At 57.4% G+C, this 114,292-nt stretch carries 105 protein-coding genes, 4 tRNA genes and 4 pseudogenes (1 of these 113 cut by a window edge); 59 read left to right on the forward strand and 54 right to left on the reverse strand.

Annotation, left to right across the window (positions count from 1 at the left end; translation table 11 throughout):
• Positions 1-493 precede the first annotated feature (493 nt).
• From resB to EDC27_RS03110, 7 genes are all read left to right on the forward strand, one after another.
• Positions 494-1,864: a cytochrome c biogenesis protein ResB gene (gene resB, locus EDC27_RS03080; RefSeq protein WP_170161545.1), complete on the forward strand. Its 1,371-nt coding sequence runs from the start codon at positions 494-496 to the stop codon at positions 1,862-1,864.
• A 6-nt stretch (positions 1,865-1,870) separates the two neighbouring features.
• Positions 1,871-2,719: a c-type cytochrome biogenesis protein CcsB gene (gene ccsB, locus EDC27_RS03085; protein ID WP_123289169.1), complete on the forward strand. Its 849-nt coding sequence runs from the start codon at positions 1,871-1,873 to the stop codon at positions 2,717-2,719.
• Positions 2,720-2,769: 50 nt separating this feature from the next.
• Positions 2,770-2,997, forward strand: a complete 228-nt coding sequence (locus tag EDC27_RS03090; protein ID WP_123289170.1) for a twin-arginine translocase TatA/TatE family subunit — start codon at positions 2,770-2,772, stop codon at positions 2,995-2,997.
• 1 nt (position 2,998) lies between these two features.
• Complete coding sequence (gene tatB / locus EDC27_RS03095; protein WP_123289171.1) at positions 2,999-3,373, forward strand: Sec-independent protein translocase protein TatB; 375 nt, start codon at positions 2,999-3,001, stop codon at positions 3,371-3,373.
• On the forward strand, positions 3,370-4,155 hold the full coding sequence (gene tatC, locus EDC27_RS03100; protein WP_123289172.1) for a twin-arginine translocase subunit TatC: 786 nt from the start codon (positions 3,370-3,372) through the stop codon (positions 4,153-4,155). Before tatB ends, tatC begins: the two co-directional genes overlap by 4 nt.
• A 71-nt stretch (positions 4,156-4,226) precedes the next feature.
• Positions 4,227-4,892, forward strand: a complete 666-nt coding sequence (locus EDC27_RS03105; RefSeq protein WP_123289650.1) for an XTP/dITP diphosphatase — start codon at positions 4,227-4,229, stop codon at positions 4,890-4,892.
• A complete protein-coding gene (locus EDC27_RS03110; RefSeq protein ID WP_123289173.1) occupies positions 4,879-5,421 on the forward strand; it encodes a cobalamin-dependent protein in 543 nt (180 codons plus the stop codon). Before EDC27_RS03105 ends, EDC27_RS03110 begins: the two co-directional genes overlap by 14 nt.
• Here EDC27_RS03110 and EDC27_RS03115 read toward each other — a convergent pair.
• On the reverse strand, positions 5,394-5,837 hold the full coding sequence (locus EDC27_RS03115) for an iron-sulfur cluster assembly scaffold protein (RefSeq protein WP_123289174.1): 444 nt from the start codon (positions 5,835-5,837) through the stop codon (positions 5,394-5,396). The two genes, EDC27_RS03110 and EDC27_RS03115, sit on opposite strands and share 28 nt — an antisense overlap.
• Positions 5,838-6,039: 202 nt before the next feature.
• On the opposite strand from EDC27_RS03115, the gene EDC27_RS03120 reads away from it, so the two are divergent.
• Positions 6,040-7,215: a 6-phosphofructokinase gene (locus EDC27_RS03120; protein ID WP_123289175.1), complete on the forward strand. Its 1,176-nt coding sequence runs from the start codon at positions 6,040-6,042 to the stop codon at positions 7,213-7,215.
• A 56-nt stretch (positions 7,216-7,271) separates the two neighbouring features.
• Here the strand turns inward: EDC27_RS03120 and EDC27_RS03125 are convergent, their stop codons facing one another.
• Positions 7,272-7,904 carry a hypothetical protein gene (locus EDC27_RS03125; RefSeq protein WP_148045667.1) on the reverse strand — a complete coding sequence of 211 codons (633 nt, stop codon included), beginning with the start codon at positions 7,902-7,904 and terminating at the stop codon, positions 7,272-7,274.
• Positions 7,905-8,019: 115 nt separating this feature from the next.
• Complete coding sequence (locus EDC27_RS03130; RefSeq protein ID WP_123289177.1) at positions 8,020-8,211, reverse strand: hypothetical protein; 192 nt, start codon at positions 8,209-8,211, stop codon at positions 8,020-8,022.
• A gap of 248 nt (positions 8,212-8,459) precedes the next feature.
• Here EDC27_RS03130 and EDC27_RS03135 point away from each other — a divergent pair.
• The 10 genes from EDC27_RS03135 to EDC27_RS03180 all read left to right on the forward strand — a co-directional run bounded on the left by EDC27_RS03135 (position 8,460) and on the right by EDC27_RS03180 (position 16,960).
• Positions 8,460-8,541, forward strand: a tRNA-Leu gene (locus tag EDC27_RS03135).
• A 223-nt stretch (positions 8,542-8,764) separates the two neighbouring features.
• Entirely contained in the window at positions 8,765-10,069 is a 1,305-nt protein-coding gene (tig, locus tag EDC27_RS03140; RefSeq protein ID WP_245994283.1) for a trigger factor, read from the forward strand.
• Positions 10,070-10,085: 16 nt separating this feature from the next.
• Positions 10,086-10,700, forward strand: a complete 615-nt coding sequence (clpP, locus tag EDC27_RS03145; protein ID WP_123289179.1) for an ATP-dependent Clp endopeptidase proteolytic subunit ClpP — start codon at positions 10,086-10,088, stop codon at positions 10,698-10,700.
• Positions 10,701-11,040: 340 nt separating this feature from the next.
• Complete coding sequence (gene clpX / locus EDC27_RS03150; protein ID WP_123289180.1) at positions 11,041-12,297, forward strand: ATP-dependent Clp protease ATP-binding subunit ClpX; 1,257 nt, start codon at positions 11,041-11,043, stop codon at positions 12,295-12,297.
• A 26-nt stretch (positions 12,298-12,323) separates the two neighbouring features.
• Positions 12,324-14,777, forward strand: a complete 2,454-nt coding sequence (gene lon / locus EDC27_RS03155; RefSeq protein WP_123289181.1) for an endopeptidase La — start codon at positions 12,324-12,326, stop codon at positions 14,775-14,777.
• 95 nt (positions 14,778-14,872) lie between these two features.
• A tRNA-Val gene (locus tag EDC27_RS03160) sits at positions 14,873-14,948 on the forward strand.
• Positions 14,949-14,956: 8 nt separating this feature from the next.
• A tRNA-Asp gene (locus tag EDC27_RS03165) sits at positions 14,957-15,033 on the forward strand.
• A 731-nt stretch (positions 15,034-15,764) separates the two neighbouring features.
• Positions 15,765-16,184, forward strand: a complete 420-nt coding sequence (locus tag EDC27_RS03170; protein WP_123289182.1) for a hypothetical protein — start codon at positions 15,765-15,767, stop codon at positions 16,182-16,184.
• Positions 16,177-16,341, forward strand: a complete 165-nt coding sequence (locus EDC27_RS15890; protein WP_170161546.1) for a hypothetical protein — start codon at positions 16,177-16,179, stop codon at positions 16,339-16,341. The genes EDC27_RS03170 and EDC27_RS15890 overlap by 8 nt, the downstream gene beginning before the upstream one ends.
• Before the next feature lie 337 nt (positions 16,342-16,678).
• Positions 16,679-16,960, forward strand: coding sequence for a hypothetical protein (locus EDC27_RS03180; protein WP_123289184.1), 282 nt, complete (start codon positions 16,679-16,681; stop codon positions 16,958-16,960).
• 298 nt (positions 16,961-17,258) lie between these two features.
• Here the strand turns inward: EDC27_RS03180 and EDC27_RS03185 are convergent, their stop codons facing one another.
• Together EDC27_RS03185 and EDC27_RS03190 are read right to left on the reverse strand one after the other, a co-directional pair.
• Complete coding sequence (locus tag EDC27_RS03185) at positions 17,259-18,635, reverse strand: SGNH/GDSL hydrolase family protein (RefSeq protein ID WP_170161547.1); 1,377 nt, start codon at positions 18,633-18,635, stop codon at positions 17,259-17,261.
• 28 nt (positions 18,636-18,663) lie between these two features.
• On the reverse strand, positions 18,664-20,205 hold the full coding sequence (locus tag EDC27_RS03190; protein ID WP_123289186.1) for an SDR family oxidoreductase: 1,542 nt from the start codon (positions 20,203-20,205) through the stop codon (positions 18,664-18,666).
• 242 nt (positions 20,206-20,447) lie between these two features.
• Here EDC27_RS03190 and EDC27_RS03195 point away from each other — a divergent pair, with 242 nt between their 5' ends.
• Entirely contained in the window at positions 20,448-21,392 is a 945-nt protein-coding gene (locus EDC27_RS03195) for a DMT family transporter (RefSeq protein WP_123289651.1), read from the forward strand.
• A gap of 93 nt (positions 21,393-21,485) precedes the next feature.
• On the opposite strand, the gene EDC27_RS03200 is transcribed toward EDC27_RS03195, so the two are convergent.
• The 5 genes from EDC27_RS03200 to EDC27_RS03220 all read right to left on the reverse strand — a co-directional run bounded on the left by EDC27_RS03200 (position 21,486) and on the right by EDC27_RS03220 (position 25,763).
• On the reverse strand, positions 21,486-22,634 hold the full coding sequence (locus EDC27_RS03200) for an acyl-CoA dehydrogenase family protein (RefSeq protein WP_123289187.1): 1,149 nt from the start codon (positions 22,632-22,634) through the stop codon (positions 21,486-21,488).
• A gap of 16 nt (positions 22,635-22,650) precedes the next feature.
• On the reverse strand, positions 22,651-23,502 hold the full coding sequence (locus tag EDC27_RS03205; RefSeq protein WP_123289188.1) for a 3-hydroxybutyryl-CoA dehydrogenase: 852 nt from the start codon (positions 23,500-23,502) through the stop codon (positions 22,651-22,653).
• A 17-nt stretch (positions 23,503-23,519) separates the two neighbouring features.
• A complete protein-coding gene (locus EDC27_RS03210; protein WP_123289189.1) occupies positions 23,520-24,695 on the reverse strand; it encodes an acetyl-CoA C-acetyltransferase in 1,176 nt (391 codons plus the stop codon).
• Positions 24,696-24,711: 16 nt separating this feature from the next.
• Positions 24,712-25,008 (reverse strand): DUF167 domain-containing protein, encoded by a 297-nt coding sequence (locus tag EDC27_RS03215; protein ID WP_211334758.1) that lies wholly within the window; start codon positions 25,006-25,008, stop codon positions 24,712-24,714.
• 80 nt (positions 25,009-25,088) lie between these two features.
• Positions 25,089-25,763 (reverse strand): rhomboid family intramembrane serine protease, encoded by a 675-nt coding sequence (locus tag EDC27_RS03220; protein ID WP_123289190.1) that lies wholly within the window; start codon positions 25,761-25,763, stop codon positions 25,089-25,091.
• Between the two features lie 271 nt (positions 25,764-26,034).
• Here EDC27_RS03220 and EDC27_RS03225 point away from each other — a divergent pair, with 271 nt between their 5' ends.
• From EDC27_RS03225 to EDC27_RS03265, 9 genes are all read left to right on the forward strand, one after another.
• Positions 26,035-27,747 carry a hydantoinase/oxoprolinase family protein gene (locus tag EDC27_RS03225; RefSeq protein ID WP_123289191.1) on the forward strand — a complete coding sequence of 571 codons (1,713 nt, stop codon included), beginning with the start codon at positions 26,035-26,037 and terminating at the stop codon, positions 27,745-27,747.
• 21 nt (positions 27,748-27,768) lie between these two features.
• Positions 27,769-29,085: a histone deacetylase family protein gene (locus EDC27_RS03230; protein ID WP_123289192.1), complete on the forward strand. Its 1,317-nt coding sequence runs from the start codon at positions 27,769-27,771 to the stop codon at positions 29,083-29,085.
• A 7-nt stretch (positions 29,086-29,092) separates the two neighbouring features.
• Positions 29,093-30,130: a 23S rRNA (adenine(2503)-C(2))-methyltransferase RlmN gene (rlmN, locus tag EDC27_RS03235; protein WP_123289193.1), complete on the forward strand. Its 1,038-nt coding sequence runs from the start codon at positions 29,093-29,095 to the stop codon at positions 30,128-30,130.
• 121 nt (positions 30,131-30,251) lie between these two features.
• Positions 30,252-30,635 carry a phosphoribosyl-AMP cyclohydrolase gene (hisI, locus tag EDC27_RS03240; protein WP_123289653.1) on the forward strand — a complete coding sequence of 128 codons (384 nt, stop codon included), beginning with the start codon at positions 30,252-30,254 and terminating at the stop codon, positions 30,633-30,635.
• A complete protein-coding gene (gene hisG, locus EDC27_RS03245; RefSeq protein WP_123289194.1) occupies positions 30,632-31,504 on the forward strand; it encodes an ATP phosphoribosyltransferase in 873 nt (290 codons plus the stop codon). The genes hisI and hisG overlap by 4 nt, the downstream gene beginning before the upstream one ends.
• 27 nt (positions 31,505-31,531) lie before the next feature.
• A complete protein-coding gene (locus EDC27_RS03250; RefSeq protein ID WP_123289195.1) occupies positions 31,532-32,365 on the forward strand; it encodes a tetratricopeptide repeat protein in 834 nt (277 codons plus the stop codon).
• Positions 32,362-33,516 carry a pyridoxal phosphate-dependent aminotransferase gene (locus EDC27_RS03255; RefSeq protein ID WP_123289196.1) on the forward strand — a complete coding sequence of 385 codons (1,155 nt, stop codon included), beginning with the start codon at positions 32,362-32,364 and terminating at the stop codon, positions 33,514-33,516. Before EDC27_RS03250 ends, EDC27_RS03255 begins: the two co-directional genes overlap by 4 nt.
• The gene (yihA, locus tag EDC27_RS03260) at positions 33,516-34,118 is read left to right on the forward strand and encodes a ribosome biogenesis GTP-binding protein YihA/YsxC (protein WP_123289654.1); all 603 of its coding nucleotides are present in this window, start codon (positions 33,516-33,518) and stop codon (positions 34,116-34,118) included. Before EDC27_RS03255 ends, yihA begins: the two co-directional genes overlap by 1 nt.
• Before the next feature lie 45 nt (positions 34,119-34,163).
• Positions 34,164-35,765, forward strand: coding sequence for an FAD-dependent oxidoreductase (locus EDC27_RS03265; protein WP_123289197.1), 1,602 nt, complete (start codon positions 34,164-34,166; stop codon positions 35,763-35,765).
• Positions 35,766-35,845: 80 nt separating this feature from the next.
• On the opposite strand, the gene EDC27_RS03270 is transcribed toward EDC27_RS03265, so the two are convergent.
• The 3 genes from EDC27_RS03270 to EDC27_RS03280 all read right to left on the reverse strand — a co-directional run bounded on the left by EDC27_RS03270 (position 35,846) and on the right by EDC27_RS03280 (position 40,168).
• On the reverse strand, positions 35,846-36,214 hold the full coding sequence (locus EDC27_RS03270) for a hypothetical protein (RefSeq protein ID WP_123289198.1): 369 nt from the start codon (positions 36,212-36,214) through the stop codon (positions 35,846-35,848).
• Positions 36,215-36,355: 141 nt separating this feature from the next.
• Positions 36,356-36,556, reverse strand: a complete 201-nt coding sequence (locus tag EDC27_RS03275; RefSeq protein WP_123289199.1) for an SAP domain-containing protein — start codon at positions 36,554-36,556, stop codon at positions 36,356-36,358.
• 18 nt (positions 36,557-36,574) lie between these two features.
• On the reverse strand, positions 36,575-40,168 hold the full coding sequence (locus EDC27_RS03280) for a translocation/assembly module TamB domain-containing protein (RefSeq protein ID WP_123289200.1): 3,594 nt from the start codon (positions 40,166-40,168) through the stop codon (positions 36,575-36,577).
• A gap of 123 nt (positions 40,169-40,291) precedes the next feature.
• Between EDC27_RS03280 and EDC27_RS03285 the strand changes: the two genes are divergently transcribed.
• Positions 40,292-41,314: a zinc-dependent alcohol dehydrogenase family protein gene (locus EDC27_RS03285; protein ID WP_123289201.1), complete on the forward strand. Its 1,023-nt coding sequence runs from the start codon at positions 40,292-40,294 to the stop codon at positions 41,312-41,314.
• Positions 41,315-41,348: 34 nt separating this feature from the next.
• On the opposite strand, the gene EDC27_RS03290 is transcribed toward EDC27_RS03285, so the two are convergent.
• From EDC27_RS03290 to tmcC, 14 genes are all read right to left on the reverse strand, one after another.
• Positions 41,349-43,181, reverse strand: a complete 1,833-nt coding sequence (locus EDC27_RS03290) for an autotransporter assembly complex protein TamA (RefSeq protein ID WP_123289202.1) — start codon at positions 43,179-43,181, stop codon at positions 41,349-41,351.
• Between the two features lie 14 nt (positions 43,182-43,195).
• Positions 43,196-44,017 (reverse strand): tol-pal system protein YbgF, encoded by an 822-nt coding sequence (ybgF, locus tag EDC27_RS03295; protein WP_123289203.1) that lies wholly within the window; start codon positions 44,015-44,017, stop codon positions 43,196-43,198.
• 17 nt (positions 44,018-44,034) lie between these two features.
• Positions 44,035-44,613: a peptidoglycan-associated lipoprotein Pal gene (gene pal, locus EDC27_RS03300; protein WP_123289204.1), complete on the reverse strand. Its 579-nt coding sequence runs from the start codon at positions 44,611-44,613 to the stop codon at positions 44,035-44,037.
• Between the two features lie 40 nt (positions 44,614-44,653).
• A complete protein-coding gene (gene tolB / locus EDC27_RS03305; protein WP_148045668.1) occupies positions 44,654-45,982 on the reverse strand; it encodes a Tol-Pal system beta propeller repeat protein TolB in 1,329 nt (442 codons plus the stop codon).
• A gap of 32 nt (positions 45,983-46,014) precedes the next feature.
• The gene (locus EDC27_RS03310; RefSeq protein ID WP_123289206.1) at positions 46,015-46,914 is read right to left on the reverse strand and encodes a cell envelope integrity protein TolA; all 900 of its coding nucleotides are present in this window, start codon (positions 46,912-46,914) and stop codon (positions 46,015-46,017) included.
• 6 nt (positions 46,915-46,920) lie between these two features.
• Positions 46,921-47,322, reverse strand: coding sequence for a protein TolR (tolR, locus tag EDC27_RS03315; RefSeq protein ID WP_245994232.1), 402 nt, complete (start codon positions 47,320-47,322; stop codon positions 46,921-46,923).
• A 41-nt stretch (positions 47,323-47,363) separates the two neighbouring features.
• The gene (gene tolQ, locus EDC27_RS03320; RefSeq protein ID WP_123289208.1) at positions 47,364-48,182 is read right to left on the reverse strand and encodes a protein TolQ; all 819 of its coding nucleotides are present in this window, start codon (positions 48,180-48,182) and stop codon (positions 47,364-47,366) included.
• Between the two features lie 27 nt (positions 48,183-48,209).
• Positions 48,210-48,959, reverse strand: a complete 750-nt coding sequence (locus EDC27_RS03325; RefSeq protein WP_123289209.1) for an SIR2 family NAD-dependent protein deacylase — start codon at positions 48,957-48,959, stop codon at positions 48,210-48,212.
• A 96-nt stretch (positions 48,960-49,055) separates the two neighbouring features.
• Positions 49,056-50,186, reverse strand: a complete 1,131-nt coding sequence (locus EDC27_RS03330; protein ID WP_123289210.1) for a lytic transglycosylase domain-containing protein — start codon at positions 50,184-50,186, stop codon at positions 49,056-49,058.
• A gap of 26 nt (positions 50,187-50,212) precedes the next feature.
• Positions 50,213-50,629, reverse strand: a complete 417-nt coding sequence (gene ndk, locus EDC27_RS03335) for a nucleoside-diphosphate kinase (RefSeq protein WP_123289655.1) — start codon at positions 50,627-50,629, stop codon at positions 50,213-50,215.
• A gap of 748 nt (positions 50,630-51,377) precedes the next feature.
• Positions 51,378-51,755, reverse strand: a complete 378-nt coding sequence (locus EDC27_RS03340) for a cytochrome c3 family protein (RefSeq protein WP_123289211.1) — start codon at positions 51,753-51,755, stop codon at positions 51,378-51,380.
• Positions 51,756-51,836: 81 nt separating this feature from the next.
• The gene (locus tag EDC27_RS03345) at positions 51,837-52,367 is read right to left on the reverse strand and encodes a universal stress protein (protein ID WP_123289212.1); all 531 of its coding nucleotides are present in this window, start codon (positions 52,365-52,367) and stop codon (positions 51,837-51,839) included.
• A 298-nt stretch (positions 52,368-52,665) separates the two neighbouring features.
• Positions 52,666-54,012 (reverse strand): (Fe-S)-binding protein, encoded by a 1,347-nt coding sequence (locus EDC27_RS03350; RefSeq protein ID WP_123289656.1) that lies wholly within the window; start codon positions 54,010-54,012, stop codon positions 52,666-52,668.
• Between the two features lie 34 nt (positions 54,013-54,046).
• The gene (tmcC, locus tag EDC27_RS03355) at positions 54,047-54,706 is read right to left on the reverse strand and encodes a TmcC family electron transfer complex membrane anchor subunit (protein WP_123289213.1); all 660 of its coding nucleotides are present in this window, start codon (positions 54,704-54,706) and stop codon (positions 54,047-54,049) included.
• Between the two features lie 262 nt (positions 54,707-54,968).
• On the opposite strand from tmcC, the gene EDC27_RS03365 reads away from it, so the two are divergent.
• The 4 genes from EDC27_RS03365 (at position 54,969) to EDC27_RS03380 (ending at position 59,461) form a co-directional block, all read left to right on the forward strand.
• Positions 54,969-55,952: a methyltransferase gene (locus EDC27_RS03365; protein WP_123289215.1), complete on the forward strand. Its 984-nt coding sequence runs from the start codon at positions 54,969-54,971 to the stop codon at positions 55,950-55,952.
• A 253-nt stretch (positions 55,953-56,205) separates the two neighbouring features.
• On the forward strand, positions 56,206-57,105 hold the full coding sequence (locus tag EDC27_RS03370; protein ID WP_245994237.1) for an anthranilate synthase component II: 900 nt from the start codon (positions 56,206-56,208) through the stop codon (positions 57,103-57,105).
• 17 nt (positions 57,106-57,122) lie between these two features.
• On the forward strand, positions 57,123-58,538 hold the full coding sequence (pabB, locus tag EDC27_RS03375) for an aminodeoxychorismate synthase component I (protein ID WP_123289216.1): 1,416 nt from the start codon (positions 57,123-57,125) through the stop codon (positions 58,536-58,538).
• Complete coding sequence (locus tag EDC27_RS03380) at positions 58,535-59,461, forward strand: aminotransferase class IV (protein ID WP_170161548.1); 927 nt, start codon at positions 58,535-58,537, stop codon at positions 59,459-59,461. The genes pabB and EDC27_RS03380 overlap by 4 nt, the downstream gene beginning before the upstream one ends.
• A 155-nt stretch (positions 59,462-59,616) precedes the next feature.
• Here the strand turns inward: EDC27_RS03380 and rfbD are convergent, their stop codons facing one another.
• The 5 genes from rfbD to EDC27_RS03405 form a co-directional block, all read right to left on the reverse strand.
• Positions 59,617-60,492 (reverse strand): dTDP-4-dehydrorhamnose reductase, encoded by an 876-nt coding sequence (rfbD, locus tag EDC27_RS03385; RefSeq protein ID WP_123289218.1) that lies wholly within the window; start codon positions 60,490-60,492, stop codon positions 59,617-59,619.
• 36 nt (positions 60,493-60,528) lie between these two features.
• Positions 60,529-61,080, reverse strand: a complete 552-nt coding sequence (gene rfbC, locus EDC27_RS03390) for a dTDP-4-dehydrorhamnose 3,5-epimerase (RefSeq protein ID WP_123289658.1) — start codon at positions 61,078-61,080, stop codon at positions 60,529-60,531.
• Between the two features lie 41 nt (positions 61,081-61,121).
• On the reverse strand, positions 61,122-63,797 hold the full coding sequence (locus EDC27_RS03395; RefSeq protein ID WP_123289219.1) for a valine--tRNA ligase: 2,676 nt from the start codon (positions 63,795-63,797) through the stop codon (positions 61,122-61,124).
• Positions 63,798-63,834: 37 nt separating this feature from the next.
• Positions 63,835-64,779, reverse strand: a complete 945-nt coding sequence (locus EDC27_RS03400; protein WP_123289220.1) for a hypothetical protein — start codon at positions 64,777-64,779, stop codon at positions 63,835-63,837.
• A 206-nt stretch (positions 64,780-64,985) separates the two neighbouring features.
• A complete protein-coding gene (locus EDC27_RS03405) occupies positions 64,986-66,065 on the reverse strand; it encodes a deoxyguanosinetriphosphate triphosphohydrolase (RefSeq protein WP_123289221.1) in 1,080 nt (359 codons plus the stop codon).
• Between the two features lie 33 nt (positions 66,066-66,098).
• Between EDC27_RS03405 and EDC27_RS03410 the strand changes: the two genes are divergently transcribed.
• Positions 66,099-67,253, forward strand: coding sequence for an LptF/LptG family permease (locus EDC27_RS03410; RefSeq protein WP_170161549.1), 1,155 nt, complete (start codon positions 66,099-66,101; stop codon positions 67,251-67,253).
• A complete protein-coding gene (gene lptG, locus EDC27_RS03415) occupies positions 67,250-68,326 on the forward strand; it encodes an LPS export ABC transporter permease LptG (RefSeq protein WP_170161550.1) in 1,077 nt (358 codons plus the stop codon). Before EDC27_RS03410 ends, lptG begins: the two co-directional genes overlap by 4 nt.
• A gap of 28 nt (positions 68,327-68,354) precedes the next feature.
• On the opposite strand, the gene EDC27_RS03420 is transcribed toward lptG, so the two are convergent.
• The 5 genes from EDC27_RS03420 to EDC27_RS03440 all read right to left on the reverse strand — a co-directional run bounded on the left by EDC27_RS03420 (position 68,355) and on the right by EDC27_RS03440 (position 72,613).
• Positions 68,355-68,720, reverse strand: coding sequence for a response regulator (locus EDC27_RS03420; RefSeq protein WP_123289224.1), 366 nt, complete (start codon positions 68,718-68,720; stop codon positions 68,355-68,357).
• A gap of 51 nt (positions 68,721-68,771) precedes the next feature.
• Entirely contained in the window at positions 68,772-69,989 is a 1,218-nt protein-coding gene (locus tag EDC27_RS03425) for a glycosyltransferase (protein WP_123289225.1), read from the reverse strand.
• A gap of 52 nt (positions 69,990-70,041) precedes the next feature.
• Entirely contained in the window at positions 70,042-71,046 is a 1,005-nt protein-coding gene (hflC, locus tag EDC27_RS03430) for a protease modulator HflC (RefSeq protein WP_211334759.1), read from the reverse strand.
• A complete protein-coding gene (gene hflK / locus EDC27_RS03435) occupies positions 71,043-72,116 on the reverse strand; it encodes an FtsH protease activity modulator HflK (RefSeq protein ID WP_123289226.1) in 1,074 nt (357 codons plus the stop codon). The genes hflC and hflK overlap by 4 nt, the downstream gene beginning before the upstream one ends.
• A 296-nt stretch (positions 72,117-72,412) precedes the next feature.
• On the reverse strand, positions 72,413-72,613 hold the full coding sequence (locus tag EDC27_RS03440; protein WP_123289227.1) for a hypothetical protein: 201 nt from the start codon (positions 72,611-72,613) through the stop codon (positions 72,413-72,415).
• Positions 72,614-72,942: 329 nt separating this feature from the next.
• Between EDC27_RS03440 and EDC27_RS03445 the strand changes: the two genes are divergently transcribed.
• From EDC27_RS03445 to EDC27_RS03470, 6 genes are all read left to right on the forward strand, one after another.
• The gene (locus EDC27_RS03445) at positions 72,943-73,353 is read left to right on the forward strand and encodes a threonyl-tRNA synthetase editing domain-containing protein (RefSeq protein ID WP_123289228.1); all 411 of its coding nucleotides are present in this window, start codon (positions 72,943-72,945) and stop codon (positions 73,351-73,353) included.
• Positions 73,354-73,372: 19 nt separating this feature from the next.
• The gene (locus EDC27_RS03450) at positions 73,373-73,861 is read left to right on the forward strand and encodes a universal stress protein (protein WP_123289229.1); all 489 of its coding nucleotides are present in this window, start codon (positions 73,373-73,375) and stop codon (positions 73,859-73,861) included.
• A gap of 46 nt (positions 73,862-73,907) precedes the next feature.
• Positions 73,908-74,372, forward strand: coding sequence for a universal stress protein (locus EDC27_RS03455; protein ID WP_123289230.1), 465 nt, complete (start codon positions 73,908-73,910; stop codon positions 74,370-74,372).
• A 5-nt stretch (positions 74,373-74,377) separates the two neighbouring features.
• Positions 74,378-75,424, forward strand: coding sequence for an NAD-dependent epimerase (locus EDC27_RS03460; RefSeq protein WP_123289231.1), 1,047 nt, complete (start codon positions 74,378-74,380; stop codon positions 75,422-75,424).
• A gap of 454 nt (positions 75,425-75,878) precedes the next feature.
• The gene (locus EDC27_RS03465; RefSeq protein WP_407923341.1) at positions 75,879-76,613 is read left to right on the forward strand and encodes a protein-L-isoaspartate(D-aspartate) O-methyltransferase; all 735 of its coding nucleotides are present in this window, start codon (positions 75,879-75,881) and stop codon (positions 76,611-76,613) included.
• Complete coding sequence (locus EDC27_RS03470) at positions 76,610-79,078, forward strand: spermidine synthase family protein (RefSeq protein WP_123289232.1); 2,469 nt, start codon at positions 76,610-76,612, stop codon at positions 79,076-79,078. Before EDC27_RS03465 ends, EDC27_RS03470 begins: the two co-directional genes overlap by 4 nt.
• Before the next feature lie 300 nt (positions 79,079-79,378).
• Here EDC27_RS03470 and EDC27_RS16675 read toward each other — a convergent pair.
• From EDC27_RS16675 to EDC27_RS16690, 3 pseudogenes are all read right to left on the reverse strand, one after another.
• Positions 79,379-79,722: pseudogene (locus EDC27_RS16675) on the reverse strand (cobaltochelatase subunit CobN).
• A gap of 70 nt (positions 79,723-79,792) precedes the next feature.
• Positions 79,793-80,823, reverse strand: a pseudogene (locus tag EDC27_RS17005) (cobaltochelatase subunit CobN).
• Between the two features lie 137 nt (positions 80,824-80,960).
• Positions 80,961-81,725, reverse strand: a pseudogene (locus EDC27_RS16690) (cobaltochelatase subunit CobN); the annotation flags it as partial.
• Positions 81,726-81,895: 170 nt separating this feature from the next.
• Here EDC27_RS16690 and EDC27_RS03510 point away from each other — a divergent pair.
• From EDC27_RS03510 to hepT, 3 genes are all read left to right on the forward strand, one after another.
• The gene (locus EDC27_RS03510) at positions 81,896-82,186 is read left to right on the forward strand and encodes a hypothetical protein (protein ID WP_148045671.1); all 291 of its coding nucleotides are present in this window, start codon (positions 81,896-81,898) and stop codon (positions 82,184-82,186) included.
• Positions 82,187-82,753: 567 nt separating this feature from the next.
• Positions 82,754-83,170 carry a type VII toxin-antitoxin system MntA family adenylyltransferase antitoxin gene (gene mntA, locus EDC27_RS03525; protein WP_123289241.1) on the forward strand — a complete coding sequence of 139 codons (417 nt, stop codon included), beginning with the start codon at positions 82,754-82,756 and terminating at the stop codon, positions 83,168-83,170.
• The gene (gene hepT, locus EDC27_RS03530; protein ID WP_211334760.1) at positions 83,160-83,588 is read left to right on the forward strand and encodes a type VII toxin-antitoxin system HepT family RNase toxin; all 429 of its coding nucleotides are present in this window, start codon (positions 83,160-83,162) and stop codon (positions 83,586-83,588) included. Before mntA ends, hepT begins: the two co-directional genes overlap by 11 nt.
• A gap of 263 nt (positions 83,589-83,851) precedes the next feature.
• On the opposite strand, the gene EDC27_RS03535 is transcribed toward hepT, so the two are convergent.
• Positions 83,852-83,927, reverse strand: a tRNA-Ala gene (locus tag EDC27_RS03535).
• Positions 83,928-84,126: 199 nt separating this feature from the next.
• Positions 84,127-85,360 (reverse strand): annotated as a pseudogene (locus EDC27_RS16875) (nitronate monooxygenase).
• 165 nt (positions 85,361-85,525) lie between these two features.
• Between EDC27_RS16875 and EDC27_RS16695 the strand changes: the two are divergent.
• Genes EDC27_RS16695 through EDC27_RS03550 form a run of 3 tightly spaced genes read left to right on the forward strand, consistent with a single transcriptional unit; the run spans position 85,526 to position 86,467 of the window.
• On the forward strand, positions 85,526-85,660 hold the full coding sequence (locus tag EDC27_RS16695; protein ID WP_281273106.1) for a hypothetical protein: 135 nt from the start codon (positions 85,526-85,528) through the stop codon (positions 85,658-85,660).
• A 33-nt stretch (positions 85,661-85,693) separates the two neighbouring features.
• Positions 85,694-86,035 (forward strand): chitosanase, encoded by a 342-nt coding sequence (locus EDC27_RS03545; RefSeq protein ID WP_245994285.1) that lies wholly within the window; start codon positions 85,694-85,696, stop codon positions 86,033-86,035.
• A gap of 12 nt (positions 86,036-86,047) precedes the next feature.
• Complete coding sequence (locus EDC27_RS03550) at positions 86,048-86,467, forward strand: peptidoglycan-binding domain-containing protein (protein ID WP_211334763.1); 420 nt, start codon at positions 86,048-86,050, stop codon at positions 86,465-86,467.
• 49 nt (positions 86,468-86,516) lie between these two features.
• On the opposite strand, the gene EDC27_RS03555 is transcribed toward EDC27_RS03550, so the two are convergent.
• On the reverse strand, positions 86,517-86,816 hold the full coding sequence (locus tag EDC27_RS03555; protein WP_123289243.1) for an FmdB family zinc ribbon protein: 300 nt from the start codon (positions 86,814-86,816) through the stop codon (positions 86,517-86,519).
• A gap of 268 nt (positions 86,817-87,084) precedes the next feature.
• On the opposite strand from EDC27_RS03555, the gene EDC27_RS03560 reads away from it, so the two are divergent.
• The 4 genes from EDC27_RS03560 (at position 87,085) to EDC27_RS03575 (ending at position 91,857) form a co-directional block, all read left to right on the forward strand.
• Complete coding sequence (locus tag EDC27_RS03560; protein WP_123289244.1) at positions 87,085-88,278, forward strand: BMP family lipoprotein; 1,194 nt, start codon at positions 87,085-87,087, stop codon at positions 88,276-88,278.
• A gap of 77 nt (positions 88,279-88,355) precedes the next feature.
• A complete protein-coding gene (locus EDC27_RS03565) occupies positions 88,356-89,822 on the forward strand; it encodes an ABC transporter ATP-binding protein (protein WP_123289245.1) in 1,467 nt (488 codons plus the stop codon).
• A 14-nt stretch (positions 89,823-89,836) separates the two neighbouring features.
• The gene (locus EDC27_RS03570; protein ID WP_123289246.1) at positions 89,837-90,871 is read left to right on the forward strand and encodes an ABC transporter permease; all 1,035 of its coding nucleotides are present in this window, start codon (positions 89,837-89,839) and stop codon (positions 90,869-90,871) included.
• On the forward strand, positions 90,847-91,857 hold the full coding sequence (locus tag EDC27_RS03575) for an ABC transporter permease (RefSeq protein WP_123289247.1): 1,011 nt from the start codon (positions 90,847-90,849) through the stop codon (positions 91,855-91,857). The genes EDC27_RS03570 and EDC27_RS03575 overlap by 25 nt, the downstream gene beginning before the upstream one ends.
• Before the next feature lie 336 nt (positions 91,858-92,193).
• Here the strand turns inward: EDC27_RS03575 and EDC27_RS03585 are convergent, their stop codons facing one another.
• The gene (locus EDC27_RS03585; protein WP_123289249.1) at positions 92,194-92,685 is read right to left on the reverse strand and encodes a ferritin family protein; all 492 of its coding nucleotides are present in this window, start codon (positions 92,683-92,685) and stop codon (positions 92,194-92,196) included.
• Between the two features lie 208 nt (positions 92,686-92,893).
• Here EDC27_RS03585 and lpxK point away from each other — a divergent pair, with 208 nt between their 5' ends.
• The 5 genes from lpxK to EDC27_RS03610 all read left to right on the forward strand — a co-directional run bounded on the left by lpxK (position 92,894) and on the right by EDC27_RS03610 (position 101,331).
• The gene (gene lpxK, locus EDC27_RS03590; RefSeq protein WP_170161556.1) at positions 92,894-94,048 is read left to right on the forward strand and encodes a tetraacyldisaccharide 4'-kinase; all 1,155 of its coding nucleotides are present in this window, start codon (positions 92,894-92,896) and stop codon (positions 94,046-94,048) included.
• A gap of 338 nt (positions 94,049-94,386) precedes the next feature.
• Positions 94,387-95,688 carry a DUF401 family protein gene (locus tag EDC27_RS03595; protein ID WP_170161557.1) on the forward strand — a complete coding sequence of 434 codons (1,302 nt, stop codon included), beginning with the start codon at positions 94,387-94,389 and terminating at the stop codon, positions 95,686-95,688.
• A 101-nt stretch (positions 95,689-95,789) separates the two neighbouring features.
• Positions 95,790-96,590, forward strand: coding sequence for a DUF2760 domain-containing protein (locus EDC27_RS03600; RefSeq protein ID WP_170161558.1), 801 nt, complete (start codon positions 95,790-95,792; stop codon positions 96,588-96,590).
• Between the two features lie 11 nt (positions 96,591-96,601).
• Entirely contained in the window at positions 96,602-98,425 is a 1,824-nt protein-coding gene (locus tag EDC27_RS03605) for an Hsp70 family protein (RefSeq protein WP_211334764.1), read from the forward strand.
• Positions 98,422-101,331, forward strand: a complete 2,910-nt coding sequence (locus EDC27_RS03610; RefSeq protein WP_123289253.1) for an Hsp70 family protein — start codon at positions 98,422-98,424, stop codon at positions 101,329-101,331. Before EDC27_RS03605 ends, EDC27_RS03610 begins: the two co-directional genes overlap by 4 nt.
• A gap of 79 nt (positions 101,332-101,410) precedes the next feature.
• Here EDC27_RS03610 and EDC27_RS03615 read toward each other — a convergent pair whose 3' ends face one another.
• The 3 genes from EDC27_RS03615 to EDC27_RS03625 are packed head-to-tail and all read right to left on the reverse strand — an operon-like array spanning position 101,411 to position 103,958.
• Positions 101,411-102,190, reverse strand: a complete 780-nt coding sequence (locus EDC27_RS03615) for an ABC transporter permease (RefSeq protein WP_123289254.1) — start codon at positions 102,188-102,190, stop codon at positions 101,411-101,413.
• The gene (locus EDC27_RS03620; protein ID WP_211334765.1) at positions 102,187-102,972 is read right to left on the reverse strand and encodes an ABC transporter ATP-binding protein; all 786 of its coding nucleotides are present in this window, start codon (positions 102,970-102,972) and stop codon (positions 102,187-102,189) included. Before EDC27_RS03620 ends, EDC27_RS03615 begins: the two co-directional genes overlap by 4 nt.
• On the reverse strand, positions 102,954-103,958 hold the full coding sequence (locus EDC27_RS03625) for an ABC transporter substrate-binding protein (RefSeq protein ID WP_123289255.1): 1,005 nt from the start codon (positions 103,956-103,958) through the stop codon (positions 102,954-102,956). The genes EDC27_RS03620 and EDC27_RS03625 overlap by 19 nt, the downstream gene beginning before the upstream one ends.
• Positions 103,959-104,687: 729 nt before the next feature.
• On the opposite strand from EDC27_RS03625, the gene EDC27_RS03635 reads away from it, so the two are divergent.
• On the forward strand, positions 104,688-105,422 hold the full coding sequence (locus EDC27_RS03635; protein WP_170161559.1) for a YkgJ family cysteine cluster protein: 735 nt from the start codon (positions 104,688-104,690) through the stop codon (positions 105,420-105,422).
• 189 nt (positions 105,423-105,611) lie between these two features.
• On the forward strand, positions 105,612-105,752 hold the full coding sequence (locus EDC27_RS15905; RefSeq protein ID WP_170161560.1) for a hypothetical protein: 141 nt from the start codon (positions 105,612-105,614) through the stop codon (positions 105,750-105,752).
• A 60-nt stretch (positions 105,753-105,812) separates the two neighbouring features.
• On the opposite strand, the gene EDC27_RS15755 is transcribed toward EDC27_RS15905, so the two are convergent.
• Positions 105,813-106,109 carry a hypothetical protein gene (locus tag EDC27_RS15755; RefSeq protein WP_148045673.1) on the reverse strand — a complete coding sequence of 99 codons (297 nt, stop codon included), beginning with the start codon at positions 106,107-106,109 and terminating at the stop codon, positions 105,813-105,815.
• A gap of 160 nt (positions 106,110-106,269) precedes the next feature.
• On the reverse strand, positions 106,270-107,064 hold the full coding sequence (locus EDC27_RS03640; protein ID WP_123289258.1) for an enoyl-CoA hydratase: 795 nt from the start codon (positions 107,062-107,064) through the stop codon (positions 106,270-106,272).
• 165 nt (positions 107,065-107,229) lie between these two features.
• On the opposite strand from EDC27_RS03640, the gene EDC27_RS03645 reads away from it, so the two are divergent.
• Complete coding sequence (locus EDC27_RS03645; RefSeq protein WP_123289259.1) at positions 107,230-108,381, forward strand: DegT/DnrJ/EryC1/StrS family aminotransferase; 1,152 nt, start codon at positions 107,230-107,232, stop codon at positions 108,379-108,381.
• A gap of 137 nt (positions 108,382-108,518) precedes the next feature.
• Here the strand turns inward: EDC27_RS03645 and purN are convergent, their stop codons facing one another.
• From purN to EDC27_RS03670, 5 genes are all read right to left on the reverse strand, one after another.
• Positions 108,519-109,397 (reverse strand): phosphoribosylglycinamide formyltransferase, encoded by an 879-nt coding sequence (purN, locus tag EDC27_RS03650; protein WP_170161561.1) that lies wholly within the window; start codon positions 109,395-109,397, stop codon positions 108,519-108,521.
• On the reverse strand, positions 109,397-110,221 hold the full coding sequence (locus EDC27_RS03655) for a phosphoribosylformylglycinamidine synthase subunit PurQ (RefSeq protein WP_123289261.1): 825 nt from the start codon (positions 110,219-110,221) through the stop codon (positions 109,397-109,399). The genes purN and EDC27_RS03655 overlap by 1 nt, the downstream gene beginning before the upstream one ends.
• A gap of 60 nt (positions 110,222-110,281) precedes the next feature.
• The gene (locus EDC27_RS03660; protein ID WP_123289262.1) at positions 110,282-113,296 is read right to left on the reverse strand and encodes an AIR synthase-related protein; all 3,015 of its coding nucleotides are present in this window, start codon (positions 113,294-113,296) and stop codon (positions 110,282-110,284) included.
• Positions 113,297-113,322: 26 nt separating this feature from the next.
• Positions 113,323-113,868 (reverse strand): manganese efflux pump MntP, encoded by a 546-nt coding sequence (locus EDC27_RS03665; RefSeq protein ID WP_123289263.1) that lies wholly within the window; start codon positions 113,866-113,868, stop codon positions 113,323-113,325.
• A gap of 345 nt (positions 113,869-114,213) precedes the next feature.
• Positions 114,214-114,292, reverse strand: the final stretch of a protein-coding gene (locus tag EDC27_RS03670; RefSeq protein ID WP_123289264.1) for a PilZ domain-containing protein. It continues 302 nt past the right edge of the window; the window shows 79 of its 381 coding nt (coding positions 303-381); its start codon lies beyond the right edge, outside the window — the gene reads right to left on this strand; it ends in the stop codon at positions 114,214-114,216.

The following is a 114,292-nucleotide window of genomic DNA, read 5'->3' on the forward strand; positions in this document are numbered from 1 at the left end:
TCAAACTCTCCAGTTTTTCCCTTCAACCACACCCCAAAAGGCGCGGTCCCTTTCTCAATGGCCCAGCACGCTCCTCACTATTTAGTTTTCAAAGAACCGGCGCCTGATCGTTGCAGGCAAAGACGCTTTCTACCCGAACCGAGGGCCTTGGTCAAGCTTTTTTTTCGACCCTCACGATCCATCGACGCGTGGCGTCAACGGAAGCCGGATTATAGAGATCGCCCTCGGCATGTCAATGGGTTTTTCTCTCATGCTCGAAAAGCCCGCAAGCCCGCCAAATGCCTTGTCTGAGGCTAGGGATCTCTGCCGTAAAAGAGATCTGTGCCTGAGAGCCTCCTAGACTTGACAAGGCCTTTCCCGCTTCCCTTTGCGGCCCTCCTTGGCCTTGCTTTGGCCTTGGGCGTGGGTTACAAAGCAATCTCTTTTGGGGGCTTTCGGCACACTTGGCCCCGTCGTTCGCGACAGGACGGCGACCATGAATGGAAGGTTTTTTATGAGCATATCGGCAGAAAGGTTACGGCAACTGTGGCGCACACTGGGCAGTGTTCGGCTGGCTCTCTTCCTATTCCTCATCCTTGTCCTGGGATGTATCGTGGGCACCCTGGTTCCTCAGGATCTGAGCGAACGGGAGGTCATGGCGCGATACGGGCCTACGACGGCCCGATGGCTCTTGGCCTTTCAGATTAACGATCTCTATCATTCTTTAGGGTTTCAGGCCCTTTTGGTGGCGCTCAGTGTGAACCTCATCGCCTGCACCCTTCAGCGACTTCCCAAGACGCGAGCACTGCTGCGGGAACGGGGCGACTTTTTGGATCCCGCCAAACTCACTAAGTACAGCCTGCATCGTGTCTTGGATGTGCCTGCAGATTTTACCATGGTGCGCCACGCCTCCGAGACCGTGCTTGGCAGCGCCTTTGGACGCCTGCAGCACCTGCACGCTCCGGCCGACGCGCTGGCGCTGGTCGCCGAAAAGGGCCGCTGGTCCCGCTACATGGTTTACGTTGTTCATATGAGTGTGCTGTGGATTTTCTTCGGTGCCTTGATGGGGTCCCTGTTCGGCTTTAAAGGCATTATGAATGTGGCGGAAGGCGAAACCACTCAGGAGGTTTTCGTGCCCAAGCAGCGCGCGATGATCACCCTGCCCTTTGCGCTACGGTGTGATGATTTTGACGTGAGCTTTTATGAAAACGGCATGCCCAAGGAGTTTCGATCGGACGTGACGGTTCTCGAAGGTGATACGCCCGTTTTGAACGCTTCCGTTCGCGTCAATGACCCCATCACCTATCGCGGCATCACTTTTTACCAGGCCTCTTACGGCGCCCTATTGAAGCGCGCGCGCGTTGCCTTTACCAAGGCCGACGGAGGGGAACGCTTTGAGCTGGACCTGCCCTTTGGGGAAGCTCAGCCCTTTGGAGCCACAGACCGTACGGTGCAACTGGTGGACTTTACCGACGATTTCAGCGGGTTTGGGCCGGCCCTGGCCATCGCCACCTGGAAAGAGAACGAACAACCTTCGGGGACGTGGATTCTCATGAATCATCCCGATTTTCACGGCAATCAACTGCAGGGCTACCGCGTCACCGTGTTGGCGTCGGAGCGAGGCTACTACACGGGATTGCAGGTGAAACGGGATCCCGGCGTGCCGGTGGTTCTTTCCGGCTTTGTGGTGTTGATTGTCGGTCTGTTAAGTACTTTTTACGTCTCCCATAGGAAACTGTACCTGTGGGCGCAACGCAACAATCCCGGCACCACTCTGGTGGTTGCCGCCTGGACTAATAAGAAAAGCCTTGCCTTTGAAAGGGAATTCCAACATCTTTGTGACCGCCTGGCGGACACTTTGCAACGCCGCACACAGGGGAAATAGGGTGCCATGGACAGTTCCGTGCTTCTCGGGATCACCACCTATGCCTATCTTTTGACCACAACCATCTATCTGGCCGGGGTCACGTTTCATAAACCCAAACTACTTACCTGGGCCACGCGCAGTGCGGTCCTGAGTCTTCTCGTCCAAACGGCGGGCATCGCTCTTCGATGGAAAGAATCCTACGACTTGGGTTTCGGCCACGCTCCACTGTCCAATCTCTATGAATCCCTGGTGTTCGGCTCGTGGATTCTTGTCCTCATCTACATCGTTTTTGAGAGAAAAATCGGGCATCGCGCCCTGGGATTTGTGCCGTCGGGCATCGCCTTTTTGGCCATGGCCTATGCTTCTTTTTCTCCGGACGTGGTTTCCAAGATTCAGCCGCTCGTCCCCGCCCTCAAAAGCAATTGGCTCATCGCCCATGTGATCACCTGTTTCATGGGCTACGCCGCTTTTGCCATCTCTTTCGGCTTGAGCCTGACCTACCTATGGCGCCGACGACGGAGGGATCGCCCTTTGGCTGTGCTTTCCACCAGTCTTATTCCCGAAGCTCGCGAATTGGATGAATTCAATTATCAGATGGTTCTTTTCGGCTTTTTTTGGCTTTCCATTGGCATCATTACCGGATCCGTGTGGGCCAATTCGGCGTGGGGATCCTATTGGAGCTGGGATCCCAAGGAAACTTGGTCCCTGATCACATGGCTTATTTATGCCACCGTGCTCCATGCAAGGGCGGTGCGTGGTTGGAGGGGTCCAAGGGTGGCGTGGTTGTCCGTGGTGGGGTTTTGTTCCGTTCTTTTTACGTATTTTGGTGTGAATTTCCTGCTGAGCGGGTTGCACAGTTACGCGACGAAATAAGAGGGCTTCGTGCCTTCGCTCAGGCTTCCTGCGCAAAAAGGAGGCGTTTCATGGTATTCGGGCTCGGCCCCGCCGAACTGCTTGTGGTTTTGGTGGTGGTCCTATTCATCTTTGGTGGAAAACGCCTCGCCGACGTCGGCAAAGCTTTGGGGGAGAGCGTCACGCAGTTCAAGGAGGGTTTGCGTTCAGGAAAACCCGATGTGCGAGACGCCCAGTATCGGCAACTTCCGGAACACGACGGCCTGCCGCCGGAATCACCGGATCGCAAGGGGGTGTGAAATGTTCGGGTTGGGGTTTCAGGAAGTTCTGCTCATTCTCTTCATCGCGCTTATCGTCGTCGGTCCCGGAAAACTGCCGGACCTTGCCCGGGCGCTAGGCCGAGGTTTGGCGGAATTTCGAAAGGCCACCAACGACCTTAAAAGCACCTTTGAACAGGATAGCACGGTGCAGGAATTGAAAAAGGAATTCCGCACGGCGCAGAGCCAGATCATGCTGGACAACCTCAGCGCCTCCATCAAAACGGAAGGCTCCAAAACCGATCCGCCCACGGAAGAAATTTCGCCGAAGGCGCCTTTGGCAGACAAGCCGGCGGCCACCGATACCCCGCAAGAAGCCGCGGTTTCCGAAACCTCTGAAAATCGGAAAGCTTCATGAGCCAGCCTGCCGACAAAATGCCATTCACGGAACATCTGGAGGAGCTGCGACGCCGGCTCATTATCTGTGCCATCGCCGTAGGTGTTGGCTTTGTCATCGCCTATTTTTTTAAAGAAAAAATCTTTGCCTGGCTCATGCGGCCGCTCCTTCAAGCCCTTCCTCAAGACGGCCACCAGAAGCTCATCTACACCGCGCCCCATGAAGCGTTCATGACCTATATCAAGGTGTCTTTTCTCGGAGGCGTCGCTTTGGCGGTGCCGGTCATTCTCTACCAGTTCTGGCGCTTTGTCGCTCCAGGGCTTTATGAACACGAACGCCGGTACCTCTACCCCATCGTCATCCTTTCCACGATCTTTTTCCTCGGGGGCGCCGCTTTTGGCTACCTCGTGGTTTTTCCCTACGGGTTTCAGTTCTTTACTTCCTTCGCCACGGAATTCATTGCGCCTATGATCAGTACCAAGGAATTTCTTTCCTTTGCCACTCGCCTTCTTATCGCCTTTGGTGTGATTTTTGAGTTGCCCTTGGTCACGCTCTTCCTGGCAAAGCTCGGCGTGGTGAAAGCAAGTTTTCTTCAGAAGCAAAGAAAATACGCCATTCTCATCATCTTCATGGGCGGGGCCATTTTGACACCCCCGGACGTCTTCACCCAAATCCTGATGGCCATTCCCTTGCTGATCCTTTACGAAATGAGCGTATGGATCGCGTATTTCTTCGGCAAAAAAGAACAGGCCGAAGAAGGGCATGCGGAAGACTCCTCCACATCCCCCGCCTCGTCGGCCTAAAGGGCTGCAGATGGGGAAGCGTCAAAACTTGGACGGATTCAGCAGCTGACAAAGGAGGCATGCACGGCACCATGGAACCGATCACTTTGGTCATTGCCACGCGAAATCGGGCCAAGTCGTCAGAGATTCGAACTCTTCTGCATGGTTTTCCTGTGGAAATCAAAGACGTGGCGGATTTCGGGCCGATTCCCGAACCTCGAGAGGACGGTCAAACTTTTGAGGAAAACGCGTATAAGAAAGCCCTCTTTACAGCCCGCGTTCTAGGGCTTCCGGCTCTGGCCGATGATTCCGGCTTGGAAGTGGAGGCTCTCGGGGGTGCCCCCGGCGTGCGATCGGCGCGCTACGCCGGCGATCAGGCCACGGATGAAGACAACAATCGCAAGCTTCTTCAAGCCATGAAAGGACAAACCCATCGCAAGGCACGTTTTGTGTGTGTCCTTTCTTTGGCCGTCCCCACGGGCCCGGCCTTGACCTATGAGGCCACGTGCGAAGGGGAAATCACCACGGAACCTCGTGGCCGTTTCGGGTTCGGGTATGATCCCGTGTTTTATTATCCTTCGGCGGGAAAAACCTTTGCGGAAATGACGCCGGAAGAAAAAGCGGCGGTGAGTCATCGCGGCCGAGCTCTTCGAGAATTGCGGGACGAATTTGACAAGGTGCTCGTGTGGCTGCGCCAAAGGCTGGCGGAAGAAAAGAGGCTTCTTTCCGAAGGCATTTGCATGCATGAGCACCCCTAGCGAACCTTCGGTCATGTCCTGGGAGGAATTCAAGGCGAGGGTTCGTGACCGAGTGCATCACTGGCGAGTTTTCGGGCTTCCTGGACGATGGCAGGTGCTTCAAGAGCTAAAAGAGCTTCAAAGGCTTCAAGAGGCCTTGGGCGCCGAAACTCGGCCGCCCCTGAACCGTTTCCCCATGATCTACCTGGCCACCCTTGACGATGGCTGGGGACACGGACTCGATGTCATCGACGCGGCGGCTCGAGCCGTCGGAGCCCCCACGGTGCGGCTGGGTCTCTTGTGTTCCACCGAGCGTATTGTGGACGCCTGTCGCCGAAACCCGCCGCATGTGTTGGGTTTGACGATTCTTCACGCCGACACGGAGTCCGCCGTGAGCGCCGTCGTTCAGGGGCTTCCTTCCGGTGTGACCGTTGTCGCAGGAGGTCCCGTTTTTCGATGGGATCCCGACTTTGCTCAACGCACAGGCCTGGATGCCGTCATTCAGGATGTGGGCGATTTTCTTCAGTGGATTTCCGCACGACTTCCGTAGATTTTTTTCCAGGGCTCCCGCCTCTTTCGCTGCGCGTCGGCAATGCTCAAATAAAGCGCTCCCACGGCCAATTCCGCACAGTGATGTTCATGCTCTGGAAGCGACTCCAAATACTCGATGACCTGTTCGGGGGTCAGGTCCCATGCCGCATCCAAAGTTTTTCCTTCCACCAATTCACAGACCGTGTTGGCGCACGCCACGGTGTTTAAACATCCCTGTACCTGAAAGGACGCACGCCGAATGGTTCCGTCTGCATCGGTGAGGAGAAAAAACTCCACCGTATCTCCGCAGGTTCCCGTCTTTTTGCCATGACCATCGGGACACGCAAGGGTTTCCATGCGATCCGTTCGCAGAGCCATTTCCAAGAACTTTGTCGAGTGATCCTGCCAAAAATCATGACCTTCTTTCTTATGCATCGTCTTGCCACCTCCGCGGGCATCAAGACAACCTTTGGGACCACGAACCGGCCGCACGCGGCCTTTTACTTAGCAGCCGCAAGTCCATTCGTAAAGGGCTCCCTTTGCACCGGCGAAAGCATGAGATAAACTTGAATGTTATCGGTTCAAAGGACCGACCCCCGGGTTGTGGCGTAACACCCCTTACAAAGGAGGCGGGACAATGGCCGGTGAGTTACACCCGATCAAAACCGTGGGCATTCTTACAGGTGGCGGCGATGTCCCTGGGCTCAACCCCTGCATCAAGATTCTGGTATACCGATGCGTCGAAGAAGGCTTCCGCGTGCTGGGTATTCGCCGAGGCTGGGCCGGGCTTCTCGACTACAATCCCGATGATTCGGAAACCTTTTCCCGATGCTTTCAGTGGCTGGAAAAGAACACGGTTCGCACCATCGACCGCACAGGCGGCACCTACCTTCACACCTCTCGAACCAACCCCGCTGCCGTGCGGATCAGAGACGCCCCGCCGTTTTTGGCTTCTCAGTTCAGCGCCGAAGGGGAAAAAAGGGATTTCACAAATCATGTGCTCAACAATTTGGAGAAGCTCGGCGTGGACTGCCTGGTGGCCATTGGCGGAGACGACACGCTGAGTTACGCCGTGCGTTTGCATCAGGAAGGTTTTCGAGTGCTGGCGATTCCCAAAACCATGGACAACGATGTTTTCGGCACCGATTACTGTATCGGGTTTTCCACGGCCGTGACCCGCAGCGTGAATTTTATTCATGCCCTGAGAACGTCCACGGGATCCCACGAACGCATCGGCATTATTGAACTTTTCGGCCGCCATTGCGGAGAAACATCCTTGGTGAGCGCCTATCTTGCGGGAACGGATCGCGCCATCATCAGCGAGGTCCCCTTTGATCCCGAACGACTGGCTACACTGATCATGGAAGACAAGAGGACAAATCCAAGCAATTACGCCATGTTGACCATCAGTGAGGGGGCACGCATGCTGAGCGGCGCGGTTTTGGAGCGCGGTGAGGCGGACGCGTACGGGCACAAAAAGTTGGGTGGCATCGGCCTGGTCACCGGCGAGATTCTCAAAAAGCTAACCGGGCAGGACATCATCTACCAGCAGTTGTCTTACCTCATGCGAAGCGGAGCGCCCGATTCTTTAGATCTCATGGTGGCGGTCAATTTCGCCAACATGGCCGTGGATTTGGCCTTGAGGAAAAACTTCGGGCGCATGGTGGCTCTGAGCAAGGGCATTTATACGGATATGCCGGTGAGCATCGTCGTCTCAGGCCAAAAGCGCGTGGATGTGCACGAACTCTACGATGTGGAAAACTATCGTCCCAAGGTGCGCCACGTCATGGGCAAGCCGATGTTTTTGTATTGATTTCCTCGGAACGGGGCTTTGGGCCGCTTCGAGGCGTGCGGAGCGGCCCCTTTCTTTTAAGACCCTTCGCGATTTCGGGAAGTGACCACAAGGCCCTCTTCGAAAAACAAAGCCTTGATCACTCCTTCCAGGTCCTTGGCAGAAAAATCTCTCGACACTTCAAGCTTTTCCAAAGCTTTTTGCAGGAATCGAACGCCTCGGGCCACGTTCGGCCCGCTGAGGCAACCTCGTACGGAATAGTATCCCCAGATCCTGTAGGGCAGCGCATAGCCTTCCTGCTCGGAGAGCTCCAGAAATTCATACACCTCGCCGTAAGGCGAATGAAAAGGACCCGTAGGAACCTCAATGGGCAAGGGCACCTCTTCGGCGATCACTTCCAGGCCGTGCCGTTCCCGCAAATAGGTCCTCAGGCCCCACACTTCTTCTTCCGTAAGGTAGCGCAAGACCTGTTCCAGGGCTTGGCGCCGTGTGATTTCATCCAGCTTTTCGTAATCCGCCACGAGGCTTTCCATGGCCACCACCGGCTCCGCTCTGTCCAGCCGGTACCAGTCGACTCGAACTCCGTAATAGGTCACATCATCCTTTTCCATTTCCGCAATGGAATAGGCGCGATAAAGCCTCAGGGGCTGTAAGGCTCCGCCTCCAGCTGCGGATTTCCCCCCAGGAAGGACACGAAACCGCCTTTTCATGTCACACCTCCAGCGGCCCAAAAGACCTTTCCCGCTCCATCCCACGCGGGCCAACGGCATGGAACACCGCGGAAACGGCACCCCTGACGGTTTCGTGCCAAGGCCGCCGCGAAATTCATTTTCTTACGGAAAAGAAGGAATCGGACTTGCAGTCCCCCGTCTGTTCCTTGACCGTGCATTCGCTGCAAAACTCCCCATACTCGGGCCGGCTCTGCCTCTTGATAATATCCTGCCCCGTGGGATATTGACTGCAATTGGAACACCAGTGCCACGTTTGACTGTCTTCCTTGCGACGATACACGACCATGAATGCCACCTCCTTGTACCCACACACCGTTGCTGAACGTTATCGCACTGAGACACTCGCCATAAACCTGGGTCGAAGGGTCGACTTAAAGTGTATTTTACCCATTTTAGGCCGTGATGAACACTGGAATGTGCGCTTTTAGGAGGCGCTGCTTTGGCAAAGCAGATTCGCTAACCCATTGATTCCTTTTCCCTTGACAGTGTGTGTGGCGAACGATTAGAAGATTGCGTGCTTCGCCGAAACATTTCGCGAGAGTGGCGGAATTGGCAAACGCACTGGACTTAGGATCCAGCGCCCTCGGGCTTGGGGGTTCGACTCCCCCCTCTCGCACCCGAGCCGCCTATGGTTCCAGATCCGCCAGGAACATGGCACCGTCAGTCAGGTTCGTCTGATTGAGGAAACAACGAAGTTAGCCCCAAAGGGTCTCTAACTTCGTTTCGTTTTTGGGCAAATGCCCGAGCACTGCAATGCAGTGCCAAAAGATTGTCCGGTTCCCTGAGTACAGGGGCCATGAAAGCTCAAGCGAACACAGAAGGAAGGTTTAACCGTGGAAATGAAAGTCACCGTGACCGACCTGGGGCCGACGCAGAAAAAGCTGCTCGTTGTCGTGGAACCTCGTGATGTGAAAAGGTTGTTGGACAAGCGCTACCGGGAGCTCAGCCAACAGGTACGCCTGAAAGGATTTCGCCCCGGCAAGGTCCCTCGAAAGATTCTGGAATCCTATTACGGCAAAACGGTTCAGGGGGAAGTTTCCAACCACATCATTCGAGACACCTATCCGGACGCTTTAAAGCAAACGGAGCTCAAGCCCATGTTGGAAGGCGACGTGGAGGATTATCGGTTTGAGCCCGATGGATCCTTTTCCTATTCCGCCATTGTGGAGGTTCGGCCGGTCTTTGAAGTGAAGGATTATTTGGGGTTGGAGGTGGAAGTGCCTCCCACCGAAGAAATCGGTGACGAACGGGTGGATGAAGAACTAAAAGCCCTGCAGGAAAGGCACGCTGAAGTCCGCTCAGTTCAAGACGACCGGCCTGCGCAGTGGGGAGATTACGTGATCGTGGATCTGGTGCCATCCGTGGACGGCGCCGTCTTTGATAAAGGTGTGCAAAAGAATTTTTACTTGGAACTGGGAACGCACAGGATTCATCCAGACTTTGATGGACACCTCGTGGGGCGTCGTGCCGGTGAGACGGTGGATTGTTCGCTGAATTTTCCCGATGATGCCGCGGTTCGGGATTTCGCGGGCAAGACGGTGCACTTTGAAGTGGCAATCAATGAGATCAAGGAGAAGATTCTGCCCGAGCTGAACGAGGCGTTTGCTCAGAAAGTGGGCGGCTACGCCTCCGTGGAGGCCCTCAAGGATGCCCTTAAGGAAAGGCTTTCGCGAGCCGCCGAACAGGCCACGAAGCAGAGGCTTCGGGCGGCCATTATGGATCAATTGTTGAACATGACCTCCTTTGAGGTTCCCGAAAAAGTAGTGGAACGGGAAGTGAATCGGCGCATACAGCATTTTGTGCATCAAATGACCGCTCAGGGACTCAAGATCGACCCCAGCCGATTTGACACCCCGGAAATTCGAGCCGAACAACGTCCAGAGGCGGAAAAAGCCATTCGCTGGCGTCTGATTGTGGAACAAGTCGCCGCTCAGGAAAACCTGGAACTGAGCGAAGATGAAAAAGAGGCCATCTACTCAGATGTGGCTCGAATGTATCGAACGACGCCGCAGCAGGTGAAGGCGGAATATGCGGACAGTGCCATTGTGATGGAAATGGTCTACCAAAGGTTGGAGGAAAAGGTGTTTAAGCTCCTGGAAGACCACGCCGTCGCCAAGGCCACGACGGCCGAGACGGCGAGTTGAGGTCCGGAGGTACGTTATGTCTTTGATTCCCATTGTCATTGAGCAGAGCAGTCGTGGAGAGAGGGCCTTTGACATATATTCGCGCCTTCTCAGGGACCGCATCATCTTTTTGGGGACGACCATTACCGATGAAGTGGCCAATGTGATCATTGCCCAAATGCTTTTTTTGGAATCCGAAGATCCAGACAAAGACATACATTTCTACATTAATTCCCCTGGCGGACTGGTCACGGCCGGTTTGGCAATTTACGACACCATGCAGTACATCAAGCCCGACGTGTCGACGCTGTGCATGGGGCAGGCAGCGAGCATGGCGGCCGTTCTTTTGGCTGCGGGTGTCAAGGGCAAACGCTACGCCCTGCCTCATGCCCGCATCATGCTTCATCAGCCCATGGGCGGTTTTCAGGGCCAGGCCACGGACGTGGACATTCAGGCTCGAGAAATCCTGCGTCTGCGGGAGGAATTGAATAAGATTCTCACGCACCATACGGGAAAACCTCTGGAGCAAATCGAAAAGGATACGGATCGGGATTTCTACATGTCGGGAGTTCAGGCCAGGGATTACGGCCTGGTGGATGAAGTGATTGTTCGGCGCATGGAAGGCCCCACTGAAGCTCCGCAACCCGCCTAAACCTCGACGGACGGCGTCGGCCGTGCACCATGGGTTCTCTCGTAGTGAGGCGCGCGGGTGCGCGGTCCGTCGAATCCTTGAGAAAATCCTTATCCAATTCTTTTTGACCGCCTTTTTCACGGTCCACTCCCACATCGGCGGCGCCTCTTTTGGCTCATTTTTTGCTCTAGTTTGGTTGCACGGGTGAAGAGCCGTTGATAGGATTCGGAATAGGCGTTATCATAAAGCGACCATCCAGCACATGGGGCTGGCGATCTTAAAAGAAGCGTTTTCAGGGTCAGGGAGCGTTCGGCAATGGGAGCGCAAAAGAGATCCCTGGCATCAATGGAGGAGGTAGTCCATGGCTAAGAAACGTGATGAGCGAACGGGAGAGCTGCGATGCTCTTTTTGCGGAAAGAGCCAAAACGAGGTCAAGAAATTGATCGCCGGTCCGACCGTCTACATCTGCGATGAATGTGTGGAACTCTGTAATGACATCATCGCCGAAGAATACGAGCGGGATGAGGTGAATCGAGCGACCCAGATCCCAAAGCCTGCGGAAATCAAGGCGGCTCTTGACCAGTATGTCATCGGCCAGGAGCGGGCCAAGAAAATTCTTTCCGTGGCGGTACACAACCATTACAAGCGCATTGAGCTTCGCCCGGACAAGAAAGACGATGTGGAGCTGCAAAAGAGCAACATTCTGATGATTGGGCCCACCGGGTCAGGCAAGACCCTGTTGGCTCAGACTTTGGCCAAGATACTTCAAGTGCCTTTTACCATCGCCGACGCCACGACCCTGACGGAAGCGGGCTATGTGGGTGAGGATGTGGAAAATATTTTGGTGAGCCTCATTCAAGCGGCGGACTATGACATCGAGAGGGCCTCGCGGGGGATCGTCTACATTGACGAAATCGATAAGACCGCTAAGAAGTCCGACAGCCCCTCTATTACCCGGGATGTGTCTGGAGAGGGTGTGCAGCAGGCGCTGCTTAAAATTTTGGAAGGCACCGTGGCCAATGTGCCTCCAAAGGGCGGCCGAAAACATCCCCAGCAAGAATTCATCAAGATCGACACCACCAACATTTTGTTCATTTGTGGCGGCGCCTTCAACCACCTGGAAGGCATCATCAAATCGCGAATAGGCGTCAAGGGTCTCGGTTTTGCGGCCGATATCAAGAGTAAGGATGAAAAGAATATTGGTGAGACCCTGTGCCAGGTTCAGCCGGAAGATCTGATTAAGTTCGGCTTGATTCCCGAATTTGTGGGTCGCCTTCCGGTTATTGCCACGCTGGGTGAACTGACCGAGGAGGAACTCATTCAGATCCTCACAGAACCGCGCAACGCGCTGGTGAAGCAGTATCGAAAACTGTTTGAAATGGAAAACGTGAAGCTGCGTTTCACGGAAGGGGCTCTGCGAGCCATTGCCAAGGAAGCGCTTCGGCGAAAGTCGGGGGCGCGAGGTCTACGATCCATCATGGAAAACATCATGCTGGATGTCATGTACGACCTACCTTCACAGACCGATGTGGAGGAGTGCGTAGTTAACGAAGAGGTCGTGACCAACAACGACCGGCCTATTTTGCTTTATCACAGCCAGAGTCGCGAATCGGCTTAGAAAGGAATTAGGAAAAGCGGTTGCCTATGTTGGAAAGAATTCGCAAGAAAGACCATTCTTTGACATCGAGCCGATCGGTGCTCATCCCCTTACTTCCACTGCGGGACATCGTGGTCTACCCCGCCATGGTGGTGCCTCTTTTTGTTGGCCGAGACAAGTCGGTAAACGCCTTGGAAAAGGCCATGCATTCCGACAAGAAAATCCTACTCGCCGCTCAAAAAAATGCCAAGACGGACAACCCCGGGCCTGGTGACATCTATCGCATCGGAACGGTAGCCACGATCTTACAGTTGTTGCGCTTGCCTGACGGCACGGTCAAAGTGTTGGTGGAAGGCGAACATCGGTGTCGCATCGTCGAATACTTATCCCAGCCCGACGCCTTTTACGTGAAGGCGGAATCCTTGGATGAAACTTTTGAGGCGGATCCCACGGAAGTGGAGGCTCTGCGGCGTGGTGTGCGCACGTCCTTTGCGGCGTATGCCAAGCACAACAAGAAGATCACGCAGGAAATTTTGGACGCGATCAACGACACAGACGATCCGTCTCGACTGGCCGACACGGTGGCGGCTTACATGCCTTTTAAAATTGAGACCAAGCAAAAGCTTCTCGAGATCGCGGATCCCGTGCGGCGATTGGAAAAGCTTTTTGGTTACATTCGAGCGGAAATCGAGATCATCAAGACGGAGGAACGCATCAAGGGCCGGGTCAAGAAACAGATGGAAAAGACCCAGCGCGAATACTATCTCAACGAGCAGATGCGGGCCATCCAAAAGGAAATGGGCGAAAAGGACGACTTTAAGTCCGAACTGGAAGAACTGGAAAAGCGCATTAAGAAAAAACGGCTCAGCAAGGAAGCAGCCTCCAAGGTGCGGCACGAGTTCAAGAAACTCAAACTCATGTCTCCCATGAGTGCGGAAGCCACGGTGGTGCGCAATTACATCGACTGGATTCTGTCCTTGCCCTGGTGTGAAAAAACGAAGGACAAGCTGGACATCGACCAGGCCGCCGCCGTGTTGGACGAAGACCACTACGGCTTGGAAAAGCCCAAGCAGCGCATCCTGGAGTATTTGGCCGTACAATCTTTAGTGAAGAAGATCAGGGGCCCCATTCTCTGTTTTGTGGGACCTCCCGGCGTCGGCAAAACATCCCTGGCTCGTTCCATCGCTCGCGCCATGAACCGGAATTTCGTGCGGTTGTCGTTGGGAGGCGTGCGCGACGAGGCGGAAATTCGAGGACATCGGCGGACGTACATCGGAGCCATGCCGGGCAAGATCATACAAAGCCTGCGCAAGGTCAAAAGCAACAACCCGGTGTTTTGCCTTGATGAAATCGACAAGATGACCATGGACTTTCGCGGCGATCCCGCGGCGGCGTTGTTGGAAGTGCTGGATCCGGAACAGAATTACGCCTTCAACGATCATTATCTGGATTTGGATTTTGACCTGTCCTCGGTGTTTTTTATCACCACTGCCAATACGCTGCATTCCATTCCCCTGCCCTTGCAGGATCGCATGGAAATCATTCGATTGCCGGGTTACACGGAAATCGAAAAACTCCAGATTGCCAAGGGTTTTTTGGTGCCAAAGCAGTGCGAGGCCAACGGCATCACGCAGGAGAACGTGGTTTTTTCCGATGACATAATTTTGCGCATCATTCGCCACTACACCAAGGAGGCCGGCGTGCGCAATCTGGAGCGGGAAATCGCCTCCATTTGTCGCAAGGTGGCCAAAGAAGTGGTGCAAAGCGGCCCGCAAACCCGCGTTGTACTCACAGAAGAGATTCTTCAGGAATACTTGGGGGTGCCCAAGTTCCGATATGGTCGAGCGGAAGAACGCGATGAGGTGGGTTTGGCTATCGGGTTGGCCTGGACCGAATTTGGGGGAGATCTTCTGGGCATCGAGACGGTGATCATGCCGGGCAAGGGCAAAATCATCATCACGGGAAAACTTGGCGATGTGATGCAGGAATCCGCTCAAGCCGCCTTCAGTTACGTGCGCTCTCGGGCGGAATGTTTGGGCATTCCGAAGGATTTCTATGAAAAAACAGACCTGCACGTCCACGTGCCGGAAGGGGCCATTCCCAAGGACGGCCCTTCGGCCGGAATCACCATGGCCACGTCCATGGTTTCTGCCTTGACCAAGATTCCGGTGCGCAGTGACGTGGCCATGACGGGCGAGATCACTCTTCGCGGCCGCGTTTTGCCCATCGGAGGCCTTAAGGAAAAGATTCTTGCGGCCCACCGAGGCCTCATCAAGACGGTGCTCATCCCAGAAGAAAACGCCAAAGATCTTCGGGACATTCCGGCCAAGATTCTTGAAGAGGTGAACGTGGAACTGGTCGGCCACATGGATGACGTGCTCCGAAAGGCGCTGGTCCTGGACGATCCGGAACGGCTTTTCACGAACGCGCCGCCCCCGGCGGAACCCGTGTTCTTTGGTGCCGATCCGGTGCCGTGCCCCGATGACATTCACGCCCACTGAAGCCTCCCAAAAAGGGCTTGACATGGCCGGGGGTCATCAGCTACTAAGGGGCCTCACGCAAGGGCGAGGCCGACAGGATCCCGACGGAATTTTGGGGGCGGATAGCTCAGGTGGGAGAGCATCGGCCTTACAAGCCGGGGGTCGCAGGTTCGAGCCCTGTTCCGCCCACCATATCACAAGGGGACGTAGTTAAGACGGTTATAACGCCGGCCTGTCACGCCGGAGGCCGCCGGTTCAAGTCCGGTCGTCCCCGCCAGAAATCGAAAAAGGCTTTACCGATGGGTAAAGCCTTTTTTGTTCCAACCATCCCGCCCCGACTCCAACCGAAAGAACAAGATGACCATGAAGGAACCTTGCCCTCCCAACAAACTGGACATTCGTTCGACGGGGTGGCTTTGACCAGGTGGAGATGAGTTCCGGAGCGGCGCTGCTCGCCCTGGATCAACTGGACCAAAAACTCTGGACCGCTCTCAGCTGTCTCACCCATGGGCTCTAACTCGACGAGGACACACTCCGCCTTATCGATCCTGACGCAGACGGGCGCATTCGCGTTCCTCAGCTGATCGACGCCGTCAAGCAGTCAGAAAAGTTTTTAAAAGATCCGGACGATCTTCTGAAAGGCTCCTCCCACCTCTCCCTTGACGCCATAGACGACAGCTGCGAGGAAGGGGCGCAGATTCTCAAGTCGGCTGGCGGATTTTAATTAACCTGGGAAAACCCGACGCCACGCTCATCACTGCTGAAGATACGGCCAACCGATCTCAGATTTTTCCGTACACGCCCTTTAACGGAGACGGGACTATCTGTCCCGGATCCGCTGAAGATGAAGTGGCGGCTCAAGCCGTTCGGGACGTGATGGAGTGCACGGGAAGCGATATGGATCGAAGCGCCGGCCCGGTATCGGTGAAGACACGTGAACGCCTTCTTTGCGGGAGCGTAAGCCTACCTAAATCGGTGGACAGGGTCCCAGGTAGCCTTGGCCCCCCCATGTCTTCCTTGGGCAATACTATCGAAGACATGGCGGCCTTTTTTGGAGCCGTTCGACCCAAGATCGAGGACTATTTCGTGCAGTGCCATCTGGCCTGTTATTATGACGATTGGGCCTTGGAGCACCTTAATCCCTCGGTAACTGGGAACCAGACCTTGACGACAAAAACTCTGTCTGTGATCCTGGAGGATGTGGCGACCTTGCCTCTGGCCCGCAGTGCCTCGGACACCTCCCTTCCCCTCACGGACGGGGTCAATCTCGCCTGGGCGAGCTCGCTGGACCAATTTCGGTTGACTACTGTGGGGCCTTCGCTTGGAGAGCAAACCCACTTGTCCTATGAGGACTGGGAGAATCTTTGTGCCCGATTTGACGCTTTGGACGCGTGGCTTACGGTTAAGAAGGAGGGCGGTTGTGGATAACATAAAAGCCCACAGTGCCATGGCAAGCCTTGGCCGAACCTTTGTGGCCTACTGTCCTTGCAAGCACCGGGGCGACCGCGATGTCATGAACATCGAGGCCGCATTCACCGATAGAGATGCCAATAACCTTCGCGATGGACGAAACGGCATCTTTTAGGATCAACTGGGCCGTGACGAGGACGCCACCATTGTGTGTGAAGATTGGGAACACCCCATCAGCTTTCGCCAGGCTTTTTGGGGCAACCTATATGCGCTTTGTCCGCGTGGTGGCCGAGCAGATGGAAAAGTTTACGGCATCCAAAGAAAGAGGCGCGAACTTCATGGTTTTCTCAACGGCCGCCACAGTCACCCCACCCAGGCGGCGCGGCACCGCCCTTTGACATCGGCAAATTTGCGGGCATCTTGCCGCCATCGTATTGGGTGTTGAAGCCTTGGGCACGGCTTTGGCTTTCTTCATGACCGGTTTGATGACTCTTCGATGGTAGCCCATTCACTTGGCCCTGGCCGGCCTCGTGTTGGTCATCTCCGGCCCATCCACGATCATCGCATGGCTTAAATTGCGCCAGCGAAACCTCGAGCTCATCTTGGATGCCTGCGGCCGGGCCGCGAACGCCCGCGCCAAACCGAACACTCCGTTCGGGAAAACCCCCACCGGCATGCCCAGGCTTCCCGAAGGCGCTCAGCGAACCATGGAAGATCCGCACGCGGAAAAGACCAAACCGTGGAAACTGGGGCTGCTTCTTGCCGCATTGCCGGCCGCCGCAGTGATCGTGTAAAAGAGGGGCAACTTTGCGCCAAAGCCCCCTAAAGAAAAACCCCAACCGGCCATCACCGCTCCGGCTGGGCAGGCCAAAGTTTCAGTCCCCTTGCCGAGCGTTGCCCCTTCGACACCGTCATCCGCGCCAGCAGATCCGTCCATAGCTCCATGAGGTCATGAAGCTCCATCGGGGCAGAGCGAAGAGGGGTACCCTTCGCGCTGCCCCCCATGACCGATAAGTTCTCTCAACGGTCGGGCTCCTCTTCCGAGCCGTTGCCTCTCATCACACCAAACCTTTGTCAGCACGACTTTGGGGGTCATGGGCGAAAAAGTTTGTGCATCACTCGGTAAATCTCGTTGCAGGACCAGACGGGGACGCCGCGCGATGAAGGATTCCTCAAAGGCTCCAAAAGGCTCAGGGCTCGCTCACGGTCTTCGACCGTCAGTTCTTTCACTGTCCTTTGGGCCAGCGAATTTTCCACGTCGCCGGAGATACCTAGAACAAGTGCAAGGGTTTCCAACATGCCGGCCAAGGGGCGGCCCCGCACTCGGCCATCTCCATCCAGGTCCACAAAGGGATCCTGAGCGGCGATGTCATTGAGCGTGGCGGCACTGAGCAATGGGGCATTCCACCCATAACCACTTTGCAGGATCGAAAGGAACTCGTTGGCCACCAGAGCATGGCCAATATTGGAAGGATGTACCCCATCCAGGCTAAAAAGCCCGCCCAAATACCGCCGCGTGATGGGCACTCCTGCATAGATGGGAGGATTCAGAGCATATTCTCTAAATTTTTCCGCAATGTTCACCACCGGAAACCCGAATTCTTGGGCCACTTCTTGAATAATGCCGTTTAAGGCGTGGGTACGTTCCTCGATCAGAGCGACCTCCGTTTCGTCCAGCACATAGTCGGCATTTTGAAAAAGGTTTATGTCTTCAAAACCCAGCAGGATCATGAAAAGAGCGGCTAGAGTGGTTCGGGAGCCTTCGGGGAGATATTTCCCAGGGCCAAGAAACCGTTCCAGGTCCTCGTTGTCCAAGAGAAAGGCGATGTCAGTCACATTGGGAATGTTCGCCAGCACCACACGGCGAGCACTTCCGTGAAGGCGAAACAGAAGTTCCCGATAGTTGGCTTCAAAGTCTTGCGGTGAAGTCATGAACAATGGAAGCTGGGACACATTCAATTGGTCGTAGGCAAGCACGGCGGACAGAACATCGTTGCTCCCGATCCAGCAGAGCACGGTTTCAGGCTCGATGGCTTCCACGATCTCGATCTGGCTACCGGTTCTGGGAAAAAGCACCAGTTCCGTCTCGCTGGCGATGGCTCGAGGCGATCTGGCCAGTGCGCGATCATGAAGAATCGACCAGGAGTCGGCACCGGAGACGGCCAGATTTGCGGTTTTCGTGTAAGGAAACAGACGATGGCGAACGGAAGTGTCGCCCACGACGCCCAGAGGGCCGCTGACAATGTAGGGCAAGGTGAGATGCAGCCTCGCCTGTCGACTCACCCAAACCCCGTAACTGTAACGCTGGGTGCGCAGATTGGCATCCCCCGACTGCACGCCTTCTCCAAGGCTGTCTCCCATGATCACCAAGGGCGATCCCGCCCACGTCACCCGCAAATTTCCGGGCACCATTCCTGCCCATCCCATAAGACAGGCAACAACAACGAACCAACACACTTTTGGCTTCATTTGAGGCTCCTCCTTGTCGTGCATGCCCTCAGGCCGCCAAATGACAGGCGTGCGGCATACGCGCATCAAAAGGTTCCGGTCCCGCCAATGGAGCCGTTCCAAGCGCCTTTGCGAGGCCTTCCAGAAGTCCTCGAAAAATGCGCTGGTGAAACGGCTTCAACAAGGCCCAGTAGGCCATGCCGGTGAGGCCTCGAGGAAGAAATCGTGCGATGACCTGAACTTCCGTATGATGGGAATCGGACGGTGCCAGGCGAAAATCCAGGACGGCTTCGCCGGGCATTTTCATTTCCGCCAGAAGCAAGAGACGTCGTTCGGGGACGATTTCCAACACCCTCCAGTAATCGACCGTATCGCCCACGTACAGTTTATGGGCCTCACGTCGGCCTCGCATATGTCCAAAGCCACCGACCAACCGGTCGATCCAGCCTCGTGCCCGCCACAGCCTATCCCCAAAAAACCATCCCCGCGCACCTCCAATGGGCTCCACCAAGGCCCACACATTTGACGCCGCCACGGGCACACGCATTCTGAAAGCACACTCCCTAAGCGTCCCTCCGGCATAGGGCGCATCGCCGCAATGAACCCACTCAGGGGGTATGGTCCAGCCCGCATCCGACCAGCATGTTTCCACCTGAGCCTGCCGAATCTTTTGCATGGCTTTTCGAATCGCTTCTCGGCAACTCAAAAGCTTTTGAGGAATCCATTGGCGAATGCGAAAATCTTCGCACACCACCGCGTTGCGCAGCCCTTCCGCAAGGGGTCTGGCCAGGGCCATGGGCACCGGTGTGACCAGGTTGAGCCAATAGGAACTCAGTCGAGGCGTCAGCACGGGCACCGGAATAATCCATCTGCGCGGTAGACCCGCTTCCTCCGCGTAGATGCGCATGAGATTTTCATAGGTTAAAATGTCGGGACCTCCAATATCCAGGGTTTGTCCTAGCACATGGGGAGATTCCAGGCAGCCTTGGAGGTAGTGGAGCACGTTGCTGATGGCAATGGGCTGACACGGTGTGCGCACCCAGCGCGGCGTGATCATGACCGGAAGTCGATCCACCAGGTATCGAAGGATTTCAAAGGAGGCACTGCCGGAGCCGAGGATCATGGCAGCCCTCAAAAATGTCGTGGGTGTGGGGCCGGATTGAAGGATCTGCGCCACTTCCAGGCGCGAACGCAAATGTTTGCTGAGATCCGACGCCTCCCGCCCTAGGCCGCCAAGGTAGATGAGGCGTTCCATGCGCGCCTTACCTGCAGCGATGACCATGTTTTCGGCCGCGATGCGGTCGGCCTTGGCAAAATCCTTTTTCCCGGGCGCCATGGAATGCACCAGGTAATAGGCCGCTCGGCAGCCTTGAGCCGCCCGCACAAGGGAATCGCGATCCATCACGTCGGCTCGATACACTTCCAGGTTCGCGTGACGACCCCAAGGACGGCATTGGACCTTGGACACGGACCGTGCGATCACGCGGACTTTATAGCCCGCAGCCAGCAGCCTTGGTGTGAGTCGTCCACCCACATAACCCGTCGCTCCGGTGACCAAAATAGGTTTTGTGAACCGCTCATCCTCGTGCATGAACACATTCCTTTCGTGCAAAGGGCTTACTGTTGCGGGGATTCTTGCGTAAGCTCCCCTTGAACTGAAGGGGCCTTAACGTTCGAGGTTTCCACCGATGGTGTTTCTTTCATATCCATTTTGGCAAGAAGCACGCAAGAAAAACCGCTCTTGACCTTGACTCTTTCAAAGGCTCTCGGCTATTGGATGACGTTCCGTCCACGGCACGGCTCCTCAACACGACCTCTCTGCGGGGTTTATTCATGCACATGCGGACACTCAAAGCCGACCTGCTCCTTTTGATCACCGCCGTTCTATGGGGCGTCGCTTTCGTTGCGCAACGCAAAGGCATGGAAGCCATCGGGCCCATGGCCTTCAACGCCATTCGATTCGCCTTGGGAAGCCTCTCCCTGGTCCCTCTCATCGCCATTATGGACCGGCGTACCAACGGTCGCACGCTCTTACCCCACACGGACACTCGATGGCGTGCCGCATGGCGATTCGGACTACCCTTGGGTATGGTGCTTTTTGGCGGCGCCACCCTGCAGCAGGTGGGCATCGTGTTCACAACCGCCGGCAAGGCCGGGTTCATCACCGGGCTGTATGTGGTCATGGTGCCAATTTTCGGCTTGATCTGGAAACAGCACCCCTCTTTGGGCACGTGGCTGGGAGCCTTCCTTGCCGCCGTCGGGCTCTACTTCTTAAGTATCACTCGGGATTTTGCCATGGAATTGGGCGATGCATTGGTTCTTTTGGGAGCTTTTTTTTGGACCGCTCACGTCCTGCTTCTAGGCTGGATGTCGCCACGGCGTGATCCCGTCAAGCTGGCCTGTTGTCAGTTTGCCGTGTGTTCGGCCTTGAGTCTTCTTTCCGCGCTGGTTTTTGAATCCTTTTCATGGCAGGCGGTGCACCAGGCCGCGGTGCCCATTCTCTACGGAGGGCTCGTTTCCGTCGGCATTGCCTACACGTTGCAGGTGGTGGCGCAAAAGGACGCACATCCGGCCCACGCGTCCATTCTTCTAAGCATGGAATCTCCGGTGGCGGCTTTGGCCGGATGGGTAATTTTGGGGGAAATTCTTTCCTTGAGGGCGCTTGTGGGCTGCGCTCTCATGCTTGCGGGAATGATTCTGTCCCAACTGGCCGAAGTCCTTCGACCGGCTTCTCAACCCACCATGGCTTCCCGATCCTCGCCGATGGCCGACAATTGAGCCGAGTCTCGGCGGGGTGGAGGCTTGACCAAGCCGAGGGGCACGCCTCGCGTGCCCTCGGCCAAGACTCTGGGATGCGTCGCAAAAGGGTTTTTATTTGAGAAGTTCCCGAGCGATAATCAGGCGCTGAATCTCGCTGGTCCCTTCGTAGATGGTCGTCACTCGAACATCCCGATAATAGCGTTCCAGGGGAAAGTCCTGAGTGTAACCGTATCCGCCCAGAATCTGAACGGCGTCATAGCAGGCCTTGTTGGCCGCTTCTGTGGCGTAGAGCTTTCCCATGGACGCTTCTTTGGTATAGGGCCGCTTGTTTTCCTTCAGATAAGCCGCTCGAAGGAGCAAAAGCCGCGCCGCTTCCAGCCTGGTGTAATTGTCGGCGATCATCCACTGAATCGCTTGGTGCTTAGCAATGGGCACACCGAACTGAATGCGCTCTTTGGCGTAGTTGGAGGCAAAATCCATGGCAGCCAACCCGATGCCCAGGGCCATGGACCCGATGCCGATGCGGCCGCCGGCCAGTTCAGACACCGCAATGCGAAACCCGTCGTTGACCCTGCCCAGCACCGCACTTTCCGGCACGCGGCAGTCTTCAAAGAGCAGCTCGTTGGTGGAAGATCCATGCTGGCCTAGTTTTTTTTCATCCTTGCCGATGGTAAAGCCCGGGGTTCCCGGTTCCACCAGAAAGCACGTGATCCCCTTGCCCTTGGGCGCCTCCTTATCGGTCACCGCCCATACCACAAAGACACCCGCGTATTCAGCGCTGGTAATCCACAGCTTGGTGCCGTTGATCACCCAATGATTGCCGTCCTTGACCGCGCTGGTGCGAATCCCCGCGGGGTCCGAACCAGCTCCGGGTTCCGACAGCGCGAAGCTTCCAGCAGCATATTCCCCGCTGCACAGAGGGGGAATGTAGCGCCGCTTTTGTTCTTCTGTTCCCGTGGCCTGAATGACTTCGGCCACCATGTTGGTCACGGACGCGGTCACCGTGGTGGCGGCGCAAGCCCGTCCCAGCTCCGTCATGGCCAGGGAAAAGGCAACCACTCCAGCTCCGGTGCCTCCGTATTCCGGGTCCACGTTGAGGCCCATAAAACCCAGTTCGGCCAGTTTCTTAAGGTTTCTCTTGAGAATGTCTCGGTTCTTGGTGCGATCCAGTTCCGCCGCCACGGGTTCCAGTTCGTTTTTGGCAAACTTGGCTGCGGTGTCCTGGATGATTTTTTGCTCCTCGGTCAGCTCAAAATTCATCGGGGACGCCTCCCTCTCAGCTGTATTCGTAAAATCCTCGACCTGTCTTGCGGCCTAGCCAGCCGGCTTCCACGTACTTGCGCAGCAGCGGGCACGGCCTGTACTTGGAATCGCAAAATCCTTGGTACAGGGTTTCCATGATGGCCAGGCAGGTATCCAACCCAATAAGGTCAGCCAAGGCCAGGGGTCCCATGGGGTGGTTCATGCCCAACTTCATGACCGTGTCAATGTCTTCACGGGTGCCCACGCCGTGGTAGAGGCAGTAGATGGCCTCATTGATCATGGGCATGAGAATGCGGTTGGCGATGAAGCCCGGATAATCCTGGGCGAGCGCAGGGGTTTTGCCCATTTTTTCCGAAAGCTGCCAGGTGAGCTGGAAGGTTTCATCGGAAGTGGCGATGCCACGAATGATTTCCACAAGCTTCATGACCGGCACCGGATTCATGAAATGCATGCCGATAACCTTTTCCGGCCTCTTGGTTTTTCCGGCAATGCGCCCGATGGGGATGGACGAGGTATTGGTGGCCAACACGGCATGAGGTGGGCAGATATTGTCCAAGTCTTGAAAAATTTTGAACTTGATCTGTTCATTTTCCGTCGCCGCTTCCACCACGAAGTCGGCAACGGCCATGTCCTTGGGGTCCACGCTCGTGCGAATGCGCCCCAGCACGGCGTCCATCTCTTCCTGGCTCAACTTGCCCTTTTCCACGCTTCGAGCCAAATTTTTCTTGATGGTATTGAGACCTTTTTGGACGAATTCCTCCTGAATATCGTTCATGATCACGGCCAGACCGCTCATGGCCGCCACCTGTGCAATGCCGTTGCCCATCTGTCCGGCGCCGACTACGCCAAAGGTTTTCACTTCCATGGTGTTCCTCCTCTTTGCTATCGCTTGACCACAAGCGCCACCGCTTCACCGCCGCCTAGGCACAAAGAAGCCAGGCCTGTTTTCTTGTCCTGTTTGATCATTTCATGAATCAAGGTGACCAACACTCGGGCCCCGCTGGCTCCAATGGGATGCCCCAGGGACACGCTTCCGCCGTTCACGTTCACCTTAGCCGGATCCAATTGCAGTTCGCGCAGGACGGCCACGGTGGATCCGCTGAAGGCTTCGTTGATTTCGTACAGATCCACGTCCTGCAAGCCAATGCCTTCCTTTTTGAGGCACTTGGGAACCGCCCAAATGGGCGCCACCAGAACGTATTTCATGTCGATACCGGCAGAAGCCTGAGCCCCGATGGTGGCCAAAACACGGCAACCCAGCGCTTGAGCCTTTTCCCTGGCCATGACGACCACCGCCGCGGCTCCATCGGAAATGATCGACGCATTGCCCGCCGTGGTCACGCCACCCTCTTTGAAGGCCGGCTTCATCTTCGAGAGCACCTCATAGGAGGTTTCACGAGGGCATTCATCCTTAGAAAAGAGCACCGGGTCGCCTTTGCGTTGCGGTATAGGAACCGGCACAATTTCATCCTGGAATTTGCCCGCCGCGATGGCATTCAAAGCCCGCCGATAGGATTCCAGAGCGTACATGTCCTGGTCTTCGCGGCTCACGCCGTAGCGTTCGCTGCACAGTTCATTGGAAATGCCCATGTGGAAATCGTTCACGATGTCCCACAAACCGTCGTGGATCATGTGATCCTTAAGCTGCCCATGGCCCATGCGGTAGCCCGTGCGCGCCTTGTCCAGAAAATACGGAGCCATGCTCATGTTCTCCATGCCGCCGGCCACCACCACGTCGGCATCCCCCGTCTGCACGGCCTGAGCGGCCAGCATGACGGCTTTGAGGCCGGAGCCGCACACCTTGTTCACCGTCAGGCATTCCACTTCCCACGGCAAGCCCGCCTTCACGGCGGCCTGCTTGGCGGGGTTCTGTCCATAGCCGCAGGGCAGCACTTGCCCCATGATGACTTCGTTGACGTCTTCCTTGGCAATGCCTGCGCGTCGCACGGCTTCTGTAATGACCACGGCGCCCAGTGCCGTGGCGCCGATGCTGGCAAGAGAGCCGTTGAAGCTTCCCAGCGGTGTTCTCACCGCACTGACAATGACCGCTTCCCGCATGACCTTGTCCTCCTTTTCAGCTTCCGTTGGATGTTGGCGAATGCCGCCCTTCGCCAAAACCGAGCGTTTGAAACACCGCCATGAGACGCTCGGCCGTGGTTCCTCGAATCAAAATCACCTTGTTTCGGCTTTTGTTCCCTTGGAGCACTCGGACACGGCTCTTGGACGTTCCCGCGAGATCCGCCAGAAACCGGACACATTCCCTGTTGGCCGCCCCTTCCAAAGGCGGCGCGCAGACTTTGATTTTGAGCGCCCCCTGCTGAACGCCCGCCAGTTCGGTTCGGCGTGCGTTGGGCTGTACACGTACGGTCACGGTGACGCCTTCAGGGTGAGATCGTAAAAAAGAGGAGGAATCCTTCGGGCCTAATTCCATGCCGTCTCGCTTGTGCCGAATCATCGGCGTTCTCGAAAGACTTTCACAAGCACCATGCCGGCGACAAACCCACCGATGTGCGCCCACCAGGCCACTCCCCCCACCTGGGCTCCGCCGCCCATGAGTGCAAAGGTGCCGCTAAAAAACTGCATCACAAACCACAGGCCCAAAAACACATAGGCTGGCATTTCAACTATGGAAAAGTAAAAGAAGATGGGCACCAGTGTGAGGACTCTCGCTCGAGGATACAACAGAAAATAGGCGCCCATCACTCCGGCGATGGCGCCACTGGCCCCGATGGTGGGAATGCGCGATGAAGGGTTCGTCACAATGTGCATCAGGGACGCGATCAAACCGCACAGAAGATAGAAAAGAAGATAGCGACCTCGCCCTAGAGCGCTTTCCACGTTATCTCCAAAGATGTGCAGCACCCACATGTTGCCAATGAGGTGCATCCAGCCGCCATGCAAAAACATGGTCGTCACAAAAGGAATCGCCTGCTCAAGGGTGCTGAAGCGCGAGGCCACTTCCAAATGCGTGTAGCGAATGGGCACAATGCCGTACCGGTAAATCCAAATGCGCAGGCCGGGTCCCAGGGCCAGTTCGTAAAAGAATGCCAAAACGCAGAGGCCGATGATGCCGTAGGTCACCGCCGGAAAGCGCCTGGAAGGATTGACATCACGCAAAGGAATCATCTGTTCGGCGTCCTTCTTGGTTTAAAGGCCTCTTGCAAGCCACTTAAGCATTTTACAGTATCTTCATTTCCTTTTGTTGTAAAGCAATGGTTGTTTGAGCTATCGAAATCAGATACGGTTCATTGACACGAGAAGACCTTTTGGCTAGCATCCTCAGGAATTGCAAGGCTTTGTTCACGAGGCGCGGTAACAGCCTTTTCGATGTCATTGGCGATTCTCAAAGGCGGTCTCATGCGATATCGGCTACTCCACAAAGACTTCGAGGTTGGTCATGATCATAGGGCTGGATGTGGGCGGCACACACACCGACGTGGTCTTGTTGGGCGAACATGGCATCGAATGTCAGGCCAAGGTTCCCACAACCCATGACAACCTGCTTGATTGTGTTTGGAAGGGTTTGGAAGCGGTCACTTTAGGGGTGGCACCTCATGAAGTGGAACGCATCGTCTTGAGCACCACGCTCACCACCAACGCCATCGCTGAGGAAAAGCTCCCACCGGTCGGCATGATCGTGACCAGCGGGCCGGGCCTGGACCCCGAATCCTTTCGCACCAACGACCATTATTACGTGGTCTCGGGCTCCATCGATCATCGAGGCCGCGAAATTCAGCCCATTGAACCCATGGAGATCGAAGCTATCGGGTCGCGGCTGCGCAAGGAAGGCGTGCGCCACGTGGGTGTGGTGGGCAAGTTTTCCATCCGCAATCCCAAGCATGAAACCCAGATTCAGCAACTCCTGGGGGATCACTTTGACTATGTCGTTCTGGGGCATCGCATGTCAGGAAGCCTGAATTTTCCTCGCCGTATCGCCACGGCCTACCTCAACGCCGCAGTCTATTCCATTCACAAGAAATTTTTTGACGCCGTGCGCCGGTCTTTGAAGAAAAATGGCCTGCCCATTCCCATTCACATTCTGAAGGCGGACGGCGGCACCATGAGCTTTGACGCCTCCTTGGACCTTCCGGGGCAAACCATTTTGTCGGGTCCGGCCGCCAGTGTCATGGGTTCCTTGCCCTACTCGTCGGAACATCTGGACACGCTTGTTTTGGACATCGGAGGCACGACCACGGACATGGCCGTCATAGTGGGCACGGTGCCTCTCTTGGCCGCCCAGGGTGCGAAAGTGGGTCGTTTTCGTACCCTCATTCGCGCCTTGAGAACCAGCTCCCTCGCTCTGGGAGGAGACAGTGCGGTGCGAGTCAAGAACGGTCGGCTGCAGTTGGGACCGGACCGAGAAGGTCCGGCCATGGCCTTTGGTGGGCCCACACCCACGCCCACGGATGCCATCATTGCTCTGGGGGGAAATCTCAACGGAAACCGAAGCGCCGCCGAACGCGGTATGCTTCAGGTCGCGGAGGCTCTGGGGGTGCCCATGCAGGAGGCCGCGCAGCAGGTGTTTGACATGGCATGCCGAGGCATCCTGCAGGCTGCCGAAGAGATGGTGCAGGCCATCAATGCCAAACCCGTCTATACCGTTCACGAACTTCTAGAAGGCTATCAGGTGAGGCCAAAAGAAATCCTCGTGCTGGGAGGCCCGGCCCCCTATTTCGCCAAAAGGTTAGAAGAAATATCGCCCTACACCGTGCGCGTCGTGCCGCAGTGGGACGTGGCCAATGCCGTGGGAGCGGCTCTGGCCCGCACCACCTGCGAACTCACCCTGTTTGTGGACACGGAGCGAGGCATCGCCACGGCGCCCGAAGAAGCCTTTCATCAGCCGGTCAAACGCGATTTCACCATGGGCAAGGCCGTCTCCCTGGCCTTGGAACTGCTGACGGAAAAGGCCGTTCGCGAGGGCGCCACCCGCTCCGATTTGGAAACGGAAGTCTTGGAGAAACTGCAATTCAACATGGTTCGAGGCTTCTACACCGCGGGCAAATATTACCGGGTGAAGGTTCAGGTCAAGCCGGGCCTCATTGGCCATTACCGATGCATTGTCGACAGGATTCAACACAGCGACGCCACCGCACCCAGCTGCACCGTCTAGTCCCGTTAAGGAGAAACGCTCATGCTCCGTGCCGCCCACAAAACCGGTCTGGTGATTTTTCCCGCCTTTGACTGGGCCATCAGCCCCACGCACCCGGAACGGGAAGAAAGGCTCTTGTATACGCAGGATCAGATCTTTGAGGAAGGTCTGTTGGATATTCAGGGCATTGTGGAATTCAAGCCCACTTTGGCCGCCCTCGAAGATGTGCAGCGCGTGCATTTTTGTGTACCCGACGAGCGCAGTGTGCTGACCGAAAGCCATCTCATCAGCGCCGGCGGCGCCATGACCATCGCCAAGGCGGTCATGGAACACCAAATCGACCGAGGCTTTGCCCTGGTGCGACCTCCAGGGCACCACGCCATGCGGGTCGTGCATGGCGCCCGCGGCTTTTGCAACATCAACATTGAAGCCATCATGATCGAGCACCTGAGGGCCGTCTACGGCGTGGACCGCATTGCTATCGTGGACACCGACTGCCATCACGGAGACGGCACACAGGACATTTACTGGCATGACCCGGACACGCTGTTTATTTCCATTCATCAGGATGGCCGCACGCTTTATCCTGGATCGGGCTTTCATCACGAATTGGGAGGGCCCACGGCCATGGGAACGACCATTAACGTCCCTCTGCCACCCAGGACGTCCGAAGAAGGATTCCTGCGGGCCATGGAAAAGATCGTTCTGCCCATTCTGGAAGCATTTCAGCCGGAACTCATCGTCAATTCCGCAGGGCAAGACAACCACTACACCGACCCCATCACCAACATGAACTTTTCCGCCCACGGCTACGCCACTTTGACCAGTATGCTGCGCCCTCACATTGCCGTGCTGGAAGGAGGATACTCTATCGAAGGGGCCCTGCCCTACGTCAACGTGGGCATCATTTTGGCCATGGCCGGATTGGATTATAGCAAGGTCAAGGAACCGGATTACGATCCGCAGCGCATTCGACAGCCGGAAGAAACCAACGCCTACATCGACCGCATGGCCGAAGAACTTTTGGGCTATTGGCGCCGATGTCCGGAATTCATTGCCAAGAACCGCGCGACTAAAGAATTCGCGCAAAGAGAGCGCACGATCTACTATGATACGGACAACATCCTGGAAAATCAAAAAGAACGCCTGCGCGTGTGCCCCGTGTGCAGCGGCGTTCTTTCCATCGACTCGTTGACCGACCGTGGTTACCACATCTATGCCGTGCACATTCCTAGAAAGGCGTGCTCGGACTGTGTCTCGCTGGGCTATGAATGGTTTGACGCGGTGAACGGACGGTCTTACGATGGCGTTTATCTGCAGGATCGAACCACTAACCGGTACGTGATGCAAAAGGCGTAGCGAGCCCATGCGTGAGGATCGTGTCTTGATCAAGGACTTTCCCCTGAAGGCGCTGGAAGCCTGGGTCGCCGGCCTTGGGGAACGTCCATTTCGAGCCCGCCAGATCTTTCGTCACCTTTATGTCCGCCTGATTCGTTCCTGGGATGAATGTTCTGATCTGCCCAAAGCCTTTCGCACCCAACTAGAATACGGCACCATTTTGAATGCACTGGAACTGGTGGGAACCGAAGACGCTCTCGATGGAACCCGCAAGTTTGCCTTTCGCCTTCATGACGGGCATCTCATCGAGAGTGTGCTCATCCCCGATCCTCCGCGGCTCACTGCATGCCTATCTAGCCAAGTGGGCTGCGCGCTGGGGTGTCGCTTTTGCCTCACCGGTACCATGGGCTTTGTGCGCCATTTGCGAACGGCGGAAATCGTCGACCAATTGATCCAGATGCAGCACGCGGTGGGGCCGAAGCCGCGCATCACCAATATTGTGTTCATGGGCATGGGAGAACCTTTGGCCAATGAAGAAGCCGTGAGAAGAGCCCTCACCATTCTTCTGGCTCCCGAAGGGCTTGGGTTTTCCCACAGGCGTGTCACGGTGTCCACAGTGGGACTTGTACCCCCCATGAAACGCCTGGGACGGGAAAGCCCGGTGAACTTAGCGGTAAGCCTTCATGCGGCCGACGACGAGACACGAAACCGCCTCATGCCCATCAATCGCACCTACCCTCTCGCAGCCCTCATGGAGGCATGCCGAGCGTATCCCATGCCGTCCCGAAAGCGGATCACCTTTGAGTACATTCTGCTCAAAGGGGTCAACGATCGCCCGGAAGACGCTCGGCACCTGGTTAAGCTTCTTTCTCACGTGCGCTGCAAGGTGAACCTCATTCCCTTCAATCCCCATCCCTCTTTGCCCTTTGAACGGCCTTCCGAAGAGACCGTGGCCGCTTTTCAAGACATTTTACAGCAGGCCCATTTCACCGCCACTATTCGCCAAAGTCGCGGCGCGGATATTCGAGCCGCTTGTGGACAGCTGGCCGCTCGAATGGTAAATTAGTCGTTCCGTCTTTTTATGGCGGCCAGGGAATCCTGAGGCCATAGAGAGGCGTTCTTTGTAATCGTGGCCATAGGCTTTGGGCTCAGGCCCCAAAGGCTGGCAGGACACCGACACGCAGGAGGTGACGTTGACAGAAAAGCCTGATTTCGCTAAAGGAAACGGACTGATTCCCGTGATTGTTCAAGACGTGACCAGCCGCCGCGTCCTCATGCTGGCTTACATGAACGAAACAGCCTGGACCAGAACTGTGGAAACCGGGCTGGCACACTATTGGAGCCGATCGAGAAACGCGTTGTGGCTCAAGGGAGAGACGTCGGGCCATGTGCAGAAGGTTCATGCAATGTATGTGGATTGCGACGCGGACACCCTGCTGATCGTGGTGGAACAGAGCGGCGCCGCTTGTCATGAAGGTTACGCCTCATGCTTTTTCCGCCGCTTTGAAAACGGTGCCTTTCAGGTAGCCGAAGAACGCGTTTTTGATCCCAAGGAGGTTTACAAGGCGTGAGACAGCTCATTCTCGGTATTCCCAAAGGGAGTCTGCAAGAGGCGACCATCGAACTGTTTCGAAAGTCCGGCTGGAAAATTTCGCTCACCAATCGCAATTATTTTCCGGAAATCAACGACCCGGAAATCCAATGTAGCATCTGTCGGGCTCAGGAAATGAGCCGCTACGTAGAAAACGGCACCTTTGACGCGGGCCTGACCGGCAAGGACTGGATTTTGGAAAATGATTCCGATGTCCATGTGGTGGCCGACCTGATCTATTCTAAAGTGAGTCAGCGTCCGGCACGATGGGTGCTCGCCGTCCCCTATGATTCACCCGTCCAAGACGTGGGGGATTTGGAAGGAAAGAAAATCGCTACGGAACTCGTCAATTTCACGCGACGGTATTTTGCCGAGGCTGGTGTGCGCGTGGATGTTGAATTTTCTTGGGGTGCCACGGAAGCCAAGGTCATTGCCGGGTTGTGTGACGCCATCGTGGAGGTGACGGAAACCGGCGCCACCATGCGCGCCAACGGGTTGCGCATCGTCAAAGAACTGATGCTCACCAACACACAGCTTATCGCCAACAAGACCGCCTGGAACGACCCCTGGAAACGCGAAAAAATCGAGCAGATTAGCCTCTTGCTCCAGGCAGCACTCCGTGCCGAAGACCTGGTGGGCCTCAAGATGAATGTCCCCAAGGAGAAGCTCAACGACGTCATCGAAATCCTTCCCAGCCTCACATCACCCACTACGGCCCATTTGTATCAGTCCGACTGGCTGAGCGTGGAGGTGGTCGTGTCTAAGCACACGGTGCGGGAACTCGTCCCGCAACTGCTGAAACGTGGGGCGGTAGGTATCATTGAATACAGCCTGAACAAGGTGATTTGAGCGTCCTTTAAGGGCTAAGGAGTCTTGATGGAGAGACGAGGGGGCACGGCACAGAAAGGGCTTGGAACACGAAATGCGGGGCGTGGACTCTCGCACCTTGCGGCTCTCGTGCTGGCGCTCAGCGCGATGGCCTGCTCGTCTTTGCCTTCGTCGCAACAAGAGCCCACGGCTTGGATGAACGCCGACGACCTGCAGGCTTTGGGAGACAAGTTCTTAGCGGCGGGAGACACCGGGCAGGCTCTTCAGTATCTGGTGGCCGCGGAAAAGAAGGACCCCAAAAATCCGCGCGTGCATTATAGCTTGGCTTTGGCCTATGCGGCCCGTCGCCTGCCCGATCAAGCGCTGACGCATTTTCAAAAGGCCCTGGAACTGAAGCCCGATTATTCCGAAGCCCATAACGCGCTCGGCGCTTTTTATGCGGAACAGGGCGAAAGGGACAAGGCCATGGAGCATTTTCAAAAGGCTCTGGCCAATCCCTTTTACCGCACCCCTGAAAAGCCGCTCTACAATCTGGGACGCTTGATGATGGATCAGGGCCGTTATGGCGAAGCCGTGGCCTATTTCGATGAGGCACTCCACTTTCAAAACGCCTACGCCGAAGCGCACCTTTATCGCGCACGATCCCTGGAAGCTCTGGGACGCCGGGCCGACGCACGCCGTGCCTACAAGGCCGCGGTCACCTACGGGCCTCAATTGGCGGATGCGCAATTTCATTACGGCCGCATCTGTGTCGCCGAAGGCCGCACGGCCGAAGCTATTGCCGCTTTTCGCCGGGTTCTGCGCCTCGCGCCGGGGACACCACTTGCCGATGCTGCCGAAGTTTACCTTCGCCGCTTGGAAGCTCAAGGACAGACGCCATGATTTGCCGCCGTGTGCGCCACGTCAAACCGTTTTTGGTGATGGATGTGTTGGAAAAGGCCCAGGCCATGGAGCGGGCCGGAGAATCGGTGATTCATCTGGAAGTGGGGGAGCCCGATTTTCCGGCGCCCAAAGCCGTGCTTCAGGCCGCCGTGGAAGCCCTGCAGCGTGGAGAAACCCATTACACGCACAGCCTGGGACTGTGGCCATTAAGAGAGGCGCTGTGCGTCTACTATGCCAAGACTTACGGCGTCACCGACCTGGAACCCGACCAGATTCTGGTGACGTCGGGCTCTTCGCCGGCCTTTCTGATAGCTCTAAGCACCCTCATGGACTGCGGCGAGGAAGTGATTCTCTCCAATCCCCATTATGCCTGCTATCCCAGCTTTGTGACTTTTCTTGACGGCGTGCCCAAGCTAGTGCCCGTGGACGAAGAAGACGGCTTTCAGTTGCGGGCCGAAGCGGTGCGCCGCGCCATAAGCCCTCGAACCCGTGCCGTGCTCATCAATTCCCCGTCCAACCCCACGGGAACCCTCATGGACAAGGAACATCTGGAAGCTCTGGCGGATCTGGGCTTATGGATTTTGAGCGATGAAATCTACCATGGACTGGTCTACAAAGGACGGGCTCATTCCATTCTGGAATTTACGCGCAAGGCCATCGTCTTTAACGGTTTTTCCAAACTCTTTGCCATGACCGGACTGCGACTGGGCTACCTCGTGGTGCCCAAGGACTTGGTGCGGCCCATGCAAGCCCTGATGCAAAATTTTTTCATCTCTGCCAATTCCGTGTCTCAATGGGCCGGGCTGGCCGCTTTGACGGTCCCGGAAGTTCAAGACGATGTGGCCCGCATGGTGCGCACCTATGATGAGCGGCGCCGTTTCATGATACACAGGCTGCGCACCATGGGCTTCGGCATTGCCGTGGAACCGACGGGAGCCTTTTACGTCTTTGCCAATGCCAAGAGGTTCTCCCACGATTCCTTGGCCTTGGCCTTTGAAATCCTGGAAAAGGCTCGCGTGGGGGTCACTCCCGGTGTGGATTTCGGAAGCCGAGGCGAAGGCTATCTGCGTTTCAGCTACGCCAATTCCATGGAAAACATCGCCGAAGCCATGAATCGCCTGGAACGCTTTCTGGCTCAGCGAAGCTCATGATGTGCGCCGTGCCTGTCATTCGATCCGCGGAGTACGTCACATCCGCGGTAGCCCCACAGGGTTACCCACAGGAAGGGCTTCCTGAAGTGGCCTTTGCGGGCCGATCCAACGTTGGAAAGTCTTCGCTCATCAACATCCTGCTCGGCAGAAAAAAGCTCGTACGCACCAGCGCCACACCGGGCCGCACGCAGACCCTCAACTTCTTTCGCATCAACGACGCCTTTGTCTTCGTCGATCTGCCAGGGTACGGGTACGCCAAAGTGCCTCCGGAAATTCGAAAACAATGGGGACCCATGGTGGAACAATACCTCACCACACGGCGAGAACTGGCGGGCCTCGTGCACATCATGGACCTGAGGCATCCTCCCACAGCCGACGACCTGCAGCTCTGGAACTGGCTGCAGTCGCACGGTCTTCACGCCGTGCCCGTGCTGACTAAGGCCGACAAGGTTCCTCGAAGCAAACGCCTGCCGCACGCGCAGGCAGCCTCGCGCCTGCTTGGTGTTGCCGTGACGGACATCGTCCTCTTTTCGGCAACCACTCGAGAAGGGGTCGAAGCCCTGTGGGCACGACTTCTTCCCTGGATTCAACAACCGGCATAAGAACATCGACCCCTACAAACCTACTATTTTATTTGGAGGGCCTTCATGGCATCCGCAGCAGCGCTTCCCAAAGACGTGGAAAAGCATCTGAAGCAGCTGTTCAAGAAACTACCCTACCCCGTCACCGTTTACGTGGTCACGGACAAGAACCAGCACGAAGCCATCGCGCAGATCGTTCGAGAATTCGTCGGGCTGTTTCGCCCTCTATCCGACACCATCACGTTTCACGAAATCGACCTTGAGGATCCTCGAACATCCGGCTGGGGTATCGACCGAGCGCCCGCTTTGGTGTTTCAACCGGAACGCTACCGACTGAGCTACCTGGGGGTGCCGTTGGGCGAAGAAGGGCGATCCTTCGTGGAAATGCTTCTGCTCCTCGGCTCCCGCCACAGTGGCCTGAGCGATCCATCGCGAAGGATTCTTCAGCGGCTCACCGAGCCACGAAAGGTTCGCGTTTTTGTCAGCGCTACCTGCCCCTATTGTCCTCAGCAGGTCGTCAACGCCGTCAAAGCCGCCGTAGAACGCCCCGACATGGTGTCCGTACAGATTGTAGACATTCAATTCCATCCGGATTTGGCGGAAAGATATTCAGCCTTCAGTGTTCCTCAGACCTATGCCAATGAGAGCCTCATCGCTCAAGGAGCCCAACCGGAAGAGCTTTTCATGGCTTCTTTGGAAAAGATGGAACAGCAGAGCCTTTTCATTCCGGAAAGTGACGCCGAAGAAATCGACACGGATCTCGTCATCGTCGGAGGCGGTCCGGCGGGATTGACCGCAGGCATCTACGCGGTGCGCAGCGGTCTGCGCACGGCCGTCATTGAGCGCGGCACATTGGGAGGGCAAGTGGCCACGACCCCCGTTGTGGAAAACTATCCGGGCTTTGCGCGCATCGCGGGAAAAAATCTGGTGGACATTATGGTTGCCCATGCCATGGAATATGTGGATCTCTTTCCCAACGAGGAAGTGATGGAAATCGCTCTTTCTCCATCCATGACCGTTAAGACCAATCGGCGCCTTTTTCACACTCGATCTGTCCTTCTGGCCACGGGAGCCACTTACCGAAGGCTGGGCGTGCCTGGGGAAAGCCGCTTCGCAGGCCGCGGCGTGAGCTTTTGCAGCACTTGCGACGGGCCGCTCTACAAAGGGAAAAAGGCGCTGGTTATCGGAGGAGGGAACAGTGCGGTCACCGAAGCATTGCACCTGCATCACATCGGCGTGCACACGACCCTGGTACATCGCCGAGACCACCTGAGGGCCCAGGAACATCTGGTCAAGGCAGTGGGGAATGCCGGCATTCCCGTGCTGTGGAACGCCGAGGTCAAGGAAATTCATGGGGACAAGAAGGTCACCCATGTGGAGCTGTTGAACAACAAAAACGGCAAGACTTTTACTGTGCCAGCCGACGCCGTCTTTGTGGCCATCGGCTACGTGCCGGAAAACCGCCTGGCTCAAGCCGTCGGTGCCGCCCTCACCCCTGAAGGTTACATTCAGCACGACGGTTTTCACCGAACCACCGTCCCGGGCATCTATTGCGCCGGTGATGTGGAAGGGGGCTACAAGCAGATCGTCACGGCCGTGGGTGCCGGAGCCGGCGCGGCCATGACCATCTTTGAAGACCTATCCCACCCGTATTGGACACGTTCCTGAGGGGCAACGCGAAAAAGTCGCATTCGTCACGAGAGGCGCCGCCTCAGACCACAGAGTGCCATCGTTGCCATGGGCTCGCTTCATTCGTCGTAGGCGGCTTGTCCAAATTCGGGAACTCGCCGAAGGACTCTGTAAGTTCCGCCGTCTTTCAAAGAATACGTGAGCCCGTGAAAGGTGAAAGTGTCCTGGTAACCAAAGGGAAGGCCCAAGTCTTGAGCCTCGGAGATGCTTTCCATAATGAAGGAAAGCACCCGGGCGTATTCCACCACGGATTCGGAAATGTTTCGCGTGTCGATCCAGATTTCTTTGAGTCCGAAAAGGCGCGTAAGGCCCTCTGTGTGAAAGCCTTCGCCATGGGGGTCGCGAACGACCGAAATGACCTGTTCGGGCTTTTTCTGGTTTTGGACCTTGAGCAATTCAATTTTTCTCTCGGAAGCGGAAGTTTCCATCACTGTCCTTTGCCTTTCCCAGAAGGAGTCCCAAGTGGCCGAAGCCTGGCCGGCCGTGGCATTAAAACGCCCTCACCGCACCGTGCGTTATGGGCGCCGAAAGAAAGCCCTGAGGCCTCGATTTGACAAATGCTTCGAACATCACGGCCTAATGCGTTGAGATTCTGCAAGACATAGGCTTCGAAAACAGCAATCCCTCTGATCGCAGTAGCCTTGAGCGGTGCCGAAGCAGTCAAAGTTTCCTTCCGCCCTTTGAATTTCTCGAATGAGGTCCGCTTTTTTCTTGCCGAAAGAGTTGACACCCAGCGCCTTGGCTTTGGCTCGAATTTCTTGCATCTTCATGGCCTAACTCCTTACCTGTCATCGGCCGAAATCGTAGCGAAAAAGCACGTCCACACCTGCCCGATCTTCTCCTCCCACTTGACTTTCCACGGAAAGAAAGCGGTTCACGCGGTATTCCGCGCGCAGCTCATCCTTCTCAGCCCCCTCCAGGCTCTTTTGGTAGGTGACATAGAGTTCGGGGGTCAGGTGCTTGCCGATTTCCAGCACACTGCCGTTTTCGCTCCCTTTAATATCCACCGCATCCGGTGAAAGGGGCAAGTCACCCAAAAGGCTTTTCACCACGGGCGTGGTCCCTCCCCACACAAACTGAACACCGCGATCCCGAAGCTCTCGGGCTTGTCGTGCGCTGAGTTCCTTGGCCGGGCGACCGTAGAGCAGCACGGACACAATGTCCACCTGGTCCATTTCCGGGAAACTGGAAAAGACCAGCCTTGGGCGGCTGAGCTGGCCCGTGAGCGACGCCGTGACGATCACGTCCCGAAGATCTTTTTGACACGTCACCGACAGAAATGGATCCGGCGGCGTCTCACCTCGAAACGTGAGCTCCCCTTCCTCCACTCGCATGTGAACTCCCTGAAAGGCATATTGGCCTCTGGAAGTCCAGAGGGTGCCGTGAAGTTGTATGGAACCGCCTTGGAGCTTATCAAGGGTGACCGCTCCGTGCACCTCGGCTTCCAAACCGAATCCGCGCACCCAGGCATCCTTTGGTGGCAAGTGAATCTTGAGTTGCATCGCCACGTTTTCAAAGCCGTTCATTTTTCTGGGCTGGGTTCGTCGTGTGCCGAGAAGAACTTTGGAACCCTGGCCGGTTTCTTCAACGAGGCGAATCTGACGGGCCACGTCCTTTTCCAATTCTCCAAGATTGATCGAAACCTTGTGAAGACTCACTTCACCCACAATCTTAGGGGCAAAGCCATAGCCCTTCTGTGTCACGGTTCCGCGCACCGAGCCTTGCCCTTCGATACCAAAAATTTCAGGGAACCGCACATCATCTCCGGCAACCTGGAGCGCGTAGCCGCCAAAACGGCCTCCAGGCAAGAGGAGTTCTCCTTGAGCTCGTCCTCGGCTGCCGAGCAAGACAAATTCCGCAGATTCCAAGTGAATGGAGGATTCCTCGGCCCGCCAACGGATCTCAAGCTCCTGCACCTTTTCCGTCCAGCCGGGCCACAGAAAGGATGCACCACGCACAGCGCCCGAACCTTTCAAACGGGGGTTTTTCAAGGAACCCACAAGGCGCACGTCCCAGGAAGCCAAACCTTTAAGTTCTTTTAACGGGATGATGGCCTGCAGGCTTTCCAGGGGCACATCCCGGGCTGTGGATCGCAGTTGCCCATTCGCCCCGTCGCGAAGGCGGCACGTCCACGGCGCAAATCGAAGGTCCAGCGGCCACGCCCCGTCCAAAAGCACGGGAGTGTTCAAGGACGCGGCTTGGAGTTTAACGCGAAGGGTCAGCGTGCCCGCTTCATAACGTCCTGAAAAGGGCACAAAAGTTTGTTCCAGGCCAGGCACAGACAGCTGGTTGAGAGACCCGTTCAGAACCACGGTGGGCTTTTCCGCCGTTCCCTTAAGACGCACCTGAGTATCCAAGCGTCCCTGAAGCCATTTCTTGAGACCGCCTTTCCATGAAGTTTCAGGGACAAAGCGCGACAGCCAAAAGGCCATATCAAGGTGTCGCAAGCGCACCAAGACATCCAAGGGCCCCGAAATTCTCAGGGCTCCTTGCAGCTGCATCTCCTCGTCCCCTCGAATCACACGCAGCGACGACACGTGCACAGCCCTTGCACCGACGCGGAGTTCCCCTTGAGCCGCATATTTGTCTCCAGCAAAGGAAAAATCCGCCTTGTCCATGCGAAACACCTTGTAAGAATCCTCTGGGGACGTCAGCTTGCCTTTGAGGTTCAGATGATCCAAGGCCGCGACGCGGCGTCCTTGCGCGACCACGTCCGCCGTGTTTGCCTCGGCCTGCTGATGGACCCTGATCAAGAGAAAGTCCCCGGCATACTGTCCGTAGGCAAAGGACGAGAGTTCCACGGTTAGTTTTCGAGCCGCCTGCAGACTTGAAAGGTCAGAAGTGCCGTCGATTCGCACGGCTTTGGATCGAAACGCATCCACCCCCACATCCCGTCCCGTCATGTGCCCCGTCCAGGTCAACAGCGGCCAGGCCCCCTGCAGTTTACCCTGACCCGAGACCACCCCCGCCAGCTCATGGTCAGGCACCAGATGCTGAAAAAGGGTCAAAGGCACCTGATCGGCCTTGACGTCAAGACGTAGATTCGGACGACGTGCCGGCGCGTTTGTGGATGGTGTGCCTTCGATGATCCCGGACGCTTCCACATAGCCACCCTTGTCCCATCGACCCGAAGCCCGCCGCACCACGAAGATGCCTTCCTGAAAATCCACATCCAAGATCAGATCCTGCATGGTCATCTTTTCCGTGCTGAAGCGTCCCTGGGAAAGGGCAAAGCTTATTTTCGTTGTGCCACCTTTTCGATGCTCTATGACCAGGTGCGTTTTTCCCGACACGGTGGATGCCCCCTTGCTATCCCAAGGCAGCACCAGTCCCGTGATCGACGTATCTGCCGTGAGAAGGGCCCTGTCTTTGGAAGCGGCCCAACGAGCCGTGCCCACAAAACTTCCATGAGATCCTCGAAGATCGTACCGGCCGTCAAGCCGTGCCGGAGTGCCTTCGAGATCGATGAGGCCTTCCAGAATGCCGGACAGCGCTTCTGCCCCCTTGCCGCCTCCCCAGCCTTTAATGGCCCATGAACAGGGCATCAGCCGAACCTGCGCCGAGAAGCTACCTTGAGGAAAATCATACCAGGTTCCACTCACCGCTATGCGTGACGTTTCATTGACCGTCATTTGAAGCGTCTTCACGTAAAGGTCTTGGTCCTTGAGGAAAGCCTGGGCGGTCAGTGTGAGCTGGCTTCGCACGGGTACCAGGAATTCCATGCGCCACGGGTCTAGCCTCACCTCCACTCCCAAAGAACCATCCTCCAATCCATCGCGCACTCGCAGCGTTCCGGTCATCTCGGACACATTCAGGACGCATCGTTCCCCATCAAAACCCTGAAGGCGCCCGGAAACCACGGTGACCTGGGGCACAGGCCATCGCGCCCACCACCTCGCTCGGTCACCCTTCTTTTCTCTGTCCTCGAGCTTGGGCAGTGGAACGTGCCATTGGCCGTCATTGCCCTTTTCCAGTCGCACATACGGCCTGTGAAGCGTCACATCGCCCAGGGCAAGATACGGTTTCGACCAGCGCCAGTTGTAGCGAATGGTCAAGGACTCCGTGATAAACACGGGGCCTTTGTTGGATTCCACGGATACGTCCTTCAGGCGAAGGTTGCCCAAAGGAAACCACCGAAACCCGCCCACGGTTAGATGCAGGCCCGTTTCCTGATGCACGCGCTGGACCACAGTCTGCATCGCCCACTCTTGCACCCAGGGGGCGTGCATTAAGAGCACGGTGAGCAGCGGGACACCAAGCACGAGGGCGGCAAGGACAATCCAGGCCTTGAAAAAGCCTGAGAAAACCGGCGCAGGATGCAAAGGCCGATGGCTTCTTTTGGAGTTTAAAGGTGTTTTTTCTTGACCTTTGATAGATCCCACGGTTCGATCTTTCCTTGAGGGTTCACTCTACGGGCTCTCTCACACTGGGTGGATTATCAATCACTCAGCCCGTCAAATCAACTCATGTTCACAATTTCCCGCTCTCAAAAGAAAGGAGATTCCATGAAAGCCATGGTCTTACACCGGTGCGCTCCCGTCGAACACCATCCCCTCGTTTTGGAAGAGCATCCTGACCCCGAGCCGTCCCGAAGGGAAATTCGCGTGAAGGTTTTAGCCTGCGGCGTGTGCCGAACGGATCTGCACGTGGTCGAAGGGGAGCTGCCTCCTTTGGGTCATCCTGTGATTCCGGGACATCAGATCGTGGGGCGGGTGGAGAAGAGGGGCCCCGAAGCCCATCGGTTTCGGGAAGGAGACCGTGTAGGCATCGCGTGGCTGCGGCACACCTGCGGCGTGTGCCGATATTGCCAGCAAGGATTTGAAAATCTTTGCGAAAAGGCCCTATTTACCGGTTACCACGCGCCCGGCGGGTACGCCACCCACGCCGTGGTCCATGAGGATTTCGCCTACCCCATCGCGGATAACCTTTCCGATGCCGAAGCCACTCCTTTGCTGTGTGCCGGCATCATCGGATATCGCAGCCTCAAACGGGCACTGTGCGGCCCATCGAACCGCCAGCCTGCTGAAGGCCCTCGCACCTTGGCCTTGTACGGCTTTGGATCCTCCGCGCACATCGTCATTCAGATCGCTCGGCATTGGGGCTACGAAGTTTACGCCATCTCACGCACCCCTCGCCATCAAAAGCTCGCTAGGGATCTCGGCGCCGTGTGGGCAGGAACCTCCGCCAAAGATCTTCCCGTCAAGGTGCAACATGCCATTGTTTTTGCTCCGGCCGGCCCTTTGGTTCCGGAAGCTTTGGAACACCTGGACAAGGGTGGCACTCTGGCCCTTGCCGGCATCTACATGACTCAGATTCCGGCCATGGATTACGAAAAACATCTTTTCTACGAAAAAAACGTGCACAGTGTCACGGCCAACACACGGCAGGACGCGTTGGAACTTCTGGAAACCGCGGCCGCGGTGCCCGTGCGGGCCGTGGTGCGCACGTACCCTCTGACGGCGGCCAATGAAGCTCTGCAGGACCTCAAAGCGAATCGCCTCGAAGGCACGGGTGTGCTTCTTCCCTGACCGATGGGAAAACCCGTTCGCCATTGAGCTGGTGTCAAAAAGCTTGCCCGATGCTCAGGTGGATTTGATAACGGTTGAAGAAATCCTGGTGAGGAGGATTTAGCTGGTAACCGAAATCCAGGCGCAGGGGCCCCACAGGCGTCTTGTAGCGAAGCCCTGCGCCCACGGTGGAACGCAACTGGTCCCAAAGCAGTTCATAGCGGCTCTCATAGACGTTGCCCACATCCACAAAAAGGACGCCTTCCCAGGAATTCTTGAGAGGAAAACGCCATTCGCCGCTCAGTTCCAGGAGGGTAAGTCCACCAAGAGGGTTTCCGTCGTCGTCCAGTGGTCCCAGTTTTTGGTAAGGATATCCGCGAATACTGGAGCTTCCGCCACTGAAATAGCGCTTAAAAATGGGCACGCGAGCCGTGTTTTCTAGTTCCGCAATGCTGCCCCATTTGGCACGAAAAGCCAGCACGCCCAAAGGATCGATGGGCAGGTAGGAACGTCCTTCCAAGCCGAACTTCACAAAGCCCACCTCGGAACCCACAGCCGAACCACCCCATTCCAGCCGCTGAAAAAACTGCACACCTCGCCGAGGATCCAAAATGTTGTCCACCTTTTGGTAGGTGGCGCCAAACACCAAGGAGGAGACGTAGTATTCTTCACCCTTTTGATCACTGGGTCGAATGGCTTGGGAGGTCAGGCCTACGTCCACCAACCGGTTGGCTTCCACGTTGGGTCCGGCGTTCAGGAGCCAGTGTTCATTAAGCTGCCAGGTCACTTGCGGTCGAAGAAAATACTGTACGTTTGTGTAGCTTTCCTGCATTTCGCGAGAGACGCCGCCGGATACGGAAAGCCTCAATGGGTCGTAAAGGAAGTGAGGCTGCGTCAGCCGGCCTTCAAAAAAGCGAACCAGAGAGCTCGCCTTGGCATCCAGTTCCAGGGTCCGTCCTTGCCCGAGAAAATTCCGATATTCATAGCCCACACGGCCTCGCAGTCGGTCTTCCGTCCCATAGCCCGCTCCAAAGCGCACGGTCTGACTCTTGGCTTCCTTGACCACCACCGACACCGGCACCTGGGATTCAAAGGACGCGTCCAACTGGGGTTGAACATCCACGAAGGTAAAAAGATGGAGATCCATGAGGCGTTTTTGAGAATCGAGCAAGGCTTTGGCTCGGTACCGTTCCCCGGGTCGAAAGGTGAGCTCCTTGACAATAAGGTCCGTTTCCACGCGCTGGTTGCCTTCCACGCTCACAGGGCCGAAAAAACAGGCAGGTCCCAGAGCCACGTGCACTTCGATGCGCGCTACTTTCGCCTCCTTGTCCATGGTGCCCTGGGTTTCCACGATGGCTCGAGGGTATCCCCAGAGGCTCAGGAAATGCCGAACCACTTTTTCCGTGTCGTAGAAATCCGAGGACGTGAAGCGGCGCCCCGGTTTGAGCGGAATGACCTTGAGAAGGTCATCATGCCACGGCCCGAAAGCAGCATCATCCACGGTGACTTCCACGCTCTCCACCAGGACGGGCCGCCCTTCCTCCACCGAGATCTCCAAAATGACTTCGCGCCCTCCCAAGGGAATCAGCCGATATCCCAAAACACGAGCGTCATAAAACCCTTTGCTTTTATAAAATTTCTCTATCCGCTCCAAATCCTTCTGTAGGACGGCTTCATCAAGGGGATGGCCACGTCCCCAGCGAAAACGCCTCGCTTGAGTTTCCATGATTTTTTCTAAACGGCCGGTATCAAAGCTTTTGGCACCCACAAAGCGAATGAATCGAACGGCGGGGGAAGCCGCCGTCTGCCCGTATAGCATCGGCGGCACGCAGAGCATGAGAAGAAAAAAAGCCACACCGCAAAACAACCGATAAAGACGGTCGTTCAAGTTAAAACCCCGTGTTATTTGAGCCTATCAAGCCATTTCTTGGCCACCTGTGCTTGAGGGCTTTTGGGATACTGTTGCATGACGCGTTCGTAGAGAATGCGCGCCGCCGTGGTGTCGCCCAGTTTTTCAAAAGCAGCTCCCTGCTTTAGAAGGGCGTGGGGGACCTTGTTCCCCTTAGGAAAACGATCCAAAACCTCCTGGTAGCTGTTGATGGCTTCCTGGTAACTGCCCATCATGAAATGGCATTCGCCCATCCAAAACAGCGCGTTGTCGGCCAAATCAGATGTGGGATACCGCTTGAAGAACTCTTTGAACTTTTGCAACGCCGCCCTGTGGTTTCCCTTTTGGTAAAGTACCATGGCCCCGTTATAGAGTTCTTTCTCGGGGTCGAGCGCATGGGCCGCTGGCGCGGCAGCCGTCGCGGGCTGCGTGGTTCCAGGGCCTGGGGCCGGAGTGGGGACACTGGGAATGGAAATTACCGGTTGGTCTGAGCCCGGTTTGGGAGCCGAGGACTCTGGGGAAGCCTGTCCCTGAAGGTGGCGCAGTTCTTCGACCTGCCCTCGAATCCGCCCCAAATCCATTTGCATCTGATCCATGCGCGCATTCAAGGCGGCCAGGCCTCCGACCGCCGATCCCGTCGATCCTTTGAAGCCGAACACCGCTCGCTCCAGTTTCTGAATGCGAGCGTCCAATTCCTGAACCTGCACTTGGAGGTTCGAAAGGTTGCTCTCAAGCAGCACGGTTTCCTGCGTGGAAGCGCACCCCGAAAGAATGAGGAATACGCTCAGCGCGGCTTCAAACCCCAGGCCTTTTCCCCGCCTTGCCTTGCCGCCCATGGGCCGCTCCCTTTTCCCTAAAACTGCACCACGAAATGAGCCCGTCGATTCTTGGCCCAGGACGCTTCGTCATGCCCCAAGGCGATGGGCCGCTCTTCTCCATAGCTGATCATGCTCAACCGGGAGGGATCTATTCCAGAATTGACCAAATACTGCCAGGCACTGTTGGCCCTTCGTTCTCCCAATGCCAAATTGTAATCATTGGTACCCCTTTCGTCGCAATGACCTTCGATGATCACGTACACGGTAGGGTAGCGGCGCAGAAAATCCACTTTCTTGTCCAGAATGGCTTTGGCTTCCTCCATGAGCACGTAAGCATCGAATTCAAAATGGATGTCTTCGTTTTGAAACTGATCCATTTCCTTTAGAAACCTCTGCCGCTCTTCTTCCGTACGCAGCCCCAGCTTTTGCCATGTGGCTTCATCGATGGGACCGCCCGGCGTGTACCGAGGCGTTTCCGGTGCCGAAAGTGCCGTGGCCGCCGATGGATACACCGCCTGTCCGGGCACGGCTTTCTTGGAACATGCCGTCAGGTTCAGGATGGCCAAAACCAGAGCGCACCAGATCCCCACCACCAACGTCAATCGATGATTCATCGTTTCCTCCCCGCTCTGTCCATCGAGAAAACTTTATATTTTAGCGACTCGATCTCGGCGACCAACTCGGCTGGCTCTGCGCCCCTTCCATTCGAGTCAACCGCCGTGTTCCCTCACCATTCACCACCATCACCCAGATGGCGCTTGGGCCTTCTCGAGTCGAACTGAAGGCAATGAGCCGTCCGTCGGGAGACCAGGTTGGGCTTTCGTTGGAACCTTCCCCATGGGTCAAAGCTCGCAGACCCGATCCATCAGGACGTATGATAAAGATGTTATGCGTGCCGCCGGCCATTCCGGAAAAGGCAATCCAATCCCCCTTGGGGGACCAAGCCGGGGATGTGTTGTACTTGCCTTCGTAAGTGAGACGCCTCTTGTTGCCGCTGGTCACATCCAGAACATAGATCTGAGGATTTCCCGATTCATTGGACACGTAGGCCAACTTCGATCCGTCGGGAGACCACGACGGGGAGACTTCGATGGCCCAGCTGCCCACCAGTTTTTGCAGAATGGATCCCTGAGTGTCGATGAGAAAAATATCCGGATTGCCATCCTTGGACAGGGTTGCGGCAAGGCGGCCCCCGGTCGGATGCCATGCCGGCGTGATGTTGATCCCCGGATACCCGATCACAGCCCGCCGAGACCCCGAGAAAACCTTGGCTACAAAAATCTTCGGCTGTCCTTCCAGGTAGCTCACAAAAGCCAGCTGGGTTCCGTCAGGGCTCCATGCCGGAGACAGGGCAATGGTGCCATCGCGAGTGATGGGCGTGAGGTTTCGGCCGTCCACATCCATCACATAAATCTCTTTGACACCTTTTTCGGCCTGGACGAACGCGATACGCGTATCAAAGATGCCGGGTTCTCCGGTGAGCACAGCGATGATTTCGTTGGCGATGCGATGAGCCACCGCAACGGCATCGGACACCCTGGCCTCGTAGGCCTTTCCCAAAACCATCTTTTGCGAGATCACATCAAAGAGTCGAAATTCCACATTCAGGCTTCCGCCTCGCACTTCGTAAAGGCCTCGCGCGAGGAACTCGGCCCCCAAGGCCTTCCAGGTATCAAAGCGAATTTCCGAGGGTAAAACTCCCATCTGCTGCGGAGATTCCAGAAACCCCGCAGGATCCAGCACTTTGAAATAGCCGGAAAAATCCAAATCGTCAGCGATCACATCCGCCATCTCATGCGCCAGAGATGGCTCCTCACTCCCTTGCGCTTTAAAGTCCGGAACCGCAATGGGCAGCTTGACAAAACCAGGCTGCGTGATGTCGATGTAGACCCGTTCGGCGGCCCATGCGGTGGACACCGAAAGGCAGAAGCAGGCTGCCCACACTCCCAAAAGGAGCATCCACAAAGGCCATCCTCTGTGCACTCTTTTCTCGCTTCCTTTCTTTAAGTGAGGCTTCACACCACGTCTTCCGGTCGAAAACGCACGCCGATTTCGTCTCGAGGTGGGCTGTAGATGTCCGGAAATTTGGGCAACGGATCCGCCTTTTGAATGGCTCGAAGCACGGAGTCGTCAAAAAGCTGGTTGCCGGACTTTTTTTCAAACTGCATCTTTTCGATCTTGCCATCCCGGCGCACCACAATGATCACCACGGCTTCCAAGCCCTGCATCTTGACGAGGGATTGGGGAAGCACCCACTGTCTCTTAATGGCCGCCCAGACTTCCGTATAGTACAAACGCCGCGCCAAGGCCAGTTGGTCCTCGGAGCCTTCTGAACCCGAGGGTCCTGAAAAGCCCTTGGCCGCACCGCCCGTGCCGGAACCCTTCGGGGCAGATTCCTTGGCTTCGGAAGGCGAGGTTGATCCTCCAGCCGCCTGCTTGTTCGGCAGCCCTTCGGGCACGGCCGGCGCCTTGGGTCGTTGCGCCTTTTCCTTGGGCAAAAGTTGCTCCACGCTCTTGTCAATGGACGGCTTGATCACAGGCTCTAGGCTCGGGCCGGCCGTCGCCTCCAGCTTTTCCACTTGAGCGTCGGAAACCTTGAAACCGTCCGCAAGGCGCTTCACGGGCACCACGGGGACTGGCACAGCCGCTTTTTGCGGCGCGCTGGAGGGGGCTTTGGGAGCCTTGACCGGAGTCGGAAGCCCAGTGCCACCGCCGACCGAATCCAGCCCCACTTCCCCAACGCTCACGAGTTTTACGGCGTAAAAGGGCATTACCACTGGCTTTCGCGGAAGCACATGGGGCAAAAAAACCACCACGAAGATCATGACCGCATGCACGGCAAGGGAAATCGCCATGCCAAAGAGCACGTCTCGACGGTGAAGACGCAAGCGATCGAAAGCGTCTGCAGCCATCATCACAATTTATCCGCCCGGTGCTTTATCGCGCCTCTCCCCCGACTCCGTCACCATGCCGATCTGATCGATGCCTGCCTGTCGTATGGTGCCCATGACTTCCATGACAAAGCCGTAGGGAAGAGAAGCGTCGGCCCTCAGAAAAACCCCTTGCTTGCCCCCTTTGTTTCGATAAATGGCACTCAGTTTGGGCCCAAGGGTGTCCATGTCCACGGCGTACTCGTTGATATAGACTTTTCTTTGGGCATCCACTGTGACCACCAACCTTTCCTCTTCCGAAGGGATGGCGGGCGCTTCCACATTGGGCAGATCCACATCGACACCCTGCATCATCATGGGCGCCGTCACCATGAAGATGATCAGCAACACCAGCATCACGTCCACAAAAGGCGTCACGTTGATCTCGGACATGAGCTGTCGAGAAGGGCCTTGGACTTTCATGAAGGCAACTCTCAGCGTGAGGTGCGCACAACGGCCGGGGACTCCTCGACTACTTCCTTGGCCTGGGCGGCGGATCGCCGCATCCATTCACGCTTGAGCACGGTGTAGAGATCCCCTGCGAAGTATTGCATCTGCCCCTGAATCGCCTGAATACGGTTCATGAAGTAGTTAAAGAAAATGACGGCGGGAATGGCCGCAAAAAGCCCGATGGCCGTAGCCACCAGCGCTTCGGAAATGCCTGGCGCCACCACGGCGAGATTGGCCGCCCCTTTCAACCCGATGTGATGAAAGGAGGTCATGATGCCCCAGACGGTGCCGAAGAGCCCGATGAACGGAGCCGTATTGCCCGTAGTGGCCAACAGGGAAAGAAAGCGCTCCAACCGCCGAACTTCCAAGAGCATGGCCCCTTCCATGGCCTTTTCCACCGTGCTCAGCGCCTCCTCGCCATTCCACGCGGCCGGTTCGGCCGAACCCAAAGACTCCAGAAATTTCGTCACCCGCCCCCATTCGGTGTAGCCGGCCCGAAAAACTTGGGCCAAGTAACTATCGCTCAGCGCCTGGCTTTCTCGATACAATAACCCGAAGTTTTTTTTCTTCCGGTACAGTTCGTAAAAGTCTTCCGATTGCCTTTCGGCGCGACGAAACACCTTGAATTTCACCAGCACCACACCCCAACAGGCCAGGGACATGATCACCAGAGTCAGCAGCACCAGCTTGACCATGGGGCCGGCGTTCCAAATCATGTCCGCCACGCCGTTGCTGACGCCGGCCTTCGGAGCCGCCAACGCCACCGTTACCAACATGGGCGAAAACACAGTCGTCACAACCATGGAAACTACGCTCACTTTCTGTCGCCATCACTCCAGGGACAGTCCCAAGGCCGAAACCATAGCCGGCAGAGCTTGTCCTGCCGGCATGGGAACGTGAAGATTGGTATGTATGGATGTCAGATCCGTCACGTTCGGATTGACCTCGATGACAAACGCTCCTCGGTCCTTGGCCATGAGAGGCAAATGAGAAGCCGGGGCCACGGTGGCTGATGTCCCGACCACCAAAAGCACATCACAGCGCTCCATCATGTGCATCGCTTGAAGGTAAGCCGCCCGCGGAATGTCTTCTCCAAAAAAAACAAAATTGGGCCGCATGGGCCCGCCGCAGACGCATCGCGGAGGCACGTCCTGCACCTTGAGCGCCTCCCGCGGCACTTCCCGCCCACACCAATCACATCGAGCACTTCTCCCATGGCCGTGAAACTCTACCACATGACGGCTGCCCGCCCTCTGATGCAAGCTGTCCACGTTTTGCGTGATCACCCCTTTGAGGAAGCCTTCTCGTTCAAGCGTCGCCAGGGCGTAATGGGCTGCGTTGGGCGCCGCATCGATGAGCATATGCTCCATGTCTATCAGCATGCGCCAGACCTTGCCGGGGTTGGCGCGAAAGGAGCGAATATCCCCATACTCCATAGGATCGTACTTGGACCACAAACCGCCCGGACTTCGAAAGTCGGGAATGCCGCTTTCTACGGAAATGCCAGCCCCCGTAAGCGCCACAGCCCAGGAACTCGCCTGGATTCGCTTGGCCGCCTCTTCAATGACCGATGGCCACATACCCTTTACCTTTGAGCCACCCCACGGTAAAACATCTCATCAATAGAGCCATCGTAATGGTGTTCTTCCAGCATTGTCAAGGATCCCCGTGAAGCCTCAGCGTTCGATGCGGAGCCTCTGACCGACTCGAATCATTGTCCCCTTGAGGCCGTTCCATCGCTTGATGTCCGAAATGGAAACATTGTAACGATCCGCTATGCGATGCAAGGTTTCTCCCCTTTTGACCTTATGAATGACCACCTGCGGCACCTTACACGAGGCCAAAAAGGATTCCAGCCCCTGTTCCAGAGCTTTGCCGTGACCTTCCGGCACACGCACACGATGGGTTCCCGGAGGAATGTTCCTGGTGGTGAAGGCGGGATTGAGCCGCTTAAATTCCCTGTAGGTGATGCCGGCTTTCTCAGCCAAAGCCACGATGGGAACCGTATATCGCGTGTTGAGGGTGACCACATCCACGCGCTCCGGAGGATAGCCCGCTCCGGGTGGCAAGGCATATCCGTACCTTTGGGGATTGGAAAACACGGCCTTGATGGCCAGAATACGGAACACATAGCGTTCTGTTTCCAGAGGGAGCTTCAGTTGATAGTAGTCGCTCACCCCCTGAAGGGCCATCTCGTCGGAGACCCGCTTTTCGCCGCAGTTGTAGGCCGCGATGGCCAAAGTCCAATTGTTGAAACGCCGGTAAAGGTCGGCCAGATACCGAAGCGCACTGTCCGTGGCCATTTCAAAATCGTAGCGCTGATCCAGCTGAGGGCTTTGATCCAGCCCATAACGAGAACCCGTGGACGGAATGAACTGCCACATGCCGACCGCTCCCGCGGGGGAGACGGCGCCGTGCCGCAGATCGCTTTCCGCCACCGCCACATATTTTAGATCTTCGGGAAGCCCTCGCCGGCGTAGTTCCTCTTCAAACCACGGAAAGAACCGCTCCGCCCTTTTCAGCCAAAGATAGACCTGGGCGTGCGAATACACGACGATAGTGAATTCCTGATCAAACCGTTCCAGCACATCACGGTTGCCCAAGGGCACGGGTTCGCCGCACAGGTCCATGTTGGCAGGAGGTGCCACGTATGGCGCCATGAAGGCCGTAGGCTCAGATGACGTGGAGGGTTGGACAGGCGGAGCCGTCACACCCGCCTTCGGTTCCTGAGCTTGCTTGGTCGCAAAGCCCGAACAGGAAAAGGCCACCAGGCTCATCATTGCCGTGAGCACAATACGCCAACGCATGGCACGCCTCCTTGAGACCAACCGTTCTAACGCATGAGTTCCAGTTCACTGAAAAAAAACGCGATCTCCTTGGCCGCCGTTTCCGGTTTGTCAGAACCATGCACCGTGTTCTTTTCCACATCCAGCCCGTACTCTTTGCGAATGGTTCCCTCGGCGGCCTGCGCCGGATTGGTGTCGCCCATAATGTCCCGGTTGCGCTGAATGGCATTGGGGCCTTCCAGGACCATGACCACCACGGGTCCCGAAGACATATAGGAAGTGAGGCTGTCAAAAAAAGGCCGGTCCTTGTGCATGGCATAAAACGCTTCCGCTTCCTTCTTGCTGAGCCACAGCCGTTTCATGCCCGCGATGCGAAATCCTTCGCTCTCAAAGCGCCCCACGATGGTGCCCACCAGATTCCTTTGCACACCGTCCGGTTTGATGATCGACAATGTCCTTTCCATCCTTTCATGCCCTCCTTCGCTTTGAACTTTCTCCACATGGCCAGCACGGGGAAGGGGCACACCTAAGCCACGCTTCGGAAGCCCTCTCCTCCGGCTCTCTGGCCGCACCATCATCGTCCTGGCTATTTGTCCCACAAAGGATCACTCGCTTCACGCAGCGTCCGGCCATCATCCTGGGGGGATGCTTCCCCACAAAAGAGGGCCCGAAACCAAAACTCTGCAAGAAGTTCTGGACTCCCGTTTGCACGGGAGTGACGATCTGGCGCCCTTCCTGGCCCTTGATGATGAGTCTAGACTCCAGCTTGCGCAAGGGCGAGGGCGTGGGAAATTCTCGGTAGGCTTCCAAGAGGCTTTTTCATAATCACCGTTTCCCCACTCCGAGCAGTTCGCGAGCCCCTCGCCTTGAGTGAATGGGTTTCCCACTCCTTGTGAGCCTTTTCCCCTGGGAGCTAGGGCGCTTCGCTGGCCCTTTGTGAAGGTTGAAGAGTCTTGCTTCTGGAAGAATCCTCCCATGGACTCCGCGCTTAGGCGCCTCGCCAAGCATTTGTCTGAGAACAACCTGCGGTTTCAGCCTGCAGAAAACGCCGTTCCCGCAGGGTACCCTTTGGGACAGGCTCCTAGTGCTTTGCCCACAAGGAAATGTCAAGGAGAATCCATGGAGTTTTCGCGCCCCGCGATCGATCTTCGTCTTGGCCACGACATCAGACACCGAACGGCGGGGCGACGGGATCGGCCCAAGGCTCAAGCCTCAGCGCTTATGACATTGGCCACACATGACAGGCAGGTTACGCCCCTCACGGGCGTGCAGGCGTTCATGACACGACATGCATTGTTCATGGAAAGCCCTTTGAAGAGGCACAGGGTTGGAAACGGAGGAATGGCCATGGCAGTCGGCGCACTTCTGGCCTTCACTGCCCTTGTTGGCACCGTAGGCATCGTAGTCGTGATGACACAGGGTACACTCCACGAGCTGAGCATGCCTTTCGTGGGGAAAGGAAACGGGCGACCGCTTCAGCCCTTTGGGGTCGTCGCCTTTTAAGACCATCACCTCGTCCTGGCACCACGCCCACGTCCCCAAAAATACCGCGATACAGCACACCACAAGGATTCGAACACTGCGTTTCATGAAACCTCCTGCCGTCTATGCCATGAGGACCCCGCTTTTTCAAGATGGCCTTATGGTGAACCCCATGCTCAAACACATTGTCTAAGTCATCTTTCGCTTTCGTTTTTTGGCCCGGACGTGTTCCTCAACTTTTTCCAGAGCCAGCCGTTGCTTTGGAGAAGTCACAATGGAAACCTGACAGGGAGCGCGCAGGGACACCTCCTGAGCATTTTGCCCAAGATGAGGCTTTTCCAGATCCAAAGGCGCTTTTGCATCATGGATGGTGTACGGGCCGAGGACAATCAGGTCCACCTTTTCTTTGCGCGCGAACCGGCAAATTTCCACCCAGGGAATGCCCGCCCGCACTTCGACCCGCACATTGCGCGGATCTTCCCGTTCAATGCGAATCAAGTAGTATTCTCGAAGTTTTTTCTTTAGTTTTTCAATGACTTCAGGTCCTGCCCAGGTTTCCCCGTCTTCGGTGATCACGTGCCCCGAATACCTGTGCCGGGACTCCAGCACATGGAGGATGATCAGTTCCGCCTCGGACCGTTCCGCAAGATCCAACGCCGCGGCAAAGGCGTAATCCGAACTGGCATAGAGATCGGCGCAAAAGAGTATCTTTCGATACATACCTCATCCTCCCTTCGTCCCTGGTTCCCCATGCCCGGACCTTGCCCCTTGGATCACCACGGCCCGGCCGTTTCATTCCACAAAGCTTTACCCAATGCCCTGCCAGGCTGTCCCGTTATGCTCCATTGGCAGGGGGCACGGGGCTCGTCGCGACACACGCCGCAGCACGGCGCCGCGCCCCGAGGCCCTTGCCCGAAACGAAACGCTCAACCCGCCGACACGTCATACTCGAACAAGCTGCCAGGGCTTGAGCGGGCAAGAGCTTTCTTAGTGCTAGCTCCCCACGGCTTGGACTTGCCTAGGTTTGCTCTTCGTCGCCTCCATTGTCTTCGGGTTGAAATTTTTCCGGAACCACCATGAGTTCGCAGATGATTTCCTTGAGCGACATGACCTTAACGCCCAATTGATATTCCTTGTTAAGGTCACTGATTTGGTCGAAGCAGTTGTGGCAGGGAGTAATGACGATCTTGGCCCCCGTAGCGCGAATCTGTTCGGCTTTCACACGCCCCGACGCCATGCGGCGCGCCTTGTATTCCGGCCCCATGGGAATGTAACCACCTCCGCCGCCGCAGCAGTGGTTATGGTCCCGATTGGGATGCATGTCGCGAAAATCTTCGGCCAGAAACTGCACCAGCTTGCGTCCCTCTTCCCACAGGCCTCCGTTGCGTGACACGTTGCACGGATCTTGATAGGTTACAGGTTCTTTCAATCGCTTGGCCGGATCGATGCGAAGGCGGCCGTCTCGAATATATTCGTAGAACAACTGCACCGAATGCACGATGGGTACCGGAGGCTTTCCATCAGGGTAGCCTGCCAGATAAGGGCCTTCAAAGAGGGCCGAACGGTAAGCGTGGCCGCATTCGGTAATGAGAATGGCCTGCACGCCCAGTTCCACCGCCTTTTCATACATCGTGCGCACCACCTGGCCGGCCAAGGCGCGATCGCCCGCAAACATGGGCAAATTGGTGCAGTCCCACCCCGTGGACGGCATGGTCCAGTCCTCTTCGGCCACGGTAAGAATCTTGGCGGCCATGGCCAAATCCTGAGGATAAAACATGGGTTCTCGAGGGTTGACCGTATACATGTACTTGGCCCCTTTTTTGTCGATGGGAATGGTCACCCCCTTGATTTCATCTTGGCTCTCCTCCGCCATCCACTCGCAGGTGTCCACAAAGTCTTCGGTGCTCATGCCCATTTGGTTGCCCGTTTTGCGATAGTTGACCACGGCTCGAGCCAATCCCTGGGGCGTGATGCCCTGGGAGTAGAGAATGGTTCGCGTGGTGGCAATGAGGGTGGCCACATCGATGCCAAAGGGACAATACATGGAGCAGCGCTTGCACGTCGTGCATTCACCCCAGACAATGTCGGCGCATCGATGCAGAAAATCCCAATCCACATGGCCTCGACGCTGATAGAGTTCGCCCAGGGTGGCCTTGAACTTGTACGCCGGGCTCAGTCGAGGGTTGCGGTTATGGGCCAAATAGAAAAAGCAGCTTTCCGCACACAGGCCGCATCGCGAACAAATGCTGAGCCAGGTGCGAATGCGCGCTCCATTGTTGGCTTCCAGGATCTGCTGAATCTTTTTCACGTCCACCGGATGAACTTCAACGTTTCCAGGTTCCACAGCCGCCGCTTGATGGCTCATTTTTTTCACTCCACCCTCTTCAAACCGTCCCGTCTTACCACGCCCTCGCGCCGCGCCGAGCTCCCATCTCAAAGCCAATAAAGGCGCGAGTGAAGAAAAACAGCACCATGTGCCCCAGCTTGGTGAATGGAATAAGGACAAGAAGAATCTCTCCCGAAAGGACATGGAGAACCATCATCACCTCATAGGGTCCCCATTGGCGGTAGGCCAAAAAACCGGTGACAAAGGGCGCCAGCGTAAGCGTCAACAAGGTAAAGTCCCACGCTGTGGTCAAAATCCGCACCTCCGGGCGCACCAGCCGCCGAATTCCCAGAAAGAGGCCGCAGGCCAAGACTACCATCGTGAGCCCGTCCGCCCACGCATCGCTCATGGACCACAAGCTCACCCCAAAAGCCCGGTCCCACAAAAGGTTATGCGCGGAAAGGAAAAGAGGCACGGCCAGCAGCCCCACATGAAACACAATAAAGACGGCGCTGAACACAGGCTGCAAGCGCATGGAAGCACTTCCCCAAGGAAGAAGCCAATGGACGATGGACTTGAACGCCCAGCGCCAGTCCATGTGGTTATAAAACACGCGATCCCGTTCGCGGCTGAGCCCATAGAGAAAGGCCAGCCGCACCCCAAGACCTCCCAGAAAAACGACGAACGTCACCCACAGCGCCGGTCCCGTCAAAAACGCATACCACGTCTGCATGCCCCATCCCCTGCCGTCTTCTGAGTTCCCAATTGGTGATCAATGCCTGGACGATCTCACCAGCATCGGCCCCTTGAAATTCCCCAAGACGCCCTTCGATCTCAAGCCCATGGACAAGAATGTTAAAAACCTGGTAGGCTACTGCTGCTTTTGCCTGCACCGCTCATTCGATCGGCACAACATTAACGGCCTCCATGAGGACGGTCAAGACTGCCCGCTTATTTTGTGCATTTCTGAACGCCATTCATGACAGGAGGAAAACATGGCACGAGACCTAGGGGATCCCTTGGAAGAAGTGCGAAGCTTCATGAAAAGCCGTGTGATCCTGACCGCATCCCAATTGGATCTCTTCACCCTTTTGGACCAAACCCCTGTCTCGGCGCAAACGCTGGCTCAGACCACGGGAACGGACCTTCGCGCGCTAACCCGCCTTCTGGATTGCCTGGTCACGTTTGATTACCTGACAAAAGCCAACGGCATCTATGCCCTGACGGACAAGGGAGCTCAGTTCTCGTCAAAGAACCCCGAGTCCGTGTTACCCATGGTGCTCCACCTCGCCCATATCTGGCACAACTGGCATCATTTGACGGAAACAGTTCGCCAAGGATCAAACCCGCATCGTCAGTCTGTTGTCCATTCGGGTCCCGAGGCGTTGGCGGCCTTCATCGGGGCCATGCATGTGGTGGGAAAAAACCTTGCGCGAGACATTGCGGCCTCTTTGAATCTTTCGCCCTTCAAACAGCTTCTGGACATCGGCGGCGCCTCGGGCACTTACACCATCGCCTTCTTGGAACGAAACCCATCTCTTCGGGCCGTGCTCTTTGATCTTCCCGAGGTTCTTCCCATGGCTCAAGAACGCCTTCACGCGCACAATCTTCTAGACCGTGTACGCCTGGTCGCCGGAGATTTCTACGTGGATCCCTTGCCAACAGGGTGCGATCTGGTGCTTCTTTCGGCCATCATTCATCAAAACAGCCCCGAACAAAACGTGGCTTTGTATCGAAAAATTCGCGATGTTTTGGAACCCGGCGGCTGTCTTCTCATTCGAGACCATATCATGGAACCTGATCGAATCCATCCGCCTGCGGGGGCGCTCTTTGCCATCAACATGCTGGTCAATACCGAAGGGGGAGACACGTACACTTTTGAAGAGACAAAGGCGGCCCTTCATGAGGCGGGTTTCCGCAACGTGGCCTTCGTGCGCAAAGGTCTGCAGATGGATTGCCTCGTTCAGGCTTTCGTCTAGCAGCGCCCCTGGAAAAGGCTTCGCCGACAAGTCGAGGCAATGGCGGATTTTGGGCATTGACGAAAAGAGTCTAAAAAGGCATAAGAAAGGCGAGGTATGCCAGGCGAAAGCCACCCAGCCTCACGGCAGGGTGGCTTTTCTTTTTTATGGCAAAAACTTCAACACCTGGGAGCGTGTTCGATAGCGTCTTATTTGGCCGGGGAAGCCCCTTGGGGCGTCCCGTTGAAGGGACCGCGTCCTCGAGGTCTGTGGTATGTGCACACAGTCTGAAGGCCGTCCCTTCAAAAACGCAGGCTCGGACTTTCCTGTTTCCGCCGAAACGCCCACCGTGCCCATTGTCGGGCTCGCTTTTGAAGGTAAGGTGTGCCTTATGCGCCTCGTCCTCATCGACAATTATGATTCTTTTACCTTCAATCTCTACCAACTGTTTTGCGAATTTGAGGGCGTGGAGGTCCTGGTCTATCGCCACGACGCCATTTCGGTGGCCACCATCGCCTCCTTGTCCCCGCACTGGATCGTCATCAGCCCCGGCCCGCGATCTCCGGCCCATTCCGGCATCAGCAAGGCTGTGGTGCGAACCTTCGCAGAGCATGTCCCCATTCTGGGCGTGTGTCTCGGCATGCAAGTAATCAATGAAGTTTACGGCGGATCCACGCTTCGCGCGCCCGTGCCCGTGCACGGCAAGTGCTCATGGGTGCATCACACAGGCGTCGGGCTCTTTAAAGGGCTGCCTTCACCCTTTCGCGTCGCCCGGTACCATTCTCTACAATGCCGCGTCACTTCCCGGGATCTTGAAGAAACCGCGTGGGCCGAAGACGGCGTGGTGATGGCTTTGCAACATAAAAATCTTCCCGTGTGGGGCGTGCAATTTCATCCGGAATCTTTTCTATCCGAATACGGTCTGGAAGTGGCCGCACGCTTTCTGGCATCCCATCAGGCATTTTCCCCTTCCCTATGCGCAGAAAGTTCTTCAGAGACTCGATTCCCTCGATGGGTGCAAGCGACGGGCCACAATCTCCAACCCGTTCTCGGCACTCCATGGAGGCAACAAGGCATGCGCTATGAGCTTCACTCATCAAAACCCTCGGGACGCTCCACGCTCCTTTTTCGTGACCAGGAAACCTTAAGGCGTCCAATCGTGACGAACCCATAGCGTGAGGGAGTTGGTCTATGGCTATGGATGACGCGGTGCGGGGAGCGGTGCAACGGGTACGGCTTTCAAAGGTCTTTCGCCGAGAAACCGATGCCTCGTTTTTGGAAAAGGTCGCCCCTTTAATGCGAACCTCGTACGGCGCGGTGTTTCTTAGCGGCACCGAGTTGGACTGCGCCCGCCATTCCTTGGCGTTCTGGAATCCATTGTTCATCCTTCGCTCCAAAGGTCTGCAGGTCTCGCTCACGACAGCTCACGGCACCGTCACCGAAGGCCTACATCCTCTGGAAGCTCTGGACAGGCTCCTTGAAGCCACTCGCCCGTCTGTCCCCTTGCTGGTGGAACCCTTTTCCGGCGGCCTTGTGGGTTACCTTTCCTACGAACTGAAAAACGTGTTGGAAGTTCTTCCTCAAACCGCCACCGACGACTTGAATCTTCCCGAAAGCCTTTTTTTTCTTCCTAAGGACATCATGGTTTTTGACCGCCTGACGGGAGAAACTGTGCATATGACCTTGGAAACAAAGGGTCTGACGCCCGTGGCACCATCCCCGACGCAAGAGGTTCTGGAGAGATCGTCTACTTCCGCTCAAAGCGGCAATCTTCGAAGTGATTTTTCTCGTGAAGCGTACATGGACGCGGTCGCCACGATTCGCCGCTACATTCGGAACGGGGATGTCTACCAGGTGAACCTCTCCCAAAGATTTTCCGCATCGTTCGGCGGCAATCCCTGGTTTCTCTGGACGCGGCTCTTTTACCAAAACCCCGCGCCCTTTTACGCCTATCTGCACCTTCCAGGCCACCACATCCTTTCCACATCCATGGAACGCTTTGTGTGCCGGCGCGGCGACACCATCGAGACACGTCCCATCAAAGGAACACGCCCTCGGGGTGCCACGGCATACGAGGATCGCGCCATGCGGGAAGACTTGCTCACGAACCCCAAAGATGATGCAGAACTGTCTATGATTGTGGATTTGCTGCGCAATGACCTCGGCCGCGTTTGCCAACCACGCTCCATTGTGGTTGCCGAGCATAAGCGGCTGGAGGGTTACGCCAACGTGTGGCACCTGGTGTCCGTCATCACTGGAAAACTGAACCCCGGCGTTTCGCCGGGGCAGATTTTTCGAGCCACCTTTCCCGGCGGGTCCATCACGGGGTGTCCCAAGATTCGCGCCATGGAAATCATCGACGAACTGGAACACCACGTGCGCCATGTATATACGGGATCCATAGGTTACGTGGGTTGGCATGACACCATGGACATGAACATCGCCATTCGAACGGCCATCCTTAAGGACGACCGCCTCTATTTCTCTGTAGGCGGCGGCGTAGTCTATGATTCCGATGAAAGCGCCGAATACGAGGAAACACTTCACAAGGGCCGCACCCTATTTCAGGTGATAGAACGGCTTCAGGAAGAGGAGGCGTGCCAGTGAGCGGCCAAGGGGCCTCGAACACAAGTCGCATCGTATGGTGGAACGGTCACTTTGCGCCCGAAGAAAACGTTCGAATCTCTCCCTTAGACCGAGGCTTTCTCTTTGGAGACGGCCTCTTTGAAACCCTTCGCGCCAACGACGGACGGCCACTTTACGTCGCCGATCATCTGAAGCGCCTTAGCGACGCCGCGCGGTGCCTTCGCCTTTTCGGCCTTGGAGAGGACAGCACCCCTTGGCTGTTTTCCGAGGCGCCTTCGATCTGGCACGAACGCATCGCTGCTCTTCTTAAACAGAACGGACTGAACCGTGGGCCAGCTCGCGTGAAGATCGTTGTCAGTCGAGGTATCGTGTCAGAATTGGGGCTGCCTCAACCTTCCGCGCCCACGCGGCTTATCCTAGCGGAACCCTACACGCCGCCATCCGAGCAAGACTATGCCCGCGGATGGACGCTCCACTCTTTGCGCAACGGCTGGACACCTCCCACGGCGTCCATGAAGAGCCTAAGTTACTTGTTTTACTTAGGGGCACGGCAGGTCGCCGCCGACGCGGGCTGTGACGAATCCCTTATTTACGACAAGGACGGCCGCATCGCCGAAACGGCCACGGGTTCTCTTTTGTTCTTGAGCGAAAGCCGGTGTGTGGTTGCCGCAAGCCCTCATCGCCTCAAAGGCACGGCGGAAACGCGCGTGGCGACTCTGCTTCGCGAAGACGGCTGGACAATAGAAGAAAGAAACCTTTCAAAAGACGACCTGGACCAATTTGACGCCATTTGGATGACCAATGCTCTCGTGGGCATCATGCCCATCCGCGCCGTGGACGGCAGACCCCTGCCTCGCCTTTTTCGCTACCGCGCCGCCCACTATCGCGATCTCTTCTTTCGCCGCGGCGTCGAACAACCTGAGCTCCCGGAATATGAGGATTAACGACTCCACGGAACTGGGACTCGACACCGTAAGTAACCCCTTACGGTTGTTCGAGGCCTTTCATTCCCTCGGCTCGGCTGCGGGGGACATCTCGAGAAGCGGCGAGGGATGAGGGATTCACATACGGTGGGCGTCAGTCTGTGGGTCCTGTGTTGTCACGCCGGGGCATGATCCATCTCGTGCAGCATGCGTCGCAGCGCCTCGCGCCAGTGATCTGGACGACGGGGCCACAGAGCCCACGCGCTGTGCTTATCCAAAACGCTGTAAGATGGGCGCCGAGCCGGCGTGGGGTATTCTTCGGTGCGAATGGGGCGCACCCACACGCGTTTTCCCCGTTTGGTTCGTGTTTCCTCTTCCACGGCCACAGCAAAATCATACCACGAGGCAACGCCGGCATCGGTAAAGTGGTAGATGCCTGCCGGCACCGGTTCTTTTTGCAAAAACGCCCATAGGAAATCGGCCAAATTGGCCGCCCACGTGGGCGTCCCAACCTGGTCACTCACCACGTGCACCTCGTCCCGTTCATCAAAGAGCCGCAGCATGGTCTTGACGAAATTGGCTCCGTGGCTGGAATAAAGCCAAGCCGTACGCACGATGGTGCATCGGTCTTTAAGAACGTCCAAGGCCACTTTTTCCCCGGCCAGTTTGCTGGCCCCGTAGACGCCCAGAGGATTTGGGAGGTCGCTGGGCCTAATGGGTCTGGAAAGCGTGCCATCGAAAACGAAATCCGTGGACACGTGCACGAGGTGCGCCCCCTGCTGGGCACAGGCTTCGGCCAGGAGGCGTACGGCATCACGATTGACCGCGTAGGCCGCTTCGGCCTCCTGTTCCGCTCGATCCACGGCGGTATAGGCGGCGGCATTGATGACCACGTGAGGACGAGTTCGCGCAAAAAGTCGTGCCACCTGGTCTGGTTGCGTGATGTTCACTTCCGGAAGGTCAACCCCCACCAGGCGCACGGATGCCGGACACGATCGTTCCAATTCCCACCCCAGCTGGCCCAGAATGCCTGTCACCACCACCGTTTTCATGGGAAAGAAACCTCCCGAGGTTCTCTCAAACGGGCTTCAGTCGAAAAGGTCCGCCTGAGCCAGGGGCATCCCTTGTGCATCCTTTGAAGACAGAGCGGGCATGTCTCCTTTCTTAAGGGGCCAGGCGATGTTCAGTTGGGCATCGTTCCATAGCACACAGCGTTCGTGTTCCGGGGAATAGTAGTCCGTGGTCTTGTAGCACACTTCGGCCCACGGTGATAAAGCCAAGAACCCATGGGCAAAACCCTTGGGAATGTAAAGCTGCCTTTTGTTTTCCGCCGACAAATGCACTCCCACCCACCGACCGAACGTGGGCGAAGATCGACGCAGGTCCACGGCCACATCAAAAATTTCGCCCACCACAACCCGCACCAGCTTGCCCTGAGCTCGAGGCGGAATTTGATAGTGGAGGCCGCGCAGCACACCGCGGCGGGACCGCGAATGATTGTCCTGCACGAAATCTTCGACAAGCCCCAGGATCTCAAACGTTTTTCGATTATAGCTTTCAAAGAAAAAGCCTCGTTCGTCTTCAAAGACCCTGGGTTCGAACACAAGGACGTCGGGAATGGCCGTGGGAACGCGTCGCATGGAGGATCTCTGTATCATGAGGTTGACATCAGAGAGTGCCATCAGCCTTGAGACGCTTCGCGCACCAAGGCTTCCACACGCTCTCGGTTGGCTTTCAACTTCCCCAGTTTTTCCCCGAGCCGTTCCGCCTTTTCCTTTTCCTTGGCCACCACTTCGGCAGGAGCTCGCCGCAGAAAGTCTTCATTGGCCAGCTTTTTTCGCGTCCCTTCCAGTTCCTTTTGAATCTTGCCGATTTCCTTTTCCAACCGCTTGGCTTCGCTGTTGTAGTCCAGAACGCCTTCGAGGATCACATAGGCTTCCACGCCAGAAGAGACGGTTCCTGCCGCCAGCCGAGGCTTGGGTAACTCTTCCTGGAGCCCGACGGTCAGGGAGTTCAATCGAGCAAGATCCACGAGCATCTGTCGGTTGGTTTCCAAAAGATTCTTTTCCGCCGCCCCGGCACAAAGGCACACGGCCTTCAGGCGCACGCCCGGGGCGATGTTCATTTCGCCGCGAATGTTGCGCAGGCCCGTGATGACATCCTTGAGCAGTGCCATGTCCCTTTCCGCGTCCGGATCCATCCGCCACGGTTCTTTGGCCGGAAATGCCGCTTCCGTGAGACTCTGCGCCGATCCCGAAAGCCTTTGGTACAGTTCTTCCGTAACAAAAGGCATGACCGGATGGAGCAGGATCAGAAGGTTTTTCAACAGCGTCGCGGCAATGCTTTGCGCCAGCTTTTTGGCTTCGGGGTCTTCACCGTACAGGTCAGGTTTGATAACTTCTAGGTACCAGTCACAGTATTCATGCCAGAAGAACTGATAGAGGCTCTGGGCATACTGGTCGAAATGGTAATTTTCCAAGGCCGTTTCCACATCGTGAAGGACCGACTGGAATCGGCTGAGGATCCATCGATGCGCCAGCCGGTTGGGCCGCTCCGGAAGACGCTCCAAAAGGGTAGCCCCTTCGATGTTCATGAGCACGAGCCGTGAGGCGTTCCAGATCTTATTAACGAAATGCCGATAGCCTTCAATGCGTTCCTCGGAAAGCTTAATGTCCCTGCCTTGTGCGGCAAAGGCGGTGAGCGTGAAGCGCAGTGCGTCCGTGCCGTATCGGTCCATCATGACCAAAGGGTCGATAACGTTTCCCTTGGATTTACTCATCTTTTGGCCCTGAGCGTCCCGAACCAGGGCGTGTACGTAGACGTCACGAAACGGCACATCCTTCATGAAGTGAAGGCCCATCATCATCATGCGGGCCACCCAGAAAAAGAGAATGTCAAAACCGGTGACCAACACAGACGTGGGATAAAACTTTTGCAGTTCCGGAGTCTTTTCGGGCCATCCCATGGTGGTGAAAGGCCACAGGGCCGAACTGAACCAGGTGTCCAACACATCGTTGTCCTGGTGCAGTTGGGTCCCCCCGCAGTGATGGCACGCTGCCGGGTCTTCCACGGCCACTGTAACCCCTTGGCAGTCCGCGCAGTACCAGGCCGGAATGCGATGCCCCCACCAAATCTGGCGGCTGATGCACCAGTCTTCAATGTTTTCAAGCCACTGAAAATAGTCTTTTTCCCACTTTTCCGGAATGATGCGCGTTCGGCCATCGCGAACCGCAGCCATGGCCTCATCGGCCAAAGGCCGAGTCCTAACGAACCATTGCAGCGACAACATGGGTTCAACGGTGCTCTTGCACCGATAACAATGCCCGACGCGGTGCCTATGATCCTGCACTGCCACCAGGTAACCGCCCTTTTTCAGGTCGGCCACCACCTTCTTTCGGCATTCGTAGCGGTCCAGTCCCTGGTACCGGCCGGCTTCGGCCGTCATGATGCCGTCTTCGCCGATAACGCGCTTGAGTTCCAGGCCATGTTTTTGACCGATGTCAAAATCATTGAAATCATGGCCAGGCGTGATCTTGAGGGCGCCCGTGCCAAATTCTCGATCCACGTAGGGGTCAGCGATGACGGGAATGGGCCGCTGCATTAAAGGCAAGATGACCGTTTTCCCGATCACATGCTGATACCGAGGATCTTCCGGATGCACGGCCACAGCTGTGTCCCCCAGCATGGTTTCGGGTCGCGTGGTGGCCACCGTGACGGCGCCGAATCCATCCGCCAAGGGGTACCGAATGTGATAAAGGCGTCCCTCGGTTTCTTCCCCTTCCACCTCAATGTTGGCCAAAGCCGTCATGCATCGAGGACACCAATTGATCATGCGGTGGCCTCGGTAAATGAGCCCTTCTTCGTAGAGCTGCACAAATACTAACCGTACGGCTCGAGACAAACCCTCGTCCATGGTGAAACGTTCCCGAGTCCAGTCGCAACTGGCCCCCAAACGTTTCAGCTGACGAATGATATAGCCCCCATAGGTCTGCTTCCACTCCCAGACCTTTTCCAGGAACTTTTCCCGACCCAAATCGTGCCGGCTCAGGCCTTCTTTCGCGATCTGGCGTTCCACCACGTTTTGGGTGGCGATTCCGGCATGGTCCGTGCCGGGAACCCACAGGACTTCAAAACCCCGCTGCCTCTTGTAACGGCACAAAATGTCTTGGAGTGTGTTGTTGAGCGCATGGCCCATGTGAAGCTGCCCGGTGACGTTGGGCGGTGGAATGACGATGCTGAACGGAGGTTTGGACGCTTGCGGATCGGCCCGAAAATTCTGATTTTCCACCCATGCCTGAACCCAGCGGGCCTCTATTTCGTGGAATTCATACGCCTTAGGTAAAGGCTCGTGACTCATCAAGAGAATCCCTCCTCCTTTGCGTCGCCAATCGCTCTCAGCCTAATGTCTTGATCAGCCGCTCCATCTCTTCTTGCAACACCCTGCGCACTACAATGGGAAGCTGCTCCTGGACCGCCTTTTGCACCATGATCTGCAGCCTCTTTTCCAGGACTTCTACCATCGGCTGGAACATAGCCGGTCGTTCTTCCATGGCTTTCTCCTCGGCAGGTTCTGTGAATGTCAAGGGGGGGCGATCCACAGCGTTGGACGCGAGGTCCACCGCCTCCTTGGGTACGGCAACCTCGCCCTCAAAGCCCTTGTCCGCGAGACTCTCCGCCGCAACGTCAACGTCCACGCGTTCTTCCTTGGGCGCGGCCGCAAGTACCTCTTTTTCAATGGGCTCGAATTCTTGTAGAGTTTCTTCTCTGACGGCGGCATCCTTGATCATGGCGTCCAGTTCCTCATCGGAATCCCACAGTTCCGTCTCCACCGGCTTCGGTGCCTCCGCCTCTTCGACCTCCTCCAGCAGTTCCTCTTGCTCCGCTAAATCCGCCACAAGATCCTCGTCCCGAAGCGCTTTCTCACCCTCCCGGTCCTCGGCGAGCAAAGGTTCGGGTTTCCGTTCCAATGTCTCTTGGGGTTCAGAAAGTTCTTCGTCGAAAAGCTCTTCATCCAAGGGTTCGCGGGGAATGTCCGCACCCTGTCTTGAAGGGGCCAGCTCAACGGTCACTTCTTCTTCATCAAGAAGGGGCTCTTCAACCTCAGGCTCATCTAAGCCTACTTCTAGGTCGTCCAGATCCGAAAGGCCGTCATCCAGATCGGGCAGGTCGGTGAGGCCGTTTTCTTCCTCACCCACCACCTCGTCCAGTTCCAGGATCTCGTCGTCCTCATCACCCGATGACGGGTCCATCCCATCAAATTCCTTGAACAGGTCGCCAATTTCATCAGGCGCGTCGCCACGGCGAACCTTGGTGTCATCCTGTTTCTTGGGATTTGTCATGGCCCCTCCTTGTGCTCGAGCCTCGCTGCCAAGCCTGCACCGTTGTGCGGATGTCACGGCGTCGGTGCCCCCGTCGAGGTTCGTCTAAATATCTTAAGACGGTTAGCACGGTAAAAAATTGAGTGTCAAGGGATTCACCGGCCTGTCTCCCGTCGTGCCTTTCGCCCCCATGCCCACTCCTATCTACAGGGATCCGTTGGCCTCTTTTACAGGCGCATCCATGGACGTGGAAGAAAAATCTTCTTGTACAGGTCCAAAGCATACCGATCGGTCATGCCGGCAATGTAATCGCAAACCTGCTGAGCCCGCGACACTCTCGGGTCTCGCGGTCCCACCTCGCGCCGAAACAGGTCCTTGTCTTTTAGAAGCACCGTGTAAAGATCTTCAAGAATCTTCTGAACCCTTTGAAATTCCTGACGAATGGTTTCCAGTTCATAGACCCGCTCAAAAAGAAAAGCGCGAAGATCTTCCACAAGCCCCAAAATCGGCTCGCTCATGCGAATCTCTTTCAAGCCGCTCGCCGCACTAGCCGTAATCACATCGTCGACCAACGTGTGAATCCTTTGAGCGTGCGAGTCCCCTAGCCGACAACGGATGGGCTCGGGAAGATCCTGGGGCGACAACACGCGGGCTCGAATGGCGTCGTCCAGGTCGTGATTAACGTAGGCCACGATGTCGGCTACGCGCACCACCTGACCTTCCAGGGTCACAGGCCTTTTAGCGGGCTCCGTCAGTATGGGATGCGTTTTTCCCTTGGAATGTTTGAGTATGCCGTCGCGCACTTCAAAGGTGAGATTGAGACCTCGGCCTCCCTTTTCCAGGCAATCCACCACGCGAAGACTTTGCTCGTGATGCCGAAAGCCATCTGGGTGCAGCTGGCTGAGCACGCGTTCGCCGCCATGGCCAAAGGGAGTGTGTCCCAGGTCATGGCCCAGGGCCACGGCTTCGATAAGATCTTCATTCAGAGCGAGGGCTCGGCCGATGGTTCGCGCAATTTGCGACACTTCCAGCGTATGGGTCAAGCGCGTGCGGTAGTGATCTCCTGAGGGCGAAAGAAACACCTGCGTCTTGTGTTTGAGCCGCCGAAACGCTTTAGAATGCACAATGCGGTCTCGATCCCGCTGATAGGCCGTGCGCAGGGGGCATTCCGGGTCATCGGGCCGCTGACGTCCTTGACTGGCCACGCTCTTCTGTGCCTGAGGCGCCAGCACTTGAAACTCCCTGGCTTCCAACCACTGGCGCACGGTGGCAAAATCGCTTCGGGCCGTCTTTTCCCCTTTGGGCATTGACCACCTCATGGGCTTTGAGTAATGAGGGCGGTGCAGAATCTGTGGCCTTCACTCACGGCCTTGAACCTTTCGGTGTGGGGCGCTTGGCGAAACATGGGCTGGACACTTTATCGATACCTGATGCTGGACCAACTGATTCCGGCGTCCCTGTGCTTTCTCGGCCTACTTATGATCCTCGTCACAGGTCGCCTCATGCAGTTTCTCAAATATTTGACCGCCGCTTCCGTTTCCGCGACGGACATTCTCATCGTCATGGCCCTGGCCCTGCCTAAGTTGGCTCTGTACGCCCTGCCCATGGCCAGCCTCATGGGCACCGTTCTGGCCTTTGTGCGCCTCAGCGCCGACAACGAAATCATTGCCATGCGCAGCGCCGGCATCAGCTTTCGCCAGATGGCTCCGGCCGTTCTCACCCTGGCGCTGGCCTTGACCGCCGTGTCCTTTTACACGTCCGTGCGGCTTCTGCCAACCGCCAATCGGGAACTTAAGAGCGCTTTAAGGTCCCTCAGCCGAGCCGTCATTCCGGCTCTATTGCAGGAAGGGCGGTTTATCGACACGCTGCCGAACATGGTCTTCTTTTTCCAACACGTGGACACCTCGGCGAGCACCGTGCGCGGCGTACTTATTCACGACGCTCGCAATCCACAGACTCGGGTGACCATCACGGCGCGAGAAGCCGTGATTCGCGAACGGTCGGAGGGCAACAACGAAGTGGTGCTGCACATGCAAGATGGCATGTTGTCTCGCATGGGCAGGGACCTCAAGACCAGCCAAATCATCACGTTTCAAAGTTACGACCTGGTGCTATCCCTGGACGCGCTCTTGGGCTCGGGCAAAGAGGTCTCCTGGAAACGAGGGGAAATGAGCTTGGCCGAGCTGCGTACAGCCCTGGCGCAAACTCAGGATCGACGCTATGCGCTGGAATGGCACAAGCGCCTGGCTTTGCCCTTTGCCTGTCTGGTCTTGGGCATGGCCGCCGCTCCTTTTGGGGTGCTCTTTGCCCAAGGGCGCCGCATGACCGGCATCACCCTGAGCATCGCCCTGTTCCTGGCCTATTATCTGCTTTTGTCCGCCGGCAATGCGCTCGGGGAACAACGCCTGGTTCCGGCCGCCTTTGGCATATGGATGCCCAACGCGGTGACCGCCTCTGTGGCCACGTCCCTCTGGGTGAAAGCTCATCGCCAATGAAGATCCTGACGCGCTACGTGCTCAAGCACTTTTTTTGGGTTTTCGGCATCGCTCTCTTTGGTTTTGGGGGCATCTACGTCGTGGTGGATTTTTTCGAAAAGCTTGACGACATTCTCGAAAAGAAAGCCGCCGCTATGGATGCCGTACTCTATTTTGCCTACAAGGTGCCGGCCATTTTGGCTCAAGGCATTCCCATCGCCGCCCTTCTGGCCACGCTCATCGGGTTGGGGATTCTGCAAAGAAACCGAGAAATTATGGCTCTTCGGGCCGCAGGGCTTCGAGCCTGGGCCTACGCCGGCCCCATGGTGCTGGCTTCCCTCACCCTGGTCGTCGTGACTTTCATGGCCGGGGAAACGCTCGGCCGCTCCCTCAATCGCAAGGCCGCCGACCTTTGGCAGGAAAAAATAGAAAAAAAGGACGTGCAGCTGGGCTTTTTGCAGGAAAACGTTTGGTACCATAGCCAGGATTACTTCTTGCAAGCCCGCACCTACGACGCCGCGACCAAGGTTTTTCAAGGGGTTTCGATCTACGAGCTGGATGAGCAGTTTCGTCTGCGCCGGCGCCTGGATGCACAGCGTCTGATCTGGGCAGAATCTTCATGGCGGGCCGAAAAGGGCACCGTGCTGGCCTATAAAGGGGGAATGGCCCAACACCAAGCTTTTGAACATATGGACATGGCCTTGGCATTGCACCCAAAGGATTTGGCCGTGGCGGCGGCGCTTCCGGAAGAGCTTCGCTGGGATCTGCTCTACGGCTACACGAAAAAGCTCGGTGCCGAAGGCTACAATACCGTGCCCTATCGCGTGGAACTGCACATGCGGGTCGCCACAGCCTTTGCCACCCTGATTCTGGGCCTCATCGGCGTCAGCCTTGGCCTTCACCTGGGGCATCGCGGCGGCATTGCGTTGGGCATCGCCCTAGGCTTGGGACTCACCTTTGCCTACCTGGTCCTTTTGCAAATAGGGGCATCCTTTGCCCGATCGGAAATACTCCCCGTCGCTTTGGGCGTCTGGATGCCCAATGGTCTGTTTGCCGCCATCGGCGCCGCCTTGTGGGTGCGCGCGCCGCAGTAGCGCTCGATCCCCAGAGGGGGGGGCGCTTTTAGCCGGGCAGATGGGTTTCCAGCGCCATGGCGATTTTTTTCTTGAGCTCAGTCAGGTCAAAGCTTTTCACCACGTAGTAATCGGCGGCAATGGATTTGGAATCTTCCTTGAAGGTGTCGTACGCGGTGGAAAGAATCACCGGCAGATCGTAGAACCGGCTACGAATATCCTGCAAAAGGTCCAAGCCGTCGTAGTCCACCATTTTGATGTCCAAAATCACCAGGTCAGGCTTTTCCTCCTCGATCCGCTCCAGCAGCTTGTAGCCACTGTCCGCCGTGATGACTTCGTAGCCAGCATCCCGAAGCTCCTCCGAATAGAGCAGCCGAATGTGCTCTTCGTCATCGACCACCAAAATTTTCGCCATGGGATTCCTCCTGCCGCAAGCGAACGCGCCGTTCAGGCCCGGCGCTCTGAGTCATGAAGGCCATCTTTCCAGCAGGTACGGCTTGGATTCTTCAAAGATGGCACAGGTCTGCTCCACGTACTCTTCGGCCTGCTGCACGGACAGGCGTTCCGTGCGTTTGACAAAAGCCACCACCTTTCCGAGATAAAGCGGCACCAGGGAATCCAGTAACCGCTCGCGCTCTTGGACCGTTAAACCCCGGTAAGCGCAGGCCGCATCAAACAAGAGAGCCGCCCAGGTTTGGCTGGGAAAGCTGAACTGTTCATAAGGCATGCGCCGTATTTCCTCCAGCTTGTTCATGGTCATGGGATCGAAGATTTGGCGCCACAGCGCTTCGTTTTCCTGAAACCCTTCAAGAAAACGCTGATACAGGCGCGGTGCATTGATTTCCACTAGGGGCGGTGTGTCCATTTCTAGACCATCCGAGTTGAACAACGCCGTCGGCTTGCTCCACTTGACCCGCTTCCAGAACTCCGCATAAGCTTCCATCTGGTCAAACAGGGCGGACAATGCGTGGGGGAACCGGTAGGGCAATTGAGCGAAAGGATCCTTGGCGCGATGTTTCTTAGGAGAGCCGATGATGGTTTGCCAGACGGGAAGGCGCGAGGTGAGGGCCACGCCGGCCATCCACACGTCAATGCCTCGGCCCTCCACGGCTTCCGACCACGCCGAAGCCTTGAGGAAAATGTCCGCCATGTCTCCGCGAAAAGCGCAGTCTCCGGCATCGGGCTGCCGCACGCGACGGCCGTACAGGCATCGAAGCATGGGATAAACGATGGCGGACGTGACCGTGCTTTCATATTTGTGCCGCATGTAAAGCGGCGTCACATAGGCCGCCCCTCGAAAAATGGGCTCGATGAACATGGGCACCCACATGGGAGTGAGGTTGGTGATGTCCGCTTCCAGAATGAGAACGGCATGCGGGGCAAGGGATGCAACTTTCTCAAAAAGCATGCGAATGTTGGCCCCTTTGCCGCGCCGATGAGGTTCTGTGGAGAGATAGAGGCGCGGGACATCCGTGGCTGCCTGAAAGAACACATCCCGCGTGCCGTCCACCGAAGCGTTGTCGCAGTTGATGATGACCGAGGACCGGTCGGCATAGTGCTCTCGAAGGCCTCGCCCCACGATTTCCACGGCCCGCCCGATAAAAGCCGCTTCGTTATACGTGGGAATGGCCACCACGATCTCCGCCTGTTGCACACCTTGAGGGTTTTCTTCCACGGCGATCATTGTACGCTCCGATGCCTTGACGTCTTCTTCGTGAAAGGCGCTGCGCGGCGCTTCATGGGTTTACCCCTTCCGGCTCACGCTCCTGCAAATACCGGAACAGCTCCGCATCCGTTCCCAAAACAAACAGGCCTCGAGGATTCTCGTACCGTTTATAGAAATCGAGCGTTTGATAGAATTGGTAAAATTCCGGGTTCTTGCCAAAAGTTTCCGCGTAGATGCGCGTGGCTTGCGCATCCGCCTTGCCTCGAATCTCTTCCGCCGTACGATAGGCCTCGGACTGAATCCTGGCCAGATCCCGTTCCATCTGGCCCAAAATCGCCGCCCGCTCCCCTTCGCCTTCAGAGCGGTACTGAGCGGCGATGCGCTTTCGTTCCGAGATCATGCGTTCAAAGACCCGCTGCTGCACCGATTGCACATAGTTAATGCGTTTGATGCGAATGTCCAACAGTTCGATGCCGAACTCGGGCAGAAGCCTTGAGGCGTCGGCCACCATTTCCCGTGTGATTTTTTCCCGCCCTTTCTTCAAAGCGACCAACCCTTCGGAATCGGCTTCGCCTTCCTCGCCCAATATGATCTGGTAATCGTCTAGGCCGGCTTCTATGAGGCTCTCTCGAGCCCGTTTCCACCCTTCGCTGCGCACCAATTCCCCAAGGTAGTTATTGGACACATGATCTCGCACCACCGAATCGATGATGCCGTCCAAACGGCTCAAGGCCGTGCTCACATTGCCCACGCGCTGAAGAAAGAGCAGTGGGTCCTTGATCCGCCATCGGGCCGTGGTGTCCACCCAGATGTATTTCTTGTCCCGAGTGGGAATCTGATTCGGGCTCCCGTCCCATTTGAGGACGCGCTTTTCAAAAAAGTTGGCCTTTTGAATGATGGGAAGCTTGAAATGAAGTCCGGCGCGGGTGATGGGTTCTCCCACGGGCCTTCCCCACTGGGTGATGACCACTTGTTCCGTTTCCGAAACGATGAAGAGGGAACCGGCCGCCAAAACGCCGAGCACCACGGCCACGACAATCACAGGAATGCGAAGGTTCTGCGGCATGGCACTCATTCTCCCGCCTTTCCCGGCACGGAACCCGCCTCGGCCCACTGCCGCACCACTTGGTTCAAGTCCAAAATGGGCAAAACACCCGCCCCGCCGGAATCCAGCACCAGAAAGTTGCCGGCCTTGGCGGCAAACTCTGTCATGGCTTCCAGATACATCCGGCGCCGGGTCACGTCCGGAGCCTTTTCGTATTCGTCGAGGATGCTCCGAAAACGGGTGGTTTCCCCTATCGCTCGATTGATCCTCTGGGTGGCGTAGCCTTCCGCCTGCGTGACGGTCTGGCGCGCTTCGCCTCGCGCCTTGGGAATGCGCTCGTTGTAGGCCTGCTGCGCTTCGTTGATCATGCGTTCCTTTTCCTGGCGTGCTTCGTTGACCTCATTAAAAGCGGCCTTGACAGGATCTGGCGGGTTGGCGTTTTGCAGCTTCACTGTGACAATCTGCAACCCCGTGTGGTACATGTCCATGATCTCCTGAATCTCCTGGCGGGCCATTTCGGCAATGGAAGCTCGGCCCACCGTGAGCACTTCATCGGCGAAGCGGTTGCCCACAATGCGGCGCATTACCGACTCGGAAATATCATCCAGCGTGCTTTCCACATCGTGCAGCCGAAACAGGTACTCCATGGGGTCTCGAATCTTATACTGAACGGTCCATTGGAGATCCACCACGTTGAGGTCGCCACTCAGCATTCGAGCTTCTTCTTCAAAACCCTCTTCGACAAACCGGGAACGCACGCCCGGCGCCACGGTTCGGTATCCGTATTCGCGCTGCAACACGCGGCCTGTGAGTACCTTGGTCACGGTTTCGACGCCGAACGGAATCTTGAAGTGCAGCCCCGGGCCCTCCGTGCGAACAAACCGTCCGAAGCGCAGCACCACGGCGGTTTCCTGAGGATCCACCGTGTAGTAGGCATTGGCGCCCACCACCAGAACAAGGACCACAAGGGCCACGATCCAAAAGGCCCCACCTTTCATGCTGGGAAAAGAAAACCGTTGGCGCAGCCGGTTGATGACTTGTTCCAGGTCGGGAGGCACCCCGGGGCCTTGGCCTCGGTGTGGGGGTCTTTCCCAATCCATTCCATCCTCCTCTTTGGGGCACGGCTAAACCGCGCCGTGTCTTGTCTCACCGCCATGCGGCCGTGCGGCATCTCATGTCCCGAGCCTCTGTTCATGGGCTCTTGCGGCCTTGGATGACGGGCATTCCTCCCTTGCCGCCTATTAAGGACTCCCGTGGGCGCTGGCACGACGAAAGCGCCAACCCTTTGCGAGGAGCCGCCAATCCGCCCCGTCTTTGCCCCCGAAACCCATAACGGTTCAGACACTCCGGTTCAAAAGCCCTCCTCAACAGCTCGCGAAGGGTGCCCGCGGTGGCCTTATTTTCGCTGCGCTCGAAGCGCTTCCAAGATGTACGCCGAAAAAACGAGAAGAACGGCGAAAACGGCTATTCTTCCCCCTGAAGCGTCCGGGAAAAAAAAGTGCCCCAGAACCAGGGCAAAAACTAGGCCCAGGGCGGATCGAATGGCCAGAATGCGCCAGCGCACACTCATGTGAGGATTCACCGTTTCTTTCTGCACGTCTACATTTCACCCCGCGGGCCCATGACCCGCCCCGTGCTCGCACTTTCACCCTATTCGGCTTTCGAGGGCACGGTCCGCTCTCTTTTCAGTAAGCCCGAAGAAAAGCTTCACGATTTCGGCGCACCCATAGTGGAGTCGAATCCTATCGGCAGCCCCCCTCAATGTCAAGTGACGGCGCGGCAAATCGGCACGTTCGTTCCGGCGCCTTGCCACGGCCCTTTACCTAGGTGTATAGGATGGTGGGCCATGTTCGAAGGCCGTATTCCACGCGGTCAAGGGGTCAGAGGATGGCCGCTCCGTGACACCCAGAGAGGATCAACGGTTCCATGAAGCTTCTCATGTTCTACGCGCCCCACTTCTGGTATCAGACTTTTCAAAAAACCGTGCCCGAAGTACCCGACCGGGATGAGGAAAAGGCCTTGGAAAACGCGGTGGTCATCTTCTTCCACGCGGAAGCGCATGACGAAGAACGGCAAAGCAAGGTGGTGGAAAAGTGGGTCAAAAACGCCAAGTGGATCGCTCGAAAGTTCAACACCACCACCGTTGTTCTTCATTCCTTCAATCACTTGGCGGAAACCAAGGCGTCCCCTGAAGCGACCCAGGCCATGGTTCAGGTCGTGCGCCAGCGCCTGGAACGCACCGGCTTTACGGTCGTGGAAACCCCTTTTGGATACCTCAACGAATGGAAAATTCACGTGGCGGGCGATTCCCTCGCCAAGGTTTTCAAAAACCTTTAACCCATAAGGAGCTGTGCCCATGGAGCGACTGCTCATCGCCTTGGACGATCGGCCCGGATCCTTGAAAGCCGTGGAATACGCCGCACGCCTTCTTAAAGGATGCGTTCATGTGGAATTCGTCCTCTTTCATGTGCTGCCACCGGCTTCGCCCAATCTCCTTACGCGCGACGTCATTCGCCGCATCGAAGCCATCCAGGAATCCCTCCCTCACGTGGCCGGCTACTTTTGGCATCCGGAAGAGGAAGACAAAATGCGGCGCACCTTTGCCACCGCTCGAGATATTCTTCTTCAAGCAGGCTTTTCAAAAAGCCTTATCCATGAAGATTTCGGCGTCGAAGGCCAAGAAATCGCTTATATCATCGTGGAGCGCGCCAAGGCCCTAAACTGTTCCACTGTGGTCATGGGGCGAAGGGGTTTGAGTCGCGTGAAGGAGTTTTTTCTGGGAAGCGTCTCCAAGTCCGTCACCAGCCTCGCTCGGGGCATGACGGTCTGGATCGTGGACGCCTGAGGCGCCGATCCACGCTGTAAACCTTTTTGTGCACGGGAGCGAGGCCATGAGCGATAATCTTTACCGATCCATCGCTTTTTGCACGGATTTCAGTGACAACGCCGATGAAGCTTTTACCGCGGCCAAGGATTTGGCCTGGCGTTACGGTGCCACACTGCATTTGGTCCATGTGATGGTGACTTTTACCTCGGCGCCCATTCGTGAAATCTATGTGCCGCTGGAAATGGACATGCATTTTGTGGAACGGGCCACCGAAGCGGTCAAAACGACGATGGAAGAACGGTATGTGAGGCGGCTTCGAGAAAAACAACCTTACGAACTGCACATTCTTTCCGGGTACCCAGCTTCGGAAATTGTGCGTTTCGTGCAAGAAAACAGCATCGACCTGGTGGTCATGGGATCCCACGGCTTGACGGGCATCGCCCACGTGCTTTTTGGAAGCACGGCGGACCGCGTCGTGCGCAAAGCTCCTTGTTCCGTGCTCACCGTGCGTTTCACGAAAAAGGACTAAGCCCCATGACGGATCATCCCGTGGCCGATGCGTCCGTGCCCGTGCTGGTCACCGGCACGGCCGGCTTCATCGGCTTTCATCTGGCCCAAAGGCTTCTGGAGGACGGCCACACCGTGGTGGGCGTGGATGTGGTCAACGAATACTACGATGTGCGCATCAAATGGGACCGCCTGAGGATCCTAGAAGACTATGAGCGGTTCGTCTTTCATCGGCTCGACCTGGCGGATCGTGAGGCCACGCAAGCGATCTTTGATCGCTATTCGTTTTCCGTCGTCGTGCATTTGGCGGCCCAGGCCGGCGTGCGCTATTCCCTGGTCAACCCCTACGCCTACGTGGACAGCAACCTCACGGGCTTCATGAACATTCTGGAAGGCTGTCGCCTTCACCGAGTGTGCCACCTGGTGTTTGCCTCTTCCAGTTCCGTTTACGGCGCCAACACGCGCATGCCCTTTTCCGTACACCACAATGTGGATCATCCCGTGTCCCTGTACGCCGCCACCAAAAAAGCCAACGAACTCATGGCTCACACTTATGCGCACCTCTACGGTCTGCCCTGCACGGGCCTTCGCTTCTTTACGGTCTACGGCCCTTGGGGCCGACCGGACATGGCTCTTTTTCTCTTCACGCGAGCCATCTTGAATGGGGAGGCCATCAAGGTCTTTAACTACGGAAAGATGCGCCGCGATTTCACCTACATCGACGATATCATTGAAGGAGTCGTGCGCGTCATGGCCAAGGCACCCACCCCCGATGTCGCATGGACCGGCGATGCGCCGGATCCGGGAACCAGCTCCGCTCCATATCGCATCTACAACATCGGCAACCATCAGCCAGTGGAACTTATGGAATTCATCGGCATTCTTGAAGAATGCCTGGGTCGAAAAGCCATCAAGGAGTTCCTGCCCATGCAGCCCGGCGATGTCCCCGCCACGTACGCCGATATCGACGATTTGGTGCGCGATTTCGGCTTTCGCCCCACCACACCCCTTCGCGAAGGCATTCAAAAATTCGTGACCTGGTACCTCGACTACTACGGAAGTTCTGGGGTCTAATTTTGATTTATGCCATAGCGGTGTCGTGCTCTCGAATGGAATCCTGGCCGTTTCCATAGGGTTTGGCGGCCGGCACCGTTCCCCCAATCACACTGTTCGGCTACTCGTAAATAACAAGGTCACCGCGTGCAGCGCGTTTGGACTTCCGGAAAAGAAACGCTAGGGAAGAAAAGCCTGTCTTCAACAGCGGCCATGATCGCTGTGCCGTCGAGATGAAGTTGGCGCCACAAAGGCTGTAACCAAGCCCAATCCGAAAGCCCGAATGACATTGGGGAAGGTGCGGCGCGAAGCCAACCCACCAGATTGTGACAAAGGGCTTGACCCTTGCCAAAGCTTCACGCCATGGTAGAGGAAAACTGCCATTCGGAGAACCTGAGGCGAGAAGGTAACCATCATGGTTCGCGGGCATCCTTGCCGACGCCGCGGTACGACCATCCATTGGCTTTTGGCCGTCATGGTTTTGTCCCCGTTGGGCGTTGGAGCACTTCGAGCGTGGTCTATGCAAAGGGGGAGCGATTCCCGGTTTTTTCAAGCCCGGGAAGCTATGGTGCGCGAAGTGCTGGCAGACATGGCCGCGACAGCTGGGGAAACGGGTCGAGGGACACTCTCAGCAGCGGTGCTTGAGGCCATGCGGCGGGTCCCGCGGCATCGTTTCGTTGCGGACACGCTCATCGAGGTCGCTTACGAAAACAGGCCCCTTCCCATCGGTTACGGCCAAACCATCTCTCAGCCCTTCATCGTGGCCCTCATGACCGAGCTTCTGGATCTTCCTGAAAATGCCAAAGTTTTGGAAATCGGCACGGGCTCTGGGTATCAAGCTGCCGTCTTGGCTCATGTGGCCAAAGAGGTCTACTCCGTGGAAATTCTAGCCCCCTTGGGTCGGAGTGCCGAAACGCGCTTGAAAGCGTTGGGATACACGAACGTGCATGTAAAAATCGATGATGGCTATTATGGCTGGAAAGAGCACGCCCCCTTTGACGGAATCCTGGTGACCGCCGCGGCACCCCATATTCCTCCGCCGCTTCTTCAGCAACTGAAACCCGGCGCCAAACTGGTCATTCCTGTGGGCCCGCCGTTTCTGACGCAATTTCTTACGGTGGTTCACAAGTCGGAGGACGGCACCATGACCACACGGCAGGTTCTTCCCGTGGCGTTTGTGCCGCTGACCCGAAGCGGTGGCAGGCCATGATTAGCGGCGCGGCGGTGTTTCTACTGTCCTGTGCTGCGCTGGCTCACGAAGTGCTCTTGGTTCGCTTTCTTCATATCGTTCATGATCATCATTTTGCCTTCATGATCCTAAGCCTGGCTCTGTTGGGCTACGGCGCAGGGGCGACGGGATTCACCCTGGCCCAGCGGTTTCTACTCGCACGCCCGGCCACCGTCTTTGCCGCAACGTCGGTTTTTCTCTCCTGGACTTTGCTTTTAAGCGCTGCGTGGCTTTCCCGCCTTTCCTTCAATCCCTTGGAGATCCTTTGGGACTTTCGCCAGATGGGGCGCCTTGCGAGCGTCTATGTCGTGCTCAGCGTACCCTTTTGGGCTGCAGGCTTCGCCACGGCTCTGGCTTTTCGCACGCGCCCGGAAAGCATTCACCGGCTCTATCTTGCCGATCTTTCGGGAGCCGCTCTAGGCACCGCATTGGCGCTGGGCCTTATGCACGTTGTGGATCCCGCTTGGGCTCTGCGCCTGGTGTCGGCCGCAGCCACTCTGGCGGCGCTGGTGGTTCATCGAAAGGCTAACTTTCTTGCGGTGACTTTAGTCTGTGTTCTGGCAAACCTGGCCCTACAGGTCCTTGTACCCCATGACGCTCTGATGCCCAGACCCAATCCGTACAAGGGCCTGGCCTACGCCCGCCAACTCCCGGAAACCCGCCTGGTGGCGCAGGGCTTTGATCCCATGGGATGGGTGGCCGTGGTGGAAAGCCCACACGTTCCGTTTCGATCCCTTACAGGCTGGAGCCTTGCCTGTGCCGCGGAAGCCCCGGCCTCTTCCCTTGGGCTTTTCGTGGATGGCTCCGGACCCGTTCCTTTGTTTTCCGAGGACGCCTTTTCCAAGGACTTTCCCTTTGGACCATGCCTCATGAGTGCCTTGGCTTATCGACTGGCTGCGCTGGATAGTCAGAGCCCTTCTGGTCCACGAGGCCTTTTGGTGGGTCTTCATGGCAATCTGGAAGCCGTCCTGGCCCGCATGGAGGGCGTCTCTACGCTGGACGTGGTGGAAAGGCATGCGAAAGTGGCGCAATTTGTCTCTCACCTGGCCTGGGGCCTGCATTCCAAGGACGGCCTTGGCCGCGTTCGCGTCCACGTGGCGGATCCTCGTCGGTTCCTGCGCACACAATCCAGTGCATATGACGTGGTCCATCCGGTGACCGTCGGCGCGTTGAGCGCTTTTGCCGCCGGTGGAGCAAGCCTTTTGGAAGTCTACGAGGCCACCGTGGAAGCTTTCACGGCCTACCTGGATCACATGACCCCCAACGGTTACCTGGCGCTTCAACACACTCTGAGCGTGCCACCTCAGGCCACGTTGCGTTTCGTGGCCACGGCCAAAGAAGCCTTAAAGCGCCGTGGGATGCCGCGTCCTCAACGTCACCTGGCCCTGATCCATGACTGGAACACGGCGTTACTTTTGGTCAAAAAGACGGAAATCACATCTTGGGAACAGCACCTCATACGACGCTTTGCCGCCGAACGCGCCTTTGATCTGGGCTATCTTCCTGACATGACCCTGGAAGAGGCCCAAAGATTTCACCTAACTTTTCACGGATCGCTGTACGGTGACGTGTCGGCCCTTTTGAAGGACTCTGCCCGAAGCTTCATAAAAACCTACCCGTTTTCCATTGAACCTGTGACGGACAATCGGCCGTATGCGTTTCATTTTTTTCGCTGGAAAACCTTTCAAAGGCTGCTCAAAGAGGAACGCTGGCGCGCCGTGTCGCTTTTCTCCTGGGGGATTCCCGTCATGGGAGCGGCTCTGGTGCAGGCGTGCCTTGCCGCAGCTCTCTTCATCGCCGCCCCGTTGGCTTTTTCTCTTCGAGGTTTTTTTCAAAGCTCTTTGAAGACCCTTGGAAAACCTTTGGCCTATTTTGGATCCTTGGGTTTTGCATTTCTTTTTGTAGAGACGGTGGTGATTCAAAAAAACGTGTTCCTTTTGGGACACCCTGTCTACGGTTTTGCCGCCACCGTTGGACCGTTTCTTTTGTGGGCGGGTATGGGAAGCCTCGTTTCCGAGCGTTGGCTATGTCGGCTGGAAAACACCCAGTTCGGACGGCGCCGAAACATTGTGTCATTGACAGCCTTGTGGGCCGGGGTCATGGTAGGCGTCTATGGCATGTTGTGGGTTCGTTTGGTGCCGTGGGCGGATGGGCTTGCCTTTGGACTGCGGTGGGCCTTCGCGGTGTTGGGCGTGGCTCCCGTGGGGTTTTTCCTGGGCATGCCCATGCCTTTGGGCCTGCGTTTTCTGGCTCGCACCGACCCCTATCTGGTGCCGTGGGCGTGGGCCATTAACGGCTGCGCTTCGGTGATCAGCGCCCTTGTGGCCGCCTTGGTCTCCATGGCCTATGGCTTCGTCGCCGTTCTGGTCGCCGGTGCCGCTTTGTACGGCGCGGCCGCCCTGAACGCCCCTGGCACTCATGGATCGAGGCGGGTTACAAGCACATGATTGGATACGGGCATCCAAGCGCCCACAAGTCCGAAAACACGGACATGCCGCAGTCTATGAGCGTCTTCATCAAACACCTGCTTGAATGGCAGCGGAACGCGGACCAGTTGCTGAACTCTTTTCAAGCGCAGTGGCCTCGGCTGTCCAGAAAAGGGTTTTCTGCTCGATCTTTTGGCCATCGGACGTGCTGCGTATCCCCTTCGACGTGGTCTAATACGGTCAAAACCCCTATGGGCTTCCGAGACGCGACAAGCATGTGTCACGAGAGATGCGGCGACTCTGGTGGACCTTCGTCGGTCATCAAGTCCAGGCCGTCGCCTCCTCAATGACGCCTTCAACGTCCAAATAAGCCTCCCTCAATCGTTCCACCAGCTCCGCAGACGCCTGCCATAGCCCTTGCTCCACGGCTTCCAAAAGTTTGACCAGGATATTTTGAAGAGCGCAAGGATTCACTTCTTTCAGCCAGCGCTTCATTTTGGCATGTAAAGTACACTTCGCCGCGAAGCGCTCGTACAAAAGTCGTCGATCACCGCAGCGGTAGCATCCCAGCCGAGCATGATAAGCATCACTTTCCATGAATCCTCAGCCTCTTTGTACCCATGGCCTTTCACGCCCTCAATCCACTTCGGATTGAGAGTACGCAATCGAAAGATATGTTCGGTTGTCTCAAAGGTTGTGTATCTTGCCCTGCTTAGGATCGCTCCTGTCGCCCACCTAAGCCAAAGGGGATTCTGCTTGCAGCGTTTTGACTGAGACGATCAAACCGCCATAGTCCTTGTCATAATCGGTGCATGAGAGCAGGTCGTCTTCGCGGGTGTCTTCGTTCTTCACGGTGACACCCATTCGACGCACAAGTCGCTTGAAAATGGATTCCTTGATTGGACCGTAGATTCCGCGACCATTGGCATGGGCTGCGAAGCGAATGTAGTTTTCCGCAAGGTCCTCCTGGCTACTATACGCTTTGGATTCTACCGATTCCGCTACACCCGCCCCGTAGGTGCCCGGCGGGCACCCGAAGACGCGAAATGTCGCTTCCCGCCACGCCTCTTCGCGACTTTTACCCTGCCTTTGATACTACTCTTCACGATCGCGCCACACGTGGCGGCGAATCATGTTGGATTCGAAGCTTTCTTCCAAAGCCGCTACCATCTGCGTGGCTTGATCGAGAAGTTCGACCAGATTAGAAAAGCAGTCCCGAAAAAACCCGAAATGCGCACGACCACATCGACTCGAGGGCGGCCCAGTTCGTCAAGGGCAATGATTTCCAAGCCTTTGACGTTGCCACTGCCTTTTTGCCAGATGGATCTCACAGCCATTAGGTAGAAAATTTCCGCCAGATCGTCCCCCTTGCTGCGCAAGGTCGAGCCGCCCCAGAGAATCATTCCAACACTTTCCGGGTATTTGCCGGTTTCCTTTGAGCATTGCTCAAGAAGCGCGTCTCCAAGCCGTTTGCCCACTTCCCAAGCTCCAAGGCTCGGGATCTTCTGAGGATCCACGGAATAGAAGTTGCCTCCCGTGGGAAGAATGTGGGCTTGGCCTCGGCTCGGCGCGCCAGAAGGCCCAGGGGGCAGAAATCCTCCTTCCAGCGCCCGCACAACGGCCTCGATTTCCTCCGTGGTCTGACAAACCCTGGTAAACAGATCGCGCGCAATGAAGTCCAGAGCCGCCTCGACCAGGGGGTGACATCGTCCCAGCACAGCCGCTGCCGTCTCTTTTGGGTCGGTTTGAAAGTCCGATGCCGCCATACGTCGTACGAGCTCCGAGGCCAGTTCATGAATCCGCCGAATGATTTCCCCTCCGGTTTTGCCCCAAAATGAGCAAGATTTTCCCCTCTGTGCTCAAGCAGCTCCTCGTAGTTGAATCCTAAAGCCTCCGCCACAGCCTCCCGCAAAGACGGCACATCGCCGTTTGGCAGTCGGGTTAGTTGGACAAGGAACTCCACTATTTGTTCCCCTTCCGGGGCCGCACCCAAGGTGTGGAGGTCCTCGGTGATCATCGTGTCGGCCACCTCATCCAAGTACGCATGAAGCCTCTGAAGTAAAACGGGAAAGTCCTTGAAGGCCTCAATCCTCTCAATATGAAGATCTTTGTCCAAATCGGCCTCAACCACTGCTTTTCAAATCAGAGTTCGCAAGATCTCGAGTTTCGTGGGATCCTCTCTTTCGGCTTCAGCGTACTCCCGCAGACGGTTCTCCACCTTGGCCAAATCCTCATAAAGGTCGGCGTTGGTGTAGACCGGAGACAGATGGTCCACGATGCCGCAATAGCTGCGCCTTTTGGCCTGAGTCCCCTCGATTGGGTCGTTGATGATGTAGGGGTAGATGGTGGGCAAATCCATAATGGCCACATCGGGGTAACAATCGCGTGACAACCCGAGGGCTTTGCCGGGCAGGTATTCCAAGGACCCGTGTTTGCCGACATGGATGACGGTATGGGCCTGGAACACGTCTCGTATCCATCGGTATTTCATAAGGTAAAGGTGAGGCGGGCTAAGATGAGGGTCATGGATCATGGCCGCCGTGTTTTCGTAAAAACTCCGGGGCGGTTGCATGGTCACGAAGAAATTTCCGTTGACGACGCCGCCAAAATGAAGCCTTTCGTTGTGGACGAAAAGTTCTCCGGGCACGGAGCCCCAATCGGCCGTCATTTTTCTCGCAACCGGTGGGGTGCGGCCTTAAGGACTTCCTCCCACAGCTAATCACCAAATTCCACCACACGCTTCTGATGGCAAGATGGACAAAAAAGCCCGTCGCCGTCTACATCGAGCGGGTCTACGAGGAGGGCAACTTTGCGGCGCTCGGGATAGGAACGTGAACCATGAGCGACGCGATGAAGAAGGTCAAGCCCGGCTACCCGCTGGTCATTCCGGCGGCCACCCTTAGCGCGCCCGTGGATTCCGCGCGGGATTTTCTGGTCCGCCGGCATCAGAAGACGCAGGCCGGCACGCCGTCCGGTGGGCACAACTGCATGGTCCTAGTGCGTAACGACTCGGGCCCGGACCGCGAGCGGTTCGACGTGCTGGGCATCAGCGGTCCGGTCTTTGACCCGGCCTCGGGAGGCCGAGGTCTTCAAGATCTACCCGGCCATGCCGCGCATCACCCCCACTGAGGCCGACCACCGGGGCAAGTTCCTTGTGCTGCTGGAGCCGGTTGTTGTCGGCAGGCTCACGCGCGCCCTGGCCGCGGGCGTCGTTCCCGTTCGCGTGGACATTCCCAACGAGGGCTATCCACCGCCTGGCCAACGTGAACAACGGCTCGGTGGTGAACCTGACAGATGCCATGGTCGGCTCAGCTAGCATCCTCTGGCGCGAGGGCAGCACGGGCCTCCAGTGGGCGCTGGTACGCCCGGGCAACCTGGCGCAGACATACGTGTTCCCCGTGGACCTGGGGCAGTACGGCGGCAAGCAGGGCGACGACCAGAATCCCTCCACCTGGACCGACGATGTGACCCATCGGGCCAGCAGCGAGACGCTGGTCAGCAGCGTGGACCCGACCGTCTGCCCGCACCATTATGAGCAGCCGTCCGTCGGCGACATCGTTCCACCACGCTCGGCTACGCGCACTGGGACGCCGACGACGGTCCCTGTTGTTCCATGCTCCACCTTCTTGTATAAAGAGCGCCCAGGAAACATTTACAGCCCTGGCTTGGTCAAGGCCGCGAAAAAGAGAAAACAGCATGGACATCGATGTCATTCGCGACATTTGCGACACGCTGAAACCTCTGGTGGAAAGAACGTCGCACGTGATCGCCGTTTATGTTTTCGGGTCCACAGCCACAGGTCGGGCCACGGCGAAAAGCGACGTGGATCTGGCCGTGCTGCTGCATCCGGACCCAGGGCCGGACTTCGATCTTTTGGGGTTCATGGTGGAAGCGGAAAAGCTTCTGGGAAAAGCCGTGGACGTGGTGGTCCTCAACCGAGCCGGAGAGCACCTCAAATACTTGGTTCGTCGGGACGGCATTCTCATCTACGATCGGGATCCCACGGTGCGCACGCGATTCGACATGCGAAGCCGCAAGGACTACCAGGACTTTCTCTACTACCATCGACGCTATGTGAAGAAGATGCAGGAGCAGCTCTCCCATGGTCGATAAAGTGCTGGTTCAGCGCATGTGTTCGGACATTCGAGCCAATGTGCAGCTTCTGCGCGAGGCAACAGATATCACTTGGGAAGTGTATTGCCGGGATCCACGCTCTCGTCGGTTCGTAGAAAGGACGCTGCACATCCTTGTGGAGACCTGCATCGACATCGCTCATCACATCATTTCGGACGATGGGTTCGAGGAGCCAACCTCCTACAGTGAGGCCTTTCAAATTCTTGCCACCCATGGCGTGCTGCCCATGGAGGAGGTAGAAATTTACGAGCGCATGGCCCGATTCCGCAACCTGATCGTCCATTACTATGAAAAAATCGACGATGCCGTGGTTTTTGGTGTCTTCAGAAACCACCTGCATGATTTCGAACGCTTCGCGGGCCACATCTTGAATTATCTGCAAGAACACGGGACCTAGACCCCTTCAGCGCCCTCGCCGTGTCAGGAGTCCTGCTGCCGGTCTGATCTTGATAGCCAATCTGGAATGGATAACATGGTGAAAGACATGACCGTTGTGCGATGAACTTTTCACAGCGCCACCCACTGCACATTTCTCAGCCTCTGCATCGAAGCAAACGGCGGGACCCTTCACACGCTAATTCACGTGCTGAGCAAACACAAAAAGCCCTTGGTTTCCCAAGGGCTCGAGCGTACCGAACAGACTGTGAGCTTTCAACGGGCTGGTGGAGATGACGGGATTCGAACCCGTGGCCTCAGCCTTGCGAAGGCTGCGCTCTCCCAACTGAGCTACATCCCCCCATGCAAAGTAGAATTCGTATAGCGCTTTTGCCGAATCGTGTCAAGAACGGCATGAAAAACCTTCAAAAGTCCAAAAGGACTCGGTCTCTGCGGTTTTTCCCGGGAACCCGGGTCTCTGGGTGGCACCAAGGACGGGCGGGACGCTCGCGCTCCCAGGGGGGATGAAGAGGGGTTCTCGGTCAAACGGCACCAAGACTTCAGGGCATCAACCCGGCTTCTTCCTTTGGCAGGGCCACCTGGTGATCGGTGCTGAACTGGTCGTCTCGAAAAACATGCTCAGCGCTGAGAATCTGGTAGGTGCCGTCGGGATTTTTTCGCGTCGTTTCCTTCAGCCGTGACGTGGTGTGGCCGCAGGTCCAGCACTGGTCACGGCGCATGTGAGTGCACAGGCACATTTTCTCAATTTTCTTGAGCTGCTCGGCGCCACCGTTTTGGGCCGCCTGATCGTAGGCTTCCAGGTATGAGCAACGGCCCGAGCTATCTAGAAGGTATCCGTAGGCTTCGCAGGCGGGTCGAACCCGACGGGACATGGCCGGGCAGTCTTTGAGCATGCGCATGGGGTAACCCATTGAGGACTGCATGTTCACATCAATGTCCACCACCAACGCCTGAAAGTAGCCCTGTTTCCCTTCATCCAGAAGTCCCGATTCCCGAATCACGGTGAAGCGGGTGGCCACCTGCACGGGCGCGGCTCCCTCTTCCATGAAGGCCACGGCATCTGTGCCCGTGAAAATGCCGCCTGCCGGAATGACCGGAATGCGGAGCCCTTCCTGTTTTAGGTACCCAAGGACCTCCTGAAAAATGGTTTTGAGATCGAGCCGATGCCAGTCCCGGCCAAAGCCAAGGTGCCCGCCGGCCAGGAGACCTTCCACCACCACGTGATCGGGAACGCGCTTCAGGCGAGCCGCTGGCACGACAAAGAGCTTCAGAACGCGAACCGACGAGACGACCACACCCAGCAATGCCTGGCGAAAGCGCGAATGATCGGCCATGAGCGCAAATCTTGCCAGGTGCAATCCTGCACTCAGAGTGATGCCATCAAAGCCAGCATTCAAAAGCCGCCTTGAGGCGCGCCTGCAGGGTTTCCTTGGGGTTTCCCATGGTAAGCTTTTCCATGCAGTTGAGAAAGATCAGGCCGGCCCCTCGCTTTTGCGCCATGGTCTTGGTCACGTCAAGCCGCGTCGCTTCCGCTACCTGCGCTGCCTGAAACGCCGCTTCAGGCTTGTCCGCACGCTTCACACTCGCCCGATGATACCGAAGTTTTTCGGACACGAATTGAGTCCCAAGCTCCTGGTCGGTGACCGCGGGCAGCATGGCATCAGGAATGTGCCCGACACCCCCGAGTCTGGCAGCTTCCAGCGCCAGTTCGGTGGTCGAGATGTTCACACCCATGCCACCGATGATCAGAGAAACCCATTCGTTTCCAGCCACTTTTCAACGCAAATCGTCCACTCTTTTGCCCATCCTCTGTGCCTTTCCAAGGACCGCGGATTGTCTCTTCAAATACCCCGAGGATAAAATGAACGCTATTCAGTCTGGCCTGCATAGCACGAATGCCATGCCTAGGATAGGATCGAAGGAAAAAAGGACGCGAACATGCTGAGTGAACTGCAGAAAAAGGCCGCCCAGGCCATCGTCAACGTCTTTGAAACCGGTCGCCCTCAGGGCGACTACGGTCAAGTCACCTATCATCCCAAGGATCCCGGCGAATTGACCTTCGGCCGATCCTAAACCACCTTGGCCAGCAGAAACCTTTACTTGCTGGTGCGGAACTACTGCGCCGTTTCGGATGCCGCCTTTGGCTCAGAACTTTCCATCTACCTGGATCGGCTAGCCCATCGGGATCGCTCTCTTAACTTTGACGATCGCCCCAAGGGACTTCTGCGGGAAGCAGGCCAGGATCCAGTGATGCGGGACTGTCAGGATCGCTTTTTCGATCGCATCTATTGGGAACCGAGTCTCACGTCTTCGACCAATCTTCACATCACATCGGCATTAGGTGTTTCCGTGGTCTACGACAGCCGCGTGCATGGATCCTGGCTGCGCCTTCGCGATCTCACCACGGCGCAGTTAGGAAGTCCGTCCGATGTGGGGGAAAAGGCCTGAATCGAAGGCTAAGTGCGCCGCCGCCGGGACTGGCTCGCGCAACACAGCAACACCCTGCTTCAAAAAACCGTGTATCGTATGGAAAGCTTTCGAAGCCTCATGGACCAGCACAAGTGGGGCCTGGAATTGCCGTTCGTGGTCCACGGCGCGCTCATTGACGCTTCCGTGCTGCTGGAGGGTTCGGTGCGCGTTTCCGCCGAAGAACCGGACTCGGCACGCATTCTTCGGCTGCAAACGCCGGCCATGCGCGGCGAGGATGTGCGCCGGCTTCAGGAAGCTCTGGTCAGAGCGGGCCATCGCGTGACCCTCGACGGCGTGTTCGGGCCCGAGACGGCACGGGCCGTCAAAGCTTTTCAACAGGCTTCGGGACACCTCAAAGTGGACAGCATGGTGGGACCGGCAACGCGAGCGGCCCTGGGGCTGGAGGACTAAACAAGAAAAGCGGGCAGAAGCCCGCCTTTTCGCGCAGTTTTAAAGGCTGTCATTCGCTGGACGACGATGAAGACGTCCCTGAAGACGAGGGCGTCGAAGAGGAGGAACTATCGGAACTGCTGGATCCCGCGTCGGCGCTCTTCTTGGCATGCGAATTGTCGTTTTGTTTTCTTCCCGCATAATCCGTCACGTACCAGCCGGATCCCTTGAGGTGGAACGTGCTCATGGAAATCATCTTGCGCAGCGGCCCATGGCAATGGCAACACTGGGTCAGGGGCGGATCGGAAAAGCGTTGCATGGCTTCGGTGATCTGACCGCACTGTGTGCATTCGTATTCATAGATGGGCATAACCTACAACCTCCTTACCGATTGGGGCGGAATAACCTTGTGTGCGACGCACAAGATGTTTCATGGGCATTATAAGGTTCGATGTCTCCTTGTCAAGGCTCACCGACCTATCGGAAAAAAAGGTTTTTTAGGGGAACCGGCGATTGCATTCCCAAGCCTTTTTCTTTAGAATCGCGCCGTTCGGCCGCGGTGCCGAACCGAGTGGACAAATTAAATTGGAAAACTAAAGATTGAACTGCGGCGCGCCGACCACAGTGGAGGGGAAATCATGCGAAGCCGAACACGTTTAGGGATGTGGAGCATCCCGCTGCTGGCTGCAGCGCTTTTGGGGTCTGCCATGCCGGCGCGAGCCCAAGAGAAGCCCTTTGTTTTCGGGCTGCTTCTCGTGGGGCCTTACAATGATAAGGGTTGGAGCCAGGCGCACTACGATGCGGGCCTGTATGTGGAACGAAAAATTCCTGGCACCAAGATGCTTTACATCGACAAGGTCAACCCCTCGGATCGACCGGGCATTACCATCCCCCAGGTGGTGGACGATCTGGTGGCCAAAGGGGCTAAGCTAGTCATCGCCAATTCGGACGACATGAAGGACGGCATTCGCGAAGCTGCGGCTCAGCATCCGGACACCTATTTCGTCCATGTGTCCGGAGACGATGTTCTGACAGGCAAGGCCCCTTCAAACCTGTCCAATCTCATGGTGCGCATGGAATACGGCAAAATGATGGCCGGCTTTGTGGCGGCACTCACCACCAAGACGGGCAAGATCGGCTACCTGGGCCCGCTCATCAACGAAGAAACCCGCCGGTTGGCGGCGGCGACCTATTTGGGAGCCCGCCATGCCTGGAGCAAAGTGCGCAAGGAACCGGCGGACAAATTGCGCTTTAAGGTCACCTGGATCGGTTTTTGGTTCAATATTCCCGGGGTCACGGCCGATCCCACGCAGGTGGCGCAGAACTTTTTCAACAGCGGCTATGATGTGGTCATTTCTGGCATTGATACCACAGAGGCTCTGATCGTGGCTTCCCAAAAGCGTAAGGAAGGCCGAAAGGTCTGGGCCGTGCCCTACGATTACAAAGGCAGCTGTGAGGCCGCTCCCGACGCCTGCCTGGGCGTGCCATACTACAACTGGGGGCCGGGCTACGTCTCCCTTGTGCAGACGGCCATGTCGGGTCAATGGAAATCCCAATGGCTGTGGCTGGGACCAGATTGGAAGGACTTGAACAATGAAGACACCAGTTCCCTTGGGTTCACGAAGGGACCAGCCTTGAGCCCCGACGTGGCGAAAGCCCTGGACGGCTTCGTGGCGGATCTAGCTTCCGGAACACTTAACTTGTTTACCGGCCCTCTGTACTATCAGGACGGGTCCGTTTTTGTACCGGCGGAAGCCACGGCATCCGATCATGACATCTGGACCATGAAACAGCTTCTGCAGGGCATGGAAGGCCCAAGTAGCGCCAAATAAGGGGCCGAAAGCGAAGGCCATTTTGGAGGCGGTGCGCTGAAGCCAGCGGGCCGCCTCTCGTTTTCCCATGGAGCGCCATGGAGATTGAACTTCGGAAAATACATAAGTTTTACGGACCGGTGCATGCCAATCGAGGCATCGATTTGCACGTGCGTTCCGGCACCATCCACGGTGTGTTGGGAGAGAACGGTGCCGGTAAGAGCACCCTTATGAAGATTCTCGCCGGAGCCACACCTCGATCCTCCGGAGAAATTCTCTTGGACGGGCGCGCGGTGGCGTTTGCGCATCCGGCCGAAGCATTTCGAGCCGGCATCGGCATGCTGTATCAGGACCCACTGGATTTTCCACCTCTTACTGTTTTGGAAAACTTCAGGGTAGGACAGCCTGCCCATCCAAGAAAATCCGCCAAGGCCTGGGCAAACCTTCTGGATTCCCTGTGTCGCGCTTTCGGTTTTTATCTCGATCCCAAAGCCCCGATGGAGTCCCTGACTCTGGGAGAACGCCAGCAATTGGAATTGGTACGCCTGCTGTCCTTGGGATGCCGGCTGCTTATTCTGGATGAGCCCACCACGGGCATTTCCGCGGCCCAAAAGGAACTTTTGTTTCGCGCTTTGCGACGCGTAGCCAAAGAAGGCAAGACCGTGCTGCTCGTGTCGCACAAGCTGGAGGATGTGGAAAGCTTGTGCGAACACGTCACCGTGTTGCGTCAAGGGCAGGTGACGGGATCCCTGAGCGCTCCCTTCGACGCCCGAGACATTCTGCCCCTCATGTTCGGCACGCCCCCGGCCCCTTTGCATAAGTCCACTCGAACCTTTCAGCATGTCAGCTTGGAATTTCTCCAGGTGAGCGCTTCAGGTGGGCGAGCGGGGTTGCATGAGGCAACGGCCACCTTTCGTCGAGGAGAAGTGGTGGGCCTGGCGGGGCTGGAAGGAAGCGGCCAAGGCGTTTTTTTACGGCTCGCTGCCGGACTGCAGCGCTCCACATCCGGGCACCTTCGCCTTTTTGGGGACGATTGCACGGGATGGTCTTACCACGCCTTTCGACGGCGCGGCGTGGCGTTCGTGCCTGAAAACCGCCTGGAAGAAGGCCTCATCGCGGGCCTCACCCTCACGGAACATTTCGCTTTGGCCGCCTGCACCCCGAGCCTTCGCGTACCCTGGCATCAGGCGCGTCAGTTGGCCGAACAAAAGGTGCAGCAGTTTCGCATTCGAGGCTCCGCTAATTCCCATGCCGACGCCCTTTCGGGAGGAAATCAGCAGCGCCTGCTCCTTTCCCTCATCCCTTCCGACGCTTCCGTGCTTTTGCTGGAACAGCCCACGCGAGGGCTCGATGTGGAATCCACACACTGGGTCTGGAAACATCTGCTGCGCTTGGCCGACTCCGGCGTGACCATCCTTTTCAGTTCCGCCGAACTAGACGAGATCCTCATGGCTTCAGACCGCGTGCTCGTTTTCTATAACGGACGCATTGTGCTGGATGTGGACGCTCAGGACGCGCACCCCGACCTTGTGGGTGCTGCCATTGCCGGCCGACTGTCACTGTGACATCAAAGGAAAACATGAAGACACCATCGTTTCGAGAAACTATTCGTCATCTTTTTTGGATTCTGGTCCTGGCCCTAGGCCTCAGTTCCGCCGTGGTGGCCCTGAGCGGCGTCTCTCCCTGGGACGCTTACCGCCACATGCTGCTGGGATCTTTGGGATCCTGGGAAAAACTGGCCCAGGTGTTTCGCGTCTGGATCCCTTTGACCCTGTGTTCTCTTGGCCTTCTGTACACGTTTCACATCGGGTTGTGGAACATCGGCGTGGAAGGTCAGGTTGCGCTGGGCGCCGTGGGTGCCACGGCCGTGGTACGCTGGGGCCTGGGCGCCCCTTCGGAACTGGTGCTCCCCGCAGCCCTTGTCGGGGCCGCCATGTGCGGCGGACTGTGGGCGTTGGCTGCGGGGCTTCTCAAGACGCAAGCCGGAGTCAATGAAATTTTTGCCGGCTTAGGCCTCAACTTCGTCGCCACAGGTCTGGTTTTGTGGCTCATTTTCGGTCCATGGAAACAGCCGGGAATCGCCAGCATGAGTGGCACGGAAACCTTTGCCGAAGCCTATTGGTTTCCGGGGCTCGCCGGATGGCACGTGTCCCCTTACGCGCTGGGCGCCACCGCGGCCCTAATGGGATTTACGGCCTGGATGTTGCGCGCCACGCGCCTCGGGCTGGCGTTGAAAGCCGTCGGCCGAAACGCGCAGGCAGCGCATCTTCTGGGCTTGAGCCCATCTCGATGGATGCTGCTGGCCATGCTTTTGGCCGGCGCTCTGGCCGGGTGGGCCGGAGCTTACCAGGCTTTGGCCGTCTATCACCGGCTCATTCCAAACATTTCTAGCCAGTACGGATACTTGGCACTACTGGTGGTCATGCTTGCCAGAGAACGCTGGTCAATGATTCCCTTCATCGCCTTTTTCTTTGCCGCTCTGAATGTAGGCAGCATTCAATTGCCCATGATGCTGCGCTTGGATTCTTCGCTGGCCGGCGTTATTCAGGGCAGCCTGGTTCTGGCAGCGTTGGCGGTGCAAGGCATGGCATGGAAGCGGAGCAAATCGTCGTGAGCGATGGGCATGTTTCCCTTTTTGTAGCAAGCCTTCTGGCTGGCGCGGCACCTTTGGTGCTGGCCGCCATGGGGGAAACCCTCACGGAAAAAGCGGGCATCATCAACCTCTCCCTGGACGGCACCATTCTTCTGGCCGCCATGGCGTCCTTTATCACCGCCTTGAAAACCCAGTCCTTAATTGTCGGATTCGGCGTCGGAGCCCTGACCGGAGCCATGGCGGCGGCGGTGGTGGCGTTCATGAGTCTTCATCTCGGCCAATCTCAGGTGGCCGTGGGCTTCGTGATCACCCTCATGACCAAGGATTTGGCGTATTTTTTGGGAAACGCCTACGCCCGCCTGCCTGGGCCGCAGGTGCCCACGATGCCCGTGCCGTGGCTCAAGGACATTCCGGGCCTGGGTCCCGCCCTGTTTCAACACACCGCGGTGACTTACGGCGCCGTGCTGTGCCTTGCCGCCACATGGATCTTTCTTTACCGGTCGCGCCTCGGGCTGGTGCTTCGAGCCGTCGGGGAAAATCCTCAAGCCGCCTATGCTCGGGGGATTCATGCGCGGCGCGTACAGTTCGGGGTGACGGTGCTTGGAGGGCTTCTTGTGGGGCTTGCTGGCGCGGCGTTTTCTCTGAGTGTGAAGCCCGGCTGGGGGCGGCCTCAAGGCGCCGAAGGTATCGGCTGGATCGCTTTGGCCCTGGTCATCTTCGGCGGCTGGCATCCTCTCAAGGTGGCCTTGGGCGCCTACCTTTTCGCCTTGCTGCAGATGCTCGGCATCACGCTGCAGGGCCTGTGGCCTTCCATTCCGTCGCAGGTGTTTCAAACCGCGCCGTTTCCGTTCATGATCTTCACTCTGGTCTTCATGCACCTGGGGGAAAGACCGGAAATGGAACGCTGGGCCGCCACAAGACCTTGGGTGGGACGGCTGTTACGGTCCTTAAGGGCGCGGGCTCCTCAAGCCCTCGGCCGGCCTGCTCTTCCCGAAAACCCATTGTGAGGCACCCCGAGCAACATGGTTTTCCGCAAAAAACCTGTGTTGTTGCTACAGCCAGAAGGCTTCGCTTTTCAGGGAGGAGTTCCACGGAGTGATCGGCTCCTGCCGGTCCGAAGGTTTGCCCACGGCCAAAGGCCTTCCCTCTGACGGCTCGCAGCGCACATTAACGGGCAAGGGGCCACATGAGGTCGGGTCTTTGCGGGCGGAAACACAGGCCACCCTACAGCGACCTTGCCATGTCGGGGGCGGTACCGCTCGTGAAAGTGGGCGTCCTCGCCCCCTGGTTGTGCGTGCCAGCGGCCTGCGTTTCAGCGGGGACGATGCCCATGGGTAGCGAGCTCAGGAGGACGTGTCCACGGGCTGCAGGCTCAGCGCCTTCAAGCGCGCCTCCAAAATTTCCACGTGAAGTTTTTCTTCCGCGATGATCTCCTGCAGGGCTCGAGCGCTCTCCCCCTCGTCCATGAACCCCGTGAGCATGTCGTAGAAAAGGATGCTGTCCTTCTCGAATTCCAGGGCCGTTTCTAGAATCTTCTCCAGGCTGTCCAATTGGGCCGGATCCACCTCTTTGAGGCTGAAGGTCTGGTCCCCGATCATGGACTGCAGAAGGTCTCCGGTCACTTCACGGACCCAGCGGTCTTCTCCTTCCTCTGCGCTCAGGCGTCCGCGCATCTCATTAAACCACTGTGCATGACGGGATTCGTCTTCCGCAAGATCGCGCAAGATGTCTCGCAATGATGGGTTTTTTTGCAGCTTCATGGCTCGCCGATAGTATTTTTCGCCGTTTTCTTCAATACGAACCGCCATCTTGAGCACTTCCTCGGCGCTGAACATGGCGTTAGCCTCCTGCAGACCGCGCTTCTCGGCCCATCATTCAGAAAGAATCCGTCCGTTCACCGTGGTTGCGCTGCTTTTTCCTGCTAAGCGGTACTATGGTCTGAGCCTTTTTGGCTGTCAAGGCGAACGCACGAGGGCACTTGTTCCTTGCAGGGCAATTGAGTAAAAGGAAACGCTTACGGCTGGGAAGAAAACGAGGATGGCCATGAAAAGGCACGCCCATGCTTTCGCGCAATGGCTCTGGGACGGGGCGCCAAATCATATTGGCCGCCGATTCTTGACGGCGTGCCTATGGCCCCTGGAATCCCTATACCGAGGCGGACTTCTTTGGAATCAGCGAAGACGCAGGAACCGAAGCCGAATGCTGCCGTGCCGGGTTATTAGCGTCGGCAACATCGCCGTGGGCGGCACGGGAAAAACGCCGACCGTCCTATGGCTGGCGCGGCGTTTTATGAAAAACGGTGTTTCCGTGGCCATCGTAAGCCGAGGTTACGGGCGCGCGGACTCGGGAGTGGCTCACGTAACGCTGCACGGTTCCACTCAGGAGGCCGCGCGCCGTTTTGGGGATGAGCCCGTACTTTTAGCGCGCCGTCTCTCCCAAGTGCCCGTATGGGTGGGTGCCGATCGTTTTCAGGCAGCGCTGCAGGCTTTGGCTCAGCACCACCCTGACGTGGTGCTTCTGGACGATGGGTTTCAGCATCGGCAATTACACCGGGATTTGGACATCGTCGTCCTGGATGCGGCTTGTCCCCTGGGCAACGGCCGTCTCCTTCCGGCGGGGCCACTTCGAGAACCCCCGGCCCATCTCTCCAGGGCCCATGCCCTGGTTTTTGTGGGAAAAGCCCACGACGCCGTGGCATGCCGAAAGGTTGTCGAAGCGTCAGGATTCCACGAAAAACCCTGCTTTCGAGCCGTTCCGATCCTCGGTGGCTTCTTCAAGGCAAAGACGGCTGAAGAGGTGCCTTTTCAGGACATTGTGGAACATCCGTGCGTGGTGGTGGCGGGTATTGCGAGACCTGAGCGGTTCTTTTCGGCAGTTCGGGCGATGAGAATTCCCTGCGCGCGCACGGTCGCCTTTTCGGATCATCATCGGTGGAGCGCGCTGGAGATGCGTTCCCTTTTGGCGTCCCTGCGGGTCACCAAGGCTCGTTGGATTCTCACCACAGAAAAAGACGCCGTGCGGCTTCCTGGTCCCCTGGCCGAGCGGGCCGTTTTCATTCGCATGGATCTGGATTTTGGAGCTGATTCGAAGCGGTTTGAAGAATTTGTCATGACAGCGCCTTCGTCGTCGGGCACGGCCGAGCGAAACGGGACGGGTGAACCATCCCATGCCGCCTGTTCGGTCAATAAACAAGGATGATCGACGCTCGGCGGGACACCGCATCGCGCCGTCATGCGCCGCTCGTGGAAAAGGAATTCGAAAGGCCGTTCTCAAACCAACGGCCAGGAGCCTTTTCGAGAATTTAAGAGGGGATTTTTGCCGCAAGGCGGGCTCCGGCACGAACGGAGAGTGGGAGTCCATAACCTGCTGGACATGCTGGATCCCCGCTACCGCGGGAATGACAAGTGATGATGGAGCGGAGGCGAGCCCTCGCTCAAATGCCACAATTCCCCGTTTCAGCGGAGGCAAACCGTGCGGGGATGGCCAATGAATGTTCCAAAGAGCCGAGATGCTCTGAAACAAAGGAGGAAATCTTCGTGCTGGATCACATCCCTGCCCTTGTGCGGGTGCTTTTTGTTTTTTTCGGCATGCTTTTCGCCATTCGCAAGGGGGTTTCTTTGGGCCACGCCTTCTTTGCGGGATCCGTCACGCTGGGCTTTCTCTTTGGTTTGGGCCCCGTGGACGTGGCCACATCGGTGTTTCGATCCTTTACCCATGCCAAGACCCTTTCCCTCGCCGCCGTCGTCTCGCTCATTTTGGTCCTCAGCCACAGCCTGGAAGCGGTGGGGCAGATGCAACGACTTTTGGCCAACTTTCAGGGATTGGTGCGAACGCCACGGGTGAACCTGGTGGTCTTTCCGTCGCTCATCGGTCTTTTGCCTATGCCCGGCGGGGCCATTTTTTCGGCGCCCATGGTCAAGGCGTTGGGTCGATCTTTTCGGTTCACGGGGGATCAGCTGAGCTACATCAACTACTGGTTTCGGCACATATGGGAATACTGGTGGCCTCTGTATCCCGGAGTGCTTTTGACCACTACACTGGCTTCGCTGAATCTGTGGGTGTTCGTTTTAGCTCTCTTTCCCATGACCGTCGTGGCCCTGGCCGCAGGGTATCTTCCCTTGTCTTTTGCCCAGCATGGCGAGGACACGTCCGATTCCCACAAGTCGGCAATTCACCACACCCGCCCTTCCCTTTGGCCTTTTCTTCGGGAATTGACGCCCATCGCCATGGTCATCGTGGGCGGCCTGGGACTGGGATTGGTGTTCTCCATGACCCTTTCACCTTCGGTGACCATCACCAAGGAACTGGGCCTCATCGTCGCCCTCGGCGCCAGCATTCTTTGGGTCTGGCACACAGGCCGCCTCGATGCCGCAAAGCGATGGCAGATTTTGAAACGCCGCCAGTTATGGGACATGTTTTACATGGTTGGAACCATATTGGTTTTCAAAGGCATTTTAGATGATGCCCATGCCGTGCAAGCCATCAGTTCTGAGCTTCTGGCTATGAAAATTCCGATTCTTCCCATCACCGTGATTCTTCCCTTTCTTGTGGGCATGGTGGTGGGCATCACTATCGCCTTTGTGGGGACCACCTTTCCCATTCTCATTTCCTTGGTGCACAGCTTTGGAGAAAGCCATGCCGTGCTGAGCTACATGATGCTGGCGCTGGTGAGCGGCTTTGTGGGGGTGTTGCTGTCTCCCATGCACCTGTGCCTGCTGCTTTCCAACGAGTACTTCGGCACACACCTCATGAAAGTCCTTCGGCTGGTGGCCCGCCCCTGCGCCGTGCTCATGGGCTGCAGCATCGTCTATTTTTTCCTTCTTCGACACTTGTTGTGACAACGGCTTTGGGGTCCCTTGTTTCCACCGAAATCTTTCGGTAAGCTGGGTTGTTGCGGCCTCGGGGCCCATGGGCATTCATGACATCGCGGAGGATCACCATGCAGCTAAAATCTCGGTTCACTTTGCAGACCTTCATTGCCAGCGTCCTTTTCCAAGGCGTGGTGCTGGCCACCTTTTTCTGGATCGTGCAGCAAGGGCTTCAGAGCTTTCTTACCTGCCTTCAACCCTTCGGCGGCAGTCAAGGTGCTGTGGTGCCCCCCGATCTGGCGGCAGCCCTCTCCCGCCTGGAAAACCTGATTCAGCAGACACGGCAGTACGCCCCTTGGGTCATCTTTGGCTTGGGCGGTGTGGGCACGCTGTTTCTTTGGATTGTGGTGCAGGCCATGGGACGCCGCGCGGTGAATCAGGCCTTGGCGAAAACCGTAACGCCCGCCGTGTCCACTCCGGCTGCGTCGTCTCGGCGTGAACCCGGCGACTCGGAAGTCCTGCCGACGGACATGGATCCCAAAACCGTGGGTGCGGTGCAGATGCTTTCCGTCCTGCAAAGGCAGGGGCGATTCATCGACTTTCTTCAAGAAGACCTGAGCCGATACGACGATGCGCAGATCGGGGCGGCGGTGCGTAGCATCCATGAATCCTGCAAATCGGCTCTGGCCGACTGTGTGCAGCTGGAAGCCGTCATGGTTCAGGAGGAAGGCGCTGTGGTCACCGTGCCGTCGGGATTTGACCCCGCGGCCATTCGGCTGACGGGCCAAGTCTCTGGGGATCCCCCATTTCGCGGTGTACTGCGGCATCGAGGCTGGCGCGTGCGATCGGTGCAGTTGCCCAAGTTGACGGCGCAGCTGGGCAAAGAGCGCATTGTGGCTCCGGCAGAAGTGGAAATCACGGAAGCGGAATAAGGAGGCTTGGTTTGCTGCATTCGCCTTTCATTGTGGGCATCGACCTTGGCACCACCCATTCAGTCCTGGCATGGACGGCAGAAGAGACCGTCGCCCACGGAAATCAAGACATTCGTATCGCGCCCATTCCCCAAGTGGTGGCGCCCGGCGAAGTGAAGCCGCGGCCGCTTCTGCCGTCCTTTCTATTCCTGCCGGGCTCTCACGACGTGCCAGCCGGCAGTTTGGCTCTGCCTTGGTCCAGCGATCCCGGTTGGGTCGTGGGCCAATTCGCTCGAGAACGGGGTTCCGAACTTCCCAACCGCTTGGTCTCTTCGGCCAAATCCTGGCTGTGCCACACGGGAGTGGACCGGACGGCCCCCATTCTTCCGTGGGACAGCCCCAAGGATGTGCGCAAGGTGTCGCCTGTGGACGCCTCCGCCCTGTACCTTCGGCATCTCAGAGACGCCTGGAACCACGTGATGGCCCGTGACAACCCGGACCATCTTTTGGAACATCAGGACGTGTACTTGACCGTGCCGGCCTCCTTTGATGCCGTCGCCCGGGAACTTACGGTGCAAGCCGCCCGCGCCGCCGGCCTGGAACACATCACCCTGCTGGAAGAACCACAGGCGGCCGTCTACGCGTGGCTTGCGGTCCACAATGATACCTGGCGAGATATTCTTCACGTCGGGGACGTGATTTTGGTCTGCGATGTGGGAGGTGGCACCACAGACTTCAGCCTCATTGAAGTCATTGAAGAGGACGGTGCTTTGGGGCTTCGGCGCATCGCCGTGGGCAACCATTTGCTCTTGGGCGGCGACAACATGGATCTGGCTCTGGCTCACGGAGTGCGAGCCAAACTGGCCGCCTCGGGCACGACGCTGGACGCTTGGCAGTTTCGCGGTCTGTGGCATCAGTGCCGCCACGCCAAGGAAAAACTCTTGAGCCAACCAGCCCTGGACAGTGTGCCTTTGACCATACTGGGCCGAGGCACCTCGCTCATCGCAAGCACCCTGCGCACGGAACTCACCCGCAACGAACTGGAACAGATTCTTCTGGACGGCTTTTTCCCAGACTGCCCCCTAGATGCGCAGCCCGGGGCATCCACCAAGGTTGGTGTGCGGGAAATGGGGTTGCCTTACGAATCCGACCCGGCCGTCACGCGGCATCTGGCCGCCTTTTTGTCCCGCCATCTTCATGGGCCGGGCATGAACGCGCCCAAGGCGCCCACCCATGTGTTGTTCAACGGAGGGGTCATGAAACCCGATCTAGTGCGCCATCGCGTTCTGAACATCCTGGCGCGCTGGTACCCATCCGCACCGCCTCAGGAATTACCCGGGCAAGACTTGGACCTGGCCGTGGCCAAGGGCGCGGTCGCGTACGGACAGGTGCGCCGAGGTCGAGGTTTGCGCATTCGCGCCGGGGCCTCACGAAGCTATTACATTGGCATTGAATCGGCCTTGCCGGCGGTGCCCGGCGTGCCCACGCCGGTCAAGGCCTTGTGCGTGGTCCCCTTTGGCTTGGAAGAGGGTAGCACCCTGAGCGTGCAAGATCGAGACTTCGGCCTTGTGGTGGGTGAACCGGCCGTGTTTCCTCTGCTGGCCTCTACCACGCGCAAGGAAGATCCTGCCGGCGAAGTGGTAGAAGACTGGGCTGGAGAAATCACCGAAGTGGTCACCGTGGAAACAGAGCTCACGCCGACGGAAACCGAAGCGGGCGGCACCATCGTGCCCGTGAGGCTGGAAGCCACCTTTACGGAAATTGGCGTGCTGGAACTGTGGTGTGTGCACCGCGACGACCCCGAACGCCGCTGGAAACTTCAGTTCAACCTGCGAGAGTCTAGTCATTCCTCATGATGATGGAACCTATTTCGTCCCGATACGTGGTGGGCATCGACCTGGGTACCACCAATTCGGCTATGGCCTACGTGGACTGCAGGCGGGCCGACCAGGAACGGCTTTCTGCGGCCATTCGCATCTTTTCCGTACCTCAGCTGGTGGCTCCCGGAGAAACGGCCAGAAGGCCTTTGCTTCCGTCTTTTCTGTACCTTCCGGGGTCCTATGATCTTCCGGCCGGGGCCACGGCGCTGCCGTGGGATCCGTCCCGGCCGTATGCCGTAGGTGAGTTCGCTCGAGAGCAAGGGGCCTTGGTTCCAGGCCGCCTGGTCTCTTCCGCCAAATCTTGGTTGTGCCATGCCGCCGTGGACCGGCAGGCTCCCATTTTGCCGTGGGGAGCGGCCCGAGACATTCCGCGAATGTCCCCTGTGGAAGCGTCTGCACGGTACTTGCAGCACCTGAGAGAAGCCTGGAATCACGTCATGGCGCAAGGGCCCGAGGACGAAGAAAACCTTTTGGAAGAACAACTGGTCATCCTCACCGTGCCCGCTTCCTTTGACGAAGTGGCCCGGGAACTCACCGTGGAAGCCGCTTCTCAAGCCGGCCTGAAAAAAGTGGTGCTTCTGGAAGAACCTTTGGCTGCCTTTTACGCCTGGCTGGCCGCCCATGAAGATTCCTGGGAACACCAGGTGCAACCACAGCAACTGGTGCTGGTCTGTGACGTGGGAGGCGGCACCACCGACTTTACGGCTATCGCCGTGCGTTCCGGCCGTTCTGGGCTTCGCTTCGACCGGCTCGCCGTTGGCGAGCACCTCATGCTGGGCGGCGATAATATGGACCTCACCCTGGCCCGCCGCCTGGAAATGAATCTTTTGGGCGCGCCGGGCAAACTGGACGCCCAGCGTTGGCATCAGCTGTGCCATGGCTGTCGACAGGCCAAGGAAGCGCTCCTTTCTGAAAAGGCCGGCAAAGACCGCTTCGATGTCACCATCATGGGCACGGGAGGCAAACTCATTGCCGGCACGCTGAAAGGCACCCTCACCCGCGACGACGTGTTTCAGTGGATTTTGGAAGGCTTTTTTCCGCCGGTGTCCTACCATGAAAACCCTCAGGAAAGCCGACGATCCGGCATCACCGAATTCGGCTTGCCCTACGTGCAAGACCCGGCCGTGACACGGCACCTTGCGGCCTTCTGGAGGCGCCATGAACAACTGCTGCGCCAACAGACGGGCCGCAGCGCCCCATATCCGGACTTTATTCTCTTTAACGGCGGCGCCTTGAGCCCGGCAAAGATTCGATGGCGCCTTCGAGAAGTCTTGGGCCAATGGTTTCACGATCGAGCCGAGCCGGGCTGGATGCCGAAAGAACTGGACAATCCTCGGCCGGATCTGGCCGTGGCCGTGGGGGCCGCCTATTACGGGCTGGTGCGCACGGGATCTGGCGTTCGCGTCGGGGCCGGCACGCCACGAACCTATTACCTTATGGTGGCGGGTGAGAATCTCGAGACCGACGCCGACCCGGATACGACGCCGACGCATCGTGCCGTGTGCCTTATGCCTCGAGGCACAGAAGAGGGGTATGAAAGCGTGCTGCAAAAGCCCACCTTTGCCGTGCTCACCAATCAGCCCGCCAGCTTTCAGATTTTCAGTTCTCACACGCGCCTGGGTGACGCTCAAGGAGACCTGGTCACCTTGAGTCCAGAAGAGGTCACGGAACTTCCGCCCATTCGCACGGCCCTGCGTTTCGGCAAACGTAGCACCGCACAGCAGGTTCCCGTGCAAATTGCCATCAAACTCACCGAAGTGGGTACCCTGGAATTGTGGTGCCGGTCCCTGCACACGCCCCATCAGTGGCGGCTGCGCTTTGACGTGCGCCGCCAGGGTTCAGAGACCCCGCCGCCCTCAAATTTTTCAGCGGAAACCGTTGAAGAAGCCGTGGTGCACAAAGCCAGAGACATAATCGCCGCCACCTTTTCTAAGGTTCTGGGACCTGGAGTTTCTGAGGGCAACCCGGAAAAGCTCACCAAGGATCTGTGCGACCTTTTGGAAATGCCGCGACACAAATGGTCCACAAGCCTCATTCGTACCTTGGCCGATGAGCTGCTGGAACATCGAGAGGGTCGCGCCCTGAGTCCGGCCCATGAAGCGCGCTGGCTGAATCTTTTGGGCTACTGCCTACGGCCGGGCTACGGTGATCCTGTAGATGAGTGGCGCCTGCAGGAAGTGTGGAAGATGTATCCGCAGGGGTTGCGCTTTCCGCGCAAGGTGCAATGCCGTGTGGAATGGTGGATTTTTTGGCGGCGAGTGGCCGGGGGGCTTTCTGCAGGGCGCCAGTGGCACATCGCCCAGCAAGTTGTCCCCCTACTTGCCGACGAAGAACCGCGCAAAAAATCCAAGAAAAAATCCGGCCTGCGCCTGCTTCCTCAGGAAATGCACGAAGTCTGGATGGCTTTGGCCAATTTTGAAAGGCTTTCCACCGATGTCAAGGAAACTCTTGGAAACGCCGTATTGAAGCGGATCCTTGTGCGGCGCCCGACCCCTCAGCTCCTGTGGGTCTTCACGCGGATCGCGGCACGCACGCCCCTTTACGGCCCCGCAGACCGCGTGCTCTCGCCTCAGGTCGTGACCCCATGGATCGAGCGCATCCTCGTGGCTCATCCCGCGGTCACGGAACCCGTAGCCCAGATGGTGGTCCATGTGGCCAGGAAAACTGGGGATCGTGCTCGGGATGTTGCGGAAGAGGTTCTCGAACGCATCGAGCGATGGCTGGATGGGCTAGGAGCAAGTGCGGAAGTGTACCGGGATCGGCTGCGCAACCCCGACAGCGCCCTTCGACCCGAAGAGGAAAGCTGGCTGTTCGGAGAGGCCCTGCCCCTGGGGCTTCGCCTTTGGACACCAGAAGCCGAATCGTCCGACACATCCCCCTAAATTCCTTACCCCGGTGGGGCAAACTCGGCCGGGCAGCGCGCAGCCCCCTGACAATGAAATCAACCCGTTATAGTGCGGCTCAGGAGCGTTGTCGGGCGCCTTGCCACCGACACAAAACCTTTTCCAGGGCTTCGATGATTTCAAAAAGAGCCGCCCCGAGAAAGCTCATGCCCAAAATTCCCACGACCATGCCCCGGTAATCCAACCGCCCCCAGGCGTCCATGATGAGGTAGCCTAGGCCACGGGACGTGGCAAAGGATTCTACAAAAAACAACACGGCGATTCCCGTGCCCGTGCCGAGACGCAGTGCCGTAAAGCCGTGAGGCAAGGCGGCCGGGAGAAACACATGCCGAAAAAGAGGCCACGGGCCGGCTCCCAGGGTTTTGACCGAATCCACGTATTTGGGGTTGAGGCTGCTCACTCCATCGCGAACGGCCACGAGCACCTGGTAGCCCACGATGAGGGCGATGAGGAAAACCTTAGAAAAATCTCCCAAGCCGAAAAGGAGCAACACCACAGGCAGGAAGACGATCTTGGGAACGGGAAAGGTGAGGAAAACCAGTGGGGCCAGCCAGGCATCTACGGTTTTGTGGCTTCCCATGAAAATGCCCAGTGGGAATGCGACGGCCCAGGCGGCCGTCATGGAAAGGATGACGCGAAGCGCGCTGGCGAGAAAATGGTCCCAGAAGGCTTTGGTCGCCAGGGCTTGCAAAAAGGTGCCGGCGGCCTGAGCCGGTCCAGGAAGCACCTGTCCGCCCCGAAACCCTTTGGAGACGGCCCACCAGGAAAAGGCCAGAAAAGCCACCGCTGTGCCGAAGCGCACCAGACGCGGCCCGAGACGATTTTCAGAATGCTTCATGGCGCGCCATTCCCCTGGACCGCTTGGTCCAAAGCGGCGCGCACCTGCTGCACCGTTGCATAAAAGGCGGGATCGTTTCGACCCTGTGGATTGCCGAAGTGCGGGTTGTCCACGACGGTGGTAAACCGTGCCGGCGATCCGGCCATGATGCCGATTTTTTTCCCGAGGAACACCGCCTCATCCACACTGTGAGTCACCAGCACATAAGGCACGCGCACACGCCGCCACATCTCCAAAAGGGTGAGCTGCAGCCGTTCCCGCGTGATGGCATCCAGGGACGAAAACGGTTCATCCAAGAGCAGCACTCCGGGTTCGGTGGCAAGGGCTCGAGCCAACGCCACGCGCTGTTGTTCCCCGCCGCTCAACTGTGCCGGAAAACATCGCTCCCGGCCTTTGAGCCCCAGGCGTTCCAGCCACGCCCAGGCGCGCCGAGAGCGTTCGGGCTTCGAGATGCCTTGAATGGTCAAGCCGAGAACGACGTTATGCCAGACGGTCTTCCACGGAAGAAGGCCGTAGTCCTGAAGCACCACGGCGATGTCGTGCCGCGGCCGGTCCACGAGACGTCCCCCATAGGTGACGGTTCCGGTATCGGGCACGGTTAACCCGCACAACAGGTACAATAACGTGCTCTTGCCGCACCCCGAGGGGCCTACCACGGCGTAAGTGTCGTCCCGTCCCAAGCGCAAGGAAACCCCGGAAAGCACCGGTCCTCGCTGAGGGTAGCTCTTCACAAGATTCTGCGCTTCCAGAACCGCATCGGAATTCACGGTGTGGAACTCCACACGAGATCCTTAGCGCTCAAGGCCTGGGACACCAGCCCTCGAGTCCGCATCCAAGCCAAAAGCCGTTCCACATCCGGTTTCGGCGGCACACCGGCTTCGGGAAAAACAGGAATGCGAAACGTGGCCGCCACCTGGTCCGGAATACGGCAGGATGTGGCCATGAGCGGCCGGTACTTTTCGGAATCCTTGGCTAGGGCCGCCAGAGCTTCCCGGTAAGCGAGCAAAAACCTCTCGCCCGTTTTGGATGAATCGGTGAGCAGCCGCTGCAGCAGGCCCACGACGGTGAGCGGCACATGAAGGTTTTCGTCCGTCACGTAAACGCGCGCCCCTTGCGATACGGCAAGGGTGACCAGGGGTTCCGGAAGAATGGCCAAATCCAGGCGGCCTCCAAGAAGCATTTGCATGCGCACGGGTATCTTTTTCACTTCCAGGCGTTCAAAGCGGCCCGGAGGCACGAGGCCGCGCTCTTCCATGAGGTCCAAAAGATATTCCATGATGGTGGCGTTGGAGAGGCCAACGGTTCCCGAGGTCATGGCATCCAAGGACGGTGTGTCCAGGCCCGGGCGGCCCACCAAGGCAAACTGCCTCTGACCCGGTCGACTGGCATAGGCTACGGTGACCATGCGTAAGGGAATCCCGCTTCGAACCATGAGCACGGTATTGACCATGTCGCCGAAGTAGCCTTCAAGCTGTCCCGCTTGCATGGCGGCGTCTCGTTCCAACGCGCTGTCAAAGGTGACCAGTTCCACCGTGAGTCCATGCTTGGAAAAATAGCCTTCCGTGGCCGCCACCTGAAGAGGCAGCGTGTCCAAAACGGGAAGAATGCCAAGGCGCAAGGGCTTTTCTGCCGCGTTTCCCGAAGGAACGACCATGCCGCAAGCCAGAACGCTGAGAAGGAGTCCCCAAGTGAAAAGGCCAAGAGGGGTGTCCATGCGTACCCGAGATCGATCCGTCGACGAGGGCGCGGCGGGTTCCATGATCTTCATGGCCTAGAACCTCCTTGAACACACGTTTTGACATCCTGTCCGTCGGGAAAGCTGCCACAGGCACGCATCAAGGTCAACGGACAAGGCACCTCTCGGCACACCTCATCCCTTTAGGCACAATTGCCTATCCACTCACTCCGTCCGCTCAGATCATCGCACACCAAAACACCTCAAGTCCAAACCGGTACCCTGTCTGTAGAGGCGGCCTCAATTTGCTCTCGTCTTGCCGCACGACCTTGACCCCTGAACCCTGTCTGTAGGGACAGCCCTCGTGGCCGCCCACCAAAGATACTGACCACCAAGAGCCAGTCCCTTCGAACCGAGGGCACGCTTCCACCTTCAACCCAATAACTTTCTTGGCCGCCCAGCATCGCTCATGCCTTTGGATGGGCGGACGACTCCGGCCCTCCGCAAAAACATGGACCGCGAGGACGCTTTCCCCGCCTGCGGAAGGGGCGCACAGCGCCATGCATGCTCGCGGCTTGCGCCGCTCCTTCAGGTTGGGGCGCAGGCAGGCTGGCTGCGCCTCCGCTGAGCATCGATTCACGGAACTTTGAGTCCTGAAAACGCGGGTGTCTCGTCCGCATCCATATCAGGTAACCGGCCGCATCCCTGCTGAGGCGAGGCCATGATGAACCCCACACTTACGGACTATGGAGCTTTCTTGCAATGTCTGGTATGCGTTACGGGTCTATTGCATGCACGCCACCAACGAACGATGCCGTGAGAATGCCCATGAATCCATCGTTTCGACAACTCTTTGTGGATTTTGTGGCCGCGCGCCGTCATGTCCGGGCGGCCGCCTTCGATGCCCATCAACATGCCCACCCATCGTGCGCCGAAGCCCCTCCATTCGGTGACGCTTCGACGAACCGCTGGCACGCCTTGCACAAATCGCTGCAGCGACTCCTTCAATGGCCCGGCGCCTCTACGCATGCGGACTTCCTCACCAAGGCGCTTCTGGACCCATACTTTCCTGCCGAAATGATTCAAAGAACACTCTTCAGTCATGTCACCGGCATGCGATTTTATATCGACAAGAATCGACCCGAACTCCAACCCCTACTCCTCAGGGACCTAGCCCAATTTGCCGAAGCCTTTCTTCAGATTCGACAGGACCTCTCTCAACTTACCTCCCTTTCTCCGGCTGGCATTCCCCTGGACGGCCGAAGTTTTCCAAAACCTTCGGGCCAGTGGTGTCGCCTGTGCGGAACATGCTGCGAAATCGGGGGTGTGCCCGCCGTTGCGCCGCCGGGAGTGGTGTATCCACTTCATTGGCGCGCGCTTCTGGAAGGCACACGACTGGACAATCAGCAGCTGTGCCCCTTTCTTTTTCAGTCCCCTGGATCCATGCACCACTTTTGTTCCATTCATCGCATCAAGCCCGTCCCCTGCAGCGCCTTTGACGCCGAAGATTGCCGTGCTCGACAACGCGACGGCCCCCTTCACCAGCCACCACCATAAGCTCAAGCGCGCGGTTTAAAAATCCCGGGGGGTGTTATGGCACCTCAAGCCCACACAGCGCGCATTTTCTGAGGTTTGTGGATGAAAAATCCCTAGCGCTTCCATTCGGCGTGTGGAACTGAACGCGCACCAGGCCGTATTCTCTCAAGCCCACCCTGAGCCTAACGAACTAAACCTAAACAACGAGAAGTGGAAAGCCGCCCCGTTCAGGGAAGCCTCCTTCGAGTCTATTTTCCCGCATCGGCAGACGATGGATCGGTGGAAGGCATGGACCGCACCCACGAGGCGCTCCACCGCGGTTCGGATCGCCTGGTGGTGGTGAATGAATGACGGAAGAGGATATGCTGACGGAAAGGATTTGGCAGCTTTTGGAAAACCTTGGCTACACGCTCAAAGGGTTTTTTCTTCCGATCCTGAAGAAGCCTTGAAGTGCATGGAAAAAACGCCAACCGCACGGATCTGCTCATCACAGACCTCACCATGCCCAAACTCACCGGTCGTCAGTAGGCGGAAGCCGTGTGGCGGATTCGACCCAATCTCCCTGTCGTCTTCTTGTCCGAATACGGCGAAGGCGCTTTGGAAAACCATGCGCTCTTGCAGAGTTTTGCCCTGTTTTAAAAGAACCTTCGGCCCGGCTGATCCTTTCTCGGCTGTGAGAAAAGCGCCGGACTGCACGATGTCTTCCAAAAAGAAAGGCGGCTCTTGTTGAGGCGCCTGGCCGAGAGGGCTATAGCATGGAACCCATGGGGGTCACGAGGACTTCTCAAGCCGGCCCGCTTTGGGAAAAACTCGCCAACGTCGCCAGGGTCCTGATCATGGATTCATCGGGCAAGCCCAGCGGCACAAATCAAGATGTGACCCCGGATGCTGTGTGGCGCCAAACAGGTGCCCGTTTTTCCACAAAGGCGCGCATGCCTTCCTGCGCATCTCGATGCAGGCAATTAATGGCAATGGCTTCCTTGGCGAAACTGTAGGCCGCCGTTTCGTCCAAGTCCACCTGCCGGTAAAAGGCGTCTTTGCCAAAGGCCAATGTGTAGCGGCTAAATTGGGCAATTTCTTCTGCCAACTCCATGGCGGCTTTGGCCAGTTGGTCCTTGGGGACCACGCGATTCACCAGGCCCCATTCCAGGGCTTCCTGCGCGGAGACGAACCGGCCCGTCATGAGCATTTCCAGGGCTCGGCGCCGGCCGATGAGCCGTACCAACGGCACCATGGGCGTGCTGCAAAACAAACCGATTTTGACGCCCGGCGTGGCAAATTGCGCCTCGGTTTCCGCAACGGCCAGATCGCACGCGGCCACCAATTGGCATCCCGCCGCGGTGGCGATGCCGTGCACCTGGGCAATGACGGGCTGGGGCAGCGTATGAATTTTCAGCATCATTTGAGAACAGGTGGAAAACAGTTCCCGATACGTGTGAATGTCGGCGCCATCGGCCACCATGTCCTTGAGGTTGTGACCGGCACAAAAGGCTGGACCTTCACCGCGCAGAATCACGACTCTGACATCCACATCACCCGCCAGCGCCTCGAGATGCTCCATGAGGCTGTGAATGACGGACAGCGACAAGGCATTGCGCGTTTCCGGACTGTTGAGCACCAAGTGAGCAATGGGACCGGATTTTTCCAAAAACACATCAGCCATCAGTAACCTCCTTTTGCTGTGTGCAGCGGATTCATGGTGCCGTTTGGAGAAAGCGTTGACATCCTTTGGGTGTTCGCCCATAAGAGAGCACCGGCGTGCCCGCAGCCGCGACGGCATCGCGGGCACGTTCAGCCGAAACCCAAACTCAAACAATGAGAAAACCCCATGGACTTTATCGACCTCAAAAGCCAACAGCACCGCCTGCGCCCTCTGCTTGAAGAACGCATCGGCGCGGTTTTGGATCACGGCCAGTATATCCTCGGCCCCGAAGTTCAGGAACTGGAAACCACTTTGGCTCAGTACGTGGGAACGCGTCACGCCATCGGCTGTGCTTCCGGCACCGACGCCTTGCTCATGCTGCTGATGGCCCTGGACGTGGGTCCCGGCCACCTGGTGCTGACCACCCCTTTCACGTTCATTGCCACAGCGGAAGTGATTGCCTTTCTTGGCGCGGTTCCCGTCTTTGTGGACATTGACCCGGAAACCTTTAACCTCGACCCCGACAAGGTGCGGTTGGCCTTAGAAGCCTTGAAACGAGGCGACCGGTCCCTGCACCCTCTGCCCCATGGCGCCCTGACGGCTTCTGTGCGCGGCATCATCGCCGTGGATCTTTTTGGGGTCCCGGCGGATTACGCCGAACTGGAAACCATAGCCCATGAGGAAGGGCTTTTTGTCCTGGAAGATGCAGCCCAATCTTTTGGAGCATCCGTGCACGGTGTTCCGGCCTGCCGATTCGGCCATGGGGCGGCCACATCCTTTTTCCCTGCCAAGCCTTTGGGAGGCTACGGCGATGGAGGTATGTGCTTCACCAATGACGATGCCATGGCCGAAAAACTGCGATCTCTTCGTGTACACGGTCAGGGAAGCCATCGGTATGAACACGTGCGTCTGGGCGTGAACAGCCGGTTGGATACGCTGCAGGCCGCCATCCTCTTGGCCAAATGGACCGTTTTTCAAGAGGAATGCCGGCGCCGTCAGGACGTGGCGGCCCGCTACATCGCGCTCTTGGAAGAAATTCGGCCGGACCTTGTGGTCCAGCGCGTGCCCCAGGGCGTGGTCTCCGCCTGGGCCCAGTTTTCGCTTCTGGCGCCATCGCCCGAAGAACGGGATGCCATGCGAAAGCGACTGCAGAAGGCGGGCATACCCACGGCGGTCTATTACCCTGTGCCCCTGCATCGGCAACCGGCCTTTGCCTATCTGGGGTATCGGGTTGGCGATTTTCCCGTAAGTGAAGATCTGGCAGGGCGCATTGTGAGCCTTCCCATGCACCCGCACCTGGAACCCGAGGTGCAGGAACACATCGTTCAAAGCCTGTGACGACAAGGGCCGTTGCCGGCGGCCGCAAAGGCCGCATCAGGGCCGCCTCACCAGGAGCGGAGGAAAAGCCTTGGCCGAGGCGCTGCCCGTGCGAATCCGGCACCTTCGGATCAGGGGAACCTCCGGTTTGGGCGAGTTCACGATCGTCGGTAAACAACGCCGGGCCGGTCCCGAAAAGCCGCCTCCACCCACGAGCCCACCACTTCCCTGTAGGCCGGATCATCGATAAGCACCCTCGCCCGCCCTTCCGAACGCGCCACCAGACGCACCTGGTCCCGAGCGATCCAGTTGACCACCTGCGCGTACATGAGGTGTTCCAGGTGCAAACCGCGTTGTCGGACGTCCTGACACGTATCTTCATCCCAGATAGGATAGACGGCCTGTGCGATCACCGGCCCGGTGTCTTCCCCTTCATCGACAAAATGGATGGTAATCCCGCCCCATTTGCATCCGTATAGGTACGTGTCTCGATAGCCGTGTTGACCGGGAAAGGCCGGTAGCAGGGCCGGATGAATGTTGACCACGCCGGGACGGTCCTCTCGTCGAAAGCGGTCCAGGAAATAAGGGGTCAGGAGCCTCATGAAGCCGGCAAGGCACACCAATTCGACCCCATGGCATTCTAGATGGGCGAGGATTTCCCGTTCCGCAGCCATGAGGCGTTTGAGCCGATCGCGGCGCGCTTCCTCATCCGAATCGCGCAGGATTCTCTGCCGCGCATCCACCGCCTCCACTTCGGCCTCTTCCAACGAATCGATTGGATCGCCCTTGAGGTATTTTTCATAAGATACCACAAAAGTGGCGATGCCCGCTTCGTGTGCGCGCACCAGCCCGTAGGCGGCCGCTCGGTCGCTGCCCACGCACACGATGTTGGCATCCAGCGTGCCTCTTAAGGCCTGATCAATGAGGGCCTGCAGGTTCGTACCGCTTCCGGAAATTAGAACACCTATGCGCAGTCGCTTCGATAAGCTTTCGGCGTGCGCGCCCGTTGCACCAAGATGGGTAGCATGAGAAGCCATCACAGGGCTCCTTGATTGCGCACATAATCTACGGCATTGCGAAACAGTTGGACGCCGGCGCCTTCGCGAGGCCGCGGCAGCCCTCGGCGTCGGCATCGCTCCTTCTCCCATGTCCAATCGGGGTGATTGGTCCAATGATGAAACGCTTCTGGGTGGGGCATCAACCCTAACACACGCCCCGTTGGGTCACAAATGCCGGCAATGTCGTGCAGGGAACCGTTGGGGTTTTCGGGAAAGGCGCCCCCTGCCGGGCGACCGTCAGCCAAGGCATAGCGCAAGACGACCTGATGGGTGCTTTCCAATCGCTCCAGGACTTCTGGTTCGGCGAAAAATTTGCCTTCACCGTGTCGCACGGGAAGGTCCATGGCCTTCAAGCCGCGCGTGAACACGCACGGCGATGCGGTTTCAAAAACGCAATGAACCCATTGGTCCCGAAACCGGCCGCAGTCATTGTTAATGAGCGCCACCTGGCGGGACAGACGACCCGTCTCAAACCCTGGAAGCAACCCCGTGTTGACCAGCACCTGAAAGCCGTTGCAGATGCCGAGCACCAGACCGCCTTTCTCGATAAAGGAAAGAAGGGCTTCCCCCAGCCGATATTTCAGTCGCATGGCCAAAATGACACCGGCTCCGTGCTCGTCCGCCCAAGAAAACCCGCCTCCAATAACCAGAATATGGTAATCGGCAAGGCTTTTGGCCTTGGAAATGAGCTGGTTCAGATGCACGCGTTCGGCACGGGCACCGGCCAAGGCCAACACATGGGCCGTTTCCCAGTCGCAATTCAGTCCGAACCCCGTCAGCACCAACGCTCGAACCTCGGTCATGCAACCCTCCAGTGCCCCCTATTGAAAGAAGATTCTCTCAACGGCCCCCTCACGCCTCATTCACCATTCGCCTAAAGGCCCCGCCGCGCCCTCGAAACGCCAGGCCTTTCCCAAGGCCTCTACGGGCTCTTCGAGCACAACGCGACCCGAGGCATCTCGAACGGTCCACACAGGCCTTTCACACACTTTTCCTAAGCATCCCAGCGGAAAACCTCGAAAGTGGGATTCAAAAGCTTCCCGATGCTCGGGGGCCACAGTTACCAGAAAACGTCCGAGCGATTCGCTGAAAAGCACGGTGGCCGTGGAGAGATGCCCCTCCACGGGCACAGCGTCCAAGTCCCAGTCCATGCCCAGTTCTCCCGCGATGGCCATGAGGGCACCATGCACGGCCAAACCGCCTCGACCCACAGCGCGGCATGAGGCCAGGAGGCCTTTCCGCACAGCCGCTTCCACCGCTCGATAAAGGGGTATGAACTTTTCCGGGTCGGCCTTGGGAACGCTCAGGCCCACATAGCCGAACTTTTCGTAATACTCCGAACCTCCCAATTCGTGGCGCGTCGTGCCCAGCACATATACCCAGTCTTCGGGCATTTTCAGGTCCATGGTCAGGCATTGTTCGATGTCTTCCACAATGCTTGTGGCGGTGAACAGCATGGTGGGCAAGCCCGACACCTTATGGCGTTCCCCGTACAATCCCGGCAGATGGCCATCCACATACATGCTGTCCTTGCCTGAAAGTAGTGGAATGCCGTAGGCGAGGCACATGTCCCTGAGGGCCCAGTTGGCACGCACGAGCTGCGCCGCCTTGTAGCGACCGTCGGGGTTTTGTTTTGAGTCGTATTGAATGGAAGGCCAGCAAAAATTGTCCACGCCGCCCATTTCATCGAGAAGCCCTCCAACCGCCAGAAGCCGGCGCACGCATTCGTCGATGGACGCCTCCACCATGTGGTAGGTATCGATCTGGCCGTAGGTGGGGTGGAGGGCCTGGGTCACAGCCAAGCCGCGGCGGGAGGTGAGCACGGGGCGCAACACCGCGGCGTCGTTGGGCACATCCCGGCGCCGGCCCACCAGAAACTTGATGACGCTGGTACCCTGCACTTCATGGTCGTATTGGCGATGAATCCATTCGCGACTGCACAGGTTGGGCGACCCCAAAAGTTCGGTCAGAATCCGGCCGTACGCCGTCGGTTCGCTCATGACGGGTTCCGTTAAACCGCGCGATGTGGGCGAACGCCAGTGAGCTTCAAACTGCCACTGCGGAAAGTCTTCGCGGAAAAAGCTCAGGTCCAGGTAAGCGCAGGTTTTTCCATGATAGGTCAGGTGGAGTTTTCCCGTGGCTTCGTAATGGCCGATGGCCGTGCATTCCACTTCGTGAAGGGCCGCCAGTTCCATGAAACGATCCAAGTTTTCGGGCCGCACCGCCACCGTCATGCGCTCCTGGGATTCCGAAACCCAGATTTCCCACACATCCAGGCCTTCGTATTTGAGGGGCACGCGGTCCAGGGCCACACGGGCGCCGCCGGCCAGATGGGCCGATTCCCCGATGGACGATGACAGGCCGCCACCGCCATTGTCCGTAATAAAGGTGATGAGCCCCTCATCTCGAGCTTCCAAAAGAAAATCATGCATCTTTTTCTGCGTGTACGGGTCCCCGATCTGCACATGGCCTGCGGGTGTGTGTTCGCTGTAACTTTCACTGGACGCCGTGACACCGTGAATACCGTCCTTGCCCACACGACCGCCCGCCATGATGATGATGTCCCCCGGGTTGGGCTTCTTGTGTTCTGAGGGTTCCCCGCCAATGGTGCGAGGCATGAGCCCGATGGCGGCCACAAAAACCAGGCACTTTCCTAGGTAGGACGGATGGTGGAACAGGTTGCCGAAAACGGTGGGCACACCGTGCTTGTTGCCGCCGTCCCTGACGCCTTCCACAACCCCGTCCAAAAGCCGCCGCGGATGCAGGTGCGGCCGCAGGGGGCCCGCATAGGCTCGAGGCCCCACACAGTAGCCGTAGAGGCCGGCGATGAGGCGCGATCCTTTGCCTGTTCCCATGGGATCGCGATAGACGCCCACAATGCCCGTCAAAGCACCGCCGTAGGCTTCCATGGTGGACGGACTGTTGTGGGTTTCCCCCGTGATAACGTAGAGGTGGTCTTCATCGAATCGAGCGGCGCCGGCGTTGTCCCACAGCACGGAGACCACCCAGTCCTTTTGGGCCTGAAGGGCCAGCGTGGGCGCTTCGATGCAGGTCTTGAACAGATTGTTCACCACGGTTTCCTGGCCCGAATCCAGGTCCTTGTATAGAAAAAGGCCGCGAAAGGTGTTGTGGTTGCAGTGGTCGCTTCGCGCCTGGCTGATGGCTTCCAGTTCCACATCGGTGGGCCGATTCAGACCCACGAGAGCTCGTTCCCGAAGCACTTCTGGGCGCAAGAAATACCGGCGAATGACAGGAATATCCTGAGGGTTCAACGCCAAATGGCGTGCATCGCTAAGGGCCTTGAGTTCCTCATCGCTTTCGATGGCAATGGTTTCCACCGTAGGCGTGTGCCGCAATTCCACCTTGGGTAAAATGATGCCGATCCCTTCGTCGGGATTCCAATCATGGCGAGCGAAGACGCGCCATTGCTGAATGATGTCGTTGGCCAAGAGTTCGCGGGCGATGGTTTCCACTTGGGAGCGGTCTAAAGAGCATCTTTGCAAAAGAAAAACCTTGGAGGTGTACGCCGCGTCGTGGCGGCTCAGGGGTCGGCGAAGATAATCGGCGATGGCTTCCAGGGCCACGCTGCCTGCCGTGTCCCGCACTCCAGGGCGATACCCGACCCAAATGGCCCATTGAAAGTCGAAAGCCGTGGCCAAGGGTTGAAACGAAGAGACCTGTGAGACGGGATTGGTGAAAATTTCTGTGCGCACCGCTTCCAGTTCTTCGGCGCTCAAGCCCGTCTCCAACATGATCACGCGAAGGACTCGAGCCTCTTCCACGTGCCAGCCGAAATAATCGCGAATCTTGCGGCACAGCTCAAATCCCTCGGCATCAAACAAATGGGGTTTCAGCGCAATTTCCAGTCGAACCGCCATAGCGTTCCCATCGGTTGGTTGGCCGTTCAGCCCAGGACCAACTTAAATGCAATGGCAATCAGGACAAGGCCGCCAAAGACGCCCATGCGCCGCCCCCAAAGGGCGGAGAGGCGGTTGCCGATGCGCATGGCCGCCCACGTCATCAAGGCGGCGGTGATGCCGATGCATACCGCTGCTCCCAGGAGGTCCCGACCCAAAATGCCCAAACTGAACCCCACGCCCAAAGCATCCATACTGGTGGCCACAGAAAGCACCACCAGGCTCATGCCTCGTGTGGGATCCGCACACACCTCGTAGGATTCTTCATCCCGCAGGCTTTCATAAGCCATTTTTCCACCGATGAAAACAAGAAGAAGAAAAGCGAGCCATGGCCCCCATCGCCGCACGAGACTCACCAGGTAAAGCCCCATGGTCCAGCCTAGAAGGGGCATGGCGAACTGAAAGAGTCCGAAGTGAAAGGCCAGCCGAAAGATTTGGCGCGGCGCGCAAAACCGGGTGCCCACGCCGAGGCCGACGGCAAAGGCATCGCAGCCCAAGGCCACGGCAAGAAGAAGGGTTTCCAGAGCACTCATGAGGGTCTATTCAAGGAGGTGTTTCGAGCCGGGGCCTCTAGCATTAGCACATTGAAGGCCTTGAGGCCCTGTAATTGCCCTGACAGCATGTCAATTCTCTTTCACGGGCCGCCGACCCTTTTCTTAGGGGCGCCCCCCTCTTGCGACGGGTGACCCTTGTGGCCGCCCCTCAAAAATTGCGGCCCGCGAGGACCCGATCCCCTGTGAAAGCTTTGCACGGCGCGATACCTTTTGATGCACGGGAACCTTTTGCCACACGGTTGATCCTCGGCGGCTTGCGCCTCCCCTTTAGGTTATGACTCACACAGCGTGTGGATCTCGCAGGCGACTTTTTCGAGCAAACCCTTACGTATAAAAGATTTCGTACTGCGTGCCGTACACTCTGTAGCGCTGAGCGAAGTCGGCGAGCAGCCGCGCCGTGGCC

Origin of the sequence: Desulfosoma caldarium (assembly GCF_003751385.1) — a bacterium.
GTDB classification, from domain to species: domain Bacteria; phylum Desulfobacterota; class Syntrophobacteria; order Syntrophobacterales; family DSM-9756; genus Desulfosoma; species Desulfosoma caldarium.

What these genes read in the sequence shown, in the direction of transcription:
- ndk (WP_123289655.1), bottom strand. Translation starts at nt 50,629, where the DNA reads ATGGAAAGGACATTGTCGATCATCAAACCGGACGGTGTGCAAAGGAAT.
- tmcC (WP_123289213.1), bottom strand. Translation starts at nt 54,706, where the DNA reads ATGCAGACGTGGTATGCGTTTTTGACGGGACCGGCGCTGTGGGTGACG.
- EDC27_RS03130 (WP_123289177.1), bottom strand. Translation starts at nt 8,211, where the DNA reads ATGGTCGTGTATCGTCGCAAGGAAGACAGTCAAACGTGGCACTGGTGT.
- EDC27_RS03610 (WP_123289253.1), top strand. Translation starts at nt 98,422, where the DNA reads ATGATGATGGAACCTATTTCGTCCCGATACGTGGTGGGCATCGACCTG.
- EDC27_RS03325 (WP_123289209.1), bottom strand. Translation starts at nt 48,959, where the DNA reads ATGTGGCCATCGGTCATTGAAGAGGCGGCCAAGCGAATCCAGGCGAGT.
- clpP (WP_123289179.1), top strand. Translation starts at nt 10,086, where the DNA reads ATGTCTTTGATTCCCATTGTCATTGAGCAGAGCAGTCGTGGAGAGAGG.
- EDC27_RS16695 (WP_281273106.1), top strand. Translation starts at nt 85,526, where the DNA reads ATGCTGAGTGAACTGCAGAAAAAGGCCGCCCAGGCCATCGTCAACGTC.
- EDC27_RS03200 (WP_123289187.1), bottom strand. Translation starts at nt 22,634, where the DNA reads ATGAATTTTGAGCTGACCGAGGAGCAAAAAATCATCCAGGACACCGCA.
- hepT (WP_211334760.1), top strand. Translation starts at nt 83,160, where the DNA reads ATGGTCGATAAAGTGCTGGTTCAGCGCATGTGTTCGGACATTCGAGCC.
- tig (WP_245994283.1), top strand. Translation starts at nt 8,765, where the DNA reads ATGAAAGTCACCGTGACCGACCTGGGGCCGACGCAGAAAAAGCTGCTC.
- lon (WP_123289181.1), top strand. Translation starts at nt 12,324, where the DNA reads ATGTTGGAAAGAATTCGCAAGAAAGACCATTCTTTGACATCGAGCCGA.
- EDC27_RS03110 (WP_123289173.1), top strand. Translation starts at nt 4,879, where the DNA reads ATGAGCACCCCTAGCGAACCTTCGGTCATGTCCTGGGAGGAATTCAAG.
- EDC27_RS03560 (WP_123289244.1), top strand. Translation starts at nt 87,085, where the DNA reads ATGCGAAGCCGAACACGTTTAGGGATGTGGAGCATCCCGCTGCTGGCT.
- EDC27_RS03220 (WP_123289190.1), bottom strand. Translation starts at nt 25,763, where the DNA reads ATGATTCCTTTGCGTGATGTCAATCCTTCCAGGCGCTTTCCGGCGGTG.
- EDC27_RS03185 (WP_170161547.1), bottom strand. Translation starts at nt 18,635, where the DNA reads ATGAAGCCAAAAGTGTGTTGGTTCGTTGTTGTTGCCTGTCTTATGGGA.
- hflC (WP_211334759.1), bottom strand. Translation starts at nt 71,046, where the DNA reads ATGAGTGCCATGCCGCAGAACCTTCGCATTCCTGTGATTGTCGTGGCC.
- EDC27_RS03575 (WP_123289247.1), top strand. Translation starts at nt 90,847, where the DNA reads ATGGAAGCGGAGCAAATCGTCGTGAGCGATGGGCATGTTTCCCTTTTT.
- EDC27_RS03370 (WP_245994237.1), top strand. Translation starts at nt 56,206, where the DNA reads ATGTGCACACAGTCTGAAGGCCGTCCCTTCAAAAACGCAGGCTCGGAC.
- EDC27_RS03585 (WP_123289249.1), bottom strand. Translation starts at nt 92,685, where the DNA reads ATGTTCAGCGCCGAGGAAGTGCTCAAGATGGCGGTTCGTATTGAAGAA.
- mntA (WP_123289241.1), top strand. Translation starts at nt 82,754, where the DNA reads ATGGACATCGATGTCATTCGCGACATTTGCGACACGCTGAAACCTCTG.
- EDC27_RS03395 (WP_123289219.1), bottom strand. Translation starts at nt 63,797, where the DNA reads ATGAGTCACGAGCCTTTACCTAAGGCGTATGAATTCCACGAAATAGAG.
- EDC27_RS03120 (WP_123289175.1), top strand. Translation starts at nt 6,040, where the DNA reads ATGGCCGGTGAGTTACACCCGATCAAAACCGTGGGCATTCTTACAGGT.
- EDC27_RS03405 (WP_123289221.1), bottom strand. Translation starts at nt 66,065, where the DNA reads ATGCCCAAAGGGGAAAAGACGGCCCGAAGCGATTTTGCCACCGTGCGC.
- purN (WP_170161561.1), bottom strand. Translation starts at nt 109,397, where the DNA reads ATGGCTTCTCATGCTACCCATCTTGGTGCAACGGGCGCGCACGCCGAA.
- EDC27_RS03565 (WP_123289245.1), top strand. Translation starts at nt 88,356, where the DNA reads ATGGAGATTGAACTTCGGAAAATACATAAGTTTTACGGACCGGTGCAT.
- EDC27_RS03600 (WP_170161558.1), top strand. Translation starts at nt 95,790, where the DNA reads ATGCAGCTAAAATCTCGGTTCACTTTGCAGACCTTCATTGCCAGCGTC.
- ccsB (WP_123289169.1), top strand. Translation starts at nt 1,871, where the DNA reads ATGGACAGTTCCGTGCTTCTCGGGATCACCACCTATGCCTATCTTTTG.
- EDC27_RS03205 (WP_123289188.1), bottom strand. Translation starts at nt 23,502, where the DNA reads ATGGAAGTGAAAACCTTTGGCGTAGTCGGCGCCGGACAGATGGGCAAC.
- EDC27_RS03445 (WP_123289228.1), top strand. Translation starts at nt 72,943, where the DNA reads ATGAAGCTTCTCATGTTCTACGCGCCCCACTTCTGGTATCAGACTTTT.
- pabB (WP_123289216.1), top strand. Translation starts at nt 57,123, where the DNA reads ATGGCTATGGATGACGCGGTGCGGGGAGCGGTGCAACGGGTACGGCTT.
- EDC27_RS03230 (WP_123289192.1), top strand. Translation starts at nt 27,769, where the DNA reads ATGCTCCGTGCCGCCCACAAAACCGGTCTGGTGATTTTTCCCGCCTTT.
- EDC27_RS03250 (WP_123289195.1), top strand. Translation starts at nt 31,532, where the DNA reads ATGGAGAGACGAGGGGGCACGGCACAGAAAGGGCTTGGAACACGAAAT.
- EDC27_RS03570 (WP_123289246.1), top strand. Translation starts at nt 89,837, where the DNA reads ATGAAGACACCATCGTTTCGAGAAACTATTCGTCATCTTTTTTGGATT.
- tolQ (WP_123289208.1), bottom strand. Translation starts at nt 48,182, where the DNA reads ATGGTTGTGACGACTGTGTTTTCGCCCATGTTGGTAACGGTGGCGTTG.
- EDC27_RS03350 (WP_123289656.1), bottom strand. Translation starts at nt 54,012, where the DNA reads ATGAGCCATCAAGCGGCGGCTGTGGAACCTGGAAACGTTGAAGTTCAT.
- EDC27_RS03615 (WP_123289254.1), bottom strand. Translation starts at nt 102,190, where the DNA reads ATGAAGCATTCTGAAAATCGTCTCGGGCCGCGTCTGGTGCGCTTCGGC.
- pal (WP_123289204.1), bottom strand. Translation starts at nt 44,613, where the DNA reads ATGAATCATCGATTGACGTTGGTGGTGGGGATCTGGTGCGCTCTGGTT.
- EDC27_RS03310 (WP_123289206.1), bottom strand. Translation starts at nt 46,914, where the DNA reads ATGATGGCTGCAGACGCTTTCGATCGCTTGCGTCTTCACCGTCGAGAC.
- EDC27_RS03285 (WP_123289201.1), top strand. Translation starts at nt 40,292, where the DNA reads ATGAAAGCCATGGTCTTACACCGGTGCGCTCCCGTCGAACACCATCCC.
- EDC27_RS03270 (WP_123289198.1), bottom strand. Translation starts at nt 36,214, where the DNA reads ATGGAAACTTCCGCTTCCGAGAGAAAAATTGAATTGCTCAAGGTCCAA.
- EDC27_RS03425 (WP_123289225.1), bottom strand. Translation starts at nt 69,989, where the DNA reads ATGATCGCCGTGGAAGAAAACCCTCAAGGTGTGCAACAGGCGGAGATC.
- EDC27_RS03195 (WP_123289651.1), top strand. Translation starts at nt 20,448, where the DNA reads ATGCACATGCGGACACTCAAAGCCGACCTGCTCCTTTTGATCACCGCC.
- EDC27_RS03105 (WP_123289650.1), top strand. Translation starts at nt 4,227, where the DNA reads ATGGAACCGATCACTTTGGTCATTGCCACGCGAAATCGGGCCAAGTCG.
- EDC27_RS03125 (WP_148045667.1), bottom strand. Translation starts at nt 7,904, where the DNA reads ATGAAAAGGCGGTTTCGTGTCCTTCCTGGGGGGAAATCCGCAGCTGGA.
- rfbD (WP_123289218.1), bottom strand. Translation starts at nt 60,492, where the DNA reads ATGAAAACGGTGGTGGTGACAGGCATTCTGGGCCAGCTGGGGTGGGAA.
- rlmN (WP_123289193.1), top strand. Translation starts at nt 29,093, where the DNA reads ATGCGTGAGGATCGTGTCTTGATCAAGGACTTTCCCCTGAAGGCGCTG.
- EDC27_RS03210 (WP_123289189.1), bottom strand. Translation starts at nt 24,695, where the DNA reads ATGCGGGAAGCGGTCATTGTCAGTGCGGTGAGAACACCGCTGGGAAGC.
- EDC27_RS03655 (WP_123289261.1), bottom strand. Translation starts at nt 110,221, where the DNA reads ATGACCGAGGTTCGAGCGTTGGTGCTGACGGGGTTCGGACTGAATTGC.
- EDC27_RS03450 (WP_123289229.1), top strand. Translation starts at nt 73,373, where the DNA reads ATGGAGCGACTGCTCATCGCCTTGGACGATCGGCCCGGATCCTTGAAA.
- EDC27_RS03625 (WP_123289255.1), bottom strand. Translation starts at nt 103,958, where the DNA reads ATGAAGATCATGGAACCCGCCGCGCCCTCGTCGACGGATCGATCTCGG.
- EDC27_RS03665 (WP_123289263.1), bottom strand. Translation starts at nt 113,868, where the DNA reads ATGAGTGCTCTGGAAACCCTTCTTCTTGCCGTGGCCTTGGGCTGCGAT.
- tatC (WP_123289172.1), top strand. Translation starts at nt 3,370, where the DNA reads ATGAGCCAGCCTGCCGACAAAATGCCATTCACGGAACATCTGGAGGAG.
- EDC27_RS03275 (WP_123289199.1), bottom strand. Translation starts at nt 36,556, where the DNA reads ATGAAGATGCAAGAAATTCGAGCCAAAGCCAAGGCGCTGGGTGTCAAC.
- hflK (WP_123289226.1), bottom strand. Translation starts at nt 72,116, where the DNA reads ATGGATTGGGAAAGACCCCCACACCGAGGCCAAGGCCCCGGGGTGCCT.
- EDC27_RS03090 (WP_123289170.1), top strand. Translation starts at nt 2,770, where the DNA reads ATGGTATTCGGGCTCGGCCCCGCCGAACTGCTTGTGGTTTTGGTGGTG.
- EDC27_RS03455 (WP_123289230.1), top strand. Translation starts at nt 73,908, where the DNA reads ATGAGCGATAATCTTTACCGATCCATCGCTTTTTGCACGGATTTCAGT.
- EDC27_RS03555 (WP_123289243.1), bottom strand. Translation starts at nt 86,816, where the DNA reads ATGCCCATCTATGAATACGAATGCACACAGTGCGGTCAGATCACCGAA.
- EDC27_RS03365 (WP_123289215.1), top strand. Translation starts at nt 54,969, where the DNA reads ATGGCACGAGACCTAGGGGATCCCTTGGAAGAAGTGCGAAGCTTCATG.
- EDC27_RS03115 (WP_123289174.1), bottom strand. Translation starts at nt 5,837, where the DNA reads ATGCATAAGAAAGAAGGTCATGATTTTTGGCAGGATCACTCGACAAAG.
- rfbC (WP_123289658.1), bottom strand. Translation starts at nt 61,080, where the DNA reads ATGCGACGCGTTCCCACGGCCATTCCCGACGTCCTTGTGTTCGAACCC.
- EDC27_RS03340 (WP_123289211.1), bottom strand. Translation starts at nt 51,755, where the DNA reads ATGAAACGCAGTGTTCGAATCCTTGTGGTGTGCTGTATCGCGGTATTT.
- EDC27_RS03465 (WP_407923341.1), top strand. Translation starts at nt 75,879, where the DNA reads ATGGTTTTGTCCCCGTTGGGCGTTGGAGCACTTCGAGCGTGGTCTATG.
- lptG (WP_170161550.1), top strand. Translation starts at nt 67,250, where the DNA reads ATGAAGATCCTGACGCGCTACGTGCTCAAGCACTTTTTTTGGGTTTTC.
- EDC27_RS03420 (WP_123289224.1), bottom strand. Translation starts at nt 68,720, where the DNA reads ATGGCGAAAATTTTGGTGGTCGATGACGAAGAGCACATTCGGCTGCTC.
- EDC27_RS03470 (WP_123289232.1), top strand. Translation starts at nt 76,610, where the DNA reads ATGATTAGCGGCGCGGCGGTGTTTCTACTGTCCTGTGCTGCGCTGGCT.
- EDC27_RS03460 (WP_123289231.1), top strand. Translation starts at nt 74,378, where the DNA reads ATGACGGATCATCCCGTGGCCGATGCGTCCGTGCCCGTGCTGGTCACC.
- tolR (WP_245994232.1), bottom strand. Translation starts at nt 47,322, where the DNA reads ATGTCCGAGATCAACGTGACGCCTTTTGTGGACGTGATGCTGGTGTTG.
- clpX (WP_123289180.1), top strand. Translation starts at nt 11,041, where the DNA reads ATGGCTAAGAAACGTGATGAGCGAACGGGAGAGCTGCGATGCTCTTTT.
- EDC27_RS03190 (WP_123289186.1), bottom strand. Translation starts at nt 20,205, where the DNA reads ATGCACGAGGATGAGCGGTTCACAAAACCTATTTTGGTCACCGGAGCG.
- EDC27_RS03400 (WP_123289220.1), bottom strand. Translation starts at nt 64,779, where the DNA reads ATGACAAATCCCAAGAAACAGGATGACACCAAGGTTCGCCGTGGCGAC.
- EDC27_RS03255 (WP_123289196.1), top strand. Translation starts at nt 32,362, where the DNA reads ATGATTTGCCGCCGTGTGCGCCACGTCAAACCGTTTTTGGTGATGGAT.
- lpxK (WP_170161556.1), top strand. Translation starts at nt 92,894, where the DNA reads ATGAAAAGGCACGCCCATGCTTTCGCGCAATGGCTCTGGGACGGGGCG.
- yihA (WP_123289654.1), top strand. Translation starts at nt 33,516, where the DNA reads ATGTGCGCCGTGCCTGTCATTCGATCCGCGGAGTACGTCACATCCGCG.
- EDC27_RS03345 (WP_123289212.1), bottom strand. Translation starts at nt 52,367, where the DNA reads ATGTATCGAAAGATACTCTTTTGCGCCGATCTCTATGCCAGTTCGGAT.
- EDC27_RS03640 (WP_123289258.1), bottom strand. Translation starts at nt 107,064, where the DNA reads ATGGCTGATGTGTTTTTGGAAAAATCCGGTCCCATTGCTCACTTGGTG.
- EDC27_RS03645 (WP_123289259.1), top strand. Translation starts at nt 107,230, where the DNA reads ATGGACTTTATCGACCTCAAAAGCCAACAGCACCGCCTGCGCCCTCTG.
- EDC27_RS03330 (WP_123289210.1), bottom strand. Translation starts at nt 50,186, where the DNA reads ATGCGTTGGCGTATTGTGCTCACGGCAATGATGAGCCTGGTGGCCTTT.
- EDC27_RS03510 (WP_148045671.1), top strand. Translation starts at nt 81,896, where the DNA reads ATGAGCGACGCGATGAAGAAGGTCAAGCCCGGCTACCCGCTGGTCATT.
- EDC27_RS03265 (WP_123289197.1), top strand. Translation starts at nt 34,164, where the DNA reads ATGGCATCCGCAGCAGCGCTTCCCAAAGACGTGGAAAAGCATCTGAAG.
- resB (WP_170161545.1), top strand. Translation starts at nt 494, where the DNA reads ATGAGCATATCGGCAGAAAGGTTACGGCAACTGTGGCGCACACTGGGC.
- tatB (WP_123289171.1), top strand. Translation starts at nt 2,999, where the DNA reads ATGTTCGGGTTGGGGTTTCAGGAAGTTCTGCTCATTCTCTTCATCGCG.
- EDC27_RS03170 (WP_123289182.1), top strand. Translation starts at nt 15,765, where the DNA reads ATGTCTTCCTTGGGCAATACTATCGAAGACATGGCGGCCTTTTTTGGA.
- EDC27_RS03660 (WP_123289262.1), bottom strand. Translation starts at nt 113,296, where the DNA reads ATGGCGGTTCGACTGGAAATTGCGCTGAAACCCCATTTGTTTGATGCC.
- EDC27_RS03225 (WP_123289191.1), top strand. Translation starts at nt 26,035, where the DNA reads ATGATCATAGGGCTGGATGTGGGCGGCACACACACCGACGTGGTCTTG.
- EDC27_RS03635 (WP_170161559.1), top strand. Translation starts at nt 104,688, where the DNA reads ATGCCCATGAATCCATCGTTTCGACAACTCTTTGTGGATTTTGTGGCC.
- ybgF (WP_123289203.1), bottom strand. Translation starts at nt 44,017, where the DNA reads ATGGGCGGCAAGGCAAGGCGGGGAAAAGGCCTGGGGTTTGAAGCCGCG.